The 112,146-nt window shown below is 62.9% G+C and carries 106 protein-coding genes and 1 pseudogene (2 of these 107 running past the window's edge); 66 read left to right on the top strand and 41 right to left on the bottom strand.

Features of this window, described 5'->3' with window-relative positions; all coding sequences use genetic code 11:
* From ACFPWW_RS22980 to ACFPWW_RS22970, 3 genes are all read right to left on the bottom strand, one after another.
* On the bottom strand, window positions 1-490 hold the 5' portion of the coding sequence (locus ACFPWW_RS22980; protein ID WP_377313320.1) for a 16S rRNA (uracil(1498)-N(3))-methyltransferase. Its footprint begins 248 nt before the window's first position; only the first 490 of its 738 coding nucleotides appear in the window; the start codon lies at window positions 488-490; the stop codon falls past the left edge of the window.
* Window positions 491-504: 14 nt separating this feature from the next.
* The gene (locus ACFPWW_RS22975; protein ID WP_377313318.1) at window positions 505-2,001 is read right to left on the bottom strand and encodes an inorganic phosphate transporter; all 1,497 of its coding nucleotides are present in this window, start codon (window positions 1,999-2,001) and stop codon (window positions 505-507) included.
* Window positions 2,002-2,063: 62 nt separating this feature from the next.
* Window positions 2,064-2,576, bottom strand: a complete 513-nt coding sequence (locus ACFPWW_RS22970) for an NUDIX hydrolase (protein WP_112570959.1) — start codon at window positions 2,574-2,576, stop codon at window positions 2,064-2,066.
* 271 nt (window positions 2,577-2,847) lie between these two features.
* On the opposite strand from ACFPWW_RS22970, the gene ACFPWW_RS22965 reads away from it, so the two are divergent.
* Both ACFPWW_RS22965 and ACFPWW_RS22960 read left to right on the top strand, forming a co-directional pair.
* Complete coding sequence (locus tag ACFPWW_RS22965; protein WP_112759324.1) at window positions 2,848-3,723, top strand: LysR substrate-binding domain-containing protein; 876 nt, start codon at window positions 2,848-2,850, stop codon at window positions 3,721-3,723.
* Between the two features lie 94 nt (window positions 3,724-3,817).
* Complete coding sequence (locus tag ACFPWW_RS22960; RefSeq protein ID WP_377313316.1) at window positions 3,818-4,975, top strand: adenosylhomocysteinase; 1,158 nt, start codon at window positions 3,818-3,820, stop codon at window positions 4,973-4,975.
* A 117-nt stretch (window positions 4,976-5,092) separates the two neighbouring features.
* Here the strand turns inward: ACFPWW_RS22960 and ACFPWW_RS22955 are convergent, their stop codons facing one another.
* On the bottom strand, window positions 5,093-5,989 hold the full coding sequence (locus ACFPWW_RS22955) for a LysR family transcriptional regulator (RefSeq protein ID WP_377313314.1): 897 nt from the start codon (window positions 5,987-5,989) through the stop codon (window positions 5,093-5,095).
* Between the two features lie 137 nt (window positions 5,990-6,126).
* On the opposite strand from ACFPWW_RS22955, the gene ACFPWW_RS22950 reads away from it, so the two are divergent.
* From ACFPWW_RS22950 to ACFPWW_RS22935, 4 genes are read left to right on the top strand one after another with little or no spacing between them, the layout of a single operon-like run.
* Entirely contained in the window at window positions 6,127-7,566 is a 1,440-nt protein-coding gene (locus tag ACFPWW_RS22950; RefSeq protein WP_112759327.1) for an FAD-linked oxidase C-terminal domain-containing protein, read from the top strand.
* The gene (glcE, locus tag ACFPWW_RS22945) at window positions 7,563-8,768 is read left to right on the top strand and encodes a glycolate oxidase subunit GlcE (protein ID WP_377313312.1); all 1,206 of its coding nucleotides are present in this window, start codon (window positions 7,563-7,565) and stop codon (window positions 8,766-8,768) included. The genes ACFPWW_RS22950 and glcE overlap by 4 nt, the downstream gene beginning before the upstream one ends.
* Before the next feature lies 1 nt (window position 8,769).
* The gene (gene glcF, locus ACFPWW_RS22940; protein ID WP_377313310.1) at window positions 8,770-10,080 is read left to right on the top strand and encodes a glycolate oxidase subunit GlcF; all 1,311 of its coding nucleotides are present in this window, start codon (window positions 8,770-8,772) and stop codon (window positions 10,078-10,080) included.
* Between the two features lie 49 nt (window positions 10,081-10,129).
* Window positions 10,130-10,570 carry a hypothetical protein gene (locus ACFPWW_RS22935; RefSeq protein ID WP_112570977.1) on the top strand — a complete coding sequence of 147 codons (441 nt, stop codon included), beginning with the start codon at window positions 10,130-10,132 and terminating at the stop codon, window positions 10,568-10,570.
* A gap of 74 nt (window positions 10,571-10,644) precedes the next feature.
* On the opposite strand, the gene ACFPWW_RS22930 is transcribed toward ACFPWW_RS22935, so the two are convergent.
* The 3 genes from ACFPWW_RS22930 to ACFPWW_RS22920 form a co-directional block, all read right to left on the bottom strand.
* Window positions 10,645-11,325, bottom strand: coding sequence for an outer membrane protein (locus tag ACFPWW_RS22930; RefSeq protein ID WP_112754873.1), 681 nt, complete (start codon window positions 11,323-11,325; stop codon window positions 10,645-10,647).
* Between the two features lie 120 nt (window positions 11,326-11,445).
* Window positions 11,446-12,117 (bottom strand): L,D-transpeptidase, encoded by a 672-nt coding sequence (locus ACFPWW_RS22925; RefSeq protein WP_112570980.1) that lies wholly within the window; start codon window positions 12,115-12,117, stop codon window positions 11,446-11,448.
* A 137-nt stretch (window positions 12,118-12,254) separates the two neighbouring features.
* On the bottom strand, window positions 12,255-13,007 hold the full coding sequence (locus tag ACFPWW_RS22920) for a L,D-transpeptidase (RefSeq protein WP_377313307.1): 753 nt from the start codon (window positions 13,005-13,007) through the stop codon (window positions 12,255-12,257).
* 210 nt (window positions 13,008-13,217) lie between these two features.
* Between ACFPWW_RS22920 and ACFPWW_RS22915 the strand changes: the two genes are divergently transcribed.
* Both ACFPWW_RS22915 and ACFPWW_RS22910 read left to right on the top strand, forming a co-directional pair.
* Window positions 13,218-13,847 carry a DNA-3-methyladenine glycosylase I gene (locus tag ACFPWW_RS22915; protein WP_112754876.1) on the top strand — a complete coding sequence of 210 codons (630 nt, stop codon included), beginning with the start codon at window positions 13,218-13,220 and terminating at the stop codon, window positions 13,845-13,847.
* Window positions 13,844-14,329, top strand: coding sequence for a hypothetical protein (locus ACFPWW_RS22910; RefSeq protein ID WP_377313305.1), 486 nt, complete (start codon window positions 13,844-13,846; stop codon window positions 14,327-14,329). Before ACFPWW_RS22915 ends, ACFPWW_RS22910 begins: the two co-directional genes overlap by 4 nt.
* 8 nt (window positions 14,330-14,337) lie before the next feature.
* Here ACFPWW_RS22910 and ACFPWW_RS22905 read toward each other — a convergent pair whose 3' ends face one another.
* Window positions 14,338-15,042 carry an HAD family hydrolase gene (locus ACFPWW_RS22905; RefSeq protein ID WP_377313303.1) on the bottom strand — a complete coding sequence of 235 codons (705 nt, stop codon included), beginning with the start codon at window positions 15,040-15,042 and terminating at the stop codon, window positions 14,338-14,340.
* 241 nt (window positions 15,043-15,283) lie between these two features.
* On the opposite strand from ACFPWW_RS22905, the gene ACFPWW_RS22900 reads away from it, so the two are divergent.
* Window positions 15,284-16,333, top strand: a complete 1,050-nt coding sequence (locus tag ACFPWW_RS22900; protein ID WP_377313301.1) for an aldo/keto reductase — start codon at window positions 15,284-15,286, stop codon at window positions 16,331-16,333.
* Between the two features lie 69 nt (window positions 16,334-16,402).
* Here the strand turns inward: ACFPWW_RS22900 and ACFPWW_RS22895 are convergent, their stop codons facing one another.
* The 3 genes and pseudogenes from ACFPWW_RS22895 to ACFPWW_RS22885 form a co-directional block, all read right to left on the bottom strand.
* The gene (locus tag ACFPWW_RS22895) at window positions 16,403-16,762 is read right to left on the bottom strand and encodes a DUF305 domain-containing protein (protein WP_377313299.1); all 360 of its coding nucleotides are present in this window, start codon (window positions 16,760-16,762) and stop codon (window positions 16,403-16,405) included.
* 69 nt (window positions 16,763-16,831) lie between these two features.
* The gene (locus ACFPWW_RS22890) at window positions 16,832-17,197 is read right to left on the bottom strand and encodes a hypothetical protein (protein WP_377313297.1); all 366 of its coding nucleotides are present in this window, start codon (window positions 17,195-17,197) and stop codon (window positions 16,832-16,834) included.
* 40 nt (window positions 17,198-17,237) lie between these two features.
* Window positions 17,238-17,996, bottom strand: a pseudogene (locus ACFPWW_RS22885) (hypothetical protein).
* Window positions 17,997-18,131: 135 nt separating this feature from the next.
* Between ACFPWW_RS22885 and hisS the strand changes: the two are divergent.
* The 3 genes from hisS to hisG all read left to right on the top strand — a co-directional run bounded on the left by hisS (window position 18,132) and on the right by hisG (window position 21,643).
* Window positions 18,132-19,655, top strand: a complete 1,524-nt coding sequence (gene hisS, locus ACFPWW_RS22880; RefSeq protein WP_377313295.1) for a histidine--tRNA ligase — start codon at window positions 18,132-18,134, stop codon at window positions 19,653-19,655.
* Window positions 19,656-19,829: 174 nt separating this feature from the next.
* On the top strand, window positions 19,830-20,951 hold the full coding sequence (locus ACFPWW_RS22875; RefSeq protein WP_112754882.1) for an ATP phosphoribosyltransferase regulatory subunit: 1,122 nt from the start codon (window positions 19,830-19,832) through the stop codon (window positions 20,949-20,951).
* Entirely contained in the window at window positions 20,948-21,643 is a 696-nt protein-coding gene (gene hisG / locus ACFPWW_RS22870) for an ATP phosphoribosyltransferase (RefSeq protein ID WP_112571000.1), read from the top strand. The genes ACFPWW_RS22875 and hisG overlap by 4 nt, the downstream gene beginning before the upstream one ends.
* Window positions 21,644-21,714: 71 nt before the next feature.
* Here hisG and ACFPWW_RS22865 read toward each other — a convergent pair whose 3' ends face one another.
* Window positions 21,715-22,164: a DoxX family protein gene (locus tag ACFPWW_RS22865; RefSeq protein WP_112571002.1), complete on the bottom strand. Its 450-nt coding sequence runs from the start codon at window positions 22,162-22,164 to the stop codon at window positions 21,715-21,717.
* A gap of 204 nt (window positions 22,165-22,368) precedes the next feature.
* Between ACFPWW_RS22865 and ACFPWW_RS22860 the strand changes: the two genes are divergently transcribed.
* Window positions 22,369-23,079 (top strand): glutathione binding-like protein, encoded by a 711-nt coding sequence (locus tag ACFPWW_RS22860; RefSeq protein ID WP_377313292.1) that lies wholly within the window; start codon window positions 22,369-22,371, stop codon window positions 23,077-23,079.
* Window positions 23,080-23,153: 74 nt separating this feature from the next.
* On the opposite strand, the gene ACFPWW_RS22855 is transcribed toward ACFPWW_RS22860, so the two are convergent.
* Window positions 23,154-23,600: a hypothetical protein gene (locus ACFPWW_RS22855; RefSeq protein WP_112571057.1), complete on the bottom strand. Its 447-nt coding sequence runs from the start codon at window positions 23,598-23,600 to the stop codon at window positions 23,154-23,156.
* A gap of 196 nt (window positions 23,601-23,796) precedes the next feature.
* Here ACFPWW_RS22855 and ACFPWW_RS22850 point away from each other — a divergent pair, with 196 nt between their 5' ends.
* A complete protein-coding gene (locus ACFPWW_RS22850) occupies window positions 23,797-24,048 on the top strand; it encodes a hypothetical protein (RefSeq protein ID WP_162706976.1) in 252 nt (83 codons plus the stop codon).
* A gap of 315 nt (window positions 24,049-24,363) precedes the next feature.
* Here ACFPWW_RS22850 and groL read toward each other — a convergent pair whose 3' ends face one another.
* Together groL and groES are read right to left on the bottom strand one after the other, a co-directional pair.
* Window positions 24,364-26,001, bottom strand: coding sequence for a chaperonin GroEL (groL, locus tag ACFPWW_RS22845; protein ID WP_112571007.1), 1,638 nt, complete (start codon window positions 25,999-26,001; stop codon window positions 24,364-24,366).
* A gap of 56 nt (window positions 26,002-26,057) precedes the next feature.
* Entirely contained in the window at window positions 26,058-26,354 is a 297-nt protein-coding gene (gene groES / locus ACFPWW_RS22840; protein WP_112571009.1) for a co-chaperone GroES, read from the bottom strand.
* A gap of 309 nt (window positions 26,355-26,663) precedes the next feature.
* Here groES and ACFPWW_RS22835 point away from each other — a divergent pair, with 309 nt between their 5' ends.
* Together ACFPWW_RS22835 and ACFPWW_RS22830 are read left to right on the top strand one after the other, a co-directional pair.
* Window positions 26,664-27,512, top strand: coding sequence for a TIGR01459 family HAD-type hydrolase (locus tag ACFPWW_RS22835; RefSeq protein ID WP_112571011.1), 849 nt, complete (start codon window positions 26,664-26,666; stop codon window positions 27,510-27,512).
* Between the two features lie 14 nt (window positions 27,513-27,526).
* Window positions 27,527-28,531 carry a bifunctional riboflavin kinase/FAD synthetase gene (locus ACFPWW_RS22830; protein WP_112571013.1) on the top strand — a complete coding sequence of 335 codons (1,005 nt, stop codon included), beginning with the start codon at window positions 27,527-27,529 and terminating at the stop codon, window positions 28,529-28,531.
* A 17-nt stretch (window positions 28,532-28,548) separates the two neighbouring features.
* Here ACFPWW_RS22830 and ACFPWW_RS22825 read toward each other — a convergent pair whose 3' ends face one another.
* The gene (locus ACFPWW_RS22825; protein WP_377313833.1) at window positions 28,549-29,763 is read right to left on the bottom strand and encodes an MFS transporter; all 1,215 of its coding nucleotides are present in this window, start codon (window positions 29,761-29,763) and stop codon (window positions 28,549-28,551) included.
* A gap of 422 nt (window positions 29,764-30,185) precedes the next feature.
* Between ACFPWW_RS22825 and ileS the strand changes: the two genes are divergently transcribed.
* Both ileS and ACFPWW_RS22815 read left to right on the top strand, forming a co-directional pair.
* Window positions 30,186-33,092, top strand: coding sequence for an isoleucine--tRNA ligase (gene ileS / locus ACFPWW_RS22820; protein WP_377313289.1), 2,907 nt, complete (start codon window positions 30,186-30,188; stop codon window positions 33,090-33,092).
* 131 nt (window positions 33,093-33,223) lie between these two features.
* On the top strand, window positions 33,224-33,853 hold the full coding sequence (locus tag ACFPWW_RS22815; RefSeq protein WP_377313287.1) for a hypothetical protein: 630 nt from the start codon (window positions 33,224-33,226) through the stop codon (window positions 33,851-33,853).
* A gap of 6 nt (window positions 33,854-33,859) precedes the next feature.
* On the opposite strand, the gene ACFPWW_RS22810 is transcribed toward ACFPWW_RS22815, so the two are convergent.
* On the bottom strand, window positions 33,860-34,165 hold the full coding sequence (locus tag ACFPWW_RS22810) for a hypothetical protein (protein WP_112571019.1): 306 nt from the start codon (window positions 34,163-34,165) through the stop codon (window positions 33,860-33,862).
* Window positions 34,162-34,599: a nucleoside deaminase gene (locus ACFPWW_RS22805; RefSeq protein ID WP_112571021.1), complete on the bottom strand. Its 438-nt coding sequence runs from the start codon at window positions 34,597-34,599 to the stop codon at window positions 34,162-34,164. The genes ACFPWW_RS22810 and ACFPWW_RS22805 overlap by 4 nt, the downstream gene beginning before the upstream one ends.
* A 90-nt stretch (window positions 34,600-34,689) precedes the next feature.
* Here ACFPWW_RS22805 and ACFPWW_RS22800 point away from each other — a divergent pair, with 90 nt between their 5' ends.
* Genes ACFPWW_RS22800 through ACFPWW_RS22790 form a run of 3 tightly spaced genes read left to right on the top strand, consistent with a single transcriptional unit; the run spans window position 34,690 to window position 37,852 of the window.
* A complete protein-coding gene (locus tag ACFPWW_RS22800) occupies window positions 34,690-36,408 on the top strand; it encodes a pseudouridine synthase (RefSeq protein WP_377313285.1) in 1,719 nt (572 codons plus the stop codon).
* Window positions 36,389-36,949 (top strand): 16S rRNA (guanine(966)-N(2))-methyltransferase RsmD, encoded by a 561-nt coding sequence (gene rsmD / locus ACFPWW_RS22795; RefSeq protein WP_112571025.1) that lies wholly within the window; start codon window positions 36,389-36,391, stop codon window positions 36,947-36,949. The genes ACFPWW_RS22800 and rsmD overlap by 20 nt, the downstream gene beginning before the upstream one ends.
* Before the next feature lie 21 nt (window positions 36,950-36,970).
* Entirely contained in the window at window positions 36,971-37,852 is an 882-nt protein-coding gene (locus ACFPWW_RS22790; protein ID WP_377313283.1) for a patatin-like phospholipase family protein, read from the top strand.
* A 33-nt stretch (window positions 37,853-37,885) separates the two neighbouring features.
* On the opposite strand, the gene ACFPWW_RS22785 is transcribed toward ACFPWW_RS22790, so the two are convergent.
* On the bottom strand, window positions 37,886-39,697 hold the full coding sequence (locus tag ACFPWW_RS22785; RefSeq protein ID WP_377313281.1) for a monovalent cation:proton antiporter-2 (CPA2) family protein: 1,812 nt from the start codon (window positions 39,695-39,697) through the stop codon (window positions 37,886-37,888).
* A gap of 114 nt (window positions 39,698-39,811) precedes the next feature.
* On the opposite strand from ACFPWW_RS22785, the gene ACFPWW_RS22780 reads away from it, so the two are divergent.
* The 6 genes from ACFPWW_RS22780 to lpxK all read left to right on the top strand — a co-directional run bounded on the left by ACFPWW_RS22780 (window position 39,812) and on the right by lpxK (window position 45,667).
* Window positions 39,812-41,161: a TldD/PmbA family protein gene (locus ACFPWW_RS22780; protein WP_112571031.1), complete on the top strand. Its 1,350-nt coding sequence runs from the start codon at window positions 39,812-39,814 to the stop codon at window positions 41,159-41,161.
* A 16-nt stretch (window positions 41,162-41,177) separates the two neighbouring features.
* Entirely contained in the window at window positions 41,178-41,987 is an 810-nt protein-coding gene (locus ACFPWW_RS22775) for a 3'(2'),5'-bisphosphate nucleotidase CysQ (RefSeq protein ID WP_377313280.1), read from the top strand.
* Window positions 41,988-42,048: 61 nt separating this feature from the next.
* Window positions 42,049-42,297, top strand: a complete 249-nt coding sequence (locus tag ACFPWW_RS22770) for a DUF4170 domain-containing protein (RefSeq protein ID WP_112571033.1) — start codon at window positions 42,049-42,051, stop codon at window positions 42,295-42,297.
* A gap of 167 nt (window positions 42,298-42,464) precedes the next feature.
* Window positions 42,465-43,784: a lipid IV(A) 3-deoxy-D-manno-octulosonic acid transferase gene (gene waaA / locus ACFPWW_RS22765; protein WP_112571035.1), complete on the top strand. Its 1,320-nt coding sequence runs from the start codon at window positions 42,465-42,467 to the stop codon at window positions 43,782-43,784.
* A gap of 9 nt (window positions 43,785-43,793) precedes the next feature.
* The gene (locus ACFPWW_RS22760; RefSeq protein ID WP_112571037.1) at window positions 43,794-44,516 is read left to right on the top strand and encodes an HAD family hydrolase; all 723 of its coding nucleotides are present in this window, start codon (window positions 43,794-43,796) and stop codon (window positions 44,514-44,516) included.
* 107 nt (window positions 44,517-44,623) lie between these two features.
* Window positions 44,624-45,667 carry a tetraacyldisaccharide 4'-kinase gene (lpxK, locus tag ACFPWW_RS22755; RefSeq protein ID WP_113413135.1) on the top strand — a complete coding sequence of 348 codons (1,044 nt, stop codon included), beginning with the start codon at window positions 44,624-44,626 and terminating at the stop codon, window positions 45,665-45,667.
* Window positions 45,668-45,721: 54 nt separating this feature from the next.
* On the opposite strand, the gene ACFPWW_RS22750 is transcribed toward lpxK, so the two are convergent.
* Together ACFPWW_RS22750 and mutL are read right to left on the bottom strand one after the other, a co-directional pair.
* Window positions 45,722-45,949, bottom strand: a complete 228-nt coding sequence (locus tag ACFPWW_RS22750) for a DUF2093 domain-containing protein (RefSeq protein ID WP_112704678.1) — start codon at window positions 45,947-45,949, stop codon at window positions 45,722-45,724.
* Window positions 45,950-46,016: 67 nt separating this feature from the next.
* Entirely contained in the window at window positions 46,017-47,834 is a 1,818-nt protein-coding gene (gene mutL / locus ACFPWW_RS22745; RefSeq protein WP_377313279.1) for a DNA mismatch repair endonuclease MutL, read from the bottom strand.
* Window positions 47,835-48,007: 173 nt separating this feature from the next.
* Between mutL and ACFPWW_RS22740 the strand changes: the two genes are divergently transcribed.
* Both ACFPWW_RS22740 and ACFPWW_RS22735 read left to right on the top strand, forming a co-directional pair.
* The gene (locus ACFPWW_RS22740) at window positions 48,008-49,723 is read left to right on the top strand and encodes a response regulator (RefSeq protein ID WP_377313278.1); all 1,716 of its coding nucleotides are present in this window, start codon (window positions 48,008-48,010) and stop codon (window positions 49,721-49,723) included.
* Window positions 49,724-49,851: 128 nt separating this feature from the next.
* Window positions 49,852-51,219: a putative bifunctional diguanylate cyclase/phosphodiesterase gene (locus tag ACFPWW_RS22735; RefSeq protein WP_112704674.1), complete on the top strand. Its 1,368-nt coding sequence runs from the start codon at window positions 49,852-49,854 to the stop codon at window positions 51,217-51,219.
* A 68-nt stretch (window positions 51,220-51,287) separates the two neighbouring features.
* Here ACFPWW_RS22735 and ACFPWW_RS22730 read toward each other — a convergent pair whose 3' ends face one another.
* From ACFPWW_RS22730 to ACFPWW_RS22710, 5 genes are all read right to left on the bottom strand, one after another.
* On the bottom strand, window positions 51,288-51,917 hold the full coding sequence (locus tag ACFPWW_RS22730; RefSeq protein WP_377313277.1) for a PRC-barrel domain-containing protein: 630 nt from the start codon (window positions 51,915-51,917) through the stop codon (window positions 51,288-51,290).
* A gap of 227 nt (window positions 51,918-52,144) precedes the next feature.
* Window positions 52,145-53,032 (bottom strand): SMP-30/gluconolactonase/LRE family protein, encoded by an 888-nt coding sequence (locus ACFPWW_RS22725; protein ID WP_377313276.1) that lies wholly within the window; start codon window positions 53,030-53,032, stop codon window positions 52,145-52,147.
* A 4-nt stretch (window positions 53,033-53,036) separates the two neighbouring features.
* Window positions 53,037-53,669 (bottom strand): 2-dehydro-3-deoxy-6-phosphogalactonate aldolase, encoded by a 633-nt coding sequence (locus ACFPWW_RS22720; protein ID WP_377313275.1) that lies wholly within the window; start codon window positions 53,667-53,669, stop codon window positions 53,037-53,039.
* A 32-nt stretch (window positions 53,670-53,701) separates the two neighbouring features.
* Window positions 53,702-54,619 carry a 2-dehydro-3-deoxygalactonokinase gene (locus ACFPWW_RS22715; RefSeq protein ID WP_377313274.1) on the bottom strand — a complete coding sequence of 306 codons (918 nt, stop codon included), beginning with the start codon at window positions 54,617-54,619 and terminating at the stop codon, window positions 53,702-53,704.
* Window positions 54,619-55,389 (bottom strand): SDR family NAD(P)-dependent oxidoreductase, encoded by a 771-nt coding sequence (locus ACFPWW_RS22710; RefSeq protein ID WP_377313273.1) that lies wholly within the window; start codon window positions 55,387-55,389, stop codon window positions 54,619-54,621. The genes ACFPWW_RS22715 and ACFPWW_RS22710 overlap by 1 nt, the downstream gene beginning before the upstream one ends.
* A gap of 125 nt (window positions 55,390-55,514) precedes the next feature.
* On the opposite strand from ACFPWW_RS22710, the gene ACFPWW_RS22705 reads away from it, so the two are divergent.
* From ACFPWW_RS22705 to ACFPWW_RS22655, 11 genes are all read left to right on the top strand, one after another.
* Window positions 55,515-56,327: an IclR family transcriptional regulator gene (locus tag ACFPWW_RS22705; RefSeq protein ID WP_377313831.1), complete on the top strand. Its 813-nt coding sequence runs from the start codon at window positions 55,515-55,517 to the stop codon at window positions 56,325-56,327.
* A 256-nt stretch (window positions 56,328-56,583) separates the two neighbouring features.
* Window positions 56,584-57,315, top strand: a complete 732-nt coding sequence (locus ACFPWW_RS22700; protein ID WP_112572855.1) for a helix-turn-helix transcriptional regulator — start codon at window positions 56,584-56,586, stop codon at window positions 57,313-57,315.
* A gap of 552 nt (window positions 57,316-57,867) precedes the next feature.
* Entirely contained in the window at window positions 57,868-59,016 is a 1,149-nt protein-coding gene (locus ACFPWW_RS22695; protein ID WP_377313272.1) for an Mrp/NBP35 family ATP-binding protein, read from the top strand.
* A 403-nt stretch (window positions 59,017-59,419) separates the two neighbouring features.
* Window positions 59,420-60,397 carry a magnesium transporter CorA family protein gene (locus ACFPWW_RS22690; protein ID WP_377313271.1) on the top strand — a complete coding sequence of 326 codons (978 nt, stop codon included), beginning with the start codon at window positions 59,420-59,422 and terminating at the stop codon, window positions 60,395-60,397.
* An 18-nt stretch (window positions 60,398-60,415) separates the two neighbouring features.
* On the top strand, window positions 60,416-62,314 hold the full coding sequence (locus ACFPWW_RS22685) for a potassium transporter Kup (RefSeq protein ID WP_112757269.1): 1,899 nt from the start codon (window positions 60,416-60,418) through the stop codon (window positions 62,312-62,314).
* 263 nt (window positions 62,315-62,577) lie between these two features.
* Entirely contained in the window at window positions 62,578-63,756 is a 1,179-nt protein-coding gene (locus ACFPWW_RS22680) for a cell wall hydrolase (RefSeq protein ID WP_377313270.1), read from the top strand.
* A gap of 342 nt (window positions 63,757-64,098) precedes the next feature.
* Window positions 64,099-64,437: an AtpZ/AtpI family protein gene (locus ACFPWW_RS22675; RefSeq protein ID WP_377313269.1), complete on the top strand. Its 339-nt coding sequence runs from the start codon at window positions 64,099-64,101 to the stop codon at window positions 64,435-64,437.
* Between the two features lie 61 nt (window positions 64,438-64,498).
* Window positions 64,499-65,251 (top strand): F0F1 ATP synthase subunit A, encoded by a 753-nt coding sequence (locus ACFPWW_RS22670; RefSeq protein ID WP_112572845.1) that lies wholly within the window; start codon window positions 64,499-64,501, stop codon window positions 65,249-65,251.
* A gap of 67 nt (window positions 65,252-65,318) precedes the next feature.
* The gene (locus ACFPWW_RS22665) at window positions 65,319-65,546 is read left to right on the top strand and encodes a F0F1 ATP synthase subunit C (RefSeq protein WP_003588243.1); all 228 of its coding nucleotides are present in this window, start codon (window positions 65,319-65,321) and stop codon (window positions 65,544-65,546) included.
* 78 nt (window positions 65,547-65,624) lie between these two features.
* Complete coding sequence (locus ACFPWW_RS22660) at window positions 65,625-66,245, top strand: F0F1 ATP synthase subunit B (protein WP_112572843.1); 621 nt, start codon at window positions 65,625-65,627, stop codon at window positions 66,243-66,245.
* A gap of 3 nt (window positions 66,246-66,248) precedes the next feature.
* Window positions 66,249-66,740: a F0F1 ATP synthase subunit B gene (locus ACFPWW_RS22655; protein ID WP_112572842.1), complete on the top strand. Its 492-nt coding sequence runs from the start codon at window positions 66,249-66,251 to the stop codon at window positions 66,738-66,740.
* 213 nt (window positions 66,741-66,953) lie between these two features.
* Here the strand turns inward: ACFPWW_RS22655 and ACFPWW_RS22650 are convergent, their stop codons facing one another.
* Together ACFPWW_RS22650 and ACFPWW_RS22645 are read right to left on the bottom strand one after the other, a co-directional pair.
* The gene (locus tag ACFPWW_RS22650) at window positions 66,954-67,646 is read right to left on the bottom strand and encodes a ribonuclease HII (RefSeq protein WP_377313268.1); all 693 of its coding nucleotides are present in this window, start codon (window positions 67,644-67,646) and stop codon (window positions 66,954-66,956) included.
* A 333-nt stretch (window positions 67,647-67,979) separates the two neighbouring features.
* Window positions 67,980-69,137, bottom strand: a complete 1,158-nt coding sequence (locus ACFPWW_RS22645; protein ID WP_377313267.1) for a PA0069 family radical SAM protein — start codon at window positions 69,135-69,137, stop codon at window positions 67,980-67,982.
* Between the two features lie 139 nt (window positions 69,138-69,276).
* On the opposite strand from ACFPWW_RS22645, the gene ACFPWW_RS22640 reads away from it, so the two are divergent.
* Window positions 69,277-69,795, top strand: coding sequence for a glycosyl transferase (locus ACFPWW_RS22640; RefSeq protein ID WP_377313266.1), 519 nt, complete (start codon window positions 69,277-69,279; stop codon window positions 69,793-69,795).
* A gap of 286 nt (window positions 69,796-70,081) precedes the next feature.
* Window positions 70,082-70,396, top strand: coding sequence for a hypothetical protein (locus tag ACFPWW_RS22635; protein WP_377313265.1), 315 nt, complete (start codon window positions 70,082-70,084; stop codon window positions 70,394-70,396).
* Between the two features lie 20 nt (window positions 70,397-70,416).
* Here ACFPWW_RS22635 and moaB read toward each other — a convergent pair whose 3' ends face one another.
* From moaB to ACFPWW_RS22615, 4 genes are all read right to left on the bottom strand, one after another.
* Complete coding sequence (gene moaB, locus ACFPWW_RS22630) at window positions 70,417-70,974, bottom strand: molybdenum cofactor biosynthesis protein B (protein WP_112706374.1); 558 nt, start codon at window positions 70,972-70,974, stop codon at window positions 70,417-70,419.
* The gene (locus ACFPWW_RS22625; protein WP_112572830.1) at window positions 70,974-71,867 is read right to left on the bottom strand and encodes a 4-(cytidine 5'-diphospho)-2-C-methyl-D-erythritol kinase; all 894 of its coding nucleotides are present in this window, start codon (window positions 71,865-71,867) and stop codon (window positions 70,974-70,976) included. The genes moaB and ACFPWW_RS22625 overlap by 1 nt, the downstream gene beginning before the upstream one ends.
* A 4-nt stretch (window positions 71,868-71,871) precedes the next feature.
* Complete coding sequence (locus ACFPWW_RS22620) at window positions 71,872-73,704, bottom strand: tetratricopeptide repeat protein (RefSeq protein ID WP_112572828.1); 1,833 nt, start codon at window positions 73,702-73,704, stop codon at window positions 71,872-71,874.
* A 198-nt stretch (window positions 73,705-73,902) separates the two neighbouring features.
* Complete coding sequence (locus ACFPWW_RS22615; RefSeq protein ID WP_112706375.1) at window positions 73,903-74,919, bottom strand: polyprenyl synthetase family protein; 1,017 nt, start codon at window positions 74,917-74,919, stop codon at window positions 73,903-73,905.
* Between the two features lie 109 nt (window positions 74,920-75,028).
* Between ACFPWW_RS22615 and ACFPWW_RS22610 the strand changes: the two genes are divergently transcribed.
* Window positions 75,029-75,256 carry a DUF2007 domain-containing protein gene (locus ACFPWW_RS22610; RefSeq protein WP_112572824.1) on the top strand — a complete coding sequence of 76 codons (228 nt, stop codon included), beginning with the start codon at window positions 75,029-75,031 and terminating at the stop codon, window positions 75,254-75,256.
* A gap of 4 nt (window positions 75,257-75,260) precedes the next feature.
* On the top strand, window positions 75,261-76,037 hold the full coding sequence (locus ACFPWW_RS22605) for a tRNA1(Val) (adenine(37)-N6)-methyltransferase (protein WP_377313264.1): 777 nt from the start codon (window positions 75,261-75,263) through the stop codon (window positions 76,035-76,037).
* On the opposite strand, the gene ACFPWW_RS22600 is transcribed toward ACFPWW_RS22605, so the two are convergent.
* Window positions 76,034-77,377 carry an Nramp family divalent metal transporter gene (locus ACFPWW_RS22600; protein ID WP_112706377.1) on the bottom strand — a complete coding sequence of 448 codons (1,344 nt, stop codon included), beginning with the start codon at window positions 77,375-77,377 and terminating at the stop codon, window positions 76,034-76,036. The genes ACFPWW_RS22605 and ACFPWW_RS22600 overlap by 4 nt on opposite strands.
* A 223-nt stretch (window positions 77,378-77,600) precedes the next feature.
* Between ACFPWW_RS22600 and ACFPWW_RS22595 the strand changes: the two genes are divergently transcribed.
* The 11 genes from ACFPWW_RS22595 (at window position 77,601) to ACFPWW_RS22545 (ending at window position 88,466) form a co-directional block, all read left to right on the top strand.
* Complete coding sequence (locus tag ACFPWW_RS22595) at window positions 77,601-78,461, top strand: S49 family peptidase (protein WP_112706378.1); 861 nt, start codon at window positions 77,601-77,603, stop codon at window positions 78,459-78,461.
* 19 nt (window positions 78,462-78,480) lie between these two features.
* Window positions 78,481-78,672, top strand: coding sequence for a hypothetical protein (locus ACFPWW_RS22590; RefSeq protein WP_112572817.1), 192 nt, complete (start codon window positions 78,481-78,483; stop codon window positions 78,670-78,672).
* Between the two features lie 59 nt (window positions 78,673-78,731).
* Window positions 78,732-78,962 (top strand): AbrB/MazE/SpoVT family DNA-binding domain-containing protein, encoded by a 231-nt coding sequence (locus ACFPWW_RS22585; protein WP_377313263.1) that lies wholly within the window; start codon window positions 78,732-78,734, stop codon window positions 78,960-78,962.
* On the top strand, window positions 78,962-79,312 hold the full coding sequence (locus ACFPWW_RS22580) for a PIN domain-containing protein (protein ID WP_377313262.1): 351 nt from the start codon (window positions 78,962-78,964) through the stop codon (window positions 79,310-79,312). The genes ACFPWW_RS22585 and ACFPWW_RS22580 overlap by 1 nt, the downstream gene beginning before the upstream one ends.
* Window positions 79,313-79,435: 123 nt before the next feature.
* Window positions 79,436-80,395: a glycine--tRNA ligase subunit alpha gene (locus ACFPWW_RS22575; protein WP_377313261.1), complete on the top strand. Its 960-nt coding sequence runs from the start codon at window positions 79,436-79,438 to the stop codon at window positions 80,393-80,395.
* Window positions 80,396-80,496: 101 nt separating this feature from the next.
* The gene (locus tag ACFPWW_RS22570; protein ID WP_112572813.1) at window positions 80,497-81,048 is read left to right on the top strand and encodes a LemA family protein; all 552 of its coding nucleotides are present in this window, start codon (window positions 80,497-80,499) and stop codon (window positions 81,046-81,048) included.
* Between the two features lie 83 nt (window positions 81,049-81,131).
* The gene (locus ACFPWW_RS22565) at window positions 81,132-82,403 is read left to right on the top strand and encodes a 3-phosphoshikimate 1-carboxyvinyltransferase (protein WP_112572811.1); all 1,272 of its coding nucleotides are present in this window, start codon (window positions 81,132-81,134) and stop codon (window positions 82,401-82,403) included.
* A 37-nt stretch (window positions 82,404-82,440) separates the two neighbouring features.
* A complete protein-coding gene (locus ACFPWW_RS22560; RefSeq protein WP_377313260.1) occupies window positions 82,441-84,378 on the top strand; it encodes a DUF2207 domain-containing protein in 1,938 nt (645 codons plus the stop codon).
* A gap of 92 nt (window positions 84,379-84,470) precedes the next feature.
* Window positions 84,471-85,742 carry a phosphoribosylamine--glycine ligase gene (gene purD / locus ACFPWW_RS22555; RefSeq protein ID WP_112706381.1) on the top strand — a complete coding sequence of 424 codons (1,272 nt, stop codon included), beginning with the start codon at window positions 84,471-84,473 and terminating at the stop codon, window positions 85,740-85,742.
* A gap of 108 nt (window positions 85,743-85,850) precedes the next feature.
* Complete coding sequence (locus tag ACFPWW_RS22550) at window positions 85,851-86,303, top strand: plant virulence effector HPE1-like domain-containing protein (RefSeq protein ID WP_112706382.1); 453 nt, start codon at window positions 85,851-85,853, stop codon at window positions 86,301-86,303.
* Between the two features lie 339 nt (window positions 86,304-86,642).
* Entirely contained in the window at window positions 86,643-88,466 is a 1,824-nt protein-coding gene (locus ACFPWW_RS22545) for a methyl-accepting chemotaxis protein (protein WP_377313259.1), read from the top strand.
* A gap of 71 nt (window positions 88,467-88,537) precedes the next feature.
* Here ACFPWW_RS22545 and ACFPWW_RS22540 read toward each other — a convergent pair whose 3' ends face one another.
* Together ACFPWW_RS22540 and glyS are read right to left on the bottom strand one after the other, a co-directional pair.
* Window positions 88,538-89,032, bottom strand: a complete 495-nt coding sequence (locus ACFPWW_RS22540) for a DUF523 domain-containing protein (RefSeq protein WP_377313258.1) — start codon at window positions 89,030-89,032, stop codon at window positions 88,538-88,540.
* A gap of 73 nt (window positions 89,033-89,105) precedes the next feature.
* Window positions 89,106-91,283 (bottom strand): glycine--tRNA ligase subunit beta, encoded by a 2,178-nt coding sequence (gene glyS, locus ACFPWW_RS22535; RefSeq protein ID WP_377313257.1) that lies wholly within the window; start codon window positions 91,281-91,283, stop codon window positions 89,106-89,108.
* Between the two features lie 236 nt (window positions 91,284-91,519).
* Here glyS and ACFPWW_RS22530 point away from each other — a divergent pair, with 236 nt between their 5' ends.
* From ACFPWW_RS22530 to ubiA, 5 genes are all read left to right on the top strand, one after another.
* On the top strand, window positions 91,520-93,829 hold the full coding sequence (locus tag ACFPWW_RS22530) for a Tex family protein (RefSeq protein ID WP_377313256.1): 2,310 nt from the start codon (window positions 91,520-91,522) through the stop codon (window positions 93,827-93,829).
* Window positions 93,830-93,962: 133 nt separating this feature from the next.
* Entirely contained in the window at window positions 93,963-95,222 is a 1,260-nt protein-coding gene (locus ACFPWW_RS22525; protein ID WP_112704512.1) for a class I SAM-dependent methyltransferase, read from the top strand.
* Between the two features lie 150 nt (window positions 95,223-95,372).
* A complete protein-coding gene (locus tag ACFPWW_RS22520) occupies window positions 95,373-95,951 on the top strand; it encodes a histidine phosphatase family protein (RefSeq protein WP_113414548.1) in 579 nt (192 codons plus the stop codon).
* A gap of 118 nt (window positions 95,952-96,069) precedes the next feature.
* Window positions 96,070-96,879, top strand: a complete 810-nt coding sequence (locus ACFPWW_RS22515) for a MipA/OmpV family protein (RefSeq protein WP_112758753.1) — start codon at window positions 96,070-96,072, stop codon at window positions 96,877-96,879.
* Between the two features lie 68 nt (window positions 96,880-96,947).
* Window positions 96,948-97,907: a 4-hydroxybenzoate octaprenyltransferase gene (gene ubiA, locus ACFPWW_RS22510; RefSeq protein WP_377313255.1), complete on the top strand. Its 960-nt coding sequence runs from the start codon at window positions 96,948-96,950 to the stop codon at window positions 97,905-97,907.
* A gap of 59 nt (window positions 97,908-97,966) precedes the next feature.
* Here ubiA and ACFPWW_RS22505 read toward each other — a convergent pair whose 3' ends face one another.
* Window positions 97,967-98,533, bottom strand: a complete 567-nt coding sequence (locus tag ACFPWW_RS22505) for a DUF6101 family protein (protein ID WP_112573191.1) — start codon at window positions 98,531-98,533, stop codon at window positions 97,967-97,969.
* Window positions 98,534-98,834: 301 nt separating this feature from the next.
* Here ACFPWW_RS22505 and ACFPWW_RS22500 point away from each other — a divergent pair, with 301 nt between their 5' ends.
* Complete coding sequence (locus tag ACFPWW_RS22500) at window positions 98,835-102,590, top strand: DUF1217 domain-containing protein (RefSeq protein ID WP_377313254.1); 3,756 nt, start codon at window positions 98,835-98,837, stop codon at window positions 102,588-102,590.
* A 78-nt stretch (window positions 102,591-102,668) separates the two neighbouring features.
* Here ACFPWW_RS22500 and ACFPWW_RS22495 read toward each other — a convergent pair whose 3' ends face one another.
* From ACFPWW_RS22495 to ACFPWW_RS22485, 3 genes are all read right to left on the bottom strand, one after another.
* Window positions 102,669-104,099 carry an FAD-binding oxidoreductase gene (locus ACFPWW_RS22495; protein ID WP_377313253.1) on the bottom strand — a complete coding sequence of 477 codons (1,431 nt, stop codon included), beginning with the start codon at window positions 104,097-104,099 and terminating at the stop codon, window positions 102,669-102,671.
* Window positions 104,100-104,117: 18 nt separating this feature from the next.
* Entirely contained in the window at window positions 104,118-105,092 is a 975-nt protein-coding gene (locus ACFPWW_RS22490) for an L-threonylcarbamoyladenylate synthase (protein WP_377313829.1), read from the bottom strand.
* Between the two features lie 77 nt (window positions 105,093-105,169).
* Entirely contained in the window at window positions 105,170-105,778 is a 609-nt protein-coding gene (locus ACFPWW_RS22485; protein WP_112573199.1) for a DUF6656 family protein, read from the bottom strand.
* A gap of 155 nt (window positions 105,779-105,933) precedes the next feature.
* Here ACFPWW_RS22485 and ACFPWW_RS22480 point away from each other — a divergent pair, with 155 nt between their 5' ends.
* From ACFPWW_RS22480 to ACFPWW_RS22470, 3 genes are all read left to right on the top strand, one after another.
* Window positions 105,934-106,074 (top strand): hypothetical protein, encoded by a 141-nt coding sequence (locus ACFPWW_RS22480; protein ID WP_377313252.1) that lies wholly within the window; start codon window positions 105,934-105,936, stop codon window positions 106,072-106,074.
* Window positions 106,075-106,172: 98 nt separating this feature from the next.
* The gene (locus ACFPWW_RS22475) at window positions 106,173-107,417 is read left to right on the top strand and encodes an aromatic ring-hydroxylating oxygenase subunit alpha (protein ID WP_112758163.1); all 1,245 of its coding nucleotides are present in this window, start codon (window positions 106,173-106,175) and stop codon (window positions 107,415-107,417) included.
* Between the two features lie 144 nt (window positions 107,418-107,561).
* On the top strand, window positions 107,562-108,047 hold the full coding sequence (locus tag ACFPWW_RS22470) for a BA14K family protein (RefSeq protein ID WP_112704506.1): 486 nt from the start codon (window positions 107,562-107,564) through the stop codon (window positions 108,045-108,047).
* A 75-nt stretch (window positions 108,048-108,122) separates the two neighbouring features.
* Here ACFPWW_RS22470 and ACFPWW_RS22465 read toward each other — a convergent pair whose 3' ends face one another.
* Window positions 108,123-109,115, bottom strand: coding sequence for a transporter (locus ACFPWW_RS22465; protein WP_112573204.1), 993 nt, complete (start codon window positions 109,113-109,115; stop codon window positions 108,123-108,125).
* Window positions 109,116-109,423: 308 nt separating this feature from the next.
* Here ACFPWW_RS22465 and ACFPWW_RS22460 point away from each other — a divergent pair, with 308 nt between their 5' ends.
* Window positions 109,424-111,202: an acyl-CoA dehydrogenase gene (locus ACFPWW_RS22460; protein ID WP_377313251.1), complete on the top strand. Its 1,779-nt coding sequence runs from the start codon at window positions 109,424-109,426 to the stop codon at window positions 111,200-111,202.
* 11 nt (window positions 111,203-111,213) lie between these two features.
* Entirely contained in the window at window positions 111,214-111,966 is a 753-nt protein-coding gene (locus ACFPWW_RS22455; RefSeq protein WP_112573208.1) for a crotonase/enoyl-CoA hydratase family protein, read from the top strand.
* Window positions 111,967-112,002: 36 nt separating this feature from the next.
* On the opposite strand, the gene ACFPWW_RS22450 is transcribed toward ACFPWW_RS22455, so the two are convergent.
* On the bottom strand, window positions 112,003-112,146 hold the final stretch of the coding sequence (locus ACFPWW_RS22450) for a class I SAM-dependent RNA methyltransferase (protein ID WP_377313250.1). It continues 1,107 nt past the right edge of the window; only the last 144 of its 1,251 coding nucleotides appear in the window; the start codon falls outside the window, past its right edge; the stop codon is at window positions 112,003-112,005.

Raw genomic sequence — 112,146 nt, 5'->3', positions numbered from 1 at the left:
GGTCGGCCGGCCAGCGGTCGAGCAGATCGGCAAGCCTGACCGGTTCGGCCACCGCGGGAATGCCGAGCACGCCGCATTGTTCGGCCGCCTCGATGACATTGGCGCGGATCTTGTCAAGATTGGTGATCCTGCCCTGCACATGCTGGGTCATGACCGGCTGCAGCAGGCCGGCGCCCATTTCCACCGCCTTCTGGACCAGATAATCCATGCGGCCGACCTTCAGCGGCGCGAAGAGATAGTGCAGGTCGCAAGGGGCGGGCTGCGGCCGCGTCTCTTCGGTCGCCGTCAGCAGGATGCGCTTGCGCGTCGGGAAGGAAAGGCTCGCCTTCCACTCGCCGTCGCGGCCGTTGAAGACCAGGATTTCCGCGCCCTCTTCCATGCGCAGCACGTTGGCGAGATAGTTGAACTGGTCGGCGCTGGCTTCGACGGCGGCACCCTTCGACAAGGGAGCATCGATGAAAAGCCGCTGCATGCGGAAATTGGCGCGCATCCTGAAACCCTGACTCAAATGAAGAGCGCGAACATAGCCCAATAAATCAGGGCCGCAAGCGCGGCGGAAACCGGCACGGTGATGATCCAGGCGCCGAGGATCGTCATGAAATGTGAGCGGCGGACGAGATAGCGCCTGCGCACTTCGTGGACGTTCGGCTCCGGCTCGTCGATTTCCCAGGTCTCGGCCTTGCGGCGGATGAATTCGATGCGGCGCTTCGAATGGCGCGTGTACCACTCGCGGAAGAAGCCGACGCCGAAGACCGAGCCGACGGCGATATGCGTGGTGGAAACCGGCAGGCCGAGCCATGAGGCGGCAATGACGGTAAAGGCGGTCGAAAGCGCCACGCAATAGGCCCGTGTCGGATTGAGCTTGGTGATCTCCTCGCCGACGAGCCGGATGAGGCGTGGCCCGAAAAGCAGGAGACCGACCGAAATTCCGAAGGCGCCGATCAGCATGACCCAGAGCGGCGGCTGGCCGACGGCGCCGCCATTGGCGATGCCGGCCGAATGGACGATGGCCGAGAGCGGGCCGACAGCGTTGGAAACGTCGTTTGCGCCATGCGCGAAGGAAAGCAGGGCGGCCGAACCCACCAGCGGAAAGTGGAAGAGTGTCCGAAGCGAGCTGTTGCGGTTCTCCAGGTTTTCCGCCTGTCGCAGGATGAGGGGCCGCACAGCCAGCCAGCTGACGAGCCCGGTGCCGATTCCGACCAGAAGGATCGTCAGCGCCGGATATCGGCCCTCCGGCGCGAGCTGCAGCATCATATAGGCCATGAAGCCGCCGGCCATGGCGGCGATCATCACCGGGACCCAGCGCCGGGCGGCGGCAATCTTGTCCTCACGATAGACGATGAGGGTTTTGACCAGGTAGAGCAGTCCGGCGGCGATCAGCCCGCCAAACAGCGGCGACGTCATCCAGCTTACGGTGATTTCCAGCATCACCCGCCAGTTGACCGGCTCGAATCCGACCGCGCCGATGCCCGCGCCGATCACCGCACCCACGATCGCGTGCGTCGTCGAAACCGGTGCGTTCATCCAGGTGGCGAGGTTGATCCACAATGCGGCGGCCGTCAGCGCCGCCATCATGATCCAGCCGAGCGTCGCCTGCGGTACCTGCACCGTATCGACGATGCTGGAGGAAATGGTCTTGACGACCTCGCCGCCGGCGATCGTCGCGCCCAGAACCTCGAAGATCGCGGCGACGATCAGCGCCTGCTTCATGGTGATGGCGCGCGCCCCGACGGCAGCGCCCACATTGTTGGTCACGTCGTTGGCGCCGATATTCAGGGCCATGTAGGCGGCAAGTGCCGCGGCCGCGACCACCAGCACCGCGCCGGACCTGTCGAACACATAGACGCCGGCAAAAAGCATGGCGAGGCCGAGAAAGATCAGGCCAAGCCCCGGTGCCACCAGCCGTCGCGCGACATACTTCGCCGCATCCTCGACATGCGTGACCTTGTCGAGATCCTTATCAAGCGTACGTTTGGTCAGGACTGGGTTACGTTGCGGCATTCTCTTTCCCGGCGGTGCCCTGCTTTTGCGCTGCTCTTTTTAGCAGCGCAAGATGGCAATACTCATTCCGCCGGAATTTGTTTCGGCAGAGTGCCGGAAAGCCGCTCCGCCATGCGCCGCTTGAAGGCAAGGAAGAGGTTGCGCAGGTCGGGTTCGTTCACGCGCTTCACGGCCTCGTCGCAGGAAACCCACTCGATGGTCCGTTCGCCCTTTTCCTTGAAGTTTTTCGCCACACCCGTCACCTCAAGGGCAAAGACCTGAACCTTGCAGGTCACTTTCAGGCCGTCGCGCAGAACCTTCGGGTAGCTGTAGTGGCCGAACGTTTCGGTTTCGACCGTCCCGCGTATGCCGGCCTCCTCGAAGGCTTCCTGGGCTGCCACCTCATAGGCGTGCTTGCGCGCCATCGGCCAGCCCTTGGGGATCACCCAGCGACCGGTGTCGCGGCTCGTCATCAGCAGAACCTCGACATCGCCCGTCTTCTTTTTCACCCGGTAGCAGAGCGCGGCGTACTGCTGTCGCGGCGGACGCCGGAACATGAGTTGCACATCGGAAGCCAGGCGGGCGAGAAGGGTCAATTGTCGGGTCACCTTTAGGGTCTTTGTCTGAGTCGCTGTTATATTAGTATCATATGAAAAGCTTGCGCGATCCATACGTGCAAAGCAAAACAATTACGATTTGGTTCATTGTACGTACATAGGAAAAATCGAAGCGGGACAGGTTCGGGAATTCCGCCATTTCCTGTCTCGAATGCGTCGCCTTGCACACCTGTACAATATGGTCAGATCTTGCATTCCGTTCAATGCTGAGATCAGGTGATCCACCGCGATTTTCTGGAATGTGGTAACTATGCGACTTCCGCCCTTGAATGCGATCCGCGCCTTTGAAGCCGTCTGCCGGCACGGCAGCATTGTGAGGGCGGCCGAAGAGCTGGGCGTGGTGCGCGGCGCCGTGCGCCAGCAGATCGCAACGCTCGAAGATCACCTCGGCAGCAAGCTCTTCGTGCGCGATGGTCGCAGGCTCCTTCCGACCGAGAGGGCAAGCGCCCTCGCCGAGGCGGCCGGTACTGCCCTGACCATCTTGAAACGCGCCGCCGATGAATTCGAGGAGGCGGGCAGGCAGGCCATCCGCCTCGGCGTGCCTTCGGCCTTCGCCGTCTGGTGGCTGATGCCGCGCGCAGCCGACATGCAGGCAAGCCTGGGCAGTGTCGAGGTCGATATCGTGCCGATGACCGTCGTCGAGCCGCTGTCCCGGCATCCGGATTTCGACGCCGTCATCATGGGCGGCGAGCAGCGCTCCTCGGCCGGCACGGTGGAAACGCGCTTCATGGAGGACGAGTTCGGCCCGGTTGCGACGCCGGCGCTTGCGCGGGAACTTGCGGGCAGGCCCGAAGCCCTGGCCGACGTCGCCATGTTGGCAAGCCGCAGCGCGCCAGGACTCTGGGCCGAATGGTTTGCCGAAAGCGGCACGCCCCCGGTTGCCTTTGCCCGCCGGCGCGAGTTCGAGGACCTGCTTCTGGCGCTGGGTGCGGCCCGGTCCGGCCTCGGCGTTGCGCTGGCGCCGAAAGCCTCGATCGAGGACGACCTCAACCGCGGCATCCTGGTCGCCCCCTATGGCTTCATTCGCCGCCCGGCGGGCTACAGCCTCTGCTGCCGCATCCCCGATGCAAAACGTCCGGCCCTCGTGGCGCTCCGCAACTGGCTGTTGCGCTCGGGCAGCGCATGAGAAAGGGCAGTTTTTCTGCCCTTTCACCAGAAATATCTCCATGCCGGCCCGATCTTCCCTCCGTTAGACCAGAGGGAGGCGAAAGGGGCATGAGATGGAAAAAGCTGCAACACGCATCGACTGGATCGGCAACGGCTGCCGGTTATTGAAGAAAACCGCGACGGAATTCGAAAAGACGCGGCCCTTTGACGGCCTGTCTATCGGCACGGGCATTCATCTGGAGCCGAAGACGGTCGCTCTGCTGATGACGCTCAGGGCCGGCGGCGCGCGCCTCGTCTGCACCGGCAACCTCAACAGCACGCAGCCGGCAACCGTCGATTTCCTGCGGTCGCAGGGCATGACCGTTTTTGCGACCCAGACAACCGATCCCGTGGCGCATCGCCAGAGCCTTGAAGCCGTGATCGCCGAAAAGCCGGATCTGCTGCTGGACAATGGCGGCGATCTTTTCGCGATTGCCGCCGGCAGGCCCTATGCCGACCTGCTCGGCGGCACGGAAGAAACGACTTCCGGCCGCAACCGGCTCGTCCCGATGCGCGAGAAACTGGCCATGCCGATCCTCGTCATCAATGACAGCCCCATCAAGCAATTCGCCGAAAACAGGCACGCCGTCGGCCAGAGCCTGTTCGAAAGCTACATGCGCTTCACCAACCGCTCGACCAACGGCAAGCGCGTGACCGTCTTCGGCTACGGCGCCTGCGGCAAGGGCACGGCCGCCTGCTTCCGCAACGCCTTTTCGACGGTGAGCGTCGTCGATATCGACCCCGTCACCAGCCTGGAGGCGCATCTCGACGGCTTCGTCACGCCGCTGCGCGAACAGGCGATCCGCTCTGCCGACATTATCGCCACCGTGACAGGTTTTCCCGATATCGTCACCGCCGCCGACCTGCCGCTCATCAAGGACGGTGCGATCCTGATGAACGGCGGCCATTTCCCGCATGAGATCGATCTATCCGCCTTCCGCAGCCATGCCGACGTCATCGGCATCGACCGCTACGAGGCCGACCATATCGAGACCTTTCACCTGAAGGACGGCCGAACCTTCCATGTGCTCGGCGGCGGCCACATGGCCAATCTCGCCGGTCCGCGCCCGCTCGGCAATTCGGTCGAATCCATGGATCTCGGCTTCACCCTGCAGGCCCGCTGCCTGGAGCGCGTGGCAAAGGGCGGTGTCGGCCCCGAATCCTGCATCGTGCCCGTGCCTGCGGATATCGATGCGATGGTGGCGAACGCCTATCTGGACCTGGCGCGCTAAAGCAATCCAGGGCCATCGAACCCGTCGATCTCGGCGAAGCGCTGCGCCGCGCGGCTGAGGGCGCTGCTCGATCTCGTCATCGAGAGGCCGGCACGGTAGTCGCGGGTCTGTGTGACCTCAGCGTTCCCAATAGGGAACGGGGCCGTAGAGCTCTGCCAGAAAATCGATGAACAGACGCACCTTGGCCGGCAGGAACTGCCGGCTCGGATAGACCGCCGAGAGCGTGACATTGTGCGAGCCTTCATAATCAGGCAGCACCTGCACCAGCCTGCCGTTCTTCAGCTCCTCGCCGATATCCCAGGTGGAGCGCAGCGCGATGCCGAGGCCGGCAATGACCGTCTCTCGGATGACCTCGCTGGAATTGGTGATCAGCATGCCCTCGGGCCGCAGGCTGAAGGCGCCGTCCGGTCCGTCCAGCCGCCAGACGTCGTTGTTGTGGGCCGGCAGGCAGCGGTGCTGTTTCAGCTCTTCGATATGTTTGGGCATGCCATGGGCCGCAATATAATCCGGCGAGGCGCAGAGCACCCGGCGCACGGGAGCGAGCCGGCGCGCGACGAGGCTCGAATCGGTCAGTTCCGCAATCCGGATGGCGAGGTCGAAGCCGCCGCCGACAATATCGCTGAACTCGTCGGTCAGCACCAGGTTGATCGCAAGTTCCGGATGCGCTTCCATGAAAGCCTTCAGATGCGGCGCGATATGCATGCGCCCGAAGGAAGTGGGAGCGGAGATCTTCAGCGTTCCGTGCATCTGCGCCGAGCGGCCGGAAATATAGAATTCCGCCTCTTCCAGTCCCGCCAGGATGCCGAGCACGCGGTCGTAGAAGCCCTGGCCGGCTTCCGTCAGCGAAATCTGCCGCGTCGTGCGCTGCAGGAGCCTTGTGCCGAGCCGGTCCTCCAGCCGTTTGATGCGCTTGGAAACGACGGCCGGAGAAAAGCCGAGCGCGCGCCCGGCAAGCGACATGCTGCCGGTCGAGACGACCTTGGCAAAGATTTCGAGATCACCCAGATTGGTCATAAGCTTTTACAACTTTTTCCCTTTTTGGCATAAGTGCTTAACATTTGCGCCGGTTTCGGGAAAGTGCTAAGCCGAAAGAACCGGTCACAGGGAGGATTTGTCGCCGGCTTCCGTCATGTTGGCCGAGGGAGATCGCCATGTCCGACGCCATTTCGTTTCTCGCTCCGCGCCCCGAAGTCCTTGCCCGCCGCAAGGAAATCGTCGCCGATCTCGTCGATCTCCTGCCGCCCGAATGCCTGATCCACGAAGCGCGCGAACTCGTGCCGTTCGAGACCGATGCCTTCGTTTCCTACCGCCGCCTGCCGCTTGCCGTCGCTTTGCCGCGCTCGACGGCGGAAGTGGCAACGGTGATGAAATACTGTCATCGCTACGGCATCCCGGTCGTCCCGCGCGGCGCCGGCACCTCGCTTTCCGGCGGCGCGATCCCGCAGGAAGATGCCGTCGTGCTCGGCCTGTCGAAGATGAACCGCATCCTGGATATCGATTTCGCCAATCGCTGCGCCACCGTCCAGGCGGGTGTGACCAATCTCAACATTTCCGAAGCCGTCTCGGCGGACGGTTTCTTCTATGCGCCCGATCCGAGTTCACAGCTTGCCTGTACGATCGGCGGCAATATCGGCATGAATTCGGGTGGTGCCCACTGTCTGAAATATGGCGTGACGACCAACAACCTGCTCGGCGTCAAGATGGTGCTGACCGACGGCACCGTCGTTGAGCTCGGCGGCAAGGCGCTCGATGCGGCCGGCTACGATCTGCTGGGCCTCGTCTGCGGCCATGAGGGCCAGCTCGGCATCGTCACCGAAGCGACGGTGCGCCTGATCGCCAAGCCGGAGGGCGCCCGTCCCGTGCTGTTCGGTTTCGAAAGCTCGGAAGAGGCCGGCCGCTGTGTCGCCGATGTCATTGCCGCCGGCATCATCCCGGTTGCCATCGAATTCATGGACAAGCCGGCAATCGAAATCTGCGAGGCCTTTGCCCATGCCGGCTATCCGCTCGATGTCGGGGCGCTGCTGATCGTCGAGGTCGAGGGATCGGAAACGGAAATGGACGACATGCTGAAAAGCATCGTCGATATCGCCCGCAAACACGGCGTCAAGACGGTACGCGAATGCCAGTCGGCAACCGAAGCGGCGTTGATCTGGAAGGGCCGCAAATCCGCCTTCGGCGCCACCGGCCGCATTGCCGACTATATCTGCATGGACGGCACGGTGCCGCTGAGCCAGCTGTCCTTCGTGCTGCAGCGGACCTCTGAGATCGTCGCAAGCTACGGCCTGCGCGTCGCCAATGTCTTCCACGCCGGCGACGGCAACATGCATCCCTTGATCCTTTTCAATGCCAACGATCCCGAAGACGCGGCAAGGGCGGAAGCGGCCGGCAACGATATCCTCAAACTCTGCGTCGATGCCGGCGGCTGCCTGACCGGCGAGCACGGCGTCGGCATCGAAAAACGGGACCTGATGCGCCACCAGTATTCCGAGGCCGATCTTGCCCAGCAGATGGCCGCCAGATCCGCCTTCGATCCGCAATGGCTGCTGAACCCGTCCAAGGTCTTTCCGCTCGAGGGGCGTTCGGCTGCATGATCGATCTGGTGCCGGCAAGCGAAGAGGAGGCCGCGGTGCTGGTCCGCGCCTATGCCGATCAGGGCCGTCCGCTCGCGATCTGCGGCGGCGATACGCGCTCCGGTTTCGGCAATGTCGTCAAGGCGGACGATCGCCTGCGCTCGACCGGCCTCACCGGTATCGTCGCCTACAATCCCGGCGAGATGGTGATGACCGCAAGGGCGGGCACGCCGCTGGCCGAGGTCGAGGCCGCCCTTGCCGAAAACGGCCAGATGCTCGCCTTCGAGCCCATGGATCATCGCGCTCTCATGGGGACTGCCGGCGAGCCGACGATCGGCGGCGTCTTTGCGGCCAATGTCTCCGGCCCGCGCCGTTTCGTGGCGGGGGCTGCGCGCGACAGCCTGCTTGGCATCCGTTTCGTCAACGGCAGGGGCGAGATCGTCAAGGCCGGCGGCCGGGTGATGAAGAATGTCACCGGCCTCGATCTGGTGAAGCTGCTTGCCGGTTCGCATGGCACGCTCGGCTTCCTGACGGAGGTGACGTTCCGCGTGCCGCCGCGCCCCAAGACCGAGGAAACCGTCGTCATCTCCGGCCTCAACGATGCCGAGGCCGCACATGCGATGGCGGCGGCCATGGCTCTGCCGGTGGAAGTGTCGGGTGCCGCGCATCTGCCTTTGACCGTCACCTGGAAATTCCTTTCCGGCAGACTGCCGGAGGGCGAGGCAACGGTGTTGCGCATCGAGGGCCTGCCCGGCTCGGTGGAATCGCGGGCAGCCAAGCTTCTGTCGGCCATGGCGCCCTTCGGGCAGGCCGTGAGGCTCGATCCGGCGGCAAGCCGCCAGCTCTGGCGGGAAATCCGCGACGTCGCACCCTATGCCGACGCAACCGCGCGCCCTGTCTGGCGCGTTTCGGTGGCGCCCGCCATCGGCCACCAGCTGGTGGCAGCGCTGAGGCTCGAAGCCGGTGTCGACGCCTTCTACGACTGGCAGGGCGGCCTCGTCTGGATGCGCATGGAAGCCGATCCCGAGGCCGATCTCGTCCGCCGTTTCGTCAAGGCGCTCGGCGGCGGCCATGCGACGCTGATGCGTGCGCCGGCTGCGGCGAGGGCGGCGATATCGGCGTTCCACCCGGAGGAGGCGGCGGTTGCCTTGCTGTCGCGCCGGGTGAAGGAAAAATTCGATCCGGCAGGGATCTTCAATCCCGGGAAGATGGCGGGATACTGACATGCAGACCAATTTCACGCTCGCCCAGCTGGCCGATCCGCATGTGGCCGAATCCGAGCAGATCCTGCGCAAATGCGTCCATTGCGGCTTCTGTACCGCCACCTGTCCGACCTATGTCACCCTCGGCAACGAACTCGACAGCCCGCGCGGGCGCATCTATCTCATCAAGGACATGCTGGAAAACGGCCGTGCGGCCGATGCCGAAGTGGCGACCCATATCGACCGCTGCCTGTCCTGCCTCGCCTGCACCACGACCTGTCCTTCGGGCGTCGACTACATGCATCTGGTCGATCACGCCCGGATTCACATCGAAAAGACCTATAAGCGGCCGTTGATGGACAGGCTGACGCGCGCCATCCTGGCGGCGGTGCTGCCCTATCCCGGCCGTTTTCGCGCGGCACTCGCGCTCGCCCGTATCGGCCGTCCCTTTGCCGGCCTGATGCGCGGCGCCGCACTGAAGCCCTTTGCCGCCATGCTGGCGCTTGCGCCCCGGAGCGTGCCCGCACCGTCGCCTTTCGCCAGGCCCGGCCGGCATGAGCCGCAGGCCGAGCGCCGCGGCCGCGTCGCCATCCTCACCGGCTGCGCCCAGCCCGTTCTCGACCCCGCCATCAACGAGGCGACGATCCGCCTTCTGACCCGCCTCGGCGTCGAAGTGGTCGTCCCCGAGGGCGAGACCTGCTGCGGCGCTCTCGTCCATCACATGGGACGCGAAGAGCAGGCACTCGCCTCCGCGCGCGCCAATGTCGACGTCTGGACCCGCGAGATCGAGGCCGGCGGCCTCGACGCGATCATCATCACCGCGTCCGGCTGCGGCACGACGATCAAGGATTACGGCCACATGCTGCGCCTCGATCCCGCCTATGCCGGCAAGGCGGCGCGGGTTTCGGCGCTTGCCAAGGACATTACCGAATATCTTGCCGGGCTTGACCTGCCGGCACACATGCCGAAAGGCATTACGGTCGCCTATCATTCGGCCTGCTCCATGCAGCACGGCCAGAAAATCACCATGGCGCCGAAGCACCTGCTCAAGGCGGCGGGCTTTACCGTGCGCGATCCGGCCGAAGGCCACCTCTGCTGCGGCTCGGCCGGCACCTACAACATCCTGCAGCCGGATATTTCCGCGGCACTGAAGGCCCGCAAGGTCAAGAATATCGAGGCGACCAAGGCCGATATTGTCGCCACCGGCAACATCGGCTGTATCACCCAGATAAGGTCGGGCACAGCGACGCCGATTCTGCACACTGTCGAGCTCCTGGATTGGGCTTATGGTGGTGCTGTGCCTGAAAAATTAAGGGATTTGCCACTAGCCTGAGAACACCGATTCATTGGCGATTTCGGCGGCGATCTCAGGAGCTTTGGCTATGTGGCGTGGATTGATGGTGCTTGCCGTATTGCTCGGCGCAGCTGGCGCGGCGCGGGCCGACGTCAGGTATTTCTGTTCTGCAGACGACAAGGATGTGCGCTTTACGCTCGAAAGCGCTTTTGAAGACGCTGGCGGCCACAAGCTGATCCATTTCCGCGGCGCGCTCATGTTCAAGGACGCCAACAAATCCAAGAACTTCGGCAAACGGATCCTCGAATCGCAGGATCTGACGAATCGCTGGTCGCGCGACGGCGATCTGCGCCTGGAAGTCTTTGCCACGGACGGTACCGATGCGGAAAGCGAATCCCTGGATCTCGCGGTTCTTGCCAGCCAGCACGGCAAGACTTCGTCGAATTTCGGCGGCACCTATGCCTTGCGGCTCGAAAACAAGGCCAACTTCTTCGTCGTCGAAGGCAAGGTGAGCTGCGGCACCAAATAGCCCCGCAAGATCATCTCATTGTTGCGCGCAAGTCCGGCAAAATCGCCAGGCGCCTTTGCGGCTCTTGGCCCGGATTACCAGTGGTAGGAAATACCGACGTTGACCGCGTTGGTGACGATATTCGTCTTCAGGCGGTCGCCGCTGTCGATCGGAACGTCGACGCGCGAATAGGTGCCCTTGTATTCCACGAAGGTCGACCAGTTGTCGGTAACGCGGAAATCGACGCCGGCCTGCGCCTGGAAGGTCACGCCGCCGAATTCGTAGTCGAAGGTCGTACCCTGAGGACGGGTGACTTCGACATGCGGGATGTTCACGCCGACGCCGGCGCCGAGATAGGGGGTCCAGCGGCGGGCCGGGTCCTTGAAGCGGTAGAGGCCGTTGACGGTCAGAAGGTTCAGGCCGTCGGTGAATTCGAAATGCGTCCAGCCGGGCGTGCGCGCCATGGTATCGTCGTCGGCATAGACCTTGTCATGCGTGTAGTCGACGGAGACGCCCCAGTTCGGCAGGTTGAAGTCGCCCAGCCACCAGGTAACACGACCGCCGTAATAGGGCGGGCTGCCGAAGGACTTGCCTTCCCATCCGGCGCTGAACGAAGTGCCGTCGGAAACGTCGACATGGCTGTGCGGCGCCGTCTGGTAGCCGCCGTAAATGGAAAATTCCAGGTCTTCGGCCGAAGCCGTGCCAGCCACCGAAGCCAGGGCGGAAAACGCTACGCCCGCCAGAAGCAAGGTGGAACGACGCAATCTATATGCCATTGAATATCCCCGAAGTACCCAAAAGGTTATCAGTTCGATTCTGTGGCAGAGTTCTGTGTCACGAACTTAACAAAGAGAAAGGCGCAGCGCGTGCGCCTTCATTTTTGCAGGCAGTGTTGCTTAACCGCCGAACATGGTGCGCAGGATATCGATGCCCTTGTCCTGGAAGGCGACGTTGCCCTGCTTGTTGCCGGGGCCGACGACGATGACCTTGGTGCCGACGGAGACGCGGTTGTAAAGATGCGTCACGTCGTCGTTCATCATGCGGATGCAGCCGGACGACATGTTGAGGCCGATCGTCCAGGGCTGGTTCGTGCCGTGAATGCGGAAGATCGTGTCGCGGCCGCCCTTGTAGAGATACATGGCGCGCGCACCCAGCGGATTATCGGGGCCGCCGGGCTGAACCGCCGGAAGCTTGTGGCCTTCGCGGGCCTCGCGGGCGCGCATCTCCGCCGGCGGCGTCCAGCTCGGCCACTCGGCCATGCGCCCGATCGTTACGACACCCGACCAGCCGAAGCCGTCACGCCCGACGCCGATGCCGTAGCGCGTGGCGCGGTTGTTGCCTTCCACGAGATAGAGAAACTTGTTGTTGGTATCGACGATGATCGTGCCCGGCTTTTCACTGGTGGCAAGGCGAACCACGCGCTTGCGGAACTGCGGCTTGATCTCGCGGGTCTGCTTGACGCCCCGCACGGCGTCGGTTGCGGTCATGACCGGTTCGGCGTTGACAGTCACAACCGTACAGGACAGCGCAACGGCTGCCGCCGCCGCGAGCCTAAGAAACTGCTTCATTTTCTATACCCTCTCCTTCAGGATCGCGTAGAGGCTAGTCAAATCGGTTTGAATTTCAAGTCGGAGAGGCGCGGGATACGATTTTTTGTAGCGCGGCGGGCCGCTGTTCTTGCCGCCCGCTGCCTATTATTTGCTCTTTACATCACGATGACGCGCGTGCCGACGTTGACGCGATCGTAAAGGTCGACGACATCCTCGTTGCGCATGCGGATACAGCCGGAGGAGACGGCGCTGCCGATCGTCCAGGGCGCGTTGGTGCCGTGAATGCGGTAGAGGGTCGAGCCGAGATACATGGCGCGCGCGCCAAGCGGGTTCTCGGGGCCGCCATCCATGCGGGCCGGCAGGTAATGGCCCTTGGCGGCTTCGCGGCTCACCATGTCCGAGGGCGGTGTCCAGTCCGGCCATTCCGCCTTGCGGGTGATCTTGTGGGCGCCTGCCCATTCGAAGCCGGGCTTGCCGACGCCGACGCCATAACGACGAGCCTTGCCTCCATCCATGACGAGATAGAGGAAGCGGTTATTGGTATCGATGACGATGGTGCCGGCTTTTTCCTTCGTGTCGTAATCGACGACCTGCGGCAGGAACTGCGGCTCGATCCGCCCGCGGATGACCGGAATGCCGGGCCGGACGGCCGACACGGTCTGCGGCACCGGCTGCGGCGCGCGCTGGATGATCGCGCGGCGCTGCTGGAAGAGGCCGCGCTGCTGCACGACGACCGGCCGCTGATAGACGACCGGTCGGACCGGGCCGCCGCCGAGCTGGTTGATCCAGGGTGCGGTCAGGTCCGGGCTCAGCACCACGGGCGGGCGGGAGGCATATCGGTCGTCTGCAAGGGCGGCCGTGGAGATAATGCCGAGCATGGCTGCGGCAAGGACAAGGGGTTTCATCATCGGACGAACTCTCTACAAATGACCGAAAATGTGCTGGCGGAATTGTCCGCCTGCGGTCATGCTGCCACCGCGCCCGCCAGCGAATGGTAAATGCGGATTCATTAAAAGACGAAGCGCCGGATAAACTTTTCGTCAGGGTTATCGTTCGGTTTGGAAAGAAGGTTTGCAAATGGTAAAGCCGGCTTTGCAGGCAGGAAACGAGAAGAAAACATGAGCGAAACCGGCATAGTGACAGGCGAAGACGGCAGGAAGCGCTGCCACTGGCATGCGAATCTGCCCGACTATCTGCGCTACCATGATGAGGAATGGGGCCGGCCCGTCACCGACGATATCAGGCTCTTCGAGAAGATCTGCCTCGAGGGCTTCCAGTCCGGTCTGTCCTGGCTGACCATCCTGCGCAAGCGTGAGAATTTCCGCGCTGCTTTCGCCGGCTTCGATTTCGAGAAAGTGGCGCGCTTCGGCGAGGAGGATATCGCCCGGTGCCTGGCCGATGCCGGCATCATCCGCCATCGCGGCAAGATCGTTTCGACCATCAACAATGCGCGCCGCGCGATCGACCTCAGACATGAATTCGGCTCGCTCGCCCGTTATTTCTGGAGCTATGAGCCGCGTGCCGAGGAGCGGCCGGCAATTGTCGACCGCGAGCATATCCTCGCCAATCCGACGACGGCGACCTCGGTGAGGATTTCCAAGGATTTGAAGAAGCGCGGCTGGACCTTTGTCGGGCCGACCACAATTTACGCTTTCATGCAGGCTATGGGTCTCGTCAACGATCATCTCGAAGGTTGTTTCTGCCGCGCGGAAGTGGAGGCGATGCGCGCTGCATTGGTACGCCCATGAAACCTGTTCTTGCCCTTGCCGCGGCACTTTTCCTTTCCGCTTCCGCCGCCCTGGCGCAGACGCCGCAGCTCGATCCCGGCGAGAAGCTGGAAAAGCTGCAGTTTCCGGCCGTCACCATGCAGCTGAAGGGCTGGACCAAGTTCGGCAACAGCCATGTCTATACGCTGCCGGTCCGCGCCGGCCAGCATGTCAGGATCAGTTTCGAGACCAAGAGCAAATTTGCTTTCCTGGCGATCTTCGACCTGTCGAAGCCGGATGACGAGGCCTTTTTCGGCACGGACGAGGATGGCGCCAGCTACGAGACGACGGTCAAGGAAAATGCCACCTGGCTGCTGCGTCCCTACTATTCCAAGGTTTCCCCGCGCCGCGGGCTGGGCGCGCCCTACAGCATTTTGATCGAGCCGCTTGCCGCCGCGCCCCAGCCGTCACAGCCCGCCCCCGAGCAACAGGAGCGGCCGTCGCTCTTTCCGAAGAGGCAGTAGCGCAAAACCTATTCCAGCGTGTCGATCAATCCGCGCAATTCACCGAGATGGCCGATCTTGCGGAAGCGCGGCGCCTCCTTCGGTTCCTCGACGCGTTCCAGCACCCAGGTCAGTTCGTGCGGCACGAAGACGCCGTAACTGCCGGCGGCGATGGCCGGCACGATATCGGATTTCAGCGAATTGCCGACCATCATCGCCCGTTCCGGCCCGTCCCCCACTTTGGAGAAGATGCGCCGGTAGGTGACGGCCGTCTTGTCCGAAACGATCTCCACCGCATCGAAATAATCGCCGAGCCCGGATTGGGCGAGCTTGCGCTCCTGGTCGAAAAGGTCGCCCTTGGTAATCAGCACCAGCAGATATTTCCCCGCCAGCGTCTCCAGCGTATCGCGCACATGCGGCAGCGTCTCGACCGGATGGGACAGAAGGTCGCGTCCGGTATCGAGGATCTTGGCGATCACGCTCGACGGCACCTTGCCCTCGGTGATTTCGATCGCCGTCTCGATCATCGACAGGGTGAAACCCTTGATGCCGAATCCGTAATGGGCGAGGTTGCGCTTTTCCGCTTCGAGAAGCCGCTCGGAAATCGTGGCGCTCTCGGCAAAATCGGCAAGAAGCCTGCGGAAATGCTCTTCTGTCAGCCGGTAATAATGTTCGTTCTGCCAGAGTGTATCATCGGCGTCGAAGCCGATCGTCGTCAATGGTCGGGCGGTCATATGCGCACCTTTATAAATATGAGAGGCAATCTATTCCCGGCCTGTGTCGAGACAAGGGCGTTGCCGCGGGTCGCGACGGATCGGCGTTCCGTTGAAAAACGCGAGGCGGCGACCTACATGAGAGGTGCCTCACCTTGCAGCCAGCCCCGGCTGTGCCTGTCACGCGCAGGCCAATAATCAAAAAATAGAGTTCAGCAGTCCGCAAGCCCCTATTGCGGCAGACACAAGGGAATTTCTCGACATGCGTTACAACCAACTCGGAAATACCGGACTTTTCGTATCTGAAATCTGCCTTGGCACCATGACTTTTGGTGAAGCCAAGGAGGGCTCCCTGTGGGGAGCCATCGCCGATGTCGACCAGAAGGCGGCCGATGAGATCGTCCGGCGCTCGCTCGATGCCGGCGTCAACTTCATCGATACTGCAGACGTTTATTCCTTTGGCGAATCCGAACGCCTGCTCGGCCAGGCGCTGAAGAATCTCGGCGTTCCGCGCAAGGATGTCGTCATCGCCACCAAGGTCTACGGTGTCATGGGCGACAAGCCGAACGACCGCGGCGCCTCGCGCGGCCATATCATGGATTCCGTCGAGGCGAGCCTTGAGCGCTTGCAGACCGACCATATCGATCTCTACCAGATCCACGCCACCGATCCGGTCACGCCGATCGACGAGACGCTGCGTGCGCTCGACGATCTCGTCTCTCGTGGCCTCGTGCGTTATGTCGGCGTGTCCAACTGGCAGGCCTGGCGCATCGCCAAGGCGCTCGGCATTTCCGAACGCAGGGACTATGCCCGCTTCGAGACCGTGCAGGCCTATTATTCGATCGCCGGCCGCGATCTCGAGCGCGATATCGTGCCGCTCCTGCAAGAAGAAAAGCTCGGCCTCATGGTCTGGTCGCCGCTCGCCGGCGGCCTGCTCTCGGGCAAATACGGCCCGGGCGCACCGGGCAGCGGCGAGGGCCGCCGCGCCAATTTCGACTTCCCGCCCGTCGACAGCGATCGCGCCTGGGCCTGCGTTGCCGTCATGCGCGAGATTGCCGGCAAACATGGCGTCAGCGTCGCCACCGTGGCGCTGGCCTATATTCTCGCCAAGCCCTTCGTGACGACCGTCATCATCGGCGCCAAGCGTGTCGACCAGCTCGACCAGAACCTTGCCGCCGTCAAGCTGAAGCTCGATGCCGACGACATGAAACGGCTCGACGAGGTGAGCGCGCTTGCACCGGAATATCCGGGCTGGATGCTGACCCGCCAGGCCGCCGCCCGCCGCCCGGTCGATTTCGAGCCCAAGGCCTGATCAAGCCGAAACCGGATTGAACAAAGGACCGCCGTTCCCGCGGCGGTCCTCGCATTTTGGACCGAAGAATTACTTCGCGTGCGCCTTCAGCCAGGCATTCATTTCGGCGATTTCGGCTTCCTGCGCCTTGATGACGCCTTCCGCAAGCTTGCGGATTTCGGGATCTTTCCCGTATTGCAGCTCGATCTTGGCCATGTCGATCGCTCCCTGGTGATGCGGGATCATGCTGCGAACGAAATCGACATCGGTATCGCCACTCAGTTTGATCATCATATCCTTGTGCATCCTGTCATTGGCCTCGGTAAAGGCCTGGCTGGACGGGCTGTGGCCGCCCATGTGCTTGGACATGTCCATGGCCGGCATATCCTCGGCGAAAGCCGGCGCGGCAAAGGCGATCAGTGCGGAAAGTGCGATGATTTTCAGAGACATGAGTATTCCTTCCTCTGTCTGACAATAGGTTCTGGCGGCGGCAGGGCTGCCGTTCTCAAGAAGGGGACGTCAGACGAAACGGGGAGGCGGCGCCTGCGGTGCAGGCCTGTTGTCGCTCAGCGCTCGGTCGAGTGCCGGAGAAGGATAGGCGAAAACATGCCTGCCGCCATCGGCAAGCAGATCGGCCGGCGGCAGCACCAGGCAGGCCGCGCAAAGCGGCATATGGGCGACACCCGTGGCGCACGGGTCCTTCGCGGATCTGTCCTTGGCCGCCATCTCGGGCATCGTCATGCCTTCCATGTGGTGATGCGCCACGCTCGCCTTGGCCTGAACCTGCATGGTCATCGAGGCACAGGTCGGACAGCCCGCCCATGCCGACAGGGTGCCGTAGACCAGCCAGGCGAAGATCATGCTTATGAGGGCGAAAGCGCGCATGGGCAAAACATAGGCGGGTGCGGATGAAAAGCCAAGCGGCTCACCAGCCGGCAATGACTTTGTGAACGATCTGGTAGTCGCGGCTCTCCTCGCCAAGCGGTGCCACGGGCCAGTCTCAGCGGACCTTCGCCTCGGGTAGCGCCACGCCATGCATCAGGTCGGCTTCTTCCTGCACTTTGCCGGTGCGGTCGATGACGGCATAGGAAATGTCGGTCACAAGGCAGGTCCGGCAGGGCAGGTCGGAAAGCCCCTGAATATGCGCCGCGATCAGACGTTCCACCGTGTCCGCAGGCATGTCCGAAGGGGCGTCTGCCTCGTAGCGTCGTTTGATTCCCCGGCCGATCTGCGAGAGCAGGTTGGCGGAAACGACGAAATCGAGATAGGGCACGCTGCGCAGGAAGCCGAGCGGTTCCACATCCCTCCCTGCCTTCAGGTCGTCATAACCCGAGAGATCGCGTTCGATCAGCCGCACGTTGCGGTAGCCCTTGGCCTTCAGCCACAGGCGCACGGAGGCCAGATGCACGAGATCGACGAGCACGACCGTATCGAAACTTGCTGCCAGATCCCCGATCGGCACGTCCCTCAGCAGGCCGGAGCCGAGCACGACGGCGGTTCGCCGCTGCCGAAGATCGCTCATCGCGGCCCGCATGGCGTCCTTGCTGCTCGCCTCATGCGCCGCCCAGGCCCGCCCGCAACGGCCGGCGCGCGACCAGAGATTGACCGAATAGCGCACGAAGCGGCGGTAGGCGCGGCCGGTGAGCGCCGCCGTGGCGAGATACTGAAGCGCTTCCGCGATCATGGCGATATCCTGGCAACAGGTCCTTTCCGCATCGATCCATCGATTCTGGGCGCCATATCAAGACCCTTGCCCTTGCCGCTAACCGCCCAATCCGCTAGGAAACCGCCACTGTCACATATGTGGAAATCCCCCGAAATGAACGACAAGCAGAAGAAACCGCAAAAGCTCAAGGCCCGCCTTCCGCGCGGCTTCGTCGACCGCTCCGCAGCCGATCTCCGCGCCGTCAACGAAATGACCGCGAAGATCCGCGAGGTCTACGAGCATTATGGTTTCGATCCGGTCGAAACGCCGCTGCTTGAATATACCGACGCGCTCGGCAAGTTCCTGCCCGACAGTGATCGCCCGAACGAGGGCGTCTTCTCGCTGCAGGACGACGACGAGCAGTGGATGTCGCTGCGTTACGACCTGACGGCGCCGCTTGCCCGTCACGTCGCCGAGAATTTCAACGAGATCCAGCTTCCCTATCGCACCTATCGCGCCGGCTACGTGTTCCGCAACGAGAAGCCGGGTCCGGGCCGTTTCCGCCAGTTCATGCAGTTCGATGCCGATACGGTCGGCGCGCCGGGCGTCCAGGCCGATGCCGAAATGTGCATGATGATGTCCGATACGCTGGAAGCGCTCGGCATCAAGCGCGGCGACTATGTGATCCGCGTCAACAACCGCAAGGTTCTGGACGGCGTGCTGGAAGCGATCGGTCTCGGCGGCGACGACAAGGCCGGCCAGCGCCTCAACGTGCTGCGCGCCATCGACAAGCTCGACAAGTTCGGCCCGGAAGGTGTGGCCCTGCTGCTCGGCCCCGGCCGCAAGGATGAGTCCGGTGACTTCACCAAGGGTGCCGGCCTCGACCAGAGCCAGATCGACAAGGTGCTCTTCTTCGTCGGCATCAAGGATTATGCTGAAAGTGCAGCCCAGCTCGCCGAGCTGGTCGCCGGCACGAGCAAGGGCGTCGAAGGCGTCGAGGAACTGAATTTCATCGGTGCGCTCGTCAACAGCGCCGGTTACCAGTCCGACCGCATCAAGATCGATCCCTCTGTCGTGCGCGGCCTCGAATATTATACCGGCCCGGTCTACGAGGCCGAGCTGCTCTTCGACGTCACCAACGAAAAGGGCGAAAAGGTCGTCTTCGGTTCCGTCGGCGGCGGCGGCCGGTATGACGGTCTCGTTTCCCGCTTCATGGGCCAGCCGGTTCCGGCGACGGGATTCTCGATCGGCGTCTCGCGCCTGATGACGGCGCTGAAGAACCTTGGCAAGCTCGGCCAGCAGGACATTATCGAACCGGTCCTCGTCACCGTCATGGATGGCGATGTCGAGGCCATGGGCCGCTACCAGCGCTTCACGCAGCAGCTTCGTGCCGCCGGCATCCGCGCCGAGATGTTCCAGGGCAACTGGAAGAAGTTCGGCAACCAGCTGAAATATGCCGACCGCCGCGGCTGCCCGATCGCCATCATCCAGGGCGGCGACGAGCGCGCTGAGGGCGTCGTCCAGATCAAGGATCTCATCGAGGGCAAGCGCCTCTCCGGCGAGATCGAGGACAACACGACCTGGCGCGAGGCGCGCGTGGCCCAGGAAACCGTTGCCGAAGCTGATCTGATCGCCAAGGTGAAGGAAATCCTCGCCGCCCAGGCGGAGGACCGGAAGAGGGCTGCGAATGCGCAGTAAACCCCTCCCCAACCCCTCCCCACAAGGGGGAGGGGCTTATCGTGGCACCGTCCGGCCCAAAGCAGCATTTGCTCACCCCTCAACGTTTCTGACTTCGCGGGGCGAGCGCTCCAAGTTAACCCCTCCCACCTGTGGGGAGGGGTTGGGGAGGGGACTTTACCCCGGAGCACAACCATGCCCCTGATCAACCTCCCTGATTTCTCCGGCGAGCTTCTGGACGAGTTTTCCGCCCGCAAGGCGGAGCGCATCGACACACCGGTCATCCAGCCGGCCGAACCCTTTCTCGATATCGCCGGCGAAGATCTTCGCCGGCGCATCTTCATGACGGAAAGCGAAACCGGCGCCAGCCTGTGCCTGCGCCCGGAATTCACCATTCCCGTCTGTCTGCGCCATATCGAGAGCGCCACGGGCACGCCGAAGCGCTATTCCTATCTCGGCGAGGTCTTCCGCCAGCGCCGGGACGGCAGCAACGAATTCTATCAGGCCGGCATCGAAGACCTCGGCGATATCAACCTTGCCAGCGCCGATGCCCGCGCGATCGGCGATGCCGTCGGCATCCTCTGCCGCCTGCTGCCCGGCCGGCCACTCTCCGTCACCATCGGCGATCAGGCCGTGTTCGAGGCCGTGGTGCAGGCGCTCGGCCTGCCGCTCGGCTGGCAGAAGCGGCTGATCCACGCCTTCGGCAACATGATCCGGCTCGAGAGCCTGCTGGCGAGCCTCGTCAGCCCGCAATTCGTCACCGGCCTGGACGACAAGGTCGCAGCCCTCGCTGGCCTCGAGGATGAGACGCCGCTGATCGCCTATATCGACGAGACGATGCAGGCGACCGGCTATTCCACCAATGCCAGCCGCTCGCCGCAGGAAATTGCCCGGCGGCTCAAGGAAAAGCTCGTGCTCTCCGAGACCCGTCTCGATGACGCGGCCTTCCATGTGCTGGAACAGTTCCTGTCGCTCAACGTGCCGCTGGTCAACGCATCCGCATCGCTTGCGCATTTCGCCGATGCGGCAGGGCTGAAGCTCGGCAACGCATTGGCACGTTTCGACGGACGCGTGGCGGCGCTTTCCAATGCCGGCGTCGATCTCTCGCTCATCGAATACCGTGCCGCTTTCGGCCGTCCGCTCGATTATTATACCGGCCTCGTCTTCGAGGTGATGGTGGAAGGCTCTTCGGCTGTTCTGGCCGGTGGCGGCCGTTTCGACAGGCTGATGACCTTCCTCGGCGCCAGGGACCGTATTCCCGCCGTCGGCTTCTCCCTCTGGCTCGACCGTATCGAAACCGAAAGGGCAGCCGCATGACGATCACGATCGCGCTTCCCTCCAAAGGCCGCATGAAGGACGACTGCTCGGCGATCTTCGAGCGCGCCGGCCTGAAAATCTATGCCGTCGGCAACGACCGCTCCTATCGCGGCCGCGTCGAAGGCTGGGACGATGTGGAAATCGCCTTCCTCTCGGCCTCGGAAATTTCCCGCGAACTCGGCAACGGTTCGATCGATTTCGGCGTCACCGGCGAAGACCTCGTGCGCGAGGGGCTGGCGGAGGCCGACAAGCGGGTGGAATTCTGCGCCCGGCTCGGCTTCGGCCATGCTGATGTCGTCGTGGCCGTGCCGGAAATCTGGCTGGATGTCGATACGATGGCCGATCTCGTTGACGTCGCCGCCGATTTCCGCGCCCGTCACGGCCGGCGCCTGGCGATCGCCACGAAATATTGGCGGCTCACACAGCAGTTCTTCTCCAGCCAGCACGGCATCCAGCTCTACCGCATCGTCGAAAGCCTCGGCGCCACCGAAGGCGCGCCTGCCTCCGGCTCGGCCGATATCATCGTCGATATCACCTCGACCGGCTCGACGCTGCGCGCCAACCACCTCAAGGTGCTTTCCGACGGCGTCATCCTGCGCTCGGAAGCCTGCCTCGTGCGCGCCCGCAAGGATGCCCATGCCGATACGCCGACGGCAAACGCGATTGTCGAGGCCGTGCGCTCGGTTCTCTGATTTCAGATTTTCTGACAAAGAAATCCCGCCGTCTTTCGACGGCGGGTTCTGCATGCATGCGAGGACGTTTGTTAGCGGGCTGCGACGGCCTGCGGGCCGCGGCGGGCGTCGAGCGAATAGGCGCCTGCGCCGTTGGTGGCGAGCATGATATAGGCGCCGGCAAGCGTGATGTTCTTCAGGAAGTTCACGAAGTTCAGGCCGTTGATCCAGCCGTTTGCCGCAGCCGGGAAGTCAGGAACGTTGACGGTCGGCAGGTGGAAGACGATGCCGGTGAACACGCAGAATGCGGCAATCAGCCAGCCCGTGTAACGAACCTGATAGCCGATGAGCACCGAAAGGCCCATGACGAGTTCGAAAATGCCGGCAAGGTAGGTGAGTGCGGTCGAAGCCGGAAGGCCGGCGCCGGCGATCATGCCCGCGGTGGCTGCCGGATCGGTCACTTTGCCGAAGCCGGCAAAAATGAACATGAAGGACAGGAGGATGCGGGCGAGAAGGATAAGGACGTTGTTCGTATTCGACATGGACGTTGCTCCGTTGAATGGCTCTTGAGGTCTTGATGCCCCGGTACCGTGTTGGACCTCGTGTGCAACCTATTTCGCCTTTTTCCGGCGTCAGGGAAAGATAAACGGCAGCGGACAGTTTGTTCACTAATAGGAGACGATCAGGCGGCTTGCCTTGCATGGCGGCGGTCTTCTATGGTCGCCACCTCACCCAAGGAGAAACCGATGGCAGATCTTTCCGCATTTCCGATCACCAGCCGCTGGCCGGCGAAAAACCCCGACATTATCCAGCTTTATTCGCTTCAGACGCCGAACGGCGTGAAGATCTCGGTAGCCCTTGAAGAGCTCGGTCTGCCTTATGAGCCCCACTATGTCTCCTTCGCGACGACAGACCAGAAGACGGCTGAATTCGTCTCGCTGAACCCGAACGGCCGAATTCCGGCAATCATAGATCCCAACGGTCCGGATAGAAAGCCGATAGGCCTTTTCGAATCCGGCGCCATCCTGCTCTATCTGGCGGAAAAGACCGGCAAGCTCATTCCGGCCGATGCGGCGGGGCGCTACGAAACCATCCAGTGGGTCTTTTTCCAGATGGCCGGCATCGGCCCGATGTTCGGCCAGTTCGGCCATTTCTACAAGGCCGCCGCCGACAAGGTCGCCAACAATCCCTACCCGGTGGAGCGCTATCGCGACGAGGCCAAGCGCCTGCTCGGCATCCTGGAAAATCGTCTGCAGGGGCGCCAGTGGATCATGGGCGACGAATACACGATCGCCGACATCACCACGTTCCCGTGGATCCGCGGCGCCGATATTTTCTACGGCGGCCGCGAAGTTCTGGAATATGCGAAATTCCCCGCCGTCATGGACTGGCTGCAGCGCTGCATTGCGCGCCCGGCGAGCGAGAAGGGGCTGAACATTCCGGTGAAGCCGGTCTGAGCACCTTGCTCGGCGTCGAAAATAGAAAAGGCCGATCGCAAGACCGGCCTTTTTCTTGAAATCGTGCCGGCAGCTTACTGGCGGCTGGCGATCTGGCTGCTACCTTCCAGCTTGAAGCGGGGGAAGACGAAAACGCCGACCATGCTGCCGCTGTACTTTTCTTCCAGCCCGTTGGACTCGCCCATGCAGAAGAGCGGCTGGCGGAAGCCGTTCGGCATGATGATGGTGGTCGAAAAACAGAAGGATGAGGACAGCGTGGCCGCCTGTTCGAAGAGTTGCAGCACGTGGTTGCGGTCCTTGCCGTCGTAGCAGCGCACGAGGCTCAGAAGGCCGCATTCCTGCGCCGAGAGACCGTGCAGCATCGCGCTCCACTCCCCGAGCTTTATTACGCCGGTCGAAAAGTCTCCGATCCAGCTTTCGGATACGGAGAACTGCGCCAACATGTCGTGATTGTGATTATTGTAGTCCAGCGAGCCGGGTATCAAAGGTGCGGCAGCATTGGCTTTGGCGATCTTAAACAAGGCGTTCCCCAGTTCGGGCGCGGCTTCCATGCCGCGCACTCGGCAAACACAAAGAAACAGGATCACGTAGCGCCAGGCATCATGCCTGTGCTTGTACCTTGCGAAAACAAGCTTTCGGCCCGGCACCAGATGGCTGCCGCCGAGTACCTCTCGCAAGGTTTACTCTCATATGTTCGCGGAGACCTTCGAAGCCCGAATGTTCACGCTTGGCCTTTGGCGCGTTCCGGTCTCGTCTGCGGCGAGCTTCATCCGGGCCGAACGTCAATTGCAGCGCGGATTTATAGGAGCTTTTGCGCAAACGGCAACGGCTTTTTCGGGGGCGTTGGCATGGCGTTATGGTCAGGATTTTCCGTGGATTTGCAGGTTTTCAGCCAATTTCGTGGCCGGTATTCAGCTTCACGCGCTGTGGAAACGGTTTCACTCGCGGCAAAACATGCAATCCTCGTAAATTATGCGCCTTGTCGGCGAATTCTTCGCAAGTGAAGAAATGTGCGGCAACGCAAGCTTCGCGAAAGCCTCGGATAAAAACTTGGCTCCAGAGGGCAAGTTAAACGTTCAAGTGGCCCGTAAATGCGGTGTTTTTCGAATCGCTTGAATAAAAAGGGCGGCCCGAAGACCGCCCCTCCTGAACTGGATGGTTCAGATGCATGACCCAGGGGTCTTACATCATGTCCATACCGCCCGTTCAGCGCGCTTGTCGCGCTGAACCACCTTTGGATGATGGGCGGTTTCATGGACGCTGGTGCAAGACGCCTCTGGCGTCTTACATCATGTCCATACCGCCCATGCCGCCCATGCCGCCCGGCATTGCCGGAGCGTCCTTCTTCGGCAGCTCGGCGATCATGGCTTCCGTGGTGATCAGCAGCGAAGCAACCGAAGCTGCGTTCTGCAGAGCCGTGCGGACAACCTTGACCGGGTCGACGATGCCGAGCTGGATCAGGTCGCCATATTCGCCGGTCTGGGCGTTGTAGCCGTAGTTGTCTTCGTTCTTGTCGAGGATCTTGCCGACAACGATCGAAGCTTCGTCGCCTGCGTTTTCAGCGATCTGGCGAACCAGAGCCTGGAGGGCGCGGCGAACGATGTTGATGCCGGCTTCCTGGTCCTCGTTGGCGCCCTTGGCCTTGATCTTGGTGGAAGAACGCAGCAGAGCGACGCCGCCGCCCGGTACGATACCTTCCTGAACAGCAGCGCGCGTCGCGTTGAGGGCGTCGTCGATGCGGTCCTTCTTTTCCTTTACTTCGACTTCCGTCGAACCGCCGACGCGGATAACGGCAACACCGCCGGCGAGCTTGGCAAGACGTTCCTGCAGCTTTTCGCGGTCGTAGTCGGAGGTGGTTTCTTCGATCTGGGCCTTGATCTGGGCAACACGGCCTTCGATGTCGGCCTTGGAGCCGGCGCCGTCGACGATCGTGGTGTTTTCCTTGGAGATCGAGACCTTCTTGGTGCGGCCGAGCATGTCGAGCGTGACCGACTCGAGCTTGATGCCGAGGTCTTCGGAGATGACGGTGCCGCCCGTCAGGATGGCGATGTCTTCGAGCATGGCCTTGCGGCGGTCGCCGAAGCCCGGAGCCTTGACAGCAGCAATCTTCAGGCCGCCGCGCAGCTTGTTGACGACGAGCGTTGCAAGAGCTTCGCCTTCGACGTCTTCAGCGATGATGAGGAGCGGCTTGCCGGTCTGAACGACAGCTTCGAGAACCGGGAGCATGGACTGCAGGTTCGAGAGCTTCTTTTCGTGCAGGAGGATGAAGGCGTCTTCGAGGTCAGCAACCATCTTTTCCGGGTTGGTGACGAAGTAGGGGCTGAGATAGCCGCGGTCGAACTGCATGCCTTCGACGACTTCGAGTTCGGTTTCGGCGGTCTTGGCTTCTTCGACGGTGATAACGCCTTCGTTGCCGACCTTCTGCATTGCTTCGGCAATGTCGAGACCGATCTGCTTTTCGCCGTTTGCGGAGATCGTGCCGACCTGGGCAACTTCTTCCGACGTGTTGATCTTCTTGGCCTTGGCCTGGAGATCCTTGACGACTTCAGCAACAGCGAGGTCGATACCGCGCTTGAGGTCCATCGGGTTCATGCCGGCGGCAACTGCCTTTGCGCCTTCGCGAACGATGGCCTGTGCGAGAACCGTTGCAGTCGTGGTGCCGTCGCCGGCGACGTCGTTGGTCTTCGAAGCAACTTCGCGGACCATCTGGGCGCCCATGTTTTCGAACTTGTCTTCAAGTTCGATTTCCTTGGCGACCGAAACACCGTCCTTGGTGATGCGCGGAGCGCCGAAGGACTTGTCGATAACGACGTTGCGGCCCTTCGGACCGAGGGTTACCTTCACTGCGTCAGCGAGGATATCGACGCCGCGCAGCATCTTTTCGCGCGCGCCGCGGCCGAATTTTACTTCTTTAGCTGCCATTTTGAGAACTCCAAAAAAGGGGTGTCAGCGATATCAGATGAAAGACAACCGGCCGATCAGCCGATGATGCCCATGATGTCGGCTTCCTTCATGATCAGAAGGTCTTCGCCGTTGATCTTGACTTCCGTGCCCGACCACTTGCCGAACAGAACGCGGTCGCCGGCCTTGACATCAAGCGGAACGACCTTGCCGGACTCGTCGCGAGCGCCGGTGCCGACAGCGACGATTTCGCCTTCCTGCGGCTTTTCCTTAGCGGTATCCGGGATGATGATGCCGCCCTTGGTCTTCTCTTCGGATTCAACGCGACGGACGACGACGCGATCGTGAAGCGGACGGAAATTGGTGCTTGCCATTGTCTAATCCCTCGATCAAATGACATCTGCGGACCGGGGTGGCCCACATGGAGGATGTTAGCACTCAACTCCCGTGAGTGCTAGCGCCGTGCATTTAGGGATGGCTCCGGAAGGAGTCAAGAAGAGCCTTCACGGATTTTTGTGCCGGAATTGTGAAGAGGGCGGGATTTGTCCCGCGCCGCTTGCCGAACGTTGCGCACGTTCGGCTTTCCAGACTCTGACCTTCTTCCTCCGGGTGAGAAAATGCCTTGCCATTGAAGCCCGCCTTTGCAATGTCACCGATGGCTGAAAGCGAAGCAGGAAAGCGGAATGGCAAAGCGGATTGCGAACTTCTCCGAGATCACCGATCGATATGACGTGGTGCTCTGTGATGTCTGGGGTGTCGTCCATAACGGCGTCGATCCGTTTCCAAAAGCAGGCGAGGCGCTTGAGGCTGCCCGCGCCGCCGGCCTGACCGTCGTTCTCATCACCAATTCGCCGCGCGTCTCCTGGCAGGTCGTCGAGCAGCTGCGCCAGATCGGCGTGCCCGATGGCGCCTATGACCGCATCGTCACCTCTGGCGACGTCACCCGGGCGCTGATCGCCGAAGGTCCGCGCGAAGTCTTCCTGCTCGGCCCCGAGCGCGACAATCCGATCCTCGAAGGTCTCGATATCGAGCGCGCGCCCGCGGGCGAAGCCACCTCCGTCGTCTGCACCGGCTTCTTCGACGACGAGACGCAGACGCCGGAGGACTACACCGACATGCTCGTGGATTTCAAAGCCCGCAACGTGCCGATGATCTGCGCCAATCCCGATCTCGTGGTCGAGCGCGGCCACCGCATCATTCCCTGCGCCGGCGCCATGGCCGCCTATTACGAGCAGCTCGGCGGTTCCACCCGCATTGCCGGCAAGCCGCACCGGCCGATCTATGAGGCGACCCTTGCCGCTGCCCGCGAAGTGCGCGGCGATTTCCCGATCGACCGCGTTCTGGCGATCGGCGACGGCATGCCGACGGATGTGCGCGGCGCCTTGAATTATGGCCTCGACCTTCTCTACATCAGCGGCGGTATCCACGCGAAGGAATATACGCTTGATGGCGAGACCGACGAGGCGATCCTGCATGCCTATCTCGAACGGGAAAAAGCCGCACCCAAGTGGTGGATGCCGCGCCTCGCATAAGAGAAACGAAGCCGATGACCGTGTTCCACCGCAATGAAACCCGAGATCCGCTGCCCGAGCATCTGAAAGGCGGCGTCATCGCCATCGGCAATTTCGACGGCGTCCATCGCGGCCACCAGTCGGTGCTGAACCGGGCGCTTGAAATCGCAAGGGAGCGGGGCGTGCCCGCCCTGGTGCTGACTTTCGAGCCGCATCCGCGCACCGTCTTCAAACCGGATGCGCCCGTCTTCCGCCTGACGCCGGCGCCCTTCAAGGCGCGCATTCTGGAAGAGCTCGGCTTCAACGCCGTCATCGAATATCCTTTCGACCATGAATTCTCGCAGCGTTCGGCGGAAGATTTCATCCATTCCATCCTGAAGGACTGGCTCGGCGCATCGCAAGTCGTGACCGGTTTCGATTTCCATTTTGGCCGCGGCCGCGAGGGCGGGCCTGCCTTTCTGATGGATGCCGGCAACCGCTACGGTTTCGGCGTCACCTTGATCGATGCCTTCCGCGACGAAAATACCGACGTCGTTTCCTCCAGCCATATCCGCGCGCTCCTGAAGGAGGGCGATGTTTCGGCCGTCGCGGCCATGCTCGGCTATCATTATACGGTTGAGGCGCAGGTCATCGACGGCGAAAAGCTCGGCCGTCAGCTGGGCTTCCCGACCGCCAACATGCAGCTGCCGCCGGAGGCCGAACTGGCGGCCGGCATCTATGCCGTCCGCTTCCGTCTCGAAAACGGCAAGCTTTACGATGCGGTGGCAAGCTACGGCCGCCGCCCGACGGTGACGGAAAACGGCGCGCCGCTGCTCGAAACCTATCTCTTCGATTTCAGCGGCGATCTCTATGGCCAGATCTGCTCGGTCTCTTTCTTCGGCTATCTGCGCCCCGAGCTGAAATTCGACGGGCTCGACCCGCTCGTCGCGCAGATCAGGCGCGACGAGGAAGAGGCCAGAGCGCTTCTCTCAGGTGTCAGGCCGCTCGGCGAACTCGACAGGAAGCTCTGTTTCGAAAGCAATTCCGGCAAAACTGCGTAGCGGTTTATTGAAAATGCTTAGGCGGCACCAAGCGCCGGCTGCGCCTTCTGCCGCGGCAGCGGCGGGAAGGCGAGCGCGATTGCCGCAGCACCGAGCCCGACCAGCGCCGACCCGATGAACAGCCACGAATAATTGGCATAGCTATCGTAGATCCAGCCGCCGATCAGCGGGCCGAAGGCCATGCCGATGCTTGACAGCATGGTCGCCGCCCCGAAAACCGTGCCGATGATGCGCGGGCCGAAATATTCGCGCGCCAGCACCGCATAGAGCGGCATGACGCCGCCATAGGCGCTGCCGAAAATGACGGCAAGCACGTAGAATTCCCCAAGCCTGCTGACGGCGAGATAGGTGGCAAGCGCTGTCGCCTGTATCAGCAATCCCGCGATGATGACCGGCTTCACGCCGATCCTGTCCGCCAGCGTGCCATAGAGCAGGCGCCCGCCAAGACCGGCAAGACCCTCGACGCTGTAGATGCTGACGGCGGCCATCGGGGCGACGCCGCAGAGCGTGGCATAACTCACCATATGGAAGATCGGCCCGGAATGGGCCGCGCAGCAGGCAAAGAAGGTGAGCCCGAGCACGATGAACTGCGGCGAACGGAAAACCCGCCACAGATTGGGAACGCCGCCATCGGCCGGCACGATCGCCTCATGCGTCTCGACGGGCGGGGACGGACGGCGACGCACGAGAAGCGCTGCCGGGATCATCAGGATCAGCGCGCCGATGCCGATGACCATCATTGCCGGGCGCCACTCGTAGGCGGTGATGAGCCAGCGTGCGAAGGGCGAGATCGTCATTGGCGCCACACCCATGCCGGCCGAAACCAGCGAGACGGCAAGGCCGCGGTTCTCGTCGAACCATTCCGTCGTGGCCGCGATCATCGGCGCGAAGAAGGCGCTGGCCGAAAGCCCGACGAGCACGCCATAGGTCAATTGAAATTGCAGCAGCGTTTCCGCCCGGCTGGCAAGCACCAGCGCCAGCCCGAGGATGACGGAGCCGATCAGCACCACCGGCCGCGGCCCGAAACGGTCGCTGGCCGCGCCCCAGAAGAAGCCGCCGATACCCATGACGATGAAATTCAGCGTCATGGCGCTGGCAATGCCGGCATGCGACCAGCCGGTTGCATCCGCGATCGGCTGCTGGAAAATGGCGAGAGAAAACATGGCGCCGAGCGCGACACACGTCATCAGCGCGCCGGCCGCGACGATAACCCAACGATAGGAACTGTTCATATCCTCATCACTCCTTGCGGGTTCGATCGGCATGATGAATTTCCCATGCCCGCGAGTCAAAGACGTTCGGGCAACGAGGAATTCGACAGGCTCTTGGGATTTTTGCAGCGGAAGCGGGAAAATCGCGGCCATGGCGCGTCGCCGCCATCCGCCGGTCGTCTTTTCATGCGGCGGGCGTTCGGCCTTTCGTAAGGTTGCGGGCCTGAAATCCCTCTTCCTTTTCCGCCGAAAAGCGCCTATGAACCGGCGCGATGAGTAAATTCCGGCTGGCGCATTCGATACGAATTATCGGCCCGGTCTTCCGCGCGCGCTGAGCGGCCGGAAGGTCCGGGTTTTTGGCGCTTGGATTGAGCGAGCGCTTTCCGTCACCATAGATTTGATGTCCGCGCGCCCGTCCGGGCCGCCAGAAACGATTGTCACACATGACCGACACAGCCGAAAAGATCGATTATTCGAAGACCCTCTATCTGCCCGAGACGGATTTTCCGATGCGCGCCGGCCTGCCGCAGAAGGAGCCGGAACTCGTTGCCCGCTGGCAGCAGATGGACCTCTACAAGAAGCTGCGGGCTTCCGCCGCCGGCCGCGAAAAATTCGTCCTGCACGACGGCCCGCCCTATGCCAACGGCAACATCCACATCGGCCACGCGCTGAACAAGATCCTCAAGGATGTCATCACCCGCTCCTTCCAGATGCGCGGTTACGACTCCAACTACGTTCCCGGCTGGGACTGCCACGGCCTGCCGATCGAATGGAAGATCGAGGAAGAAAACTATCGCGCCAAGGGCAAGGCCAAGCCTGACCTGAGCGAGCCCTCGGCGATGATCGAATTCCGCCGCGAATGCCGCGCCTATGCCGAAAAGTGGATCGCCATCCAGGGTGGCGAGTTCCAGCGTCTCGGCATCGTCGGCGATTTCGAGAATCCGTACCTGACGATGAATTTCCACGCGGAAAGCCGCATCGCCGGTGAGTTGCTTAAGATCGCGAAGAGCGGCCAGCTCTACCGCGGCTCCAAGCCGATCATGTGGTCGGTCGTGGAGCGTACGGCGCTGGCGGAAGCGGAAGTCGAATATCATGACTATGAGAGCGACACGATCTGGGTGAAGTTCCCGGTCGCCAAGGGCTCCGATGCCCTCAAGGACGCCTTCGTCGTCATCTGGACCACCACGCCCTGGACGATCCCCGGCAACCGGGCGATCGCCTATTCGTCGCGCGTCGCTTATGGCCTGTACGAAGTCACAGCTGCCGAGAACGATTTCGGCCCGCGTCCGGGCGAGAAGCTTGTTCTCGCTGACCGGCTCGCTGAGGAATCCTTCGCCAAGTCCAAGCTGCAGTACAAGCGCCTCGCCGATGTCACTGCCGACGACCTCGCCGGTATCACCTGCGCTCATCCTCTGAAGGGCCTTGGCGGTGGCTACGAATTCGATGTGCCACTGCTTGCCGGCGACCACGTTACCGACGATGCTGGTACCGGTTTTGTGCACACTGCGCCGAGCCATGGCCGCGAGGACTTTGACGTCTGGATGGCGCATGGCCGTGAAATCGAGGCCCGCGGCATCGACACAAAGATCCCGTTCCCGGTCGATGACGGCGGCTTCTACACCGCCGACGCCCCCGGCTTCGAAGGCGCGCGCGTCATCGACGACAACGGCAAGAAGGGCGATGCCAACGACCGGGTCATCAAGGCGCTGATCGAGGCCAACGCGCTCTTTGCCCGCGGCCGCCTGAAGCATCAATATCCGCATTCCTGGCGCTCCAAGAAGCCGGTCATCTTCCGCAACACGCCGCAGTGGTTCGTCTACATGGACAAGACGCTGGCCGACGGCACGACGCTGCGCACCCGCGCGCTGAAGGCGATCGACGACACGCGCTTCGTGCCGGCTGCCGGCCAGAACCGCCTGCGCGCCATGATCGAGCAGCGCCCCGACTGGGTTCTTTCCCGTCAGCGCGCCTGGGGCGTGCCGATCTGCGTCTTCGTCGACGAGCACGGCACAGTGCTGCAGGACGATGCCGTCAACCAGCGCATCCTCGATGCGTTCGATGCCGAGGGCGCCGACGCCTGGTTTGCCGAAGGCGCCAAGGAGCGGTTCCTCGGCAACGAACATGACCCGGCCAAGTGGTCGCAGGTCATGGATATCCTCGATGTCTGGTTCGACTCGGGCTCGACGCATACCTTCACGCTGGAAGACCGCGCCGACCTGAAATGGCCGGCCGATGTCTACCTTGAGGGTTCCGACCAGCATCGCGGCTGGTTCCATTCCTCGCTGCTGGAATCGGCTGCGACGCGTGGCCGTGCGCCCTATAACGCCGTCATCACCCATGGCTTCACCATGGATGAGAAGGGCGAGAAGATGTCGAAGTCGAAGGGCAACGTCGTCTCCCCGCAGGACGTCATGAAGGATGCCGGCGCCGATATCCTGCGTCTGTGGGTCATGACCACCGACTATTGGGAAGACCAGCGCCTCGGCAAGACGATCATCCAGACCAACGTCGATGCCTATCGCAAGCTGCGCAACACCATCCGCTGGATGCTCGGCACGCTGGCGCACGACAAGGGCGAGGTCATCGCGCTTGCCGACCTGCCGGAACTGGAGCAGCTGATGCTGCACCGCCTGTCCGAGCTCGATCAGCTCGTGCGCGAAGGTTATGATAGTTTCGAGTTCAAGAAGATCGCCCGCGCGCTCATCGACTTCGCCAATGTCGAGCTGTCGGCCTTCTATTTCGACGTCCGCAAGGACGCGCTCTACTGCGATGCGCCCTCCAGCCTTCGCCGCCGCTCGGCGCTTTATGTCATCCGCACGATCTTCGATTGCATGGTGACATGGCTTGCGCCGATGCTGCCTTTCACCACGGAAGAGGCCTGGCTCTCGCGCAATCCTTCCGCCGTTTCCGTTCATCTGGAGCAGTTCGCTCCGGTCGCTCCGCAATGGCGCAACGATGCCCTGGCCGAGAAGTGGAAGAAGATCCGCGCGATCCGCAGCGTCGTCACCGGCGCGCTCGAAATCGAGCGCAAGGACAAGCGCATCGGCTCCTCGCTGGAAGCGGCCCCTGTCGTGCATGTCGCCGATGCGGACCTCATGAAGGCGCTCGAAGGGCAGGATTTCAGCGAAGTCTGCATCACTTCCGGCATCACGATCGAGGCGAGCGCCGGCCCGGCCGATGCCTTCCGGCTGCCGGAAGTCGCTGACGTCGCGGTCGTTCCGAAGCTGGCCGAAGGCGTGAAATGCGCCCGCTCCTGGCGTATCACCACCGATGTCGGCTCCGATCCCGACTATCCCGACGTTTCGGCGCGTGATGCCGCGGCACTGCGCGAACTTGGCATCACGGCCTGAAGATATTTGCCGGGTGAATTGCCTTTGCGGCGTTCATCCGGTAAAAGCTGCCTGAAAATGGCCGGATTTTTGCGTCAGGGGGACGATTGTCCGGTGGGCAGTACTGATTCCGGCATGCGGGAAGGGTTTTCATGTTAGCGACGCATTGGTTCCGTTTGGGCGCCTGCCTGTCTGTTGTCATGGCGGCAAGCTCCATGATGTCCGGCTGCGCCAGCAGCCCGACCTACGGCACCGACAAGACCGCAATGGAACAGCTTGCCGACGACCTCGGCCAGTCCGTTTCGCTGACCGGCCCCGGCCCGAAGAATGCCGGCGTGAAGTACACGCCGCGTCCGACACTGGTCATGCCTGCGTCGGACCAGAAGGAAACCCTCGTGGCGCCGCAGCAGAATGTGGCGAACAAGGACAATCCGCAATGGGTTGAATCGCCGGAAGAGGCCCGCGCCCGCCTCGTCAAGGAAGCCGACGAAAATTCGGACAATCCGAGCTATCGCTCGCCGCTCGCCAGCTCCGCCATCGAAGGTGGCCGCCAGACGACCGAAGCCCAGACCCAGGCCTATCGCGAAGCGCGCGCCCTGCAGAAGGGTGCCTATATCGACCAGCGCCGCTACATTTCCGATCCGCCGACCGAATATCGCGCCGTCGACGACCCGGCCAAGCTCGATGACCTCGGCACGCCGGAGCAGAAGAAGGACAAGCAGCGCAAGAAGGATGCGGCTGTTGCCGGCAGCGGCACCAAGTGGTGGCAGATCCTCCAATAAGACGTGTCAGCGGCGCGACGCCGTGAACCAGCGCTGCGTCAGCGTGATGTGCAGCAGCTGGCTGGACAGGAAGACGCCCGATATCAGCGCAATGTCCGAAAGCTGTGCCGCGCCCGAAAGCAGGATTGCGCCCAGGACCGCAGCCGCAAGCGCTGGAATGACGGCAAAAGCGATCCTTCGCGGCGCCGTCCAGTTCACGCCTCCCTTCAAGGACCATTGCATCGGCAGCTTCGCGATACCGGGCGCGACGGTCCGGTTGGCATAGGCGGCAACGCCGCCCATGACGATGATTGTTGCGATGGCAAGGATCATGGTGCGTCTCTCCTTTCGGAAAAGAATGCCCTCAGCATATCCGCCGACTCGGTTTCGTTGAAGCCGGAATAAACCTCCGGTGCATGATGGCAGGTCGGCTGCGCATAGAAACGCACGCCGTTGTCGACCGCTCCGCCCTTCGGGTCTTCCGCACCGTAGTAGAGCCTGCGGATGCGGGCGAAGGAAATGGCGGCCGCGCACATCGTGCAGGGCTCCAGCGTGACGTAGAGATCGGCGCCGGCAAGCCGTTCCTGGCCGAGTGTGTCGCAGGCCATGCGGATCGCCGCGATCTCGGCATGGGCCGTCACGTCGTTGAGTTCGCGCGTGCGGTTTCCGGAACGCGCCACCGCCTCGCCATCGATGACGACGACGGCGCCGATCGGCACTTCGCCGCGCTCCCCGGCGGCGCGCGCTTCCTTGAGCGCCATCTCCATAAATCGATTTGTCTTCACGTTTGCGAGAATTTCCACTTAACCGCCGGTGCATGACCTGATAGACAGGCCCAAAAGGCAGGCAAACAACAAATGACACTCAAAGACAAGCCAAAACGCCCGGGCGCAAGGCCCCCCGCGCGCGACGCGCGGCCGAAAAGCGGCCCGAAGGCCGGTATGGACAAGCCGCCGAAGGCGGCTTCCGCGAAAGTGGCAGCCAAGGAAGCGGATGGCGACACCAAGGCGGAGCGTATTTCCAAGGTGATGGCGCGCGCCGGCGTCGCCTCCCGTCGCGATATCGAACGCATGATCATGGACGGTCGCGTCACGCTGAACGGCAAGCTCCTCGATACGCCCGTCGTCAACGTCACGCTCGAAGACAAGATCGAGGTCGACGGCGTGCCGATCCGCGGCATCGAGCGCACCCGCCTGTGGCTCTACCACAAGCCGCCGGGCCTGGTGACGACCAATTCCGATCCCGAGGGGCGCCCGACGGTCTTCGACAACCTGCCGGAAGAACTGCCGCGCGTCATGTCGATCGGCCGCCTCGACATCAATACCGAGGGCCTGCTGCTGCTCACCAATGACGGCGGCCTTGCCCGTGCACTGGAACTGCCGACCACCGGCTGGCTGCGCCGTTACCGCGTGCGCGCCCATGGCGAGATCGATCAGGAAGCGCTCGACAAGCTGAAGGACGGCATTGCCGTCGATGGCGTCCTCTACGGCTCGATCGAAGCCACGCTCGACCGCACGCAAGGCGCCAACGTCTGGATCACCATGGGCCTGCGGGAAGGAAAGAACCGCGAAATCAAGAACGTGCTCGGCGCGCTTGGCCTCGAGGTCAACCGCCTGATCCGCGTCTCCTACGGTCCTTTCCAGCTCGGCGAACTGCCGGAGGGTCAGGTGATCGAGGTGCGCGGCCGCACGCTGCGCGATCAGCTCGGGCCGCGCCTCATCGAGGATGCCAGGGCGAATTTCGACGCGCCGATCTACAATGCGCCGGCCGTTGCCGCCGAAGAGGCCGAGGAGCCGGCCCCGGAACGCCGCGAACGCCCGCGCCGCGACGAAGACAAGCGCGAACGCGCCTTGAGCCGCCTCGACACCAAGCGCGATGATCGTCGGGATGATCGCAGGGACGACCGGCGCGGCGACGACGACCGGCCGAAGCGTCCGGCACTCGGCAGCCGCCGCAACGCCAATGTCTGGATGGCGCCCGGCGCGCGTCCGCTCGGCGAAAAGGCGGCAGCCAAGGCGGCCAAGAATGCCCAGACGGCCCGCCGCCGCGGTGAAACACCCGCCTCGGCCAAGGAACCGCGTTTCGATCGCACTGGCGATCGCCCGCGTGCGCAGATCAACCGCGTGCGTGAAGAGGACGGCGAGTGGATCCGTTCGAGCGAAGCGCCGCGCAAGCGCGACGAGGACGAAGGTTTCGGCCGCAAGCGCTCTTTCGGCGATCGCCCGACGCGTGACCAAGGCGGCGAGCGTCCGCGTTCAGCCCGGGGTTTCGGCGGCGAAGGCCGTTCCGAACGTCCGCGTGGCGACAGGCCTTTCGGCGACAAGCCGCGTGGCGAGCGCCGCCCGCGTGAGGAAGGTGGAGACCGTCCGGCGCGTCCGGCTCGCAGCTTCGGCGGCGAGGGTCGCGCAGAACGCCCCCGCGGCGACAAGCCTTTCGGGGACAAGCCCCGTGGGACGAAGAATTTCTCCGGCAAGCCGAAGGGCGATCGGCCGGGCGGCGGCAAGCCTTCCGGCGGGCCGTCGAGAGGTGGTGCGAAAGGCAAGGGAATGACGCGCGGTGCGGATCGTCGGCGGTGAGTTTCGCGGACGGCCGCTAGCCGTACCAAAATCCAACGACATCCGGCCGACTGCGGACCGGACGCGTGAGAGCCTGTTCAATATTCTGAGCCATGCCTATCCGGAATGCATCGACGGCACCCGGATTCTCGATCTGTTCGCCGGCACAGGCGCGGTCGGCCTCGAAGCCGTTTCGCGCGGCTGTCGCCATGCGCTCTTTGTCGAAAACAGCGTCGAGGGCAGGGCGCTGCTCTGGGAGAATATCGATGCGCTCGGCCTGCACGGCCGCACCCGCATCCTGCGCCGCGATGCGACCGATCTCGGCAGCATCGGCAATCTCGAGCCTTTCGACATGCTCTTTGCCGATCCGCCCTATGGCAGGGGGCTCGGCGAGAAGGCGCTTGCGGCGGCTGCCGACGGCGGCTGGCTCAAGCCCGGCGCGATTACCGTTCTGGAAGAACGCGCGGATGTTGCCGTTTCGGTGCATCCCTCCTATGTTTTCCTCGAAAGCCGAATATTCGGCGATACAAGAGTACATTTCTTCCGGTATCAGCCGCAGTAGTCGGCCCGTTGGGAGCAGATCGTGCCGCAGTCGGAAATCATCAGTCCGAAGTCGCCTGCGATCAGCGATCTTCCGACGGTTGCCGTCGCCTTTGGCGGCGGCGGTGCCCGCGGCCTCTCGCATATCCATATCATCGAAACGCTGGATGAACTTGGCATCCGCCCGGTGGCGATATCGGGTTCCTCAATCGGCGCCATCATGGGCTCCGGCATGGCGGCCGGCATGTCGGGCGCGGAGATCCGTGAACACGCGCTCGCAACGGTCGGCAACAAGGCCGCCGTCGTCAGCCGCATCTGGGGATTGCGTCCGACGACGGTGCGCGACGCGGTCGCCAAGGGTATCCGCATCGGCCAGTTCAATCTGGAACGTATCCTGAAAGCCTTCCTGCCGGCGGAACTGCCGCAGCGGTTCGAGGATCTGCTGGTGCCGATGAAGGTGATCGCGACGGACTATTACGGCCAGGCCGAGGTCATCGCCGAACATGGCGAGCTGTTCCCCGCGCTCGCCGCATCCTCCGCCATTCCCGCCGTCTTCATGCCGGTCCGGCTGCACGAAAGGGTGATGATCGACGGCGGTATCGCCAATCCCGTTCCCTACGAATGCCTGATGGATATCGCCGATATCGTCATCGGCATCGATGTCGTCGGCGCGCCGGAGGGCGACGGCACCCATATTCCGAACCGCATGGAGAGCATCTTCGGCTCCGGCCAGCTGATGATGCAGGCGGCGATCTCCCTGAAGCTGAAGCTCCTGCGGCCGCATATCTTCCTGCGCCCCACGGTCGGCCGCACCGGCGTCATGGATTTCCTCAAGGCGCGCGACGTGCTCGCCATGTCGGTCGGCGTCAAGGATGAGCTGAAACATGCGCTCGACCGGGAAATCGAGGCGCGGCTGAAGCGGTAGGCCGGAACAATTCCATGAGAAATGCGCAGATGCTCAGGCGTCCGCCGTCACATCGGCCTTGCTGGAGAACGGATCGTTGAAGCTCTCCGTCGCCCGTTTCGGCTTGACCAGCGGTTCCGGCTTGATCGGCGTCGAAAACAGGAGATCGTTGCCTGCCTGGAGACTGCCTTCCGAAACCTGCAGCACCAGCCGCGCTTCGTCGCGCTTGCGGATATCCTCGCCGATTTCATAGGCATCGACTTCGGACACGCCGAGCGCCTCCAGCGTGCGCCGGCCGAAGAGCAGGCCGGATTCCAGTGTCTCGCGCAGCTCGTAATCGACGCCCTTGTTGCGCAGTTCGATGGAGTGGATGCGGTCGTAGGAGCGCACGAAGAGCGTCGTCTGCGGATAATCGGCCTGGATCAACTCGACCACCTTGTCGGTGATCTCCTTCTTCTGGGTGCAGACGAGCACGATCTTGGCCTTGTCGATACCGGCCGAACGCAGCACGTCCTTGCGGGTGCCGTCACCGAAATAGATGCGGAAACCGAAGGACGAGGCCTGCCGGATGCGGTCGGCGGAAAAGTCGATCACGGTCACGCTGCGGCCGCCGGCAAGCAGGATCTGCGCGGCGATCTGCCCGAAACGCGAGAAGCCGACCATCAGCACGTCCGCGCCCGCGCCCTCGAAATCCTCGTCCAGTTCCTCTTGCTCGTCGCCGTTGAGCATCCGCTTGGAAAGTGCGGCACCGAGCGGCGTCAGTGCCATCGAAAGCGTGACGATTGCAACAAGGAGCGAGGCCGTGCTGCTTGGCATGAGGCCGGCAACGGCAGCCGTGGTGAAGAGCACGAAGCCGAATTCGCCCCCCTGCGGCAGCAGGAAGGCGATGCGCACGGCATCGTTGTGCGAAGACCGCGTCAGGCGGCAGAGCGCGTAGATGATCAGCGCCTTCACGGCCATGATGACCGGCACGGCGATGATGATGAAGAGTGCGTTGTCCAGAAGCACCTGCAGTTCGAGCGACAGGCCGACGGCAATGAAGAAGATAGCGAGCAGCACGCCGCGGAAGGGTTCGATATCGGCTTCGAGCTCGTGCCGGTAGGAAGATTCCGCCAGCATGACGCCGGACAGGAAAGCGCCCATCGCCATCGAGAGCCCGGCAAGCTGCATCAGGCTCGCCGAGCCCATGACGACGAAAAGCGCCGCCGCGATCATCGCCTCGCGCGCCCCGGTCCTGGCGATGATCTGGAAGAGGGGCGTCAGCAGGTATCGGCCCATGACGATCATCGCACCGACCGCCGCAACCGAGATGCCGAAATCGACCAGCGGATTGCCGCTGCCCTTGTCGCCGTCGAGGATGGTGACGACGGCCAGAAGCGGCACGATCGCCAGATCCTGAAACAGCAGCATGGAAAAGGAGCGCTGCCCGTAGCGGGTATTCACATCGCCGTCGCCTTCGAGGATCTGCATGGCGAATGCCGTCGAAGAAAGCGCCAGACCGAAGCCGGCGACGATGCTGCCGCGCCATTCGAGCACGCCGGAAAGCCAGGCAAGCGCCGTCAGCACCAGGCCCGTCAAGACCACCTGCGCCGTGCCGAGGCCGAAAATGTCGCGCCGCATCTGCCAGAGGCGGGTGGGCTTCAGCTCAAGCCCGATGATGAACAGCAGGAAGACGACGCCGAGCTCGGCAACGTCGAGTATCTGTTCGCCGTCGGTGATGCCGTGGAAGATCGGCCCGATGACGATGCCGGCCGCCAGATAGCCGAGAACCGTGCCAAGCCCGAGCTTCTTGAAGATCGGTGCAGCCACGACCGCGCCGCCGAGCAGCAGGATCGTTTCGGTGAAAAGCGCGTTGGGTGCGGACATGCTTCATTTCTTTCGGTGGCGGAGCAAGCAGGCAGCCAGGAAAAGAATCGGCATCCACGGCCTTGATGCTTTCGGGAGTGCACAATAAATGGAACGGGAAGGAAAGGCCAAATCATGTCCTCTGAAATCGATTCCTCGACACTTCTTTCCCGTGCAAGTCAATTGATCGATCTGGCGAAAAAGGCTGGCGCCGACGCCGCCGACGCCGTGGTCGTCCGTTCGCGCGCGCAATCGGTCAGCGTTCGCCTCGGCAAGGTCGAAGGAACCGAGTCCTCCGAGAGCGACGACTTTTCGCTGCGCGTTTTCATCGGCAGGCGGGTGGCGAGCGTTTCCGCCAATCCGGGCTTCGATCTGCAGGCGCTGGCCGAACGCGCCGTCGCCATGGCCAAGGTCTCGCCCGAAGATCCTTTTGCCTGCCTCGCCGATGAGAGCAGGCTTGCGAAAACCTATCCCGATCTGCAGCTGCTCGATACGACCGAGGTCGGCGCCGACCAGCTGCGCGAAGCGGCCCTTGCCGCCGAGGCAGCGGCCCTTGCGGTCAAGGGTGTCACCAATTCCTCCGGTGCGGGCGCGTCAGCCGGCATGGGCGGGCTCGTGCTCGCCACTTCGCACGGTTTCGAAGGCAGCTACATGGCGTCGCGCTTCGGCAATTCCGTCAGCGTCATTGCCGGCGAAGGCACCGGCATGGAGCGCGACTATGATTTCGACAGCCGCCTCTATCATGCCGAGCTCGACGATCCCGCCGATATCGGCCGGCGGGCCGGCGAGCGTGCCGTCAAGCGCGTCAATCCGCGGCAGGTCCCGACCGGCAAGGATATCACCGTCATCTTCGATCCGCGCATCGCCCGCGGTTTCGTCGGCCATATCGCCGGCGCCATCAACGGTGCCTCCGTCGCCCGCAAGACGAGCTTCCTGCGCGACCGGATGGGCCAGCAGGTGCTGAAAGCGGGCCTGTCGATCACGGACGATCCGCTGATCGTGCGCGGGCCGTCTTCCCGTCCCTTCGACGGCGAAGGCGTTTCCGGAGAGCGGCTTGTGATGATCGAGGATGGCGTGCTCAAGCACTGGTTCCTGTCGACGTCGACCGCAAATGAGATTGGCGGGCTCGAAACCAATGGCCGCGGTGTGCGCGGCGGTACCGCCGTCACGCCCGCCTCGACCAACCTGGCGCTGGAGCCCGGCGACATTTCGCCCGAGGAGCTGATCCGCAGCGTCGGCAACGGTTTTTACGTCACCGAACTCATCGGCCAGGGCGTCAACATGATAACGGGCGAATATAGCCGCGGCGCGACCGGCTTCTGGATCGAGAACGGCGAACTGACCTTCCCGGTCTCGGAAGTGACGATCGCTTCGAACCTCAAGGACATGTTCATGCGGCTGACGCTCGCCAACGATATCGACCGCAAGTTCGGCGTGGCGGCGCCGACCCTGGCGATCGAAGGCATGACGCTTGCCGGCCGCTGACGAACGGGTCCCTGCCATGAGCGATGAGGAAAAGTCCCGCTGGCAAGGCGATCTCGCATTGATCGCCGATGCCGCCAGGCAGGCGGGCGCCATCGCACTCGGTTTCTTCAACAAGTCGCCGGAAGTCTGGTGGAAGAACGAGGACCGTTCCCCCGTCAGCGCTGCCGATTTCGCCGCCAACGAAAAGCTCGAGGCCGTTCTGCGCCGGGCGCGGCCGGATTATGGCTGGCTGTCGGAAGAGACCGACGACGATGCCGGCCGTCTGCAATACGAGACCTTGTTCATCGTCGATCCGATCGACGGCACGCGGGCGTTTCTCGCCGGCAAGGATCTCTGGTGCGTGAGTGTCGGCATCGTCTATCGCGGCCGTCCCGTCGCGGGCGTGCTCTATGCCCCGGCGCTGGACGAACTCTATGAGGCGGTAGAAGACGGTCCGGCCCTGAAAAACGGCAGGCCGATCGCCGTGTCCGCACGCGGCAAAGGCGATATCAGCCAGCTTGCCGTCAGCGAGGACCTGTTCAGGCTCCTGCCGCCTGCCGTCCGGGAGCGCAACGAGCGTGTCAAACACATCCCCTCGCTTGCCTATCGTATCGCCATGGTGGCCGATGGCCGTCTCGACGCGACCTTTGTCGGGCGCAATGCCCATGACTGGGATCTTGCCGCGGCCGATCTGATCCTGGATCGCGCCGGCGGTCGCCTTGTCGATCTCTCGGGCCGTCCGGCAACCTACAACAGGGAAAGGGTCAGCCACGACGCTCTGTGTGCTGCGCCGATTGCCCGCCTCGATGAATATCTGGACTTGCTCACTCATCTAAGAGACGGTTGACGTTTCCGTCAAAATCCCTCAGATGAAGGGCCGGAGGAGAATAGGCAGAAAGAGAATAAGAATGACAGACTCCGGCGGTAAAAAGCAGCTCCTGCATCTCGTCTTCGGTGGCGAACTCGAAAACCTTGAAGGCACCCAGTTCAGGGATCTCAAGGATCTCGATATTGTCGGCATTTTCCCCGACTATGCCACGGCACTGACGGCCTGGAAGGCCAAGGCGCAGCAGACGGTCGACAATGCGCATATGCGCTATTTCATCGTCCACATGCATCGTCTGCTTGACCCGCAGGATACGACCGGGAGCAAGTGACCCGCACCTCTATCCGCTGGCTCTCCGCTGCAGGCAGCGGAGGCCTTTGCGTATCGGTTCCTTGCCCCTGATCGACGCATTCTGAACAAAATATTCGGTCATTGCGGCCGCAACGATAATTAGGGAATTGGATTGATGTCGATCTGCATGGATCGGAGGTCTGCCGAATGAGCTCACGGATGGCGCGGATCGGTCTGAACGCGTACCGTCTGGCGGGAACTGTGGCGTCGCCGGTCGTCGGCCTCTACATCACCTACCGTACGGCCAAGGGCAAGGAAGACCGTGCCCGCCGGCTGGAGCGTTTCGGCTATGCGAGCGCCAACCGGCCGCAAGGTCCGCTCGTCTGGTTTCACGCCGCAAGCGTCGGCGAAACCAATGCCGTCATTCCCCTGATCCGTGAAATCCGCCGCCGCGACATCCATGTCATCCTGACGACGGGCACCATCACCTCGGCAAAGCTTGCCGCCGAACGTCTCGGCAACGATGCGATCCACCAATATGTGCCGCTCGATCTGAAACCCGCCGTCGGCCGTTTCCTCGATTACTGGCAGCCGGATTGCGCCATGATCGCCGAATCCGAGATCTGGCCCGCGACCGTGCTTGAACTTGGCCATCGCCGCATCCCGCAGATCCTCGTCAATGCCCGCATGTCGGACCGCTCCTTCGCCCGCTGGCGCCGCCGCCCGTCGCTTGCCGAAGCGCTTTTCGAAAATCTGGCGCTGGTCATCGCCCAGTCCGACCTGGACGCCGAGCGTTTCCGCGATCTCGGCGCCGTGCCGGTCATCACCTCGGGCAACCTGAAGGTCGATACCGACGCCCCGCCCTATGACAGCGCCGTTTTCGCCCGCTACAAGAAGCAGATCGGCGAACGCAAGACCTGGGCGGCGATCTCCACCTTCGACGGCGAAGAAAATGCCGCCGGCATCGTCCACCGGGCGCTGCGCGACCGCGACAGGCAGCTGACGATCATCGTGCCGCGCCATCCCGAGCGCGCCGACGAGATCGAGGCCGCCCTTGTCAAGCAGGGCCTGAAGGTCGCCCGCCGCACCCGCGACGATGTTCTGACGCCCGATGTCGATATCTTCCTGGGTGATACGATCGGCGAAATGGGCCTTTACCTGCGCCTGACGGAAGTGGCTTTCGTCGGCCGCTCGCTCTTTGCCGAGGGCGGCCAGAATCCCCTCGAGCCGGCCATGCTCGGCTGCGCCATCCTGTCGGGCGGCAATGTGCAGAATTTCCGCGAAGCCTATCAGAAGCTCGCCCGCAGCGGCAGCGCCCGCATGGTGCGCGATACCGAGATGCTGGCCAAGGGCGTGCATTACCTGCTGACCAATGACGAGGCGCGCGGCAAGATGATCCAGGCCGGCATTGCGACCGTGCACGAGATGCGCGGCGCGCTGAGCGCCACCTTGAAGGGGCTCGAACCCTATATCAACCCGCTGACGGTAAAGGCGCGCCTGCTGCCGAAAGCCGTGGCACAGGCTTGAGGGAAGGGCATGTCGGCGGACGTGAAGATCAGGGGCATCCTCTTCGACAAGGACGGCACGCTGCTCGACTATGACGAAAGCTGGCTGCCGGTAAACCGTGAGCTTGCCCGTATCGCCGCCGAAGGCGATGCCGATCTCGCCGACCGCCTTCTTGCCGCCTGCGGCATGGACCCGGCAACCGGCCATATCGTTCCCGACAGCCTGCTTGCGGCCGGCAATACCCGCCAGATCGCCGAAGGCCTTGTTGCTGCAGGTTCCAGGGTCGATGTCGTCGAACTGACGATCAAGCTCGACACTCTCTTTTCCAATGCCTCCGAATTCTCCGTGCCGGTGACGGATCTCGCGGCCTTCTTCGGCCGCCTGCACCGGCGCGGCTTCAAGCTCGGCATCGCCTCCAGCGACAATGAGCGCTCGATCCGTCGGACGGCGGAACGTTTCGGCATTTCCGGCTATGTCGATTACATTGCCGGTTACGACAGCGGTTTCGGCAGCAAGCCCGAGCCCGGCATGGTGCTCGGCTTCTGTGCGGCAACGGGTCTGGCGCCGGAAGAGGTCGCCATGGTCGGCGACAACAACCACGATCTCCATATGGGCCGGAACGCCAGGACCGGCCTCACGATTGCGGTTCTGACCGGCACGGGCTCGCGTGAATCCCTGTCAGGCGCGGCCGATCACGTTTTCGACGACATCACCGAAATCGAGGCCCTGCTGCCGGATCTGCAGCCGGCCTGACGCGCAAAGACTTGCATTTTCACGCGTTTTGGCTTCTCAATCCGCCCGGTCGATTGGCAGGGCCTCGCCATGGGGGATGAGGGCAAGGGAAACGGGACGACGGCATCATGATATCCGAAGCGCCGCCTTTCTGGTGGAGGCGGGCAGGCTGGCAGGCCTGGATCCTCTCGCCCCTTGCTTTTCTCTATGGCCGCGTTGCCGGCTATCGCATGGTCCATGCGCGCCGCGCCTCGGTTCCGATCCCCGTCATTTGTGTCGGTAATTTCACGGTCGGCGGCGCCGGCAAGACGCCGACGGCAATCGCCATCGCCCGTGCCGCCAGGGCCAGGGGCCTCAAGCCCGGTTTCTTGAGCCGCGGCCACGGCGGTTCGCTCGATGTCACGACCGTCGTCGATCCCGCCCATCACCGTGCCGTTGCCGTGGGCGACGAGCCGCTGCTGCTTGCCCGGGAGGCGCTGACGGTCATCTCCCGCCGGCGCGTCGAAGGGGCGGCGAAGCTCGTCGAAGAGGGGGCGGATTTCATCATCATGGATGACGGCTTCCAGAGCGCGCGCCTCGCCATCGACTACGCGCTTCTGGTGATCGATGCCACGCGCGGCCTCGGCAACGGCCATATCGTGCCGAGCGGGCCGGTGCGCGCGCCGATCCGTCTGCAGCTGCGCCAGGCAACCGCGCTCCTGAAGGTCGGCGACGGCAGCGCCGCTGACCGCATCGTCCGCATCGCGGCCCGTGCGGCCAAGCCCTATTTCACGGCCGCGCTGAAAGTGTCGGGCGAGAACGATCTCGAAGGCCGCAAGGTGCTTGCCTTTGCCGGCATTGCCGACCCCGAAAAGTTCTTCCGCACCGTCCGTTCGCTTGGAGCGTCCATCGAGGTTGCGACCGCCTTCGGCGATCATGAGCACCTGAGCGAGGAAGAGATTGACGGGCTGCTGCTGACCGCGGACCGGCAGGACCTGACGATCGTCACCACCTCGAAGGATTTCGTGCGGCTGGCCGGCCACCACGGCAAGGCCGAACAGCTTGCGGCCCGCTGCCGCGTCGTGGAGGTGGAAATGGCCTTTACCGATCCGCTTGCGCCCGGCCTCATCATCGACCGGGCTTTCCAGGCTTGCCGCGAGCGACGGCTGAAGGAAACAAAGAAGAAAGCCTAGAACAGTTCCAGCAGACGTGTTCCGCGGTTCTGCCTTTGCAAGCGGATGAAAACTCTAGCGCTGGTTCGGCAGAACGCCGGCGCGACGGTCGGCTTCCAGCGCGGCGGCGACATCGGCATAGGGCTCCTGCCGCGCCACGCTCCAGTAGCGAAGTTCGTCGAGCGGGACCTGCTTGCCTGTCAGCGCGCAGACGACATAGGAGCCGGGCGACAGAATCTGGAAATCGCCGTCGAGATAACGGATCTTCGCCTCGCGGTTTCCGTGCCCTTCGAACAAGTTCATGCGCTCCATTCCCTGCAGTCTGTCATGTGTTTGCAATACTCTCCGGGAGGCCGCTTTGCCAGCTTTTTCAGCTGCGCCCGAACAGACGCTCGATATCGGCGAGCTTGAGTTCGATATAGGTCGGGCGCCCGTGATTGCACTGGCCCGAACCCGGCGTCACTTCCATCTGCCGCAAAAGCGCGTTCATTTCCTCCGGACGCAGCCGCCGGCCCGATCGCACCGAGCCGTGACAGGCCATGGTCGCCGCCACATATTCGAGCTTGGCGGAGAGGCCGGAGGCCGTATCCCATTCGGCGATCTCGTCGGCAAGCTGGCGGATCAGCCCATGCGCATCGACCTCGCCGAGCATCGCCGGTGTTTCCCGCACGGCGATGGCGCCCGGCCCGAAACGTTCGATGGCGAGACCAAGCTCGGCAAATTCGCCCGCATGCACCATCAGCCGGTCGCAATCCTCCTCGGGAATATCGACGATTTCGGGGATCAGCAGCACCTGCGAGGCGAGCCGTTTCGAATGCAGCGCCTTGCGCATGGCCTCGAAGACGAGCCGCTCGTGCGCGGCGTGCTGATCGACGATGACGATGCCGTCATCGGTCTGCGCGACGATATAGTTCTCGTGGATCTGCGCCCGCGCCGCGCCGAGCGGATAACGCGCCGGGGGTTCCGCGGCGGCCGCGGCCTGAGCCTGCGGCGCCGGCTGAAAAACCGGCTCCGACCGTGCCGTCGGATGCGTCAGCCCGTCGAAGGAGGCTTGCGGCTTTTCGTCAAACCCGGCGCCCGGCTGGAAGGGCCGGAAAGGCGAGGTCGCGGCCGACCACGGTGCCTGCGGCCGCTGCGGCGCCGGCTGGAAGCCGGGGCGGAAGGCGCGCAGCATGTCGCTTGCGCCTGTCGTCGCCGCGCGGCTGCCGTCGCGCGCCAGCGCCTCGCGGATCGCGCCGACGATCAGCCCGCGCACCAGTCCCGGATCGCGGAAGCGCACGTCGGATTTCGCCGGATGCACGTTGACGTCGACAAGCGCCGGATCGAGCGTGATCGACAGCACCGCGACGGGATAACGCCCGGCCGGGATCGTTTCGGCATAGGCGCCGCGGATCGCCGAGAGGATGAGCTTGTCCTGCACGGGACGGCCGTTGACGAAGGCATATTGATGGGCCGAGTTGCCTCGGTTGAAGGTCGGCACGCCGGCAAAGCCGGTCAGTTGCACGTCTTCGCGTTCGGCATCGAGCGCGATGGCATTGTCGCGGAATTCCTTGCCGAGCACCTGCGCCATGCGCGCAAGGTGATCCTCGCCGGTGGCCGGAAATTCCAGTGTCGAGCGATCGGAGCCCGACAGAACGAAACGCACGCCCGGAAAGGCGATCGCCATGCGCTTGACGATTTCGGTGATCGCCGCCGCTTCCGCCTTTTCCGTTTTCAGGAATTTCAGCCGCGCCGGTGTCGCGAAGAACAGGTCGCGCACCTCGACGATCGTGCCCGGATTGGCCGCCGCCGGGCGCAGATGCACGATCTTGCCGCCGGCAACCGAAATCTCGCTGCCGGCCGCGCTGTCTCGTCTGCGGCTTGCGATGCTGAGCCGCGCCACCGAACCGATGGACGGCAACGCTTCGCCGCGGAAACCGAGCGTGCGGATGTCGTCGAGCGTTTCCGATATTTTCGAGGTGCAGTGCCGCTTGACCGCCAGTTCAAGGTCGGCGGCATCCATGCCCGAGCCGTTGTCGGTCACGCGCAGCAGCGCCTTGCCGCCGCCGGCGGTGGCGATCTCGATGCGGGTCGCGCCCGCGTCGAGCGCGTTTTCGATCAGCTCCTTTGCCGCGCTCGCCGGCCGTTCGATGACCTCGCCGGCGGCGATCTGGTTGATGAGCGTTTCGGAGAGCTGTCTGATGGCCATATCCTATTTTCGGGGATTCGCGGCCGGGAGGAAAGGGGGCCGGGCAACAAATGCCGGGGCTTCTCCCCCAGATTTGGGGGTGCTTAACGTTAAGCGGCCTTTAAGACAAAAACGGCATTTTATTCATATACCTCCGAAACTGCGAAAATCGGACAGATGTGGGATGTGAAGGAATGAGTGCCGGCTTCGAAAAGGCGGACACATCATCTGCGGGTGACGCACTGCCGCCAGAGGCCGACCTCCAGACGGTGCTTTTCGATGCGGTCTGCGATAGTCTTTCGGCTGCCTTCGTCATCTATGACCGCAACGACCTGCTGATTTTTGCCAGCCGCCAGATCCTGGATTTTTTCCCGATGCCCGAACACGCGCTGCGGCCGGGCACGCGCCTTCGCGATTTCCTGGGCGCGGTCTATGATATCGCTATCCGCGAGCACACGCTCGTGCGCCAGGCCGGCACGTTGAGCCGCGAGGACTGGCTTTCCCAGCGCATCGCCTCGCATTGGCGCGAACGTTTCGAATCCGTCGAGCGCCACGGCGCCGACCGCTGGGTGCGCTTCCTGAAACGCCGCCTGCCGAGCGGCTACGGCGTCACGGTCATTTCCGACATTTCCGAAGCGCGCAAGCGCGAGGAGCAATGGCGCTACGACCTGGAGCGCGTGCAGCTGACCGAGGATATTCTCGACCATCTCCCGTTCCCGCTCTTCGTCAAGGATCGCAACCTCACCTACGTCGCCGTCAACCAGGCTTTCTGCGAGAAATACCAGACGACGGCGGACGAGGTTCTGGGCCGCAAGAGCGGCGATCTCTTCTCGCCCGATATCGCCAAGCGGTTTGAAGAAAGCGACCGCCATGTGCTGGAAACCGGCGAAATGTCGGTCTCCCGCCAGCGCCAGATCGCCCGTGACGGCACCGAGCGCGATATCGTCAGCCGCAAGCACAGGATCGGCAAGCCGGGGCGCTATTTCCTCGTCTCGACCATGCAGGACCTGCCGCGCGACGGCGACGATCTCGACGAATTCAATCGGGCCTCCGAGATCACCACCTCCAGCAACCAGACCTACCGCCGCGCCTATGTGCCTATGCCGAACGCATCGCAGCGCCGCGAGCCGGCGGCGATGGAGGCGATCGTTCCGGAAAATTTCTCCGGCCGGAAGATCCTCGTCGTCACCGCCGATCTCGCCGCCGAGACCGCCGCGTTGCGCACGCTCGCCAAATACGGCTTCGAATCCTGTTCGGTCCGCGGCGAGGACGAGGAGGAACGTTTCCTCGAGATTGCCAGCTCTTCCGGCATCTCGCTCGATCTACTGATCATCGACAACCAGATGGGCATGCGCTGCCTGGAACTCGCCGAGCAATACGGCATTCCCGCCCTTGTCATGGATGGTTTCCAGATCGCCAACGAGTTGACTTTCCAGATCGCCCGTCACTTCAACCGCAGCGGGCGCGGCGGCGGCGCGGAAGGCGATTGGGAAATCACCACGACCGACGAAACCGCGGGGCTTCAGGTTCTCGTCGCCGAGGATAATGACATCAACCAGATCGTCTTCACGCAGATCCTCGAAGGCCTCGGTTATCGCCACCGTATCGCGGCGACCGGCGAGGAGGCCGTTCGCCTGTGGGCCGAACACCGCCCGCAGATCGTGCTGATGGATATTTCCCTTCCGGTCTTCAACGGCTTCGAAGCCTCGCGCCTCATCCGCCAGATGGAAGAGGGGCAGGGCACGCGCACCCCGATCATCGGCGTCTTGACGCAGGCCTTCGAACGCGATCGCGCCGAATGCGCCAAGGCCGGCATGGACGATGTCGTCATGAAGCCGGTCAGCCCGGATATACTGGAAACTGTATTTCAGAAATATCTAATTAATGAACCCGCAAAGGCGAGCAATTAAAGAAAATCGGGGTCAACTCCCCAGATTTTGGGAATGCCGTGGGTTGTAACCCCGCCGATTTACTATCGAATTGTTAAGATTTGGCCGTCATTCTTTGCCCGGGTGTGGAGGAAAATCTTGGGTTTGGAGTGATGGTGTCGGCGGAAATACCATTCATGACTGCGAGTCAGAACGAACTCCAGGCGATGGCCTATACCGATCCGCTGACCGGATTGGGAAACCGCAATCGCATGCGGGACAAGGTGACGCAGATTTCCGCCGAGCGGGCCAGCGATCCGGCGCCTTTTACCATCGGCATCGCCAATCTCGACAGTTTCAAGCCGATCAACGATCTCTTCGGTTCCGCCGCCGGCGACGAGATCCTGTGCCAGGTCGCCCATCGCCTGAAGGCCTGCATTCCGGACGGCGCCCTGGTGACGCGTCACGACGGCGACGAATTCGCCTTCGTCCTGCCGCTGATCTTCGAGCGCGCCAGCGCCGAGAAATTCGGCCAGATGATCCGGGAGGTCCTGTCGGCGCCCTACGATCTCGGCGATCGCAACGTGCGCCTTTCCGCCTCCTTCGGCTTTGCCATCTATCCATTCGCCGGAGAGGATTGCGAAGAGCTTTTGAAGAGCGCCGAAACGGCGCTCTATCGCTCCAAACGCCGCGGCCGCGGTCAGATCACCGTCTATTCGCGCGAAATCGCCCAGGAAATGAAGCGCGCGACCCAGCTCGAACAGGCGCTCCGAAACGCCATCATATCCGATGCGATCGACGTGCATTTCCAGCCGATCGTCTCGCTCGCCAACAATCAGGTCGTGGGTTTCGAGGCGCTTGCCCGCTGGAACGATCCCGATCTCGGCTTCGTCTCGCCGGGCGTCTTCGTGCCGCTGGCCGAAGAGCGCGGCTTCATCGACGCGCTCTCGGAAGCGCTGCTGCGCAAGGCGGCGGAAGCTGCCCTGTCCTGGCCGCGCGAACTCTTCCTGTCCTTCAATCTCTCGTCGGCCCAGCTCATGGATCCGGGCACCAGCAGCTCCATCCTGTCGATCCTCGGCCGCGTCGGCTTCGACCCGCATCGCCTGGAACTGGAGATCACCGAGACGGCCGTGATGAGCTCCGCCGATACGGCGCACCGCATCCTTGCCGATCTGCGGGCAGCCGGCGTGCGCATCTCGCTCGACGATTTCGGCACCGGCCAGTCGAGCCTCGGGCGCCTGCGCGATTTCATCTTCGACAAGATCAAGATCGACCGCGCCTTCGTCTCGCGCATCAATTCCGACCGCGCCTCCGAACATATCATCAAGGCGATCCTTGCCATGTGCGAGGGTCTCGAGCTGGAAGTCGTGGCCGAAGGCATTGAGGATTATTCGGAAGCCGTCAAGCTGCGCATGCTCGGCTGCGGCATGGGGCAGGGCTATCATTTCGGCCGGCCCGCCGACGGCATCGCCACGCTGCGCTTCCTGCACGAGAACTACTATTACGACACGAGCGCAACGGAACGCGCCAGCGCATAGCGGACAACCACATGAAAACGATGGCGCCCCATGGGACGCCATCGCCTGCGCTTCACACACCGTACGGATTACTTGCTGGTGGTCGAGCCCGTTGCCGTGCTGTCCGTCGGCATGGCTGTGCCGGTTGCTGCCGGAGCCCTTTCGGCCGACTGCATCTGCAGGGTCTTGAATTCCGGAGCCGCCTTCAGCGATTCGGCGGTTTCCGTGGTCGTCAGCTTGACGGAGCCGTCCTGCGTGTTCTGGGCGACGGTGATTTTCTCCATCGGCACGGCAACGTTCTTTTCGCCGATGCCGAGGAAGCCGCCGACACCGACGACAGCCGCAACGATACCGCCGTCCTTCTTGAGGATCAGGTCGTTGACATCACCGATGCTCTCGTTGTTGCCGTTATAGACCGACTGGCCGATATAGGTGTTGGCGCTGATCTGATCGGCAGCCTGCTCGGTCAGGTAGCTTGCGCCACCGGCCTGAGCCGTATCGGTGGTCGCGGCCGGGGCAGGGGCCTGTGCGGCGTCGCCGGCCGGCGCCATCGGCTTGGCCGGCTCTGCCGGTGCCGGGGCTGCCGGATCGGCGGGGGCAGACTGCGTCGGGGCGGCGGGGCTCGCCGGCTGCGGAGCGGTCTGCGAAAATGCCGCCGGTGCGAAGGCCGTGGCAAACAGGGCGCCAGCGGCAACGGTCGTCAGAAGTTTGCGTGTCATTTCGAACCTACCTTTGTTCCTTGAGTGATCCCTGGCCCGGCAGTGCCTGTTTTTCAGGCGTTCCTGCCGCGCCGGTTCAAGAGTGAAATGACCGGTAGGCCTATTGGTTCCGGACGAAGATACGGAAAATTTTGCGATTTTCGGGGGACTTCAGCCGCAATATTGCGCCGGAAACGCAAAAAGCGCCCCCGGCCGGGGGCGCTTTGGCGAAAGGCGGTGTTTTTGCGTCAAATCACGAAGGCAGGGTCGAAAACGCCCTTCACGCTGATGCCGAGTTCCAGGAGGGCGCCGGCGCTCGGTTGGGTCGAGCGGGCATCCTCGTCCAGTCCCTCCCAGGCGGTCGTGACCGCCAGCCGGTCGGCATTGGCACCGATGAAGGCGGGGCAGGAAGGCTGTGCGGCCGGCACCCTGTAGCGGGCGATGCGCAAACCGTCGGGGCTGTAGCGGTCGACGACACCGGCACCCCAGCGGGCGTTCCAGATATAGCCGTCTGCGTCGCAGACCGAACCGTCCAGTCCGCCGGGTTCGTCCATGCTGTCGACCATCACGATCGGTTCGCCGGCCGGCAGGCCCGTCTGCGGATCGACCATGACCCGCATCAGGCGGCTGATCCGGGTATCCGTGAAATAGCCGATCGTCCCGTCGGGCGAGAAGCAGATGGAGTTTGGAATGCTGACGCCGCTGAAGAGCTTCGTCACCTTGCCGGCGGCCACATGGTAGATGGCGCCTGCCTGCTGTTCGGCCCGCTTGCTCATCGTGCCGATCCAGAGCGCGCCCGAAGGATGCGTGCGCCCGTCGTTGGAACGGTTCTCCGGCTTGTCGTTTTCGAGCGCGGCATAGAAGGTCAGGCTGCCGCTGGCGATGTCGCGCACGAACAGCCCTTCCTCGGTCGCCAGCAGCTGGCGGCCGCTGTCGATGCGCGCCAGCACGCTTGCCATCATGGGCAGCGGATGCACCTTCTTTTCGCCGCTCGAAAGATTGAGCTCGTGGAGCTCCTTGCCGAGAATATTGAACCACCAGACGGTGTCGGTATCGGGATCGTAGGTCGGGCCTTCACCGAGAACCGAATTGGTGTTGCAAAGTGTTTTGCCCTCGAATTCATAAATATCAGTCATATGCCTATGCTCCTATGGCTGCGTCATAGGCTAAGATGGTCGCCTTGGCGCGCTCGGCAACCTCCGCGGCGGTCATTCCCGGCTTGTAGATGCTGGTGCCGAGGCCGAAGGCGAAAATGCCGGCCTTGGTATAGTCGGAGAAGTTCTTGTCCGATACGCCGCCGACCGCCGCAATCACCAGTTCCGGCGGCAGGATGGCGCGGATCGCGGTGATGCCGGATGGTCCAAGAACGCTCGCCGGGAAGAACTTGAGGCCGGTCGCGCCTGCGCGGGCCGCCTGCAGCGCTTCGGTCGGCGTGAAGACGCCGGGCATCGTCACCATGCCGTAGTTACGTGCGCGGATGATGACGTCGGGTTCCACGTTCGGCGTCACCAGCAGCTTGCCGCCGGCCGCGTCGAGACTGTCGACCGCTTCGGTCCTCAGCACGGTGCCGGCGCCGATCAGCACGTTGCCGGGCGCCATCTTCGCCGCGATCTCGATGGATTTGAACGGTTCCGGCGAGTTGAGCGGGATTTCGATCGCCGTCAGGCCGTTTTCGATCAGCGCGCCGACCACGGCTTCGGTTTCGGCGGGCTTGATGCCGCGCAGAATGGAAATCAGCGGACGCTTCATGTCGGGGAAGGGGATACGGTTCATGGAAAATATCTTTCTCGGTTCGGCCGGATGGTTCAGTTCGGCCAGATGGCTCGTGCGGCGGCCGAAAGCCCGCCGCGAACGGCGACATCGGCGTCGATGGCGGTGAAGGAGAGGGAGAGCGTGCGGAACGCCTGCTCGTAAAGCGCCTGCAGCCGCCCGGAAGCCACCAGCGTAACGGCCGTATCCTTACCGGCATCCTGCAACGCGCCGGCGATTTCGAGGCCGATCAGCGTGCCGGAGAGCTTGGCTTGCGCCGCCGCAGCCGAAATACCGTGCAGGAGCTGGCCGGAACGGGCAGTGAAAAGCAGGTTTGACGCGAGCGCCGGCCGCCTGAAGGCGGCGGCGACAGCAGCCTCGAAGGCGGCTGCGTCTGCCGGCTGGTCCTCGGCGCCGGCAACCGCATGCGTGAGGATCGTGTGTTTGCTGATGGCGTCGAACAATTCGCCGGTCATGAAGGTGGAAAAGCCGGTGACCCTGCCGTCGCTGACATGCACCCATTTGGAATGCGTGCCGGGCATGCAGACGGCTTGCGTACCCTTGCTCTCAGGCCCGAGCGCGCCGAGAAGCTGCGTTTCCTCCCCGCGTATGACATCGGGAGTGGCCGCATCGCGCTGGGCGAGGCCCGGCAGGATGCGCACGTCGCGGCTTTCGCCGGGCACCGAAACGGCCCCGGTCAGGATCGAGGACAGAGACGCCGGCACGTCGACATAGCCGGCTTCCACCCAGCCCTGCCTCGCTCCGGCCATGCCGCAGACGATAACCGGCAGGTTATCAGGCGCTTCGACGGCTGCGAGATGTGCTGAAAGTACCTCGGAAAATCCGGTCTTGGCGGCCGTCGTCATGCCTTCGCCGCTGCGCCGCTCGGCAAGAACATTGCCGTCGGCACCGACAAGCCAGAGACGGAAGCTGCTGGTGCCCCAGTCCACCGCGACATAAGCGGGATTTGCCATCAGAGAACGCCTCCATCGACGATTAGGGACTGCGCGGTCATGCCGGCGGCGCAGTCGGATGCAAGAAAAAGGGCCGGGCCGACGATCGCGTCCGCCTTCAGGACGATCTTCAGGCACTGCCGTTGCAGGGAGCGGGCAATGCTTTCCTCCGTCAGCCACAGCTTCATCTGCCGCTCGGTCACAACCATGCCCGGCAGGATGCAGTTGACGCGGATATTCTCGGGCCCAAGCCGTCCGGCCATGCTCTTCGTCAGGCCGATGACGGCCGCCTTGGCGGCAGCATAGGCGGGAAAGACGCCCATGTTCAGCTTGAAGGCGATCGACGACATGTTGATGATCGCCCCGCCGCCGGCCGCCCGCATCGAAGGCGCAGCAGCCTGTGAAGTGAAGAAGACGTGGCGCAGGTTGACCGCCTGGTTGTTGTCCCAATAGTCCTCGGTCACATCGTCGAATTCGTGCCGGTCGTCCCAGGCGGCATTGTTGACGAGCACCCGGATCGGCCCGGACTTTTCGACAACCGCGTTCACCGTTCGCCTGAGGGCGTCGATATCGCGCAGATCGGTATGATGGAAGCTGACCGGATGCGCCGTCTCTCCGGCCAGCCGTTGCACCAGGTCAAGGCTCTCGGCCTCGGCAACGTCGAGAAAGGAGACCTTTGCACCCTGCCTTGCGAAACCTTCGACGAGGGCAGCGCCGATGCCCGAACCGCCGCCGCTCACCAGCACCGTCTGGTCCCTGAACTCGGGAAATTGTGCAGACATGACGCTCATAGTCTCTCCTCCCGGTGGACTGTCTGTTCCATTATGTGGAACTTAATTTGACTATATGGAATTATCGGATTAGGCTGCCTTCCCTGTCAAGGGTATGAAAGGCAATGGGCTCCATCGGCGACAGCATGGCACAGGCAGATGACGAGGGCGTGCTGCGCGACGCGGGCAGACTGCGTGACACCGGCACGCTCGGCAAGCTCATGGTGCTGCTCGATCTCGTCACCCATGCCGAAATACCCCTGCGTTTCACCGATATCCTCGCGCTTGCCAATCAGCCGCGCGGCACGCTGCACCGGCAGCTCGGCCATCTCGTGGAGGAAGGGCTGCTCGAGCTTGACGCCGAGGGCCGTTATGCGCCGGGTCTTCGGCTGCTGGATTTCGCCTCGCGAAGCTGGGCGCGCAACGAATTCCGCCTGATTGCGGCCCCGCATCTCGCAGCCCTGCATCGGGAGACGGGAGAGACCGTCCATCTCGGCGTGCTGCGCGGCGCCTCGATCATCTATCTCGACAAGGTCGAGGGGCACCAGCCGGTGCGCATGTATTCACAGATCGGCAATGCCTCGCCCTGTTATTGCACGGGTGTCGGCAAGGCCGCTCTTTCCGTGCTGCCGCCGGACAGGCTCGAAGAACTGCTGCCCGGCCTGCATTTCAACCGCTTTACCGCCGCCACCCATGCCGACGTCGAAAGCCTGCTGGCGGAGATCGGCGAGATCGCGGCCGCCGGTCACGCCTTCGATCGCGAAGAGCACGAGGCGGGCATCCGCTGTGTCGCCGCCCCCATCTGGTCGGACGACCGCTCCTTCATCGGCGGCGTTTCCGTCACCGGCCCGGCGTACCGGCTGTCGATGGAGCTTCTCCAGCAATGGGCCGTTCCGGTTCAGGTGACGGCGCGGAAAATCATGGACGAGATGCGCATCCGCCTCGGACCGCGGCGTTGAAATCGATTTGACCGCGCTCGTTGCTGGACGTCGTATACATAGCATGCTTATGATGAGTGCGTTATTGAGATTTGACGGCGAATCACGCCTACTAGTGTCGTCCGCGAAATCATCAACTATCCACCGGCTGTACGCTACACGCGAAAGCTGAATCCTATTGATTTGACGAGCGTTGTGTAACCCGCCCCGTATCTGAGCCGTTTTGGACAGACCGCAAGCGGTTTACCCAAAGCCCGTTTTGAAGGCGAAGAATGTGATGGCAAGCTTACCGCAAACGTCAGTGGAAGACGCCTATGTCCAGGAGGTCGCCAGCCTAAAGACGCAGTTCGACATTTTCCGCTTCATGAAGCGGGTGACGGAGGCCTATCGCAGCCGGGCCTTCATGGTCTTGAACCTGCCGCCGATCACGTCCTTCGACCTTCAGGGCAATACGATCATCACCAGCTGGCCCGCCGAGCTGCTGTCCATCTACGATCAGGAGGGATTGATGGTGAACAGCCCGGTCTTGCGGCGGCTGCGCACCTCCACCCTGCCGTTCTTCCACGATACGTCGCGGGCCAACTGGCCGCGCGACGACGGGAGGACCGGTGTCGTCGCAGCCCTTTTCGAACGCTTCAAGATGATGCGCTGCGCCTATTTTCCGACGCACGAACCGTCGGGGGCGCGGGGGGCGGTCTCCTTTGCCGGCGATCGCGAGCCTTTTAGCCCGACCGAGATGCGTGAACTCAGCTACATCTCCATCCATGTGTTCGACCGTCTGGCCGAGATCCGCAATCTCGACACGCGCATGACCGATACGCTGACCGACCGCGAGATCGATTGCCTGAACTGGACGGCCGCCGGCAAGACCAGCGCCGAGATCGCCGAAATCCTCGATCTCTCCGAACACACGGTCAACCACTACCTGAACCGCGCCACCAAGAAGCTGGATACGGTCAACCGCACGCAGGCGGTTGCCAAGGCGCTGCGCATCGGCCTCATCAAATAGGGCGCGGATCCGGCAGAACGTGCAGCCTAAAATAGCGCCAGACGCTTCCAGGTTGCTTATTCTCTGAGCGCCGGTTCGTTCAGAGCTTGGCGGAATTGGCAATTGTCATCCTTTTTCGGCAAATTTGTGAGTTGGCACGCTTCCTGCATTGTAATCGGCAGAGGTCCAGAGGGGACTTTGAAAACAGCGCCAGCCAATGGCGCGACCGACACGCCGCCGCCTGATATCGCGCCGCTTTTCTCCCGGCGTTCCGATATCGGCGGCGGTTGTTGCGTTTCGGCAACCGCCTTCTGCCCTGTTCCGAAACGGGACGGTTTCTTTCCATTTTTTTCTGGCCTTTTTCGCCGCTTGCTCTACTTCGCCCCGAATTGCGCCGGTTCTCGGGGAGTCCGTTGCGGCCATCAGGGCGAAAGCCCGGCGGACTTGATGGCTGCAACGGAGTGAGAACGCGCCGCCTTTCCCTTGACGTGAGATGCGCCTGCCGCCCGATTTTGTTTGGCGAAGCTGCCGGCCTCCACTATCTACTGGAGACGAAAAAGCAGTGAGGGCGGAATGACCGAAGTCACCAAGGAACAGGTTCTGGAAACGCTGAAGACCGTGCGCGGGCCGGATCTGGAGCACAATATCGTCGAACTCGGCATGGTCTCCGACGTCTTCATCTCCGATGGCAAAGTCTATTTCTCCATCACCGTGCCGGCCGAGCGCGCCAAGGAGCTGGAGCCGATGCGGCTCGCTGCCGAGCGCGTGATCAAGGAAATGCCGGGCGTGAAAGGCGCGCTCGTGGCCCTGACGGCAGACAAGAAGGCTGCCGCCAACGCACCTGCCGCACGTCCTGCGCCACAGCACGACCACGGTCATCACGGCCATTCCCATGCGCCGCAGCAGCCGCGCGCCGGCAAGATCGGCGTCCCCGGCATCGGCGCCATCATCGCCGTCGCTTCGGGCAAGGGCGGCGTCGGCAAGTCGACCACGGCCGTCAACCTGGCGCTCGGCCTGCAGGCCAACGGCCTGCGCGTCGGCATTCTCGATGCTGACATCTATGGCCCCTCCATGCCGCGTCTCCTGAAGATTTCCGGACGCCCGACCCAGATCGACGGGCGCATCATCAACCCCATGGAGAATTACGGCCTCAAAGTCATGTCCATGGGCTTCCTCGTCGATGAGGAGACGGCGATGATCTGGCGCGGACCGATGGTTCAGTCCGCCCTCCTGCAGATGCTGCGCGAAGTCGCCTGGGGCGAGCTTGACGTTCTCGTCGTCGACATGCCGCCCGGCACGGGCGACGCCCAGCTGACCATGGCCCAGCAGGTGCCGCTTGCCGGCGCCGTCATCGTCTCCACGCCGCAGGACCTGGCGCTGATCGACGCCCGCAAGGGTCTCAACATGTTCCGCAAGGTCGAGGTGCCGGTTCTCGGCATCGTCGAGAACATGAGCTATTTCGTCGCGCCCGATACCGGCACGCGCTACGACATCTTCGGCCATGGCGGCGCCCGCAGGGAGGCCGAGCGCATCGGCGTGCCCTTCCTCGGCGAAGTGCCGCTGACCATGAACATTCGCGAAACCTCGGACGCCGGAACGCCGCTGGTCGCTTCCGATCCGAACGGCATCGTGGCCGGCATCTACCGCGCCATTGCCGCAAAGGTGTGGGAGCAGGTGGGCGAGACGCCGCAACGCGAAGCGCCCGCGATCGTCTTCGAATGACGAATCGCTTGGCCCATTGCTCCGAATTGTGGGCGAAATGGGATGAAAGGGCGCAGTTCACGTAAGATGTCTTGATTATTTTCCGGCTTTGCTTCATATGCGCGCCGGCGTCATGACGGCGCGTCTGCGAATGCTCTATGATGGCCGCCTGTGACTGAAAGGTTCCGGCCTCTCTGCATGTTCGGAGTTGACTTGTCGATCGAAGGATTGGTGACTGCGATGCGGTGGAGCAGCCTGGCCGGGAAGGCCGGATATGGCCGGAGTTGTATGAACTTTCTTTATCCGCTTCCGTTACGCTCGATGACGAGCGCCTCTGGCGTCGCCGCGCTCGCGACCGCATGGAAAGGCTTTCGATGAAAAGCGCGAGAACGGCTGGGCGCGCGCCGCGCCGGAGATGCGGGCAGTGATTACCGCATATTGTTCCAACTGCAAGTCGGTCGAGATCCGTGACCTTGCAAACCCTCCGGAGTTTCCTGCGGATGTGGTATGGATCGACATGGTCGAGCCGACTCGCGAGGAGGAACTCCATGTCGAAAAGATCCTTGGCATCGAAGTGCCGACCCGGGACGATCTGCGCGCCATCGAGCCCTCCGCCCGCCTCTATGTCGAAAACGACGCTGTATACATGACCGCATCGCTGATCTGGAAAGCGGAAACGGAAGCGCCGACGCTGACGGATGTGGCCTTCATCCTTGCCGGCAACAGGCTGGTGACGATCCGCTACGCCCATCCGAAGTCCTTCGCGCTCTTCATCGCCGCCCTGCACCGCGTGCCGGAACAGTGGCGCAGCGGTGCCGCCCTCCTGACCAAGCTCCTGGAAACGATCGTCGACCGCACGGCCGAAGTTCTGGAAATGTCGGTGTCCCGCCTGGATATCCTGTCGGTCCACGTCTTCGGCGACCGCGCCAGGAAGGTGCGCAAGCCGTCGAACTATCTGGAAGAGAAACTGAAGGACATTGCCGGCCATCACCGCATGATCAGCAAGCTGCGCGACAGCCTCGGCTCGCTCTCTCGCCTTCTCACCTTCTTCTATACGATCCCTGTCGTGCAGAACGATCAGGAGACCAAGGAACTCTGCCGGACGATCTCGCGCGATATCCAGTCCCTTTCGGAACACGCCTCCTTCGTCGCCGGCAACATCACCTTCCTGCTCGACGCCTCGCTCGGCCTCATCAACATCGAGCAGAACGCCATCATCAAGATTTTTTCGATCGCTTCGGTCGTCTTCTTGCCGCCGACACTGGTCGCCTCCATCTATGGCATGAATTTCGAATTCATGCCGGAGCTTCACTGGATCGGGGGCTACCCGTCCTCGATCGCCCTGATGGTCGTCTCCGCCGTTATTCCCTTCTTCTTTTTCCGCTGGAAAGGCTGGCTCTGAGGAGCCTGTAATTGCTTCATGTCTGAAGAAAGCCATTCTCAAGAACGCAACCTCACGCCGCGCAAGCTCTTTTATCTTGCGCTAGGCTCCGTGGGTGTCGTTTACGGGGATATCGGCACGAGCCCGCTTTACGCCTTTCGCGAAGCGCTGAAGCCCGTCGCCCATGACGGTCTTACCCGTTTCGAGGTCATCAGCCTCATTTCCCTGATGATCTGGGCGCTGACCATCATCGTCACCATCAAATACGTGCTCTTCCTGCTGCGCGCCGACAACGACGGCGAAGGCGGCACGCTGTCGCTGCTGGCACTCCTGATGAAGACCGCCAACGGCCACACCGCGCTGCTCATGCTGCTTGGCCTGATGGGGGCCGCGCTCTTTCTCGGCGATGCGATGATCACCCCGGCGCTGTCAGTGCTTTCGGCCGTCGAGGGCCTCAAGCTCGTGACCCCGAGCCTGTCCGATTATATCGTGCCCATATCCGTGGCGATCCTGGCGCTGCTCTTTGTCGTGCAGTCGCATGGCACGGGCGCGGTCGCCCGCTTCTTCGGCCCGATCACGGCCCTCTGGTTCCTGGTCATGGCCGCCGCCGGTATCGCCCATATTTCGGATGACTTCGGCATCCTGGCCGCCTTCAATCCCTATTATGCCGTCAGCTTCCTGCTGCATGAGGGTTTTTACGGCATCGTCGTCCTCGGCGCCGTCTTCCTGACGGTAACGGGCGCGGAAGCGCTTTATGCCGATCTCGGGCATTTCGGCCGCCGCCCGATCCAGTGGGCCTGGTTCCTGCTGGTCTTCCCGTCGCTGACGCTGAACTATCTCGGGCAGGGCGCGCTGGTTCTCGGCAATCCGCTGACCATGTCCGATCCCTTCTATCTCATGTATCCGAAATGGGCGCTGCTGCCGGTCGTCATTCTCGCGACCGCCGCCACCATCATCGCCAGCCAGGCCGTGATAACGGGCGCTTTCTCGCTCGTGCGCCAGGGGATCAACCTCGGCTTCCTGCCGCGCATGGAAATTCTCTTCACGTCCGAGACCAATACCGGGCAGATTTTCGTGCCTTCGGTCAATGCGGTGCTGTTCTTCGGCGTCATCTTCCTCGTGCTCGGCTTCAAGACCTCGGATGCGCTGGCCACCGCCTATGGCATCTCGGTCACGGGCGCCATGGTCGTCACCTCGATCATGGCCTTCGAATTCGTCCGCGCCCGCTGGAACTGGTCGCTTCCGGTTGCCGTCATCGCCCTGCTGCCGCTGGTCATCCTCGAACTGATCTTCTTCGGCGCCAACCTGCTGAAGATCCATGACGGCGGCTATATCCCGATCCTGATCGCCACCGCCTTCACGGTGATCATGTGGACCTGGCGCCGCGGCACGGCGATCCTGACGGAAAAGACCCGCCATACCGATATTCCGCTCGCCTCTTTCGTCAGCTCCATCGAGCGCAAGAGCGAGCATTCGCCGGCCCATGTTCCCGGCACCGCGATCTTCCTGACCAGCGATCCGGATTCCGCACCCGCCGCCCTGCTGCACAATCTCAAGCACAATCATGTGCTCCATGACCGCAACGTCATCCTGACGATCCGCACCGTCAACAAGCCGCGCGTCTCGCCGCAGGAGCGCTACAAGGTCGAGCAGATCTCCGAGCGCTTCTCCCGCGTGGAACTGCTCTTCGGCTTCATGGAATCGCAGAACGTCTCGCAGGCGCTGGCGACCTTGCGCAAGACCGGCCTGAAGTTCGATATCATGACGACCTCCTTCTACCTCGGCCGCCGCAAGCTGGTGCCCGATGCCAAATCGGGCATGCCCTATTGGCAGGACCGTCTCTACATCGCGCTCGCCAACGCCGCAGCCAACCCGTCCGATTACTTCCGCCTGCCGGCCAACCGCGTGGTGGAACTGGGCTCGCATGTGATTATTTGATGGATGGGGCGCGCGCTTGCGTCGCTCTCTTCATCCAGCGCCTGCGCTCCCTCGCTCCCTTGCAAAGACCCCGCCCCAAACCCCTCCCACCTGTGGGGAGGGGTCTTTTCGTCGAGTGAACCCGCATCCCCCGAAAATCCCGGCAGCATTAGAACATGCAAAAATCCTCATGGGCATATTCCGGCACAGCGCGTTAACCAGCTATCAAGGTTAATGCGGGATTTTCTTGGGACTGTTCCTGCGTCCCATGCCCGGAGTCCGCGTTGCGTCGAAATGGCCGTTCCCGCAGCAAGCTGCGTCTCTTGCCCCAGAACTGGGTCTCTCCCGCGATCTTCGGCGTGGCCGGATGGCTGATCTTCCCGAGCGTCGCTTCCCATGCCGATCTTGCCACCATGCTGGCCGGCCTCGACCGCGAGGGGGAAAGCTGGCGCATGGTTCTGACCAATTCTCCCGCAGGCTCCGTCCATCAGGCCGAACTTGCCTTTGCCGACCCGACCGTTACCGGCTCGATCGCCTCAGGTGCCGGCATGGTGCTGCGCGACGGTCGCAAGGTTGCTTTCGTCGCCGGCGAGAAGGGGCATGAGGCGACACCCGACGAGGACCGCGTCAATCGCGATGCCAAGAAAGGCCGCGTCGTCGCCGTCGAAAGGGTGCAGCCGCCGAAGGATTTCTCGGCCGGTTCCATTCTCGAGCGCACCAGGCTCCTCTTCCGCCCGGTCTTCGACCTCAAGGACAAGTCCGCCTTCGTGAAGCCGACGATCAAGGGCAAGGAAATCGAGATCGCCACCGCCTTCTACAAGACGCAGCCGGCCCCGCAGAGGGACAATGCCATGCCGGCAATGCTGGCAAGCCTCGTGACCAACAGCAAGGCGGATGTGCTGGCAACGGCCTATGCGCCCGCCGTGCCCGACTATTCCCGCCAGTCACCCTTCGATTCGATCCTGACCGACAAGGATGAGGGCCGTTTCGTGCCGCAGATCGGCCCGAAGGACCATGCCTGGGCCGCCAGCATTCTGCCGGCCAGCGTCTTTTCCGCCCGCGAGCAGCAGTGCCTGGCCTCAGGCATCTATTTCGAGGCGCGCGGCGAATCCGTCAAAGGGCAGGCGGCCGTTGCACAGGTCATCCTCAACCGCGTCCGCAACCCGGCCTATCCCAAGACCATTTGCGGCGTCGTCTACCAGAACGAGGACTGGCGCAACCGCTGCCAGTTTTCCTTCGCCTGCGACAACATCAAGGACCGTGTGAATTCGCAATATCACTGGCGCGTGGCCCGCGATGTGGCGATGGCCGTCACCGCCGGCAAGATCTGGCTGCCGCAGGTCGGCTCGGCCACGCATTACCACGCCGTCTATGTCCGTCCGAACTGGGCCAGGACCATGGAAAAGGTCGGCCGCATCGGCATGCACGTCTTCTACCGTACCTATGGCGGCGGCTGGAGCTGAGGCATAGGGCGAGAGCCTGAAGCGTGGCACGCGGATCGGAAGGATCGCGACAGGCTTTGGACGAAAAGGCCGCAGATTGCGGATTTTTCGCCGCCTGGCCCCGTTCGAAAGCGGATTCTTTCGGCGAAATCGGGTCCGAGTGGCCAAACTTCGCTTAAATATTTGATTTTTTGCGGTTATTTTATGGCTGGACACAAGCTGTCTACGCCTTGACTATGCTAATCCCTAAAACTATGTTGCGCGCGACTTCAGAACGGGCCGGAAGGTTCTTTAACCTTTGCGTCCGTGGTCCGGAAAACCGGGGTAGCGGGATTGCGGGCGACGGAAGCGGAGGAGAGCACGATGGCGGATGACCGCGAAGAAAGTCTTGAGCAGCGCCGTCGGCAGCTGGAAGCGGAACTCGCCTCCAAGCGCGCCGATGACAGGAAGGAAGAGGCGCGGGAGGCCAGTGCCGAGCAGAGCTGTAAAGGCTATGCCCAGGCGATGAAGCTCTCGAGCGAATTCATTTCCGCCATCGTTGTCGGTGCTGTGCTCGGCTATCTCTTCGACCGTTTTGTCGGCACGGCGCCTTGGGGTTTGATTGTTCTTCTGCTTCTTGGATTCTGTGCCGGCGTTCTGAATGTTCTGCGCGCCGCGGGCAAGGTCGCCCAACCGCTGGACCGCAGGACGCCCGAGAAATAGGGACCGTTCCGGTCCAGTGCAATTTCCGTCCCTTGGACGGGCCAAAGAGAGAGAGCAACCGGTGTCAAACGATCCGACTCATCAGTTCCAGATCTTCAAGATTGTGCCGATCGAGATCGGCGGGATTGATTTCTCGTTCACCAATGCATCGCTCTTCATGGTCGCTTCGGCCGCCGTCGCCGCCGGTTTCCTGTATTTCGCGACTTCGGCCCGCGCCGTCGTTCCCGGCCGCTCGCAGTCGCTCGCCGAAATGTCCTACGAGTTCATTGCCGGCATGCTGAAGGAAGGCGCGGGAACCAAGGGGATGAAGTTCTTCCCGCTGGTCTTCTCGCTTTTCATGTTCGTGCTGACGGCAAACCTGCTCGGCATGTTCCCTTATTTCTTCACGATTACCAGCCAGATCATCGTTACCTTCGCGCTGGCGATCCTCGTCATCGGCACGGTTCTCGTCTACGGCTTCTACAAGCACGGCTTCCACTTCCTGAATGTCTTCGTGCCCTCGGGCGTGCCGGGCATCCTGCTGCCGCTGGTCGTGGCGATCGAGATCATTTCCTTCCTGTCCCGCCCGATTTCGCTCTCTGTTCGACTTTTCGCAAACATGCTCGCCGGTCACATCACGCTGAAGGTGTTCGCAGGCTTCGTCGCCTCGCTTGGAGCCCTCGGTGCAGTCGGTGTCGGCGGAGCCGTTCTTCCTCTCATCATGACCGTCGCCCTGACCGGTCTCGAGTTCCTCGTCGCCTTCCTCCAGGCTTACGTCTTTGCGGTGCTGACTTGCATGTACCTCAATGACGCGATCCATCCGGGCGGGCACTAAGGATAACGACATCGACGTCAAAGGGCGTCAGTCATTCGCCGCAACAACCATTTCAAAGGAGTTCAACATGGAAGCGGAAGCAGCAAAGTTCATCGGTGCAGGTCTGGCTTGCTTTGGTATGGCCGGTACGGCTCTCGGCCTCGGCAACATCTTCGGCAGCTACCTCTCCGGCGCTCTGCGCAATCCGTCTGCTGCTGACAGCCAGTTCGGCCGTCTGGTATTCGGCTTCGCCGTTACGGAAGCTCTGGGCATCTTCTCGCTGCTCGTTGCTCTCCTCCTGCTCTTCGCCGTCTGATATCGGTGGATTTATGGATCACGGCCTGCGAACAGCGAGCCGTGATCCTTTGCATTTGCAGTACACCTGGAGGTGAGCATGTACTTTGTGACCCCGGCCTACGCTGAAGAGGTCCCGGCGGGAACCGCGACGGATGCGCATGCCGCTCCGGCTGCCGGCGAGGTCCATACCGAGACCGGCGTCGCCGAAGGCGAGCACGCGCGCGGACCTTTCCCGCCTTTCGATTCGTCGACCTACGCATCCCAGCTTCTCTGGCTGGCGATCACGTTCGTCATCTTCTACCTGCTCATGCAAAAGGTCATCGCCCCGCGTATCGGCACCATCCTCGAGCAGCGCCACAACCGCATTTCGCAGGACGTCGAAGAAGCCGGCCGTCTGAAGTCCGAGGCTGACGCCGCCGTCGCGACCTATGAAGCCGAACTCGCCGCCGCCCGCGCCAAGGCAAATTCGATCGGCACTGCCGCTCGCGATGCCGCAAAGGTGAAGGCAGAGGCCGACCGCCGCACGATCGAGGCAAGCCTGGCTGAAAAGCTGAAGGCTGCCGAAAGCCGCATCGCCGATGTCAAGGCCAAGGCGTTCGCCGATGTCGGCGCCATTGCCGAGGAAACCGCGGCTGCCGTCGTCGAACAGCTCATCGGCGGTTCCGCCGCCCAGGCTGACGTCGCCGCTGCCGTTGCTGCAGCCAAGAAGGAGGCTTGATCGATGGAATTTGCATTTGACGCAACTTTCTTCGCCTTCGTCGGCCTCGTTATCTTCCTGGCCCTGATGGTCTACCTGAAGGTTCCGGGCATGATGGCGAAGTCGCTCGACGACCGCGCCGATCAGATCCGCAACGAGCTGGCGGAAGCCAAGCGTCTGCGCGAGGAAGCCCAGCACCTGCTCGCTGAATACCAGCGCAAGCGCAAGGAAGCCGAAGCCGAAGCCGCGCATATCGTTGCCGCTGCCGAACGTGAAGCCGAAATGCTGACCGCCGAAGCGAAGAAGAAGACGGAAGAATTCGTCGCCAACCGCACGGCCCTGTCGGAACAGAAGATCAAGCAGGCCGAAGCCGACGCAATGAAGGCCGTTCGCTCCGCTGCCGTCGATCTTGCCATCGCCGCCGCCGAATCAGTCATCGGCAAGCAGGCCGATGCCAAGATCCAGTCCGAACTTTTCGGCAAGGCTGTCGGCGAAGTAAAGACCCGCCTGAACTGAGCTTCAGCCCGATGGAATTGAAAAGCCCCGCTCCGTCGGGGCTTTTTGCTTTTGATGTATCGGTGGATCAGAACGCAGCGCATTGCGGCCGGCTTCGCGCGACGGAGCCACGCCGTGAAAGTCGCCGCCAAAACGCCCGCTGCCAGAAAGCGCAGCTGTGAGGTTCTCTTCCTGCTCCGGCAAGAAGGAAACGATGAGAAGGCTGCGGCTTAACTATTCGCCGAGCATCTCCTCGTTCGCCCCGAGCTCGACGCCATCCTTCCGCAGCGGCCGGAAGCTCATGCGGTGCAGCGAGCACGGTCCGTGCCGCTCGATGCCGGAACGATGCTGCGCCGTGCCATAGCCGGCATGGGCGGCAAAACCGTATTGCGGGAACACGAGATGTGCCCGCGCCATCATCCGGTCGCGCGTCACCTTCGCCACGATGGAAGCGGCGGCGATCGACACCGAGCGCGCGTCGCCCTTGACCACGGCCTGACCCGGACATGCAAGCCCGGTGGGCACGTCCAGCCCGTCCGTCAGCACATATTGCGCCGACACGGAGAGGCCGCAGATCGCGCGGCGCATGGCGTCGAGGCTCGCCTTGCGGATATCGGTCTCGTCGATGCGTGTGGAGCTGGAGGAGGCGATGGAAACCGTGGCCGTCGCAAGAATCTGCACGAACAGCTCTTCGCGCTTCTGCGCCGAAAGCTGCTTGGAATCGTTCAGGCCCTCGGGAATGCGTTTGGGATCAAGGATCACCGCGGCGGCAACGACAGGGCCGGCAAGCGGCCCGCGCCCGGCCTCATCGGCGCCGGCGACAGGCCAGTGGCCGGCTTTGCGGGCCTTCAGCTCCAGCCGGAAATCCGGCACGAGCGGAACCTCTTCGAAAAGCAGAGGAGAATCGGGTGACGTGCGACGTTTCATGCGGTTGAACCTCGCACGCCAACCCGATTTCCTGCAAGCCCCCGGATCAGGGCGGCGACGGCCGGGGGCGGTCCGGCGGATGGTGCGGTCAGGGCCATCCGCGGGAATTGCGCAAGGCAGAAGACGCAGGGCAGGTCTTCTTCACGCCTTACGCAAGCTCACAAGCAATTCCAGCAAAAGTGCGCAGCGGTTTTGCGCCCGGAATTGCGTACTCAAACAAGCAATTCCAGCAAAAGTGCGCAGCGGTTTTGCGTCCGGAATTGCGTAAACAGACAAGCAATTCCAGCAAAAGTGCGTAACCGCCTTTGTCCGGAACGACCTGAAAACAATCAGTCAAAGCAGCGACAACTGCACGCCGCTGCCGCCGGGCGGCACGAAGAGGTCGTCGCGCAGGGCAAGGCCCCGGCGCGTCAGCCCCAGCCGCTTTGCCGCCATCTCGAAGCGGCGGGCGATCTGCCAGGCATAAGGCCCCGCACCCTTCATGCGCTTGCCGAATTCGGCATCGTAATCCTTGCCGCCGCGCATCGAGCGCACCAGCGACATGACATGGCGATAACGATCGGGATAGTTCTGCAGCAGCCAGTCGCGAAAGAGCGGGCTGACCTCCAGCGGCAGCCGCAGCAGCACATAGCTTGCCTCTTCGGCACCCGCAGCCTTGGCGGCCTCGAGGATGCGCTCCAGCTCGTGATCGTTGAGCGCAGGAATAATCGGCGCCGCCATGACCGTTGTGCGAATGCCGGCCTCGGAAAGCCCGCGGATCGCCTCCAGCCTGCGCGTCGGGGTCGAGGCCCGCGGCTCCATGAGGCGCGCGAGTTTCCGGTCGAGCGTCGTCACCGAAATGCCGACACGAACGAGGTTCCTCGCCGCCATCTCCGTGAGGATATCGAGATCGCGCAGGATCATTGCCGATTTGGTGACGATCGCAACCGGGTGGTTGGCCTTGTTCAGCACCTCAAGCAGTTGCCGCATGACGCGCCACTCCTTCTCGATCGGCTGGTAGGGGTCGGTATTGGTGCCGATCGCGATGACGCGCACCTTGTAGCCGGGCTTGGCAAGCTCGCGCTCCAGAAGCTTCGGCGCATCCGGCTTGGCAAAAAGCTTGCTTTCGAAATCGAGCCCCGCCGACAGCCCCATATAGGCATGGGTCGGCCGGGCAAAACAGTAGATGCAGCCATGCTCGCAGCCGCGATAGGGATTGATCGAGCGGTCGAAGGAGAGATCGGGAGACTCGTTGCGGGTAATGGCCGTGCGCGGCTTCTCGATCTGCACGTCCGTCTTGAAAGGCGGCAGTTCCTCGAGCGTCTGCCAGCCGTCGTCGAAGGTCTCACGCTGCGTCGGCTCGAAGCGGCCGCTCGGGTTCAGTCCCGCGCCGCGGCCGCGCCGCCGGTCGACTTCTATGCGCAGCCCCGAGGCCGCGATCATCGCGTCGGCAATATCTGCCGTATTGGCAGGCGCAAATGCGGCCTGCCCTGCAAGGGACTGTGGTCTCATCGGATTCTCCAGCGGCGGAAGAGGCTCGATCCCGCTCGGTTCGATGATTAAATTCCTATCCGCAAAACCAGAACATTGCAAGAACAAAATAAGGAAAGTGGCGCTGGCAAAATTTTGAGCGACGCTCTATAAACAGGCAATGTTGACCGTTGTTCTCGAATGCCAGGATCAGGAACCTGAACTGGCCCAGACTTTATCCGCACTGGTGGCAGGCGCCGTGGAAGGTCTCGTCAGCGATGTGGTCGTGCTCGATCACGGCTCGCGCGACGGCACCGCGCGGGTGGCGGATGCTGCCGGCTGCCGGTTCCATTCGCAATGGGATATCAAGGACATCATCCGGTCCGCCCGCGGCGAATGGCTGCTTTTCGTCGAGCCGGGGGCAAGGCCGCAGGCGGGCTGGATCGACGAGGTCTCGGAATATGTGGCCTTGAACAAGGTCCCCGCGCGCTTTACCGCCTCGCGCGGCTATCGGCGCCCCTTTCTCCAGCGCGTCGGCCGCACAAGGCCGCCCCTGGAACTCGGCCTGCTCATGCCGAAGAAACTCGCCATTTCGGCGGCCAAGAGCGGCATGCGCCTTGCCGAATTCGTCAAGGCACAGAAGCCGCGCCAGCTCTCCAGCGAATTGATTCCCTCCTGGGTCGCCCGCGCCGCGCGCTAAGGCATTTCCGGCGAAAACGGAGTGGCCTTCAATGCTTGGCTCATTGTTTTCTCTGCAATTCCGAACGCAAAACCGGTTCCCGCTTTTGCTGGAATTGATCTAGCGGCCGCATCGTTCGGCGACACTGCGCAAAGATGGCGCCCAATCAAATTTCGCGCTATAATTGGCCATGGCGCCGTCGAAGCGCCGTGCTTCGCAGCGGATCGCCATGGAATGCCGGTGAACGGCAGAACAGGTCGGCGAAAATCTCCTCTTCTGCCGGGTTTCCGGCGAAAGGAGGTGCGTCATGCTACGCAATATGGTTCACGGTCTGCTGGCCGTCCTGTTGTCGACATTGGTGATCGCGCATCCGCATCCGGCAGCATCGCAGATGTTGCGCAGTTGCGCAGGCCGATCCGAGATCGTCAAATTCCTGGACAGCAACTTTGCTGAAAAGCTCACGGCAGTCGGACTGATCAACCAGAACGCCATTCTTGAGGTTTATGCCGCCAAGAGTGGCACCTGGACGCTCATCGTCACCAATGTCAACGGCGTAAGCTGCGTGCTGTTGTCCGGTGAGAGCTGGGAAACGATGCCCACCCTGCCGGGCCTTGCGACATAGGCAATGCCGCTGACGCGGTTTCACATCTGTTTCGTCGCGCCGCGTTTGAGGTGCTCGTCCAGCCGCGGCATGATCTCCACGAAATTGCAGGGCATGTGACGATAGTCGAGCTGCGCCTTTAAAATGCCGTCCCATGCATCCTTGCAGGCACCGGGCGAGCCCGGCAGCACGAAGACGAAGGTAGCGTTGACGATGCCTGCCGTCGCGCGCGACTGGATCGTCGAGGTGCCGATCTTGTCGTAGGAAATGCGGTGGAACACGGCCGAAAACCCGTCCATCCGCTTTTCGAAGAGCGGCTCCAGTGCGTCAGGCGTCACGTCGCGGCCGGTAAAGCCGGTCCCGCCGGTGGTGATGACGACGTCGATCTCCTTGGCTTCCGTCCAGGCGCGCACGCGTGCGGCGATCCTCTCGCGGTCGTCGGGCACGATGTCGCGGTCGATCAGCTGATGTCCCGCCTCGGCAATCCGGGCTGCCAGCGTATCGCCGGATTTGTCGTCTTCCCGCGTGCGTGTGTCCGAAACGGTCAGAACCGCGATGCCGAGCGGTATAAACGCTCGTTTTTCGTCCAGGCCTGCCATCATGCACCTCCAGCAAACGTCTCCGTCGCCTGGAAATACCAGTCCGGGCGGGCGGCGTGAAGACGCTCGGCGGCACGCAGCGCAGCAACGGGCGTCTCGAAAATGCCGAAGCACGTCGCGCCGGAGCCGGACATGCGGGTGAATTGCGCGCCTTCCGCCGCGAGCATGTTGGAAATCTCGCCGATTTCCGGCACCAGCTCGCGCGCCGGTGGTTCGAGATCGTTACGTGTCGCCCGGATGACTTCCATCCAGTGCGGCGTCTTCATCAGGACCAGCGGAGGATTGTTCTTGGTGGCGAGCCGCCGGAAAATCTCGGGCGTCGAAACGCCCTTCAGCGGATTGGCGAGCACCATGGCGAAGGAGGGCAGGGCATCGGCCGCCTCTATCTCCTCGCCGATACCGCGGGCGATCAGCGGCGTGCTTTTCAGGCACATCGGCACGTCCGCCCCAAGCTTCAGCGCAAGCGCGGCAAGGGTCTCGGCGGCAAGTGTTACGCCCCACAGGCGCATCAGTCCGCGCAGCGTCGCTGCCGCATCGGCAGAGCCGCCCCCGATGCCTGAAGCAACCGGCAAATTCTTTTCCAGATGGATGCGTACGGCTGGCGCTCCGCCTGCCGCCTCGCGCAGCAGGTCGCGCGCCTTCAGCACCAGATTGGTGCCGGGATCGTCGGCCAGCACATCGGCGAACTGGCCGGAAATCGTGAAATCGTCGGCATCGGCAGGTGCAAAGCCCAGCCGGTCGCCGTGGCGGGCAAAAGTCACCAGCATTTCGAGAAGGTGATAGCCGTCCGGCCTCTGGCCCGTCACATGCAGGGCCAGATTGATTTTTGCGCAGGCGTCCTCGGTAACGGCGAAGTCGCCGGCCCCGAAAAGGGAAATGCCCGTTTCAGGCATAGAATCAGGATTTCTTGTCGACCGGCGGCGGCGTCACCGGCTGCGGGTCCGGCTGCTTCTTGTCGACGGTCTTGGCATCATCGTCCTGCGCCGGCAGGCCGTTGGCGACCTTTTCCTTGATCTTCGGGATCTCGGATGCCTCGGGCTCGGAGGCGAGCGCCCGGTTCCACTGATAGACGGCTTCCAGCTTGCGGCCGACACGCCAGTAGGCGTCGCCGAGATGGTCGTTGATCGTCGCATCGCCGGCCTTGATCTGGGCCGCGCGCTCCAGCTCGTCGACGGCATCGTCGTAGCGGTTGAGGCGGAAATAGGCCCAGCCGAGCGAGTCGATGATGTAGCCGTCGTCGGGACGCAGCTCGACGGCCTTCTTGATCATCTCAAGGCCTTCGTCGAGATTGCGGTTCATGTCGATCCAGGAATAGCCGAGATAGTTCAGAACCTGCGGCTGGTCGGGATTGAGGTCGAGCGCCTTGCGGAAATTCGGCTCCGCCTGGTCCCACTTCTTCAGCCGCTCATAGGCGATGCCGCGCTGGAAGAAGACGCTCCAGTCGGCACGGCCGGGGAACGGGCCGATGATCTCGACGGCCTTGTCGTAATTGTCGGCCATCGCCTGATAGTCCTTGGCGTCGGACAGAACGCTGCCATAGGCGAGGTAACTTCTGATGTCCTTCGGGTCGGAGGCGATCAGCGCCTGCAGATGCTTGCGGGCCTCCTCCACCTTGCCGCCCTGCGCAAGCGCAAGACCCAGCTGCAGTTCGGAAATGCGGCGCATCGGCGAATTGGCCGGCACCTTCTGGTAAAGCGCAATCGCCCGGTCCATCTGGTTCTGCTTTTCGGCAATACCGCCGAGCAGCACCAGCGTATCGGCGCTGTTCGGATCGAGCGCATTGGCCGTCTGCAGATAGAGCGAGACGATATCTTCCGCGCCGTCGCGGTTCAGCGCGCCGCCGACCGAAAACAGCACCCCGGCCGCACCCTCTTCGGCGCTCTTGACCTGCTGTTCCTGCTTCTCGCCCTTTTCGATACTGTCGCGCAGCGCGTTCAGCGGCGCATAGTTCGGCAGCAGGTTGTCGCCGACCGAGACGGCGTCGAGCGCCTTCTGCTTGTTGCCCTGCGAGGCTTCGAGACGGGCGAGCGCCATGATGGCGCGCATGAACGTATCGGGAGCGGTGGCGCCGCCTTCCTTGTCCAGCACGGCATCGTTCAGGTGCTGGCGGGCGGATTTGATGTCGCCGTTGACGATGGCGATCGCACCGGCATTGTAGTTCCGGAAGATGCGGACCCAATCCGGTCCCTTCATCTTCTCGACCATGGCAAGCCCTTCCTTGCCGCGGCCGGCGCCGACGCGCGCCCAGGCGAGCAGGAGGTCGTTCATCATGCGGTCGAGATCGTTCGGCCCGTCATATTTCAGGATCGATTCCGCCGTCTTGAAGTCGCCGCGGCGCATCGCGTCCATGCCGCGCACGATCGTGGTGATACGCTCGACGGTCGGGTCGCCCTTCAGGTCGTTGGCATATTTCACGCCGTCCTTGATATCGCCGTTGAGCAGCAGCGAGATCATCAGGCGCTGGCGGATTTCCGGATTGCCCGGCTCGATCTGCAGGGCCTTCTTGTAGAGCTCGATCGCCGTCGGGTAGTCGTGGTCCACATCGGCCGTGCGGGCAGCGAGGAAAGCGCCGGAGAAGGTGGAAACGCTGTCCGGATCGAAAGTCACGGCCGGGGCGGCATCGTCTGCCTTGACCGCGTCTTCGGCATTCACGCCGCCAATACCGCCGAGCGAAAGGACCGCCGCCAGGGCTGCGCTCGAAAGGAGACGGGTGACAAATCTCTGCCGCATTAGAAAACCTTTCTTCAGGGACGACCGACTCGATGGGCCGACCGCAAAATCAGTTGAAAACACTGATTCACAACAGGATGGCTTTTTTGAAGCGCCCCTGCAAGAAATTCAGCCCTCGTTCAAGGACGTTTGATTGTGCCGCCGCACGAAACGTGCAGCTGCATTGCGGCGGCGCGACAGGTCATGCGCAGGCACGCCTCAGTTCACACGCTCGATGCAGAAGTCGATGACTTCCATCAGCGCCGATTTCCAGGCGCTGTCCGGCAGCGGCGCAAGCGCATCGCGGGCAATCGTGCCGTAATGGACCGCCCGCTGGATCGTGTCGTTCAGCGTGCCGTATTTGGTGATGAGGCCGAGCGCCTTTTCCAGATTGGCGTCGCTGCTGTTGCCGCCCTCGATCGCATCGCGCCAGAAGGCGCGCTCTTCCTGCGTACCGCGGCGATAGGCGAGGATGATCGGCAGCGTGATCTTGCCCTCACGGAAATCGTCGCCGACATTCTTGCCGAGATCGGCAGCCTTGCCGCCGTAATCGAGCGCGTCGTCGACGAGCTGGAAGGCGAGGCCGAGATTCATGCCGTAGGACTTCAGCGCGTTGCGGCCGGATTTGCCGGTTTCCGCGACGATCGGGCCGACTTCGGCGGCGGCGGCAAAGAGGGCCGCCGTCTTGGCGCGGATGACCGAGAGGTAGTCGTCCTCGGTCGTTTCCATGTTCTTGGCGACCGACAGCTGCAGGACCTCGCCCTCGGCGATGACGCAGGCCGCGGAGGAAAGCACGTCGAGCGCTTCCAGCGAGCCGACTTCGACCATCATGCGGAAGGCCTGGCCGAGCAGGAAGTCGCCGACGAGAACGCTTGCCTGGTTGCCCCAGATCGTGCGTGCCGTCGACTTGCCGCGGCGCAGGTCGCTTTCGTCCACCACGTCGTCATGCAGAAGCGTTGCCGTGTGCATGAACTCGACCGACGTGGCGAGCTTGATATGGTTTTCGCCCCTGTAGCCGAACAACGAGGCCGCCGCGAGCGTCAGCATCGGCCGCAGGCGCTTGCCGCCGGAGGAGATGAGATGGTTCGCCACCTCCGGGATCATCTGCACGTCCGAGCCGGCCTTGGAAAGGATAAGCTGGTTCACCCGCTCCATGTCGGCCCTGGTGAGGTCCACCAGCGGCTTGATGGAAGCCAGTTTGTTTTTGTTTTCTTCTAGCGGTATGACCACGCCCAACGACCCGGACTCCTGTTCATTCGTTGTCTTTGACAATAGAAAGGGGCGATGGAGGCGGCAAGGGGTGAATTGTCGCTGCCAGCAGATTCGGAAGGGAAAACGACGGCAAATGCATGAGCTTATCCGCGCAAACGATCCCGTTCTGCTCTCCTTTGCCGAGAGCCTCATGAAGGATGCGGGAATTGCCTGCTTCATCGCCGATCAGGGCATGAGCGTGCTGGAAGGTTCGCTCGGCATGTTGCCGCGCCGGCTGCTGGTCGACGAGGAGATGGCCGATCAGGCCCGCCGCATCCTGACCGATGCCGGTCTCGGCGGCGAGCTGCGCGAGCGGAAGTGAAGATATGACCGGGGCGGTAACGGATACGATAGACGCCTTTCATCGCGGCCTTTTCCATATCGTCCAGCCGAAGGGAAGGGGCCACCGCGCCGGCATGGACGCCATGCTGCTTGCCGCCCTCGTTGCCGACGATCGGCCGGTCAGGGTGGCCGACCTCGGTGCCGGCGCAGGCGCTGCCGGCCTTGCCGTCGCCTCCCGACTTCCGAAAGCCGAAGTCGTGCTCTTCGAGCGCTCGGCGGAGATGGTCGATTACGCCCGCCGCAGCATCGAGCTTTCCGACAATGCCCATATGGCCGGCCGCGTCTCGGTTGTCGAAGCCGATGTGACGCTGACCGCCAAAGCGCGCAACGACGCGGGCCTGACCGACGAAAGCTTCGATCACGTTATTATGAACCCGCCCTTCAACGATGCCGGCGACCGCCGGACACCGGATGCGCTGAAGGCCGAAGCCCATGCCATGACCGATGGTCTGTTCGAAAGCTGGATCCGCACGGCCGGCGCCATCATGATCCCGGGCGGCCAGCTTTCGCTGATCGCGAGGCCGCAATCGATCGCCGAGATCATCGACGCCTGCGGCCGGCGCTTCGGCGGCATCGAGATCACCGCCGTCCATCCGCGCGAAGGGGAAAATGCCGTCCGTATTCTGGTGACGGCGATCAAGGGGTCGCGGGCGCGGCTGTCGCTGCGTGCACCCCTTATCATGCACGAAGAGGGGAGCCACAAGTTCTCCCCTCTCGTCGATGATTTCAACAATGGCCGTGCGGCGTATCGTCGCCTCTAACCCCCGGTCACGAAGTCCAGGAGCAGCTTGACGTTCAGCCCGGCGATCACGACAGCGATCACATAGGCGATGGCGCTCAGCCATTTCGGCGCGACCAGCTCTCCCATCTTCGCCCTGCTCGCCGTGAACATGACGAGCGGGAAGACGGCGAAGGAAAGCTGCAGGCTCAGCACCACCTGGGTCAGGATCAGCAGTTCGGCCGTGCCCTGGTCGCCGTACCAGATCGTCACGAAGGCGGCGGGAACGATGGCGATGGCGCGGGTGATCAGGCGACGAACCCACGGCTTCAGACGGATCTTCAGGAAGCCTTCCATGACGATCTGCCCGGCAAGCGTGGCCGTAACCGTCGAATTCAGGCCGCAGCAGAGCAGCGCGATGCCGAAGAGCGTGGGCGCAATGGCAAGGCCGAGCAGCGGCGACAGCAGCGAGTGCGCCTCGCCCAGTTCCACGATATCCGTCCGGCCGTTGGCATTGAAGGCCGCCGCGGCAAGGATCAGGATCGAAGCGTTGATCAGAAGAGCGAAGCAGAGCGCCACGGTGGAATCGATCGTCGCAAAGGTCAGCGCCTCCTTCTTCTCCGGCACGGTATGGCCGTAGGAGCGCGTCTGCACGATGCCGGAATGAAGGTAGAGATTGTGCGGCATCACCGTCGCGCCGAGAATGCCGAGCGCCAGATAGAGCATTTCCGGATTGGTGACGACTTCGGGCGTGGGCAGGAAGCCCTTGATGACGGCGCCCCATTGCGGGTCGGCAAGGAAAATCTGGACCGCAAAGCAGATCGCGATGACGCCGAGAAGCGTGATGATGAAGGCCTCGATCCAGCGGAAGCCGAGCCTCTGCAGCAGCAGGATGAGGAACACGTCGAGCGCGGTGATCAGCACGCCGATTTCGAGCGGGATGCCGAAAAGCAGGTTGAGGCCGATCGCCGTGCCGATCACCTCGGCAATATCGGTGGCGATGATGGCGATTTCCGCAAAGGCCCAGAGCGGCACGGCGACAAAAGGCGGGTAGGCGTCGCGGCAGGCCTGCGCCAGGTCGCGGCCCGAGCCGATCGCCAGACGCGCGCAAAGCGATTGCAGCACAATCGCCATCAGGTTCGAAAGCAGTGCGACGGTCAGCAGCGCATAGCCGAATTTCGATCCGCCGGCGAGCGAAGTCGCCCAGTTGCCGGGGTCCATATAGCCGACCGCCACCATGTAGCCGGGGCCGAGGAAGGCTGCCGCGCGCCGCCACGGGGAGCTGTGCCGTCCAAGGCCAATCGTACGATAGACGTCGGAGAGCGAAGCCTCCTCGCGCTCGGTGCGCCAGCCGCCCTTTGCATTCGGATTCAGAATGTCCATGCCATTTTCACCTGTTGAGCCATGCCGGCACTATGCCTGATTAGAATGATAATGCAAGTCATTCGCAACAAGAAAATCGAGAAGCGATGTTTTGGCCCTGCGGGCCATTGCGTTTGCCGTTGCAGCGCATACATGCAATGCCCTTGTAATGTGCGTATGCATGCTGGCGCCGCCTGTCATGACGCCGGTTGTGGTGGGTGCCGATTGTGGTGAAGGAAGAGAAATGGCCGGATTTTTGAGAAAGCTGATGCCGAAGCGGTTTCGCAGGGATGGGATCGTCATCCCCGTCGTCAGGCTGCAGGGCGCGATCATCAGCGGCGGCGGCCAGTTCCGCCCGACCCTCAATCTCGCCAATGTCGCGCCGGTGCTGGAAAAAGCCTTCTCGATGAAGGATGCGCCGGCCGTTGCCATTGCTATCAACTCGCCGGGCGGCTCGCCCGTCCAGTCGCGCCTCATCTTCACCCGCATCCGCGAGCTGGCGCGGGAAAAGCAGAAGAAGGTGCTGGTCTTCGTGGAGGATGTAGCAGCTTCGGGCGGCTATATGATCGCGCTCGCCGGCGACGAGATCATCGCCGACCCCACCTCCATCGTCGGCTCGATCGGCGTTGTCTCCGGCGGCTTCGGCTTTCCCGAGCTTCTGAAGAAGATCGGCGTCGAGCGCCGCGTCTATACGGCGGGCGAAAACAAGGTGATCCTCGATCCCTTCCAGCCGGAGAAGGAAAAGGATATCGAATATCTGAAGAGCCTGCAGCTCGAGATCCACCAGGTCTTCATCTCCATGGTGCGCGAGCGCCGCGCCGGCAAGCTGACGGACGATGCGACCGTCTTCTCCGGCCTCTTCTGGAGCGGCACGCGCGGCCTGGAACTCGGCCTGATCGACGGCCTCGGCGACATGCGCCAGGAACTGAAGAAACGTTACGGCCAGAAGACGAAGCTGCAGCTGGTCACGGCCGCCCGCGGCCTGCTCGGCCGCCGCATTCCCGGCGTGTCGCCGGTTTCGCTCGAAAGTGCGGCATCCGGTCTTGCATCGGGGCTTGTCGAAGCGGCCGAGGAGAGAGCATTGTGGAGCCGCTACGGGCTTTGACGGGAGGAGCGAGGGGGACATGGCACAACTTATCACGTTACTGATCCTCGTCTGCGCGGCCTGGTGGCTCTACCGCCGCTTCGTCTCCGACGCGCAGAAGCTTGCCGAGCGCTCGCGCCGCGCCCGCAAAGAGCATCAGACGGGCGCAATCGGCACGCTGGTGAAGGATCCGGCGACGGGGGAGTATCGTCTCAAGCGGGAAGACGAATAGAAGCTTCCTTGGAAAAGGCATGATGATATACAAAAATAGAAGTATATCACGAGGCGGCCATGCAAGTCGCAAAATGGGGAAATAGCCTGGCAGTCCGTATCCCTGCAAAAGTTGCCGATGCTCTGGGGCTGAAGGAAGGCGACGATGTCGTCGTGCGGATCGCCGAGGATAATGCCTTTGAAAAAAAGAAGGACGATAGTCGCGAAAGGGCGCTGGAAAGGATTAGAAGCTCCAGGCGCAACCTGCCGTCGGATTGGACGTTTGATCGCGACGAAGCAAACGCTCGCTGATGCCCTTTATAGACACAACCATCGTCGTCTATGCGTTCAGCGATGACGCCCGATCGGATAAGGCGCAAGCATTGCTCGCCGCTTCGCCGGTCATCAGCGCTCAGGTGCTGAACGAGTTTGCCAATATCGGCCGCAAGAAGCTGGCTATGTCGTGGCCCGACATTCGGGAGGCGGTGGGAAGCATTCTGATATTGGCATCAGCCGTCGTGGCGCTGGATGACGATCTCACCATCGCCGCGCTCGATCTTGCTGACCGTTATCGCTTTTCATTCCATGACGCCCTGATTGTTGCTGCCGCTCTGAGGGCGGTTGCGACCAGCTCTATTCCGAAGGCATGCAGGCCGGATTGATCGTCGAAAAGCAGCTGACGAGCGTCAACCCGTTTCTGTAGCGTGCTCCGACGGCGGCCCTTGACCCCTGCGGCCCACCGTGGCACCTGTCGCGCTCATACTTCAAGCAATCGGTGCCATCCCATGTCCGCGACCATTCCAGACCATATGAACCCCAAGCGCTCGTTCCAGGCGCTGATCCTGACCCTGCATAACTACTGGGCGGACAAGGGCTGTGCGGTTCTGCAGCCCTACGACATGGAAGTCGGCGCCGGCACATTCCACCCGGCCACGACGCTGCGCGCCCTCGGCCCGAAGCCGTGGAAGGCCGCCTATGTGCAGCCTTCCCGCCGCCCCTCCGACGGCCGCTACGGCGAAAACCCCAACCGCCTGCAGCACTATTACCAGTATCAGGTCATCCTGAAGCCGAATCCGCCGAACCTGCAGGAACTCTATCTCGGCTCGCTCGCCGCCATCGGCCTCGATCCCCTGCTGCACGATATCCGTTTCGTCGAGGACGACTGGGAAAGCCCGACGCTCGGCGCCTGGGGCCTTGGCTGGGAATGCTGGTGCGACGGCATGGAAGTCTCGCAGTTCACCTATTTCCAGCAGATCTGCGGCATCGAATGCTCCCCCGTTGCGGGCGAACTGACCTATGGCCTCGAGCGCCTCGCCATGTATGTGCAGGGCGTCGACAATGTCTACGACCTGAACTTCAACGGCCGCGACGGCGACGAGAAGATCAGCTACGGCGACGTCTTCCTGCAGGCCGAGCAGGAATATTCCCGCCACAATTTCGAATTCGCCAACACCGAGATGCTGCATCGTCACTTCATCGATGCCGAGAAGGAATGCCAGGCGCTGCTTGCCGCCGGCGCACCGGGCGACAACGCCAACCAGCGCCTGCACAAATGCGTCTTCCCGGCCTACGACCAGTGCATCAAGGCCAGCCACGTCTTCAACCTGCTCGACGCCCGCGGCTTGATTTCCGTCACCGAGCGCCAGAGCTACATCCTGCGTGTGCGCACGCTCGCCAAGGCCTGCGGCGAAGCGTTTCTGCTGACGGATGCGGGTGGTTTTGACCTTGTGAACGCCGCAGCCTGAGCTGCCGTGGCGCGATGGAAGGTCGCGCCACACTCCCCGTTTGACGATATCTGCCAAACCTGCGTAGTCTCCGGCCACATTGGCTTTTCGGGGGATTCGCGATGTATATCGCTCTTGGCGTCATCGTTCTGATCGCACTCTACGTCATCTTCATCTATAACGGCCTCGTCCGTTCCCGGCAGATGGCCGAGGAGGCCTGGTCCGGCATCGATGTGCAGCTGAAGCGGCGCGCCGATCTGATCCCGAACCTGATTGAGACGGTCAAGGGCTACGCCGCTCACGAAAAGACGACGCTGGAAGAGGTGGTCGAGCTGCGCAACAGGGCGCAGGCCGTTCCCGCCGGCGATGTCGCCGGCAGGGCGCAGGCGGAGGGCCTGCTCGGCCAGGCGCTTGGCCGGCTGATGGCGCTGGCCGAAGCCTATCCCGATCTGAAGGCCAACCAGAATTTCTCCGAGCTGCAGGCCTCGCTGGAGACGATGGAAAGCGAAATCCAGATGGCGCGCCGCTATTATAACGGCGCTGCCCGCGATCTGAACGTCAAGGTCGAGAGCTTTCCCTCGAACCTCGTCGCCGGCCAGTTCGGCTTTGCCAAGCGCGAATATTTCGAAATCACCAACGAGGCCGACCGCGCCGTTCCATCAGTCAAGTTCTGACCTTTGTCTTTGCGCAAAAGCTGCTATGAGCAGTCCGACAAGGCCGCTCGCGGCCGCTGCAATGGACGGAAGAGACAAGCGCAATGAGTAAAGCCAAGCTCACCATCATCCCGCCGGGCAAACCGCTCACCGGTCGTGCCGTGGTCCCGGGCTCCAAGTCGATCACCAACCGCGCCCTGCTGCTCGCAGGCCTTGCCAAGGGGACGAGCCGGCTGACCGGCGCTTTGAAGAGCGACGACACGAAATATATGGCCGAGGCGCTTCGGGCCATGGGCGTGCAGATCGACGAGCCCGACGACACCACCTTCGTGGTGACCGGCAGCGGCAAGCTGCATCAGCCGAAGGCGCCGCTCTTCCTCGGCAATGCCGGCACGGCGACGCGCTTCCTGACGGCGGCCGTCGCCTCCGTCGAAGGCACTGTCGTCGTCGATGGCGACGAGCATATGCGCAAGCGCCCGATCGGCCCGCTGGTCGCTGCGCTGAAGTCCCTGGGGCTGGACGCCGAGGCACCGACCGGCTGCCCGCCGGTGACGGTGCGCGGCAACGGGCATTTCGCCTCCGGCCGCGTCGAGATCGATGCCGGCCTGTCCAGCCAGTATGTCTCCGCGCTCCTGATGGCCGCACCGCTCGCCAATCCGGGCGCCAACGCGCCTGTCACGATCGCGCTTGCCGGCACCGATATCGGCGCTCGCGGATATGTCGATCTCACCCTTGCCGCCATGCAAGCCTTCGGCGCCAAGGTGGAACAGCTCGACGCCGCGACCTGGCGCGTCCAGCCGACCGGCTATACCGCAGCCGATTTCGTCATCGAGCCGGATGCGTCGGCGGCGACCTATCTCTGGGCGGCCGAGGTGTTGAGCGGCGGCAGGATCGATCTCGGCGTGGCGAACGATGCCTTCACCCAGCCCGATGCCAAGGCCTACGAGACGATCGCCCGGTTCCCGCACCTGCCGGCCGAAATAGACGGTTCGCAGATGCAGGACGCCATCCCGACGATCGCCGTTCTCGCCGCTTTCAACGAGACGCCGGTCCGCTTCGTCGGCATCGCCAACCTGCGCGTCAAGGAATGCGACCGCATCCGTGCGCTGTCGACCGGGCTCAACAATATTCGTGAAGGCCTGGCGGTCGAGGAGGGTGACGATCTGATCGTCCATTCCGATCCTGCTCTTTCCGGCCAGACGCTGCCGGCCGATATCGACACTTTTGCCGATCACCGCATCGCCATGAGCTTTGCGCTGGCCGGCCTGAAGATCAACGGCATCACCATTCTCGACCCCGATTGCGTCGGCAAGACCTTCCCGGCTTACTGGCGCACGCTGGCGGGGCTGGGGCTTGCCTACAAAGACGAGGCCTGAGCACGGTCAGGGCTGAACCGCAATCGGGGGAGGGCACATGGTCCGGCGGTTTTTCGGCATTTGTTTCGCACTGCTGCTGGTGCTGTCTGCGCGGGCAGCCATCGGTGCCGAGTTCATCGCCTCCTTCGATTCCGCCATCCAGCTGGAAAAGAGCGGGGCGATGACGGTGGCCGAAACCATCACCGTCAATGCCGAAGGCGATCGCATCCGGCGCGGTATCTTCCGCGATTTTCCGCTGACCTTCAGGGATGCGAGCGGCCGGCGCCGCAGCGTCGATTTCAGCGTCGTCTCGGTCAAGCGCGACGGCGTGGACGAGCCCTGGCATACGGAATCCGTCGCGGGCGGTATTCGCATCTATGCCGGCTCGCAAGAGGTGACGATCCCTGCCGGTCGCCATCAATATGTCTTCACCTACAAGACGAACCGCCAGGTCCGCTATTTCGACGATCATGACGAGCTCTATTGGAACGTCACCGGCAACGGCTGGATTTTCCCGATCCGCACGGCCACAGCCACAGTCACCTTTCCGCAGGGTGTTGTGCCCGAAGATGTCACCTTCTTCACCGGCCCGGTCGGGGCCACCGGCAAGAATGCCCGCTCCGGCATGGATGGCGGCCGGCTGATCGTCGCAACCACCGCGCCGCTTGGCGAAGAGGAAGGGCTGACCTTTGCCGTCAAACTACTCAAGGGGGCGATCGATCCGCCGAGCGCCGAGCAGGAGAGCAGCTGGTGGTTCAGCGACAACCGCGACTATTTCATCGGTTTCGGTGGGCTGATCCTCGTCTTCCTCTATTACACGCGCTCCTGGCTGAAGGTCGGCCGCGATCCGGCGCGAGAGATCGTCGTGCCGCGCTGGGACCCGCCGGGCGGCATTTCGCCGGCACTCGTCAACTATATCGACAACAGGGGCTTTTCCGGCCAGGGCTGGACGGCGTTGTCGGCGACCGCCCTCGATCTTGCCGTGCGCGGCTATGTTACGCTGGAAGATCTCAAGGATGCGATCATCATCCGCCGCACCGGAAAACCGCTCGGCAAGGAAAAGCTTCAGGCCGGCGAGGCGGAGCTTCTGAAGGCGGTTGGCGGCAGCAATGATACGCTGACCATCGACAAGGCCAATGGTGAAAGGGTCAAATCCGTCGGCCAGACGTTCCGTTCTTCGATCGAACGGGAACATCGCGGCAAATATTACAATTCCAACGCCGGTTACGTCAGCGGCGGCGTGATTTTGAGTGCCGCCGCCCTGGTGACGCTCTTCGTTTTCGGGTCGCTGGAGCCGGATACGATCGTGCTGATGATCGTTCCGATCGGTATTTCCGTCTTCCTGTCCGTCTTCGTGGCCGGTTTTGCAAAGGCGCTGCATGGCGGCCGGTCGCTCGTCGGCAAGATCTTTGCCGTCATTGCCATCGCGATTGCCGTTTTCGTGGGCTTGAGCATTCTCTCGTCCATTGTGCTGGCGCTTGGCTCCCAGCTGATGGAGTTCCACGAAACGCCGATGCTTTTTGCGGTCGGCGGCATCGTGCTCCTCAACATCCTCTATTTCTTCATCATGGGCGCGCCGACCCCGCTCGGCGCCAGGATGACGGCCGGCGTCGATGGCCTCAGGCAATATCTGACGCTTGCCGAGAAGGACCGGATGAACATGGCCGGCGCGCCGCAGATGTCGCCGCAGCATTTCGAGACGCTGCTGCCCTATGCCGTGGCGCTCGGCGTCGAAAAGCCGTGGTCGCGCACGTTCGAAACCTGGCTGGCAGCCGCTTCCGCAGGGGCTGCCGCGGCCGCCTACAGCCCCGGCTGGTATTCCGGCAATTTCAACAGCGGCAGTTTTTCCGATCGCATCGGCGGTTTCTCCTCGTCGATGGCTTCGACCATTGCCTCCACCATTCCCTCGCCCCAGCCCTCCAGTTCGTCCTCCGGCTTTTCCGGCGGCGGCTCGTCCGGCGGGGGTGGAGGCGGCGGCGGAGGCGGGGGCTGGTAAGCTTTCCCGCTTGACCTTTCGGGCCTTCCCGCTTAACCGCCAGACCAACGGGCTAGGCCGGCAGGCCAGACGAGCAGCAAAAGGGAGCGGGCATGAAGGTTCTGTTGATCGGATCGGGCGGACGCGAGCACGCACTCGCCTGGAAGCTGGCGCAATCGCCGCTGATGACGGAATTCTACGCCGCGCCCGGCAATCCCGGCATCGCCGAACATGCGACATTGGTCGCCGTCGATGTCGATGACCATGACGCCGTCGTTGCCTTCTGCCGGGAAAAGGCAATCGACTTTGTCGTCGTCGGACCCGAGGCGCCGCTGGTTGCCGGCATTGCCGACCGGTTGCGCGCCGCAGGCTTCGCCGTCTTCGGTCCCTCTGCCGCCGCCGCCCAGCTTGAAGGCTCCAAGGGCTTCACCAAGGATATCTGCGCCCGCTACAACATCCCGACCGGCGCTTACCAGCGCTTCAACAACGCCCCGAAAGCCAAGGCCTATATTCGTGAGCAGGGTGCGCCGATCGTCGTCAAGGCCGATGGCCTTGCCGCCGGCAAGGGTGTGACGGTTGCCATGACGCTGGACGAGGCGCTGGCCGCCGTCGACGATTGCTTCGAAGGCGCTTTCGGCGAGGCGGGCGCGGAAGTGGTGGTCGAAGCCTATCTCGACGGCGAGGAAGCGAGCTTCTTCTGCCTCTGCGACGGCAGGAACGCCCTGGCCCTCGCAACCGCCCAGGACCACAAGCGCGTCGGTGAGGGCGATACCGGCCCGAATACCGGCGGCATGGGCGCTTATTCGCCGGCTCCCGTCATGACGGCCGCAATGACCGAGCGCACGATGAAGGAAATCATCGAGCCGACCATTCGCGGCATGGCCGAAAGCGGCCATGCCTTCTCCGGCGTCTTCTTCGCCGGCCTGATGATTACGGCCAAGGGGCCGGAACTCATCGAATACAATGTCCGCTTCGGCGATCCGGAATGCCAGGTGCTGATGATGCGGCTGAAGAGCGATCTCCTGCCGCTGCTGCTGGCCTGTGCCAACGGCACGCTGGATCAGGTCGAGGCCGAATGGAGCGACGACCCGGCACTGACCGTCGTCATGGCCTCGAAAGGTTATCCGGGTTCCTACGAGAAGAACACGCCGATCCTCGCGCTGCCGCAAGCAGGCGAGGGCGAGAAGGTGTTTCATGCCGGCACATCGCTCAAGGACGGCGCGCTTGTCGCTACCGGCGGCCGCGTGCTGAACGTGACGGCGACCGGCCGCACGGTCGGCGAGGCGAAAGAGCGCGCCTATTCCCTGCTCGACCGGGTAAAATGGGAAAACGGCTTCTGCCGCCGCGATATCGGCTGGCGCGCGGTCGAGCGCGAAAAGGCATAGGGAGCGGGTGGGCAACGGCCCGTTTCGCTAAATTTTTACCTTTTCTTCTGACGGGATGGAAATAAAGCCGCGCTATTCTGGCTCCTGACATGAGACGGAGCGGGTGTGATGCGTCAGGTATTCTTCAGTGCGGTCTTTCTGCTGGCGGCGGGTTCGGCCATGGCCGGCTCGATCGAAGTGATCGGGCCTGACGCGCCGAGGAAAGCCGGCAGCATCCTTATCGAAACCTGCGCCCATTGCCCGCCGCTGCAGGCCGATCCTTCCAAGAGGGAATATTCGGTGCCGACGCTCAGCCCCGGCGCTTTCCAGCAAGCCGAGGTCCGTGACATCGGTGGAGAGAGGAAGATCTACCGCACCGAAAACTGGATGGGCGGTTCCCCCGTCCTCTTCGTGAACAAGGCGACGCCCGAGCAGATGCTTGCGCTCGCTCCCGCAGTACCCGGCGAAGGCATCGACAATGAGGCCACGGCCGCCGTGGTTGGCGGCGAGGCGAAGCCGCTCGCGGCCGGCATGGGCGCAACCGCGCCTCTCGACGCTTCGAGGTTCGAGCTCCGTTTCTAATTCAGATCCTGCCGATCCGGTCCAGGTTTCGAACGCACCCTGAAGATAAGCAGGGTGCGTTTTTTACTGTTTAAATACGTATATCCTAATTTATGCGATTGCGATTGCGCAGAACTGCAACTTATACAAGTCTGCAAGAAGATACCCGTCAATTCTACTAGGGCTTCCGAGTAGAAGGCCCGCCATCGTTAAAAGATAATTTAATTATTCACCTTAATTTTACTTAGCGGGGGACCGGAGGACGCATGATTGCGCTAGCTGAGCACGCGATGTTTCGCGCGCAGGTCGGGGGTTGGCCGATCCGGGATACAGAATTTCATCTTTTCCGTGAGGTCAATCATGAAGAAACTCAAGATTGCTCATCAGCTTTTTGCGCTGGTCGGTGTTTTGATGGCTGCATTTGCAGTCGCTACTTATTTCGAAATCCGTACATCCGAGCAGGCGATCTACGATGAGCGTTTCGATATGCTTCGCACCCAGGTCGAATCCGCAGTCTCCGTTCTCAATACTTTCTACGAGCGCGAGAAAGCCGGCCAGATGACGCATGAGGCCGCCCAGGCCGAAGCGTTCGACGTTCTGAAGCGCGTTACGTTCCAGCCGGCGGGATATGTCTTCGGTTTCGACTACAATGTCGTCCAGCTCTTCCATCCAAGCCCGGTCAACCTGGGCAAGGACATGAGCGGCCAGATCGACAAGGCCGGCAATCATTTCAGCAAGCAGCTTGTCGAGCGCGGCATCGCCGGCGGCGGTCGCACCTACTACTATTGGTCCAAGCCGGGTCATCCCGATGACCAGACCTTCCTGAAGGGCGGCTATTCGCTTGCCTTTGCCCCGTGGAAGGTCGTCGTCGGCACGGGCGTCTATCTCGACGACCTGCAGGCCAAGGTCAACGAAACCATGTGGAAGGCCCTGACGGCCTGCGCCATCGTCTTCGTTGCGGGTATTGCCACGGCCTTCTACTTCATCCGCGGCATATCGAACCCGCTGAAGGATGTGCACAACGCGCTTCAGGCCGTTGCCGACGAGAATGTTTCGATCGCGATCCCGCATACCGGCATGAACAACGAAGTCGGCATGATGGCGAAGGCAACGCAGTCGCTGCAGGAAAAGATCCGCGAACGGCATGCGATGTCGGAGCGTGAGACGGCCCAGCAGCTGGCGCTCGAAAGCGAGCGCGAGACGAACCTGCGCCACCAGCAGGACGAAGCCGCCATGCAGGCCCGCGTCGTCAGCACGATCGGCCAGGCGCTGGAACAGATCGCCCACGGCGACCTGACGGTGCGCTGCGCCGATATCGGCCAGAAATACGCGGCGCTGCGCGACAACTTCAACGATGCGCTCTCGCATCTGGAAGCTGCCATGGCCCAGGTCAGCGCCAAGGGCGGTGACATCGGCGTCGCCAAGGAAGAGATCCGCCGCGCCTCCAACGAGCTGTCGCAGCGCACCGAGCGCCAGGCCGCAAGCCTGGAAGAGACCTCGGCTGCTCTCGACGAGCTGACGGTTGCCGTTCGCCAGACCGCAGACGGCGCCCATGAGGCCAGCAAGCGGGTTCACTCGGTCTCGACCGAAGCCACCCACAGCGATGCGATCGTCACCCAGGCGATCGAAGCCATGAGCGGCATCGAAAAATCCTCGTCGGAAATCTCCAAGATCATCGGCGTCATCGACGAGATCGCCTTCCAGACCAACCTTCTGGCGCTGAACGCCGGTGTCGAGGCAGCGCGTGCCGGCGAAAGCGGCAAGGGCTTTGCCGTCGTCGCCCAGGAAGTGCGCGAACTGGCCCAGCGTTCGGCGGCTGCCGCCAAGGAGATCAAGGACCAGATCGCCCGCTCGTCCAGCCAGGTCGACCATGGCGTGCGCCTCGTCGGCGAGGCAGGCGAAGCGCTGAAGCGCATCTCCGACCAGATCAAGGCCGCCAACGAGATCGTCGCCAAGATCGCCCACAGCGCCTCCGAACAGGACACGACGCTGCGCTCGATCTCCTCCTCGATGAACCAGCTCGACGCCGCCACCCAGCAGAACGCCGCCATGGCGGAAGAGACGACGGCATCGGCCGAGACGCTGGCTGCCGATACCGACGAACTGCTCGGCCTCATCCGCGGCTTCCGCGTCGGCAATGTCGCAGCCGCTCCCGCCGCCCATCACGGTCGCCGCGCCGCCTAAAGCGGGGCGACCAAAAGGCATTTCATCACCAAAGAAATTAGCGGCTGCCGGTCTTTCCGGCAGCCGTGCCGTCAGTCGGTCCGGCCGATCCGCTCGACGAGCCGGTCGATGTCGCGATCCGAGAAGACTTCGACACCCGCCTGTCTCAGGGCTGCCGCAGTGACGCCGCTGCCGGCGCGCCGGTTGCCGGAAAACGAGCCGTCGTAGATGAAGCCGGAACCGCAGGACGGGCTGCCGTCGATCAGCAGCGCATAACGGCAGCCGTTGGCGACCGCAAGCCGCACGGCATTGTCAGCCGCCTGAAGGAATTCATCGGTCACGTCGCCGCCCGTCAGTTCCATGACACGCGCCTTGCCTGCCAGCACATCCTCGCCGCCGGCCGCATCTGCGATCTCGGCAGGGGGCCGCGGCACGGGCATCCCGGCCGACATTTCCGGACAGATCGTTACCAGCCGGCCCTCCTGCATCCAGCGCCCGATTGCCGGATGCACAAGCGGCTTCGCGCGTCCGTCATAGCGGACGGCATGACCCATGAGGCAGGCGCTGACGAGGATCTTCGACACCATGGATGAGGTCTAGCGCACATTCATGTCCGCGTCATCGTCCCGGGCCGGAAGGCCCTGTTTTTCATCGTCCGTCTCAGCCGGCGATCTTGGAGAAATCCGCCACTGTGCCGGTTGCCTCGCGGATCATCCGCAACAGCGCAAGACGGTTGGCGCGGATCGCCGCATCCTCGTCGTTGACGAGAACGTCGGTGAAGAAGCGGTCGACCGGGGCGCGCAGCTTCGACAGGGCTTCCATGGCCGAGCGGAAATCCTCATGCGCAACGGCACCGGCCGCTTCCGAGGAGGCCTTGGTGATGGCGCCGAACAGTTCCTTCTCGGCATCGAGCCTCAGCAATGCCTCGGAAACGCCGTCGGCAACGACCGTGCCCTTCTTCTCTTCGGCGGCCAGAAGCTGTGTGGCGCGTTTGGTGCCGGCGAGCAAGTTGATGCCGTCTTCCGAGGTGATGAAGGCCGTCAGCGCCTCGACGCGGCGGGCGACCATCAGCAGATCGTCGGCTTCGGGCGTCAGCACCGCATCGATGAGGTCGTGGCGGGCGCCCTGGTCGCGCAGGTAGACCTTCAGCCGGTCGTGGAAGAAGGAGAGCAGATCGATCTGCCGCGACAGGTCGTCGGTGGCAATGTTGGCGCCGATATCGGTGTCGATGCGCTGCATATGCGAGACGATGCGCGGCAGGAGTGTGAGGCGCACACGCTTTTCGAGCAGGATGCGGATGATGCCGAGCGCCGCGCGGCGCAGCGCGAACGGGTCCTTGGAGCCGGTCGGCTTCTCGTCGATCGCCCAGAAGCCGATGAGCGTGTCGAGCTTGTCGGCAAGGGCGACGGTGATCGCAACCTTGTCCTCGGGCACGCGGTCGGACGGACCCTGCGGCTTGTAATGGTCTTCGATCGCGGTCGAAACGGACATGTCCTCGCCCTGCAGCACCGCATATTTGCGGCCCATGACGCCCTGCAGTTCCGGGAATTCGCCGACGGCTTCGGTGCGCAGGTCCGCCTTGCAGAGAACGACGGCACGGTCCACCAGCTTATAGTCGGCGCTGGCCGGCATGGCGATCTTGGCGGCAAGCGCGCGAATGCGCTCGACGCGGTCGCCCTGCGTGCCGAGCTTGGCATGGAAGGTAACGTTCAGGGCGTCGAGCTTGGCCATGCGCTGGTCGAGCGGCTTTGCGAGGTCGAGGCCGAACTTCTTCGCGGATGCTTCCAGCGTTTCGAGATCCGGCAGGTTGCCCTGGTCGCGCTTCCAGAAATGCAGCGCGTCGGAGAGGCGCGCGCGCACGACCTTGCCGTTGCCGTGAATGATTTCCTTGCCGCCGTCGGTCGCCTGGATGTTGGAGACGAGGATGAACTTGTTGGAAAGCGTCTCCTCGCCCTGTTTGCGGGTGACGAAGCATTTCTGGTTGGTCTTGATGGTCAGCCGGATGATCTCGGAAGGGATCGAAAGGTAATCCTCCTCGAAGGAACCCATCAGCACCTGCGGCCATTCGACGAGGCCGGAGACTTCCTCCAGCAGGCCCTCGTCTTCGACCAGTTCCAGCCCGCTCGCAAAGGCGATGTCGCGGGCGTCGTGCAGGATGATGTCCTTGCGCCGCTCCGCATCGAGGATGACCTTAGCCTTTTCGAGGCTCGCGACATAATCGTCGAAACGCTTGACGGTGATCGCGTCAGGCGCGTGGAAGCGATGGCCGTACGTCACGTTGGAGGCGACGATGCCGTCGATCTCGAAGGGAATGACGACGGTTTCTTCGTGCTCGCTTCCGAAGGTGCAGACGATCGACTGCAGCGGGCGCACCCAGCGCAGCGATCCGGGCTGCGAGGAGGCCTTGCCCCAGCGCATCGATTTCGGCCAGGGAAAATCCCTGATGATGCCGGGCATGACTTCGGCGATGATCTCTTCCGCGCCGCGGCCGGGCTTGGAGATGACGGCGACGTAGAAATCGCCCTTCTTCGGATCGCTGACGACCTGCGCTTCGGAAACGGAGGAAAGGCCCGCACCCCGCAGGAAGCCTTCGATCGCCTTTTCGTTGGCGTCGGTGCGCGGCCCCTTGCGCTCTTCGCGGATATCGGCCGAGCGGGCCGTCAGGCCGTGAATGTCGAGCGTCAGCCGGCGCGGCGTCCAATATTCGCGCGCACCCTCATAGGTCAGTCCCGCTTCAACCAGGGCATCGGTCAGGAGCTTCTTGAGATCGCCGGCGGCCTTGCGCTGCATGCGGGCGGGGATCTCTTCGGAGCGAAGTTCGAGAAGCAGGTTCGGCATGGTACTCTTTTCCTGGCGCCTGCGGGGCAGGGCAATCAAAAATGGTCGCCTCTGCTACCAAAGAATGCCGCATCTGCACAACCGCAAAAACGGGATGGGGAAGGCTCAATTGCGCCCCGCACGGGGGCTTGAATCGGCGGCGGCTCTCGCTTCCGCTGTGGAAAGCCGCAGCAGGCATTGCCTTGCCGCTTTTCGTCGCTATGGTCCGCCAATCCCAACGAACCGCAGGAAATTCCATGGCCGCTGACCTTCGTTCGCTCGCAGCAAGCATCTCCGCCGAAATCAACGCAAGGCCCGATCAGGCCAAGGCGGCGATCGAGCTGCTGGACGAGGGCGCGACGGTCCCGTTCATCGCCCGCTACCGCAAGGAAGTGACCGGCGGGCTGGACGATACGCAGCTGCGCACGCTGGCCGAACGCCTCGTCTATCTGCGCGAACTCGAAGCCCGCCGCGATGCGATCGTCGAATCCGTCACCGGCCAGGGCAAGATGACCGAGGAACTGATGGCGAAGCTTGCCGGCGCCGCCACCAAGGCCGAGTTGGAAGACCTCTATCTGCCCTACAAGCCGAAGCGCCGCACCCGCGCCGAGATCGCCCGCGAACGCGGCCTCGGCCCGCTTGCCGCAGCGATCCTAGCCGAGCGCGGCAGGGAGCCGGCGGTGCTCGCCGAAGCCTATGTCAATGCCGACGTGCCCGACGTGAAGGCGGCGCTCGAAGGCGCGCGCGACATCGTTGCCGAAGGTTTTGCCGAAAATGCCGACCTGCTCGGCAAGCTGCGCGCCCATCTGCGCAATGCGGCCCTTCTCAAGGCCAGGGTCGTGGAGGGCAAGGAAGCGACCGGCGAAAAGTTCTCCGACTATTTCGACCATTCCGAACGCTGGGCGACCGCACCCGGCCACCGCGCGCTTGCCATGCTGCGCGGCTGGAACGAAGAGGTGCTGACGCTGTCGATCGAGGCCGATGCCGAGATCGCCTCGCCGAACAAGCCGGTCGAGCGCATGATCGCCACCGCCTACGAGATAGGCGCCTCGCGCCCCGGCGACCGCTGGCTGATGGATGTCGCAAGCTGGACCTGGCGCGTGAAACTCTCCATGTCGCTGTCGCTCGACCTGATGCGCGAACTGCGCGAAAGGGCGGAGGAAGAGGCGATCCACGTCTTTGCCCGCAATCTGAAGGACCTGCTTCTGGCGGCGCCCGCCGGCTCGCGCGCCACGATGGGCCTCGATCCGGGCATCCGCACCGGCGTCAAGGTCGCCATCGTCGATGGCACCGGCAAGCTTCTCGATACGACGACCGTCTATCCCTTCCCGCCGAAGAACGACGTACGCGGCACGCAGGCCGAACTCGCCTCGCTCATCCGCAAGCACAATGTCGAGCTGATCGCCATCGGCAACGGCACCGGCAGCCGCGAGACGGAAAAGCTGGTGGCCGACATGCTGGCCGCATTGCCGGCACCCAAGCCCACCAAGGTCATCGTCTCGGAAGCGGGTGCTTCCGTCTATTCGGCCTCGGAAACCGCGGCCGCCGAATTCCCGCAGCTCGACGTGTCGCTGCGCGGCGCCGTCTCCATCGCGCGCCGCCTGCAGGATCCGCTCGCCGAACTCGTCAAGATCGAGCCGAAATCGATCGGCGTCGGCCAGTACCAGCACGATGTCGATCAGGCCAAGCTCTCCCGCTCGCTGGATGCGGTCGTCGAAGATGCCGTCAATGCCGTCGGCGTCGATCTCAATACGGCGTCTGCGCCGCTGCTTGCGCGCGTCTCCGGCCTCGGCCGGTCGATTGCCGATGCGATCGTCCTGCACCGCGACCAGAACGGCGCTTTCGAAAGCCGCAAGGATCTCCTGAAGGTCGCCCGCCTCGGCCAGCGCACCTTCGAACAGGCGGCCGGCTTCCTGCGTATCCCGAACGGCAAGGAGCCGCTCGACGCCTCCTCCGTGCATCCGGAAGCCTATGGCGTGGCCAAGAAGATCGTCGCCGCCTGCGGCCGCGACCTGCGCTCGCTGATGGGCGACAGCGCCACGCTGAAGGCGCTCGACCCGCGCAAGTTCATCGACGAGAAGTTCGGCCTGCCGACGGTCAAGGATATCATTGCCGAACTGGACAAGCCCGGCCGCGACCCGCGACCGAGCTTCAAGACCGCGACCTTCGCGGAAGGCGTCAACGAGATCGGCGACCTGACGCCCGGCATGATGCTGGAAGGCACCGTCACCAACGTCGCCGCCTTCGGCGCCTTCGTCGATATCGGCGTGCATCAGGACGGCCTCGTCCACGTGTCGCAGCTCGCCGACCGCTTCATCAAGGACCCTCACGAAATCGTGAAGGCTGGTGACGTGGTCAAGGTGCGCGTCGTCGAGGTCGATGTGAAACGCAAGCGCATCGGCCTTTCCATGCGCAAGGATGACGGTGGTTCCGCGGGTTCTGCGCGCGGCGAGTCGCGCGCAAATGCAGGCTCTCGCCCGCAGCAGGAGCGCCGCCCCGCGCCGGCGAAGCCTCAGAGTCAGGGCGCCTTTGGCGCGGCACTCGCCGAAGCCATGAAGCGAAAATAAGGGCTTAGCCCCAATGTCGACAAAAATGTCACACTTTGGCAATTGAATTTGCCGAGTGCTAAATCCGGTGCTTGTAAGGCAGGCGAGAGCGACTAAGTTGATGTGACCATCCTGTCACATTTGCGAGGCGTCCATGGCGTCGGCATTCTTATCGATTGTCCAAAAGATCATCCGCAAGGGTTCCTTGACCCTTACGCTCGCCAGCGGCGAGACCCACACGATTGGCGACGGCACCGGCGACCCGGTTGCCGTTCGCCTTGCCGACCAGGAAGCCGAGGATGCGATCCGTCGCGATCCGACGCTGAAGCTCGGCGAAATGTATATGGAAGGCCGGTTCATTCTCGAACAGGGCAACATCTACGACTTCCTCGCCCTGGTGAAGCAGAACACCACCAACGAAATCTTCGATTTCAAGATGGCCGCCCTGCTGATCGGCCGCATTGCCATGCAGCAGCTCAAGAGCCGCATGCCGATCAATCACAACAAGCGTAATGTCGCCCACCATTACGACCTCTCCGAAAAGCTCTTCGAACTCTTCCTCGACGAGGACTGGCAATATTCCTGCGCCTATTTCGATCCGCCGGGCATCAGCCTGGAGGAGGCCCAGGTCGCCAAGAAGCGCCATATCGCCGCCAAGCTCATGCCGCAGCCCAACCAGCGCGTTCTCGAGATCGGCTCCGGCTGGGGCGGCATGGCCATGTATCTGGCGGAATCGACGCCCGGCCTCGACGTGACCGGCATCACGCTCAGCGAAGAGCAGCTGAAGATCTCGCGCGAGCGTGCGGAAAGGCGCGGCCTTGCCGATCGTGTCCGTTTCGAGCTGCAGGACTATCGCTACCTGACCGGCAAGAAGTTCGACCGTATCGTCTCGGTCGGCATGTTCGAACATGTCGGCATCGGCAATTACGGCAACTTCTTCAAGAAGGTGCACGAGTTGCTGGACGACAACGGCGTCATGCTGCTGCATTCGATCGCGCGCCCGAAGCCGAGCTTCGCCACCAACGCCTTCATCGAGAAATATATCTTCCCGCAGGGCTATATTCCCTCGATCGCCGAAACGCTGGTGCCGCTCGAAAAGGCCGGCCTCCTGACCCGCGACGTCGAAGTGCTGCCGCTCCATTACGCCTATACGCTGCGCCACTGGCGCGAGCGCTTCGTGGCCCGCAAGGCAGAAGCCGTGGCGCTTTACGACGAGAAGTTCTTCCGCATGTGGGAATTCTATCTGGCAGGCTCAGAAATGGGCTTCCGCTGGGACGAACTCTTCATCGAGCAGATCCAGATCACCAAGAACCAGTTCGCAACGCCCGACAACCGCAATTACATTGCGCAGAACGAGGCGAAGCTGAAGGAATTCGAGGCGACGCGGCCGCCATTGGAAAAGTTCACCTTCTGATATCGAAAGCGCGGTCCGCTGCATCGGCCCTTGCGAAGATCGGAATTGATTTTCGCAAGGGCCGATGCGTAGAACTCAAGGAATGGGAGCGCTGCGCGTCCGAACGGACGCAGGGCGCTCTGGCCGCGCTTTTTCTTTGGAGAGACGGGCATGAGCGCATTTCCCGAAATCACCCTCGTGCGCCACGGCGAAACGGCCTGGTCCCTGTCCGGCCAGCACACCGGCCGCAGCGATATTCCTCTCACGGCCAACGGCGAGGCGGCTGCCCGCGCGCTCGCTCCGCGGCTGGCAGGTCTTTCTGTCTCCGCCGTCTGGTCGAGCCCGTCGCAACGGGCGCACAATACCTGCAGGCTTGCCGGCTTCGGGGAAGGGGCCGCCATCAAGCCCGATCTCGCCGAATGGGATTACGGCGCCTACGAGGGCATCACCACCAAGGAAATCCTGGCCAGGCGCCCCGGCTGGCGGCTTTTCCGCGACGGCTGCCCCGACGGTGAGTCCGCGGCCGATATCGGCGCCCGTGCCGACCGCATCGTCGCCGAATTGCGTCAGGTCAACGCGCCGGTCCTGATCTTTTCCAGCTCGCATTTCCTGCGCGTGCTCGCCGCCCGCTGGCTCGGCCTGCCGCCTGAGGATGGCGCGCGTTTCATCCTGGATACGACGAGCATCAGCGTTCTCGGTTATGAGCACGACCTGACCGAGCCGGTCATCCGCCGCTGGAACCAGAAGTAACTTCCCATCCCCTCGATCTCGCCGCCTTGGTTAAGATTGAGGTAACACCCTCACTATAAATCTACCGATCGCCGCCGTCCGCGGCCGTTCTTGTATTGCGTTTTCTGGAGTGCGGATTGTGTTTAATCGATCAGTCGTATCGATCTCTTTAGCTATTGCCCTTGCCTCTTTCGGTACAGCCTCCGCTCAGGAAGGCGGCCACTGGTGGTCCGGCGACTGGTATCTGAAGGTCGGCGTGTCAGGCTTTTCCGCGCCGAAGTTCGAAGGCGCTTCGACCAACGAATTCAAGTTCAGCCCGCTGATCTCGGTCGGCCGCCAGGGCGCCGGCCCGCGCTTTTCCTCGCGCAACGACAATCCCTCCTTCGCCCTCGTCGACAATGGCGGCTTCCGTGCCGGTATCGTCGGGCGCTACGTGCCGGAGCGCGATCCGGATGACGACAGCGATCTGCACGGTCTGAAGAAGGTCAAGTGGGGTGCGGAAGTCGGCGGTTTTGCCGAAGTCTACCCGACCGACTGGCTGCGCGCCCGCGCCGAAGTGCGCCAGGGCATCCGCTCGCATGACGGCCTCGTGGCCGATCTCGCCGTCGACGCCTTCACCGATATCGCGCCCGACCTGCAGCTGTCGGGCGGCCCGCGCGCCACCTTTGCGACCGGCGGCTATTTCGATTCCTATTACGGCGTCAACGACAAGCAGGCGGCGGCCAGCGGCCTGAAACCTTACGATCCCTCCGCCGGCATCCAGTCCTACGGCGTCGGCACCGCACTCACCTGGAACGCGACCGAAAACCTGTCGACCAGCGCCTTTGCCGAATACAAGCGCCTTGCCGGCCCGGCGGCCGACAGCAGCCTCGTGCGCGAGAAGGGGTCGAAGAACCAGTTCGTGATCGGCGTATCGGCAAGCTACAAGTTCAATTTCACGCTGAACTGACCCGGCTCTGCGATCGCGCCCCGTAATCGCGTCTTGACCGCGAATGCCGGCCGTCGCTAGATGGCTCCATGCAACAGATTGACGGTCTCAACGGGCGCGTTGCCGATGCGCCCTCGGATAATTGGGTTTATCGCATCCTGCCGCCCTGGCTGTGGCCCTATGCGCAGCTGGCGCGCTGGGACAGGCCGATCGGCTGGCAGCTGCTCATGTGGCCGTGCTTCTGGTCGGCCGCGCTTGCCGCCAATGCGGCGATCGAGCCGCGCGTCTTTTCCGGCGCCCTTCTGCTCTACCATCTGTTCCTGTATTTCATCGGCGCCGTCGCCATGCGCGGCGCCGGCTGCACCTATAACGACCTCGTCGACCACGAGATCGACATGCAGGTGGCGCGCACCCGCTCTCGCCCGCTGCCTTCCGGGCGTGTGACACGCCGGCAGGCGAAGATATTCATCGGCCTGCAGGCGCTGGTCGGCCTGTTCGTACTCTTGCAGTTCAACTGGTTTGCCGTAATTCTCGGCGTGCTGTCGCTCGGCATCGTCGCCCTCTATCCCTTCGCCAAGCGGTTTACCGACTGGCCGCAATTCTTCCTCGGCCTTGCCTTCTCCTGGGGCGCATTGATGGGCTGGGCCGGCATATTCGGCAGCCTGTCCTTTTCCGCGGTCCTGCTCTATTTCGCGTCGGTCGTCTGGACGATCGGTTACGACACGATCTATGCGCATCAGGACAAGGAGGATGACGAGCTGATCGGCGTCCGTTCCACCGCGCGCCTCTTCGGCGAGCGCACGCGCATGGCGCTTGTCGGCCTTTACGGGCTCACTCTCCTGTTGATGTTCCTGTCTTTCGCCTTTGCCGGCGTCGGGCTTCTCGCCTATGTCGGCCTGCTGATTGCGGCCGGCATGTTCGCCTCGCAGATCAGAACGCTCGATATCGACGACGGCGCCCAGTGCCTCGCGCTCTTCAAGTCGAACACCCGTGTCGGGCTGATCGTCTTTCTCGGCCTGTTCGTCTCGCTGCTTTTCGCCATTCCCTGAGCGCAAATGAAAAACCCGGCGCAAGGGCCGGGTTTGCGGGTAGGATCTGAACCTGTCGTTCAGTTGCGGGCGATGATTTCCTTGCCCTCGATCTTCATGATGACGCCAAGCTTGCCGGTGGTGCGGCGCACGAGGAAGCGCGGGCGCCGGTTGGCGAAATAGGAGTGGCGCCGGCGCGGCTTCATGTCGCCGGTGCGCAGCCCCCCGATATGTTCTTCGAGCGGGCGGGCGATGCCGTCGGCTTCCACCATCAGCATGGGGATGCCGTAGGCCTCCGACCAGCTGCGCCAGTCGGCGGCGATATCGCCGAGATCGTGGGCCACCAGCAGCGGAATGCAGAGTTCCGGATCTTCGTGATGCAGTTCGAGCGTTACGGTGACTTCGCCGTTGCCGTGGTCGATGGCGCGGGCGGCAACGCCCTTGAAGACGCGCCGCGGCAGGGCGATGGAGAGCGGCAGGCCGCTGGAGGGGAGAATCTTGCGCAGGACCGCGCCGCGTTCGTCGATCGTTATGCTGACGTCACCGGCATGGTCGTGGATGGCATAGCTTACCTGTTGCGGAAAGCGAGACGGATCAAGACGCAATGTCGTGCCAGCCCAGACGGGCTTCAGAACGGTATTCTTCATTTCATTTCTACCCTTGTCTTACCTGAGAGCCGGTTTCCGGTCTTCTCGTTGGGACTTTTCGTCCTCTATGGCCCGACAATAGGCGGCCCCCGTTCCGTACAGCTTAAAAATCGCGGTTAAGAAAACCCTGCCTCCGGGGATGGTTAGCAAAAACGAATATGGCAGGGTTTCCGGAATGTGAACGCGGCCCCGCATCAAGGCGGGACAGTTTCAGGCAAGTCTCGGGCAAGCTCTGCCTGGCAAAATGCACGCACCAATAGTCTGTCAATTCTTTAAAGACTTTGCTGAAAAGGGCGCATCCATGATTACGGCATCCCTGGCATACGTCATTCTGTCCCGCGATATGCCAAAGAGTCTCGACCGCGTCGCCAACCAGGCGCAGGTCAAAAAAGACGCCGAATACTACGCAGAGAACATCAACAAGGTGAAGGATATCGACGACTTTCTCGGCGATTACAAGCTCTACAGCTACGCCATGAAAGCCTACGGCCTTGACGACATGATCTATGCCAAGGCCTTCATGAGGAAGGTTCTGGAGAGCGACCTTACGGATGCGAACAGCTTCGCCAACAAGCTTTCCGATACGCGCTACAGGGAATTCGCCGCCGCCTTCAATTTCAATGCGCCGCCCAAGGATGTTCAGACGGACGAGCAGGAAGACGATCTGATCGGCCTCTACAAGCAGTCCTTCGCCGATACGGAAAAGCAGACGGCCGCCGAAACGGACTATTACAGTGCCCAGATCGACGACGCGAAGACCGTGCAGGACCTGGTCGGCAATCCCCGTCTTCTGAACTATGCGCTGAAGAGCGTCGGCATCGACCCAACCTATATGTCGAAGGACTACATTACCGAGGTCCTGACCACGGATATCAGTACGCTGGGCGGCGCGGCGCCCGACCCGACCGATCCGTCCTTCGATCCGACCAAGACCTATGTCGGCGACAAGCTCTACGCGCTCGCGCAGCAGTTCAACTTCAAGCCGGACAATGGCGACGCCCAGTATTTCCGCGACAATATCGGTTCGGTACAGTCGGTCGACGATCTTCTTGCCGATCCGCGCCTGCGCACGGTGGTGCTGCAATCCGTCGGCATCGATCCGGCGACGGCCGACGACGCCTTCGTCAAGATGGTCCTCACCAGCGATCCTGCGACGCTCGGCGGCGATCCGCCGATCAGCAATCCCGATCCGTCGCTCAATTATGTCGGAAGCAAATACAAGGAACTGGCGTCCTATTTCGATTTCAACGCCGACGGATCGGTCAACGGTGCCGCCCAGAACGCAGCCCAGACCGACGAGGTCGCCGAACTCTACCGGTTCCGCGCCCCGGCCGTCGGCGGTTCTGCCCAGACCGCGGCACAGAAAAACTACGTGATGGAGCAGTATAACATCAATACTGCGATCCAGATCGTCGATCGCCTCGGAACGGGCAGCGACGTCTACTATGTCAGCCAGGCGATGTCCGAATTCAACAGGACCTATTACCTGTCCAAGATCGGTTCGATCACCAATGTCGACCAGCTGGTCAACGACAAACGGCTTGCCGATTATGTTCGCGCCGCCTTCGGCATGGATCCGGGCTTCACGCAGCTGCGCAACGTCCTGACCGACCCCGGTTATGCCCGCTCGGTCGATATGGGCGCGGCCTGGGAGGCGTTCAATTTCAGGTCCGACGGCACGGTTTCTCCGAACGAGCGCGCGCAGTCCTACGAACAGCTGGGCGGCATGACGAGCGCTGCGTCGAACGTATCGAGCTATTTCTCCAACATGATGATGCCGCCCGGCGGCACCAGCCCGATCGACAGCGTCGACGAACTGCTGTCCGACAAGATGCTGACGGCCTATATCAAGGACGCCTACGGCCTCGGTCAGAATTTCAGCAATGCCGAATTGAGGAACATCCTTACGGACCCCGACTATGCCACAAACGCTGGCCACCTGGATATCCACGATGCCTTCAATTTCAACGCCGACGGTTCGGTGACGTTCGAGACGCTGCCGACCGGTGTCGTCGTCGGCGCACAGAACGCGACCCAGCTTCAGGGCATCAACCTGCTCGTCACCAACAATGCCTCCTACTATCACGTCAAGCTTGCCGATCTCTCCAACGACGGCGCGACCCCGGCGGTCGACGTGCTTCTGGCCGACGACAGGGCGATGAGTTTCCTGCGCACCAGCCTGCAGATCGGCAACGAAATCAGCGACGCCACGCTTCGCGGCATCCTGACCGATCCCGCCGTCGCCGCTTCCGAGGGCTACAGCGACGTCTACCAGCTTTTCAATTTCCGTCAGGACGGCACGCTTGCTGCCAATACCGTTTCGCAGGACGCCGCGCAGACCGCCGCGATGAACGCGAAAGTGGAAGCGGCCGCCAACTACTATGTCACGACGATCAACGGGCTCACCGACGTCGACCAGGTGTTGGGCGACCAGAAGCTCAACAGCTACATCCGTTATGCCTTCAGCATCCCTTCGAGCGTTTCGGATGCCGATCTGCGCAACATCCTTGTCGATCACAGCGGCACCGGCCCCTATGCCAAGGTGGCGGCGGCTTTCAACTTCCAGGCGGACGGCACGGTCGTCCCCGGCCTTACGGTGCACAGCCCCGCGCAGCTGGCTTCCGTGAATTCGGCCACCACCATCCGCGAGGAAGGCATTCTGGACCGGATGGGCGACATCAACGATGTCGATCAGCTGCTGGCCGATACGTCCCTGACGGATTACCTGAAGATGGCCTACGGCCTGGCTTACGACACGACCGATGCCGAGCTCCGGAATATCCTTACCGACCCGGCCCATGCCGCTTCCGTCGGTCAGAGCGAGCTCAACGCCGCCTTCAATTTCGCCGCCGACGGATCGCTGCCGACGCTGACGACCGCCCAGACCGGTGAACAGACGATGACGACCGGCGACAATTACGGCGCCCGCGTCAACGACCAGGGCAATGATCTCATCGATCGCATCATCGCGAACTACAAGACGCGAATGGATGACGACAATTCCGCTGGCGTGAAGAGCGTCAACGATTTCATGAAAACCAACGACAGGGCCGATACCGTCCTCGGCAACGACTCCTATCCGGATCTCTACCAGATGACGCTGCAGGCTTACGGCCTGACGACGGCCGATGTTCCGCGCTCCATGATGCGCAAGCTGCTCGCCAGCGATCCCTACGACCCGAACGGATATGTCGCCTCCTTCAAGGACGACCGCATCACCAAGATGGTGCGCGCCTTCAACTTCGGTCCCGATGGCAAGGCTGCCCAGCCCATGTCGGTCCTGTCCGCCGCCACCATGGCGAAATATGCAACCGATTACAGGGCGCAGGTTACGATGCTGATGAAGGACGGCCCCGCGAAGGACCGCGCCGCCAAGGCTGCCACCGAGGAAGTCGACTATTTCGGCAAGACCATTCCCGGTATCAACTCCCTCGACGATTTCCTGGCCGACAAGCGTCTGACGGATCTCATGCTGAAGGCAAACGGCTTCGATCCGAAGGAGTACGACAAGGATACGCTGAAGAAAATCTTCACGTCCGATCCCGACGACAAGAAGAGCTACCTCAACACCAAGGCGGACGAGCGCTTCAAGGAGATCGTCGGCTCCTTCAACTTCGACAAGGACGGCAACCTGACCCGCGCCAAGATGGGCACGATCCAGGACAAGCAGGCCGAAGCGACGACGCAGCAGCAATATGTGCAGCTGACCCTGGAAACCCAGGAGGGCGAAACCAATGACGGCGTGCGTCTGGCGCTCTACTTCAAGCGCAAGGCGACGGACATTACCTCGCTCTACCAGATCCTCGGCGACAAGGCGCTCTATCAGGTCATCCAGACGACCTACAGCCTGCCGCAGCAGATATCTGCGATGGACGTGGAAAAGCAGGTCGACCTGCTCGGCCGCTTCGTGAAGCTGGAAGACCTGCACGACCCCAAGAAGGTCGACAAGCTCATCAGGCGCTTCACGGCCATGTACGACATCCAGAACAACACCCAGCAGTCGCCGGCGCTGCAGATCCTGACTGGCGGCACCGGTCAGGCGACATCGCTGCTTTGAGCGACGGGGTGAGCCTCCGGGGCCTTTCCGAAACGCGGACATGCTCCGGACGCAGAACCGCGTCTTGAGGGAGACGCCTTAGAGGCTCACCACCTTGTCCGGGTTCATGATGCCGGCAGGGTCGAAGGCCCGCTTGATGCGGCGCATCAGTTCCATTTCGATCGCCGGCCGGATCGACGCCAGCTCGTCGCGCTTCAGCTGGCCGATGCCGTGCTCGGCGGAGATCGAGCCGCCATGGGCCAGCACCAGCCCGTGCACGATATGGTTCATCTCGTGCCAGCGGGTGATGAAGGCTTCCTTGTCGGCTCCAACGGGCTGCGAGATGTTGTAGTGGATGTTGCCGTCGCCCATATGGCCGAAGGCGCAGATGCGCGCGCCGGGCATTGCCGCCATGACGGCCTCTTCGGCTTCCCTCATGAAATGCGGGATCTTCGAAACCGGCACGGAAACGTCGTGCTTGATCGAGCCGCCCTCCGGCTTCTGCGCGTCGGACATGCTCTCACGCATGTGCCAGAGCGCCTTCTGCTGGGCGACGGAGGAGGCGATGGCCGCATCCTGCACGAGGCCCGCTTCGAAACCCTGCTCCAGCACGGCATTCATCATCCGCTCGGCCGTCTCGGCGGAATCGGAGGTGGAAATGTCGATCAGCACATACCAGTCGTGCGGCGTCTCCAGGGGATCGCGCACGCCGTCTATATGGCGCGCGGTGATCTCGACGCCGAAACGCGGCATCAGTTCGAAGCCGGTCAGCGACGTGCCGCAGAGGCTGGAGGCGAGGTTGAAGAAGGAAAGCGCATCCTCGACGGTGGAAAGCCCGGCAAAGGCCACCTGATGGCCGAGCGGCTGCGGAAAGAGCTTCAGCACCGCGCCGGTGATGATGCCGAGCGTGCCTTCGGCGCCGATGAAGAGATCGCGCAGGTCGTATCCCGTATTGTCCTTCTTCAGCCGGCGCAGCCCGTCCCAGATCTCGCCGGTCGGCAGCACGACTTCGAGGCCGAGGCAGAGCTGGCGCATGTTGCCATAGGCCAGAACCGCCGTGCCGCCGGCATTGGTGGAGAGGTTTCCGCCGATGCGGCAGGAGCCTTCCGAGCCGAGCGACAGCGGAAACAGCCGCCCGTGCGCCTCGGCCGCCTTCTGCACGTCGGCAAGGATCGCCCCGCCGTCGGCGACCAGCACGTTGGCGACCGGATCGACGTCGCGGATCCGGTTCATGCGTTCGAGCGAAAGAATGATGTCCGCCTTGCCCTCGCGCGGCGTCTGCCCGCCGACAAGGCCGGTATTGCCGGTCTGCGGCACGATGGCCGTGCCGGTTTCGGTGGCGAGCTTCATGATCGCGGAGACGTCCTCGACCGTTCCGGGCTTGAGGAGGAGAGGGGAGGAGCCGTGGTAGAGGCCGCGGTTTTCGATGAGGTGCGGCGCCAGATCCGCCTCGCTGCGGAGCGCATATTTCTCGCCGACGATGGCGGTGAAACGCTCGATGATCTCAGGCGAAATGCTTGTGCTGCTCATGGAGCCCGCTCCTCTTCCTCACTCGCGCGGTGCCGCTGCGCGCCGCAGCCGGTCGTTGATCGCCTCTCCAAGCCCTTCGTCGGGGATTGGCGCAAAGGCGATCACGGCGGCGCCGCTGGCATCGGCCCTCTTCATGTAGTCGAAAAGATTGGCGGCCGCTTCGGAAAGGTCGCCGCGCGGGCTGAGGTTCAGCGTGATCGCCGCCCGCTCGGCGCCTGCCACCCTGTCCGGGCCGAAGGCAATCAGCGCCTCGCCGGGTTCCAGTGCAGTGGCGTCGAGCCGCACGGCCGCGCCCGGTGCGTAATGCGAGGCGAGCATGCCCGGCGCTTCGATCGCGGCAGCCGCTTTTTTCGAACGCAACAGCCGCCTTCCGGCGACCCGCTCGATTTCCCTGGCCGGCAATCCGCCTGGTCTGAGCATCCGCAACTCGCCGTCTTCGAGCTTGACGATCGTCGATTCCACGCCGACCGTGCTTGCGCCCGCGTCGAGGATGAGCGGTATCTTCGCGCCGAGATCGGCCTCGACATGGGCCGCGCTGGTGGCGCTCACCTTGCCCGACGTATTGGCGCTCGGAGCCGCCAGCGGCCGCCCGAAGGCGCGGATGAGATCGCCGGTAAAACCCTTCGGTATGCGAATGCCGACGCTGTCGAGGCCCGCTGTTGCCAGCGCGTGGATCGATGTTTGGGCCTTCAGCGGCAGGACCAGCGTCAGCGGGCCGGGCCAGAAGGCTTCGGCAAGCGCGCGAGAGACCGGATCGAATTCGGCATAGGTTTCGGCCATGGCGAGATCGGCCATGTGGCAGATCAGCGGATTGAAGCGCGGACGGCCCTTGGTTTCGTAGATGCGGGTGATCGCCGCCGGATTGGTGGCATCGGCGGCAAGTCCGTAGACGGTTTCGGTGGGGATGGCGATCGCAAAGCCCTCGGCAAGTGCCGCGCAGCCGGCCGCAAGCGCTGCCTGCCTGTCCGCCCTGATGTCGATGATGCGTGCCATGTGCTGCCCGGTTATTGCTGCGGCAGTCATTAGGCCTTCCTTGCGGCGCGATCAATCCCGCCTGAAGCGCTTGCGGCCTACAGCTGGCGGATGATCTGGCGCAGCTGCTCGTTGCGGGCGCCGAGCAGCAGGATGTTGCGGATGGCGATCTGCGGATCGTTGGTGCGGAAGAGCAGGCCGTTGCCGCGCACCGAGCGGTCGACCACCATCTTCTCCGGCGTGCTCTCGCCGGGCTTGATCGCCACGGCGAAATACATGCGGGAATTCTGCACCGCGATATTGTCGAAGAAATTGTCGTTGTCGCCGATATCGGAATAGAAGTTGGCGATGTAGAAGGCCCAGGCCACCTCGTCGTAGCGGGCGAATTTGGTGCGCGAGGCCGTGACGTGGCAGTAGCCGAGATGCGGGCTGTCGGCCAGCGTCCGGTGGAAGATCATTTTCGGAAACTGGATCGCGCGGTGGAAGCCGTTGATGTTCTGGTGGGTCTTTTCGCCGGCGGCCTGCAGCTTGCGTGCGGTCTTTGCGGCCACTTCCTCATGGGTGAGGTAGCGGCGCTCTTCCGGAAGCCAGTCTTCGCGCCGCCGGCTGATGCGGCCGGTGCGCAGGAATTCCGAGTGTTTGGTGAGAAGCCGCGGTTCGGCAGGCTTTATCTCTTCCCGCGCGTCGAAATATCGAAGTTTGGCCATGGCGTTCCGCAGTCTCTGCTGTGTGGGTCGCCGGCAAGGATAGGATTTCATGCTTAACGCCCTGTTAAAACGGCAGGAAGAAGCTGCCGGAGCCGGGTTCGCAGCCCCCATGTCGCAAATGCGACAGGGCTTTGCCCGCGGCATTGGATTCGTTTATGTCTGAAGCGCCGCGAAATGTCGCAATTGACGATCATCAAGGCCATGTGGCTGTTTCCGCAAACCGGCCGGGCTTCCTGTCGTCATTTTCGAAGCGGATGTCGCTTTACAACCAAGCGGGCGGCATGCTCGGTGCTTAAATAACGCCATGACCAGCTCTCCGGACGGAGAAGGAAGCGGCCGCGCTTCCGCTGCCGGGCTCCAGCGGGGCGGCAGCCATAGGCACGAGGATAGGCAGATGGATATTCGCAGCAACGTTTTGCGCCAGCTCAAGAGCCGCCGCGAGGGTTTCAGTCTCGAACAGCCCTTCTATATCGACGAGGATTATTTCCGTCTGGACATGGAGATGATCTATTACCGCGACTGGCTGTTCATCGGCCATGATTGCGAATTGCCGAAGCCGGGCGCCTATTTCACCGTCCAGATCGGCGATTATCCCGTCGTCATCGTGCGCGGCCGCGACAATGTCATCCGTGCTTTCCACAACAGCTGTCGCCATCGCGGCTCGCGCGTCTGCACCAAGGAGCACGGCTCTTCCGTGCGCCTCGTCTGCCCCTATCACCAGTGGACCTACGATCTCGACGGCAAGCTCGCCTTCGCCCGCCACATGGGCGACGATTTCGACAAGAGCGGCTTCGGGCTGAAGCCGGTCCATTGCGAAACGGTGGCCGGCTACGTCTTCATCTGCCTCGCCAACGTCGCGCCGGATTTCCAGACGGTGCGCGACAAGATCGAGCCCTATATGGCGCCGCACCATATCGGCGAGGCCAAGATCGCCTTCCAGAGCACCATCATCGAGAAGGGCAACTGGAAGCTCGTCTGGGAAAACAACCGCGAGTGCTACCACTGCGCTGCAAACCATCCTGAACTCTGCCGCACCTATCCGGAAGCCCCGAGCGTCACCGGCACGGACGGCGGCGCCGACGATCCGGAGATCGCCGGCCATTGGGCGCGCTGCGAGGCGGCCGGCCTGCCGAGCAAGTTCCAGATCTCGCCGGACGGGCAGTTCCGCACGGCCCGCATGCCGCTGATCGAGGATGCCGAAAGCTACACCATGTCCGGCAAGCGCGCCGTCAAGCGCCCGCTTTCCGACGACGTCACGATCAGCCATATCGGCACCATGCTGCTCTTCCACTATCCGACGACGTGGAACCATCTGCTCGGCGACCACGCCATCTCCTTCCGCGTGCTGCCGCTCAGCGCCAACGAAACGGCGGTGACGACCAAATGGATCGTCCACAAGGATGCGGTCGAGGGCGTCGATTACAACCTCGACGAACTGACGCATGTCTGGACCGAAACCAACGATCAGGATCGCCGCATTGTCGAGGAAAACGCGTTCGGCATCCGTTCGCCGGCCTATGAGCCCGGCCCCTATTCCGCGGCCCACGAAGGCGGCGTCATGCAGTTTCTCGAATGGTATTCGAATTTCATGATCAACCGTCTGCAGGGCGATCAGGCCAAGCTCTCGGTCGTTGCCTGAGGGCGATCGCCGTCGGTTAATGTCCGGTTCATTTCGCCTCCGGTAGAAGTGGAGCGTGAATGCCGTCTTCGGGTCTTTCGGGAACGTTTTCCCGTCTTGTCCGTTATCCGGCAGGCTTTTTTCGCTCTTGATCGGAGATACGCAATGTTTGGGCTGAGTAAGAAGGTCGCGACTGCGGTTATGGCCGCCGCCGTCGTTGTGACGAGCTTCGTGCCGTCGCAGGCAATCCAGATGCCGGCCGCCCCGCAGGTGGAAAAATCGTCGCCTGTCGAAAACGTCCAATATCGCCGCTACTATCGTCCGGGTTATCGCCCAGGCTACTATCCCGGATACCGTCCGGCCTATCGCCCCGGCTGGTACGGCGGCTATCGCGGCTATTCCTACTACCGGCCGGGCTACCGCCACTATAACGGCTACTGGTATCCGCTGGCGGCCTTCGGTGCCGGTGCCGTCATCGGCGGCGCCATTGCCGCCCAGCCGCGTTATTACGCGCCCGCACCGGCCCCCTCGGGCATCAATCCGAGCCATGTCGCCTGGTGCGAAAACCGCTATCGGTCCTACCGGGCTTACGACAATACGTTCCAGCCCTATAACGGCCCGCGCCAGCAGTGCTATTCGCCCTATTACTGAGGGGCAGGCACCGGTTCGCAAACAACGCCCGGCCGCCGCGCCGGGCGTTTTCGTTTGTGCGGAAAAGGAAATACCCTAGAGAATGTCCACCCGCCGCAACAGCCACCAGGCAAAGAGGATGGAGGCGACGATAAGCCCGACGGCATATTCCGTGCCGTAGTCGCCGACCGCGAAGGGCAGGTTGGCGGTGTTCATGCCGAAGAAACCGGTCACGAGTGTCGGCGGCAGCAGGAAGGCCGTCATGATCGACAGAAGGTAGAGGTGGCGGTTCGTCTCCGAGGAGAGCTTGGAATCGATTTCTTCGTGCAGCAGCCGCGCGCGGTCCTGCAGCGCATAGATATCGTGATCGACCGTTTCCAGCCGGCTCGTCAGCCGCCCGGCAACGTCGTCGAAGCCGAAGGGCATTTCGTCCTCGTCGGAGGCGGCCGCCCGCCGCATCAGCGCCAGCACGGTGCGCAGATGGCGGTGCAGGCGAACGATCGTGCGGCGGACCGGCGCGAGCCTGCGGCGTTCGTCCCGCGGCGCGTTGTCGTAGACGAAGTCCTCGATCAGGTTGAGCTCTTCGGTGAGCTCGATGACGACGGAAATCAGCGTGCGCTGGAATTCGGTCACGAGCAGTTCGAAGAGATCGACGGGCCGGGCGAATTTGCCGGGATTCTTCGCGATCGTCGCGCGTGCCCGCTCCACGCTTCTCAGCGGCTGCAGCCGGGTGGTGATGATGTAGCGGTCGGAGATCGCAAAGTGCAGCCAGCCGAGATTGGCCGTGTCCTGGTCGAACTCGCGCTGGCAATCGACCAGCGTGCCGAAAAGCATCTGTTCGTCGACGGTCAGCGCCGCGTGCGTGTCGCGCGTCGTCAGGGCCGCCTTGGCGTCGTCCATCACGCCGAGCGTGTCGAGCAGGGCGGGCACGCGGGCATCGGCGAGGTTGAGATGCAGCCAGTAGAAACCGTCGTCGGCGGCCAGCTCGGCGGCGGTCGCGCTGTTTTGAAGCCGCACGGCCACCTTGCTTTCCGGCGAGAAGCGGTAGGCCCATACAAGGCCGGGTATGTTGACGGGCAAGGTATCCATTTTGCCGATCCTCTCGCGAAAGCGATCAATCCTACTGAAACATGCCGCGCAAAACCGTGCAGCGGTTTTGCGATAACGCCTCGCGTCAAACAAAACCTGCAGCATGGCGCCGGCCCTGAAAGAGCGCGACACGCTTAGAGATTCTCCATGACGTTTGTTTGCGCAAGAGCACAAGGCAAAAGGCGCGCTCGTCCAAGCTTATCAGCGGAAAGCAAATTGACGTTTACGTAAAAATCAATTAGCTCTTCGAACGGAGGCGCTGGGGCATCGGCTTTGCCGGCTGCCAGCCGAATGCGGAGGAAAATCGGATGTATAAGGCGCCTGTCGAGGAAATCGCGTTCACGCTGAAGCACGTCGCCGGAATGGCGCAGTCAATTGACGGCGGCATCCTGGGCGATCTCGGCGAGGATCTCGTCGATGCCATCCTGGCCGAGGCGGGACGATTTGCCACGGAGCAAATCGCGCCTTTGGCCGAGATCGGCGACCGTCAGGGCGCCCGCCTCTCCGATGGCGAGGTGAGGACGCCGGACGGCTGGCGCGATCTCTACCGCAACTGGGCGGCCGGCGGCTGGAACGGCCTGACGGCGCCGGAACAGTTCGGCGGCCAGGCCCTGCCGCATATGCTGAATGTTGCCGCCCTCGAAATGTGGAATTCCGGTTCCATGGCCTTCGCCCTCTGCCCGACGCTGACCATGGGCGCCGTCGAGGCCGTGAACGTGCATGGCAGCGCCGCGCTGAAGGAAAAATATCTGGCGCGCATGGTCTCGGGCGAATGGACCGGCACCATGAACCTCACCGAACCGCATGCCGGCTCCGATCTCGGCGTCCTGAGGGCGCGCGCCGAGCGCAGCGACGACGGCAGCTACCGCATCTTCGGCCAGAAGATCTTCATCACCTGGGGCGAGCATGATGCGGCCGACAATATCATCCATCTCGTTCTCGCCCGCCTGCCGGATGCCCCTGCCGGCACGCGCGGCATCTCGCTCTTCCTCGTGCCGAAATTCCTCGTCAACGACGACGGTTCGCTCGGCCCCCGCAACGATCTCCACTGCCATTCGCTGGAGCACAAGCTCGGCATCCACGGCTCGCCCACCTGCACCATGATCTACGGCGACGGCAGGTTCGGCGCCGAGAAAGGAGCCGTCGGCTGGCTGATCGGCGAGGAGAACAAGGGGCTCGCCTGCATGTTCACGATGATGAACAATGCCCGCCTTGCCGTCGGCATGCAGGGTGTCGCGATCTGCGAGGCCGCGACGCAGAAGGCGATCGCCTATGCCAGGGAGCGCACGCAGGGCAGGGCGCCCGGCTGGAGCGGTGCCGGCATGAGCCCGATCATCGACCATCCCGACGTTGCCCGCATGCTGCTCACCATGAAGGCGCTGACGCAGGGCTCGCGTGCCATCGCCTATGCCTGCGCCCATGCGATCGACATGGCCCACCGCGCTGCCGATCGCCGCGCGCACTGGCAGGAACGCACCGCCCTGCTGACGCCGATCGCCAAATCCTTCGCCACCGATTCCGGCGTCGAGGTCGCCTCCCTCGGCATCCAGGTCCATGGCGGCATGGGTTTCATCGAGGAAACGGGTGCCGCCCGCTACCTGCGCGATGCCCGCATTGCCCCGATCTACGAGGGCACGAACGGTATCCAGGCGATCGATCTCGTCACCCGCAAGCTGCCTCTGTCGGATGGCGGAGAGGTCAGGGCGTTCATTGCCGAACTGAAGGCGATCGCCGGATCCGTCCGCGGTTCGAACATCGACGGCTTCGGCATGACGGCAGACCGGCTCGAAGCGTCGCTTGCCGACCTGCAGGAGGCGACGGACTGGCTGCTGGCTAGCCTCGCCGAGGGTAAACTGGCGCGGGCCCTGTCCGGCGCCACAGCCTACCAGCGCCTTTTCGGCCTCGCGCTGACCGGCTGCTATCTCGCCAAGGGCGGCCTTGCCGGCACCGCGGACGGGGCGGCAGAGGGCCGCGTCGCGCTTTGCCGCTTTGCCGCCGAAAACCTTCTGTCGGAAACGGCGGCGCTGAAAGACCGCATCGTCAACGGTGCCGAAAGCCTTGCCGCGGCCCGCACGATTCTCGCCTGAAGGAGCTGAACATGAGCGACCCCGTCATCATCGAACGGTCCGCCGATCATCCGGCCGTGCAACTCATCCGCTTCAACCGGCCGGAAAAGAAGAACGCCTTCACCCGCGCCATGTACCGCAGCATGGTCGAGGCGCTCGATGCCGCCAATGCCGATGCCGATATCAGGGCTACGGTCTTTCTCGGCACCGACGGCTGCTTCTCGGCCGGCAACGATATCGGCGACTTCCTCGCCGCAGCCATGGGCGGCAGCATGGGGCAGGAACTGATCGATTTCCTCTATGCTCTCGTCAATGCCGAAAAGCCGCTCGTGTCCGGCGTCGACGGCCTGGCGATCGGCATCGGCACGACGCTGAACCTGCATTGCGACCTGACGATCGCCTCCGGCCGCAGCCAGTTCCGCACCCCCTTCGTCGATCTGGCGCTGGTGCCGGAAGCCGCCTCCAGCCTGATCGCCCCGCGCATCATGGGCCATCAGCGCGCCTTTGCCATGCTCGCCGCCGGCGAGGCATTTTCCGCCGAGGACGCGAGACAGGCCGGCCTGATCTGGAAAGTGGCGGCACCGGCGGAGGTGGAAAGCCAGGCGCTGGCCGCGGCCGCGAAGCTTGCCGCCAAACCGCCGGAAGCCCTGAAAATCGCCCGCGATCTCATTCGCGGCCCCCGCGAGGAGATCATCGCCCGCATCGACGAGGAAGCCCGCCATTTCGCGGCGCGCCTCAAGAGCGGCGAAGCGCGCGCCGCTTTCGAGGCCTTCATGCGCCGCTGAGCCTTTCCAGCGCATCAGCCGCGCGGTTGTGGCCGTCTACTTCTCCAGCGTCGCCACGACCTCGACATGAGAGGTCCACAGGAACTGGTCGATCGGCGTGACCGAGGTGATGCGGTAGCCGCCCTCGACGAGCAGGGCAAGGTCGCGGGCAAGCGTCAGCGGATTGCAGCTGACGGCGAC

The sequence above is a fragment of the Rhizobium sp. GCM10022189 genome (assembly GCF_042656325.1).
Lineage (GTDB): Bacteria > Pseudomonadota > Alphaproteobacteria > Rhizobiales > Rhizobiaceae > Rhizobium.
This window is presented reverse-complemented; position numbering and strand designations above follow the sequence as displayed.

Bases quoted from the DNA above. Each gene is read 5' to 3' on its own strand.
- ACFPWW_RS22465 (WP_112573204.1), bottom strand. From the start codon at position 109,115: ATGGATACCTTGCCCGTCAACATACCCGGCCTTGTATGGGCCTACCGC.
- ACFPWW_RS22545 (WP_377313259.1), top strand. From the start codon at position 86,643: ATGAAGAAACTCAAGATTGCTCATCAGCTTTTTGCGCTGGTCGGTGTT.
- ACFPWW_RS22960 (WP_377313316.1), top strand. From the start codon at position 3,818: ATGGAAAAAGCTGCAACACGCATCGACTGGATCGGCAACGGCTGCCGG.
- ACFPWW_RS22805 (WP_112571021.1), bottom strand. From the start codon at position 34,599: ATGGAGATGGCGCTCAAGGAAGCGCGCGCCGCCGGGGAGCGCGGCGAA.
- ileS (WP_377313289.1), top strand. From the start codon at position 30,186: ATGACCGACACAGCCGAAAAGATCGATTATTCGAAGACCCTCTATCTG.
- ACFPWW_RS22825 (WP_377313833.1), bottom strand. From the start codon at position 29,763: ATGAACAGTTCCTATCGTTGGGTTATCGTCGCGGCCGGCGCGCTGATG.
- ACFPWW_RS22740 (WP_377313278.1), top strand. From the start codon at position 48,008: ATGAGTGCCGGCTTCGAAAAGGCGGACACATCATCTGCGGGTGACGCA.
- ACFPWW_RS22950 (WP_112759327.1), top strand. From the start codon at position 6,127: ATGTCCGACGCCATTTCGTTTCTCGCTCCGCGCCCCGAAGTCCTTGCC.
- ACFPWW_RS22705 (WP_377313831.1), top strand. From the start codon at position 55,515: ATGGCACAGGCAGATGACGAGGGCGTGCTGCGCGACGCGGGCAGACTG.
- ACFPWW_RS22625 (WP_112572830.1), bottom strand. From the start codon at position 71,867: ATGCCTGAAACGGGCATTTCCCTTTTCGGGGCCGGCGACTTCGCCGTT.
- ACFPWW_RS22455 (WP_112573208.1), top strand. From the start codon at position 111,214: ATGAGCGACCCCGTCATCATCGAACGGTCCGCCGATCATCCGGCCGTG.
- ACFPWW_RS22890 (WP_377313297.1), bottom strand. From the start codon at position 17,197: ATGCGCGCTTTCGCCCTCATAAGCATGATCTTCGCCTGGCTGGTCTAC.
- purD (WP_112706381.1), top strand. From the start codon at position 84,471: ATGAAGGTTCTGTTGATCGGATCGGGCGGACGCGAGCACGCACTCGCC.
- ACFPWW_RS22850 (WP_162706976.1), top strand. From the start codon at position 23,797: ATGTTCACGCTTGGCCTTTGGCGCGTTCCGGTCTCGTCTGCGGCGAGC.
- ACFPWW_RS22905 (WP_377313303.1), bottom strand. From the start codon at position 15,042: ATGACCGCCCGACCATTGACGACGATCGGCTTCGACGCCGATGATACA.
- ACFPWW_RS22925 (WP_112570980.1), bottom strand. From the start codon at position 12,117: ATGAAGCAGTTTCTTAGGCTCGCGGCGGCGGCAGCCGTTGCGCTGTCC.
- ACFPWW_RS22485 (WP_112573199.1), bottom strand. From the start codon at position 105,778: ATGGCCAAACTTCGATATTTCGACGCGCGGGAAGAGATAAAGCCTGCC.
- mutL (WP_377313279.1), bottom strand. From the start codon at position 47,834: ATGGCCATCAGACAGCTCTCCGAAACGCTCATCAACCAGATCGCCGCC.
- ACFPWW_RS22920 (WP_377313307.1), bottom strand. From the start codon at position 13,007: ATGATGAAACCCCTTGTCCTTGCCGCAGCCATGCTCGGCATTATCTCC.
- ACFPWW_RS22480 (WP_377313252.1), top strand. From the start codon at position 105,934: ATGTCTGAAGCGCCGCGAAATGTCGCAATTGACGATCATCAAGGCCAT.
- ACFPWW_RS22865 (WP_112571002.1), bottom strand. From the start codon at position 22,164: ATGTCGAATACGAACAACGTCCTTATCCTTCTCGCCCGCATCCTCCTG.
- ACFPWW_RS22675 (WP_377313269.1), top strand. From the start codon at position 64,099: ATGGCGGATGACCGCGAAGAAAGTCTTGAGCAGCGCCGTCGGCAGCTG.
- ACFPWW_RS22470 (WP_112704506.1), top strand. From the start codon at position 107,562: ATGTTTGGGCTGAGTAAGAAGGTCGCGACTGCGGTTATGGCCGCCGCC.
- ACFPWW_RS22590 (WP_112572817.1), top strand. From the start codon at position 78,481: ATGGCACAACTTATCACGTTACTGATCCTCGTCTGCGCGGCCTGGTGG.
- ACFPWW_RS22910 (WP_377313305.1), top strand. From the start codon at position 13,844: ATGAAACCTGTTCTTGCCCTTGCCGCGGCACTTTTCCTTTCCGCTTCC.
- ACFPWW_RS22835 (WP_112571011.1), top strand. From the start codon at position 26,664: ATGGCAAAGCGGATTGCGAACTTCTCCGAGATCACCGATCGATATGAC.
- ACFPWW_RS22620 (WP_112572828.1), bottom strand. From the start codon at position 73,704: ATGCGGCAGAGATTTGTCACCCGTCTCCTTTCGAGCGCAGCCCTGGCG.
- ACFPWW_RS22815 (WP_377313287.1), top strand. From the start codon at position 33,224: ATGTTAGCGACGCATTGGTTCCGTTTGGGCGCCTGCCTGTCTGTTGTC.
- ACFPWW_RS22685 (WP_112757269.1), top strand. From the start codon at position 60,416: ATGTCTGAAGAAAGCCATTCTCAAGAACGCAACCTCACGCCGCGCAAG.
- ACFPWW_RS22490 (WP_377313829.1), bottom strand. From the start codon at position 105,092: ATGGCACGCATCATCGACATCAGGGCGGACAGGCAGGCAGCGCTTGCG.
- ACFPWW_RS22975 (WP_377313318.1), bottom strand. From the start codon at position 2,001: ATGCCGCAACGTAACCCAGTCCTGACCAAACGTACGCTTGATAAGGAT.
- ACFPWW_RS22770 (WP_112571033.1), top strand. From the start codon at position 42,049: ATGACAGACTCCGGCGGTAAAAAGCAGCTCCTGCATCTCGTCTTCGGT.
- ACFPWW_RS22640 (WP_377313266.1), top strand. From the start codon at position 69,277: ATGTTGACCGTTGTTCTCGAATGCCAGGATCAGGAACCTGAACTGGCC.
- ACFPWW_RS22650 (WP_377313268.1), bottom strand. From the start codon at position 67,646: ATGAAACGTCGCACGTCACCCGATTCTCCTCTGCTTTTCGAAGAGGTT.
- ACFPWW_RS22520 (WP_113414548.1), top strand. From the start codon at position 95,373: ATGAGCGCATTTCCCGAAATCACCCTCGTGCGCCACGGCGAAACGGCC.
- ACFPWW_RS22595 (WP_112706378.1), top strand. From the start codon at position 77,601: ATGGCCGGATTTTTGAGAAAGCTGATGCCGAAGCGGTTTCGCAGGGAT.
- ACFPWW_RS22645 (WP_377313267.1), bottom strand. From the start codon at position 69,137: ATGAGACCACAGTCCCTTGCAGGGCAGGCCGCATTTGCGCCTGCCAAT.
- ACFPWW_RS22495 (WP_377313253.1), bottom strand. From the start codon at position 104,099: ATGAGCAGCACAAGCATTTCGCCTGAGATCATCGAGCGTTTCACCGCC.
- ACFPWW_RS22830 (WP_112571013.1), top strand. From the start codon at position 27,527: ATGACCGTGTTCCACCGCAATGAAACCCGAGATCCGCTGCCCGAGCAT.
- groL (WP_112571007.1), bottom strand. From the start codon at position 26,001: ATGGCAGCTAAAGAAGTAAAATTCGGCCGCGGCGCGCGCGAAAAGATG.
- ubiA (WP_377313255.1), top strand. From the start codon at position 96,948: ATGCAACAGATTGACGGTCTCAACGGGCGCGTTGCCGATGCGCCCTCG.
- ACFPWW_RS22665 (WP_003588243.1), top strand. From the start codon at position 65,319: ATGGAAGCGGAAGCAGCAAAGTTCATCGGTGCAGGTCTGGCTTGCTTT.
- hisG (WP_112571000.1), top strand. From the start codon at position 20,948: ATGACGATCACGATCGCGCTTCCCTCCAAAGGCCGCATGAAGGACGAC.
- ACFPWW_RS22715 (WP_377313274.1), bottom strand. From the start codon at position 54,619: ATGGCAAATCCCGCTTATGTCGCGGTGGACTGGGGCACCAGCAGCTTC.
- ACFPWW_RS22475 (WP_112758163.1), top strand. From the start codon at position 106,173: ATGGATATTCGCAGCAACGTTTTGCGCCAGCTCAAGAGCCGCCGCGAG.
- ACFPWW_RS22860 (WP_377313292.1), top strand. From the start codon at position 22,369: ATGGCAGATCTTTCCGCATTTCCGATCACCAGCCGCTGGCCGGCGAAA.
- ACFPWW_RS22955 (WP_377313314.1), bottom strand. From the start codon at position 5,989: ATGACCAATCTGGGTGATCTCGAAATCTTTGCCAAGGTCGTCTCGACC.
- ACFPWW_RS22605 (WP_377313264.1), top strand. From the start codon at position 75,261: ATGACCGGGGCGGTAACGGATACGATAGACGCCTTTCATCGCGGCCTT.
- ACFPWW_RS22570 (WP_112572813.1), top strand. From the start codon at position 80,497: ATGTATATCGCTCTTGGCGTCATCGTTCTGATCGCACTCTACGTCATC.
- ACFPWW_RS22760 (WP_112571037.1), top strand. From the start codon at position 43,794: ATGTCGGCGGACGTGAAGATCAGGGGCATCCTCTTCGACAAGGACGGC.
- ACFPWW_RS22710 (WP_377313273.1), bottom strand. From the start codon at position 55,389: ATGAGCGTCATGTCTGCACAATTTCCCGAGTTCAGGGACCAGACGGTG.
- ACFPWW_RS22915 (WP_112754876.1), top strand. From the start codon at position 13,218: ATGAGCGAAACCGGCATAGTGACAGGCGAAGACGGCAGGAAGCGCTGC.
- ACFPWW_RS22460 (WP_377313251.1), top strand. From the start codon at position 109,424: ATGTATAAGGCGCCTGTCGAGGAAATCGCGTTCACGCTGAAGCACGTC.
- ACFPWW_RS22935 (WP_112570977.1), top strand. From the start codon at position 10,130: ATGTGGCGTGGATTGATGGTGCTTGCCGTATTGCTCGGCGCAGCTGGC.
- lpxK (WP_113413135.1), top strand. From the start codon at position 44,624: ATGATATCCGAAGCGCCGCCTTTCTGGTGGAGGCGGGCAGGCTGGCAG.
- ACFPWW_RS22725 (WP_377313276.1), bottom strand. From the start codon at position 53,032: ATGACTGATATTTATGAATTCGAGGGCAAAACACTTTGCAACACCAAT.
- ACFPWW_RS22730 (WP_377313277.1), bottom strand. From the start codon at position 51,917: ATGACACGCAAACTTCTGACGACCGTTGCCGCTGGCGCCCTGTTTGCC.
- ACFPWW_RS22550 (WP_112706382.1), top strand. From the start codon at position 85,851: ATGCGTCAGGTATTCTTCAGTGCGGTCTTTCTGCTGGCGGCGGGTTCG.
- ACFPWW_RS22750 (WP_112704678.1), bottom strand. From the start codon at position 45,949: ATGAACTTGTTCGAAGGGCACGGAAACCGCGAGGCGAAGATCCGTTAT.
- ACFPWW_RS22540 (WP_377313258.1), bottom strand. From the start codon at position 89,032: ATGGTGTCGAAGATCCTCGTCAGCGCCTGCCTCATGGGTCATGCCGTC.
- ACFPWW_RS22585 (WP_377313263.1), top strand. From the start codon at position 78,732: ATGCAAGTCGCAAAATGGGGAAATAGCCTGGCAGTCCGTATCCCTGCA.
- ACFPWW_RS22580 (WP_377313262.1), top strand. From the start codon at position 78,962: ATGCCCTTTATAGACACAACCATCGTCGTCTATGCGTTCAGCGATGAC.
- ACFPWW_RS22500 (WP_377313254.1), top strand. From the start codon at position 98,835: ATGATTACGGCATCCCTGGCATACGTCATTCTGTCCCGCGATATGCCA.
- ACFPWW_RS22565 (WP_112572811.1), top strand. From the start codon at position 81,132: ATGAGTAAAGCCAAGCTCACCATCATCCCGCCGGGCAAACCGCTCACC.
- moaB (WP_112706374.1), bottom strand. From the start codon at position 70,974: ATGGCAGGCCTGGACGAAAAACGAGCGTTTATACCGCTCGGCATCGCG.
- ACFPWW_RS22655 (WP_112572842.1), top strand. From the start codon at position 66,249: ATGGAATTTGCATTTGACGCAACTTTCTTCGCCTTCGTCGGCCTCGTT.
- ACFPWW_RS22700 (WP_112572855.1), top strand. From the start codon at position 56,584: ATGGCAAGCTTACCGCAAACGTCAGTGGAAGACGCCTATGTCCAGGAG.
- hisS (WP_377313295.1), top strand. From the start codon at position 18,132: ATGAACGACAAGCAGAAGAAACCGCAAAAGCTCAAGGCCCGCCTTCCG.
- ACFPWW_RS22660 (WP_112572843.1), top strand. From the start codon at position 65,625: ATGTACTTTGTGACCCCGGCCTACGCTGAAGAGGTCCCGGCGGGAACC.
- ACFPWW_RS22610 (WP_112572824.1), top strand. From the start codon at position 75,029: ATGCATGAGCTTATCCGCGCAAACGATCCCGTTCTGCTCTCCTTTGCC.
- ACFPWW_RS22525 (WP_112704512.1), top strand. From the start codon at position 93,963: ATGGCGTCGGCATTCTTATCGATTGTCCAAAAGATCATCCGCAAGGGT.
- glcF (WP_377313310.1), top strand. From the start codon at position 8,770: ATGCAGACCAATTTCACGCTCGCCCAGCTGGCCGATCCGCATGTGGCC.
- ACFPWW_RS22720 (WP_377313275.1), bottom strand. From the start codon at position 53,669: ATGAACCGTATCCCCTTCCCCGACATGAAGCGTCCGCTGATTTCCATT.
- ACFPWW_RS22900 (WP_377313301.1), top strand. From the start codon at position 15,284: ATGCGTTACAACCAACTCGGAAATACCGGACTTTTCGTATCTGAAATC.
- ACFPWW_RS22600 (WP_112706377.1), bottom strand. From the start codon at position 77,377: ATGGACATTCTGAATCCGAATGCAAAGGGCGGCTGGCGCACCGAGCGC.
- glyS (WP_377313257.1), bottom strand. From the start codon at position 91,283: ATGCCGAACCTGCTTCTCGAACTTCGCTCCGAAGAGATCCCCGCCCGC.
- ACFPWW_RS22575 (WP_377313261.1), top strand. From the start codon at position 79,436: ATGTCCGCGACCATTCCAGACCATATGAACCCCAAGCGCTCGTTCCAG.
- ACFPWW_RS22560 (WP_377313260.1), top strand. From the start codon at position 82,441: ATGGTCCGGCGGTTTTTCGGCATTTGTTTCGCACTGCTGCTGGTGCTG.
- ACFPWW_RS22785 (WP_377313281.1), bottom strand. From the start codon at position 39,697: ATGTCCGCACCCAACGCGCTTTTCACCGAAACGATCCTGCTGCTCGGC.
- ACFPWW_RS22505 (WP_112573191.1), bottom strand. From the start codon at position 98,533: ATGAAGAATACCGTTCTGAAGCCCGTCTGGGCTGGCACGACATTGCGT.
- ACFPWW_RS22530 (WP_377313256.1), top strand. From the start codon at position 91,520: ATGGCCGCTGACCTTCGTTCGCTCGCAGCAAGCATCTCCGCCGAAATC.
- ACFPWW_RS22775 (WP_377313280.1), top strand. From the start codon at position 41,178: ATGAGCGATGAGGAAAAGTCCCGCTGGCAAGGCGATCTCGCATTGATC.
- ACFPWW_RS22695 (WP_377313272.1), top strand. From the start codon at position 57,868: ATGACCGAAGTCACCAAGGAACAGGTTCTGGAAACGCTGAAGACCGTG.
- ACFPWW_RS22875 (WP_112754882.1), top strand. From the start codon at position 19,830: ATGCCCCTGATCAACCTCCCTGATTTCTCCGGCGAGCTTCTGGACGAG.
- ACFPWW_RS22895 (WP_377313299.1), bottom strand. From the start codon at position 16,762: ATGTCTCTGAAAATCATCGCACTTTCCGCACTGATCGCCTTTGCCGCG.
- ACFPWW_RS22800 (WP_377313285.1), top strand. From the start codon at position 34,690: ATGACACTCAAAGACAAGCCAAAACGCCCGGGCGCAAGGCCCCCCGCG.
- glcE (WP_377313312.1), top strand. From the start codon at position 7,563: ATGATCGATCTGGTGCCGGCAAGCGAAGAGGAGGCCGCGGTGCTGGTC.
- ACFPWW_RS22635 (WP_377313265.1), top strand. From the start codon at position 70,082: ATGCTACGCAATATGGTTCACGGTCTGCTGGCCGTCCTGTTGTCGACA.
- waaA (WP_112571035.1), top strand. From the start codon at position 42,465: ATGAGCTCACGGATGGCGCGGATCGGTCTGAACGCGTACCGTCTGGCG.
- groES (WP_112571009.1), bottom strand. From the start codon at position 26,354: ATGGCAAGCACCAATTTCCGTCCGCTTCACGATCGCGTCGTCGTCCGT.
- ACFPWW_RS22930 (WP_112754873.1), bottom strand. From the start codon at position 11,325: ATGGCATATAGATTGCGTCGTTCCACCTTGCTTCTGGCGGGCGTAGCG.
- ACFPWW_RS22780 (WP_112571031.1), top strand. From the start codon at position 39,812: ATGTCCTCTGAAATCGATTCCTCGACACTTCTTTCCCGTGCAAGTCAA.
- ACFPWW_RS22965 (WP_112759324.1), top strand. From the start codon at position 2,848: ATGCGACTTCCGCCCTTGAATGCGATCCGCGCCTTTGAAGCCGTCTGC.
- ACFPWW_RS22810 (WP_112571019.1), bottom strand. From the start codon at position 34,165: ATGATCCTTGCCATCGCAACAATCATCGTCATGGGCGGCGTTGCCGCC.